Consider the following 114,447-nt stretch of genomic DNA (forward strand, 5'->3'; position numbering starts at 1 on the left):
CCGCCCTCATGGATTGAGCCGGGGGTTTCCGGCGCCACATGACTGGGAATGCCGCCGGGGAATGAAAACTGTTTGAACAGACGTTTCATCCCGATTTCATCCGGGGAAACTTCCGGGTACGTCTCACTGTAAGTGCCCTCCAGCCAGGTATTGGCCACAATGCCCGGTCCGCCGTGGCCGGGGCCTGTGATGTAGAGGATGTTGAGATCCAGCGCTTTGATGACCCGGTTGAGATGCACGTAAATAAAATTCAGTCCGGGCGTGGTGCCCCAGTGGCCGAGTAGCCGGGGCTTGATATGTGCCTGTTTCAGCGGTTCTCTGAGCAACGGATTATCCAGCAGGTAGATCTGTCCCACTGACAGATAATTGGCAGCACGCCAGTAGGCATCGATTTTTTGCAGCTGTTCCGCTGTCAGTGGCTGGTGATTCTGCACCATGCCGCTGTCCGCTGAATGTCGGTGTTGCATAGAATATTCCCTTGCCCGATAACAGAGTGTTCACCAGTGTTCATCATAGTCAAAAAAGCCGGATGTCAGCCACTGTTGACTTTGGGGTATGAACGACTCTGACCGACTTTCACTCGACCGATTGCAATGACGGATTGTCCGGTTGCAAATAGCTTAGCCGTGGATAATCAGGGCGCGAGTTGCAGGAGGCGGTGAACAGATCTGGCGATAATCAGCGCTTCATCGGTGGCAATCACGCGCACAGTGACCGCGCTGGTTTCGGTTGAGATCACTGCAGCATCGTCGGCATTGGCCTGGGGGTCCAGAGTAATGCCGAGATAGCCGAGTCCCTCACAGATGCGTGCGCGGATAGTCGGCGCGTTCTCGCCGATACCACCGCTGAAGACTAGTGTGTCGAGCCCCTCCAGGGCAGCGGTATAGCCGCCGAGCCATTTTTTGGTCTGGTAACAGAACAGAGCCAGCGCCTCCCTGGCTCGATTGTCGGTGTCCTCCATGGCCAACAGTTCCCGCACATCAGCGCTGGTTTCGGAAATTCCCAACAGGCCAGATTCACGACTGGCCAGCTGTTGGAATTCTGTCGCAGTAATATTTTCCCGTTGTTCCAGATAGCTGGCCACGCCGGGTTCCAAGTCTCCTGTACGGTTGCTCATGGGCAACCCGGAGGTCGGCGTGAATCCCATGCTGGTATCAATGCTTTTGCCATTGCGGACAGCGGCGAGGCTGGCGCCATTGCCGAGGTGGGCAAGAATCACAAGGCCTGCTGTTGCCGCTGGGTCGCCGAGGCTGACCAGTTCTTCCATCAGGTAGTTATAGGACAGGCCGTGAAAACCATAGCGTCGCACGCCCAACGCCTCGAAGCGGCGGGGAATGGGCAGCAGTTGTGCCACCCGAGGCATGCTGGTGTGGAACGCTGTATCGAAGCAGGCCACCTGTGGCAGGGAGGGAAAACGTTCCTGCAAAGCCTCGATTAACGCCAGCTCGCGGGGCAGATGCTCTGGTGCGAAGGAACTGATGCCTGCCAGTTCGGCCAGCAGTGCCGGGGTAATTCGCTCCGGCTCGGTATGTGCCAGACCGTGGACCAGTCGATGACCGATCGCCCGAGTCGATGAAACGATTCCCGATGATTCCAGCCAGTCGACAAAAAACGCAGCCATTGCCGCGGGATCAGCCGGCATATCGATGGCGCTGTCGACGGTCTCGCCCGAATTGGTCTCGACGATCAGTCGGGTTCCGGGGATACCGATTCGTTCAACCTGGCCATGCAGTATCTGTTGCAACGGCTCCCCAACCCGGTATTGGGCAAAGCGGATACTGGAAGAGCCCGCATTAATGATCAGCATGGTCGGCTTGCTTGCATCCAAAAAGCTATCTCCCTGTGTTGAGTCTGAGTGTTGTGTCGTCGCCCCGATTAACCGGCCTGGCATATGGATGTGTCAAGCCGAGTCAGTCCGGTTAATGCTTTTACCCAACAACAAAAACCTATCTCTGCTATTTCAGAAAGTCACGAATTTTCCGTTCCAGGACTTTTGTGGCAGGGAGCGGTACGGGTTCTTCGAGCGCCGCTGCCCCTTCTCCTTCTGATTTCTCCTTCCACTTTCGCCTAATTGTTACAGATACACTCTCGGGGCTATCTTTCAAATAGAATAGGGACTTTCAGCTAGAGTAACGGCTTTCGGCTAGAGTAACGGGTAATTGTGTTGAGACAGGTTTTATGACCGTCAGTGTAGAAGTGGCCGCAATCAGAGAATTTCTTGCCGGGTGCCCACCCTTTGATGAGCTTCCCGCGGAGACGCTCGGGCGCGCCGCCAGTAAAGTACAGATTGCCTATTACCGTGCCGGCGATCCCAGCGCGGTCCTCGACTACTCCAGCCCGCGTCTGTATGTGGTTCGCACGGGTGCGTTTGAGGTGCGCGACAGCGAGGGGCAGTTGCTCGATCGGGTGGAGCCCGGTGGTTACTTTGGTTATCCGTCGTTGCTGACCGGCGACGCCATTACCAACCAGTTGACAGTGATTGAGGACGGACTGGTTTACCAACTCGACGGGGACCTGTTCCAGGCGTTGCGCTCTGCCAGTCGACCCTTCGATCGTTTCTTCAATCGCGCGCATGCCAACCGTTTGCGCCATGCCGTGCGGTTTCGCGAACAGAGTTATCAGCTTACCCGTCGGGTTGGCGACATTTTCTCCCGCGAGCCGGTGGTCGCATCTGCCGATCAGACCGTTGCCGAGGTGGCGAAATTGATGACGACTGAACGGGTATCGTCTGTGATGATCGTGGACGACAGGGGTCGGTTGTGTGGTCTGGTCACCGATCGCGATTTGCGTATTCGTGTGGTTGCCGAAGGTCGCAGTGCGGACACCCCCCTGGCCGAAATCATGACCACGAATCTGGTCAGTGTTTCGGCGGAGAGCCTGGTCTTTGAAGCCACACTATTGATGACAGAGCACAACATTCACCACTTGCCAGTACTTCTCGACGGCAGTCCCGCGGGGATGGTGACCACCACCGATTTAATCAAGGCGCAAAAAACGGATCCCGTTCTCTTGATTGGTGAAATCGGCCATCAGGAGACGGTGGCCGGTTTACAGCAGGTGTCGCGGGATATTCCGGAATTGTTGGGCAGTCTGATCCGGGCCGGTGCCAGCGCCGACCAGGTTGGCCGTCTGCTGACCACCGTGACCGATGCCTTGACCCGGCAACTGATCCATCAGGCAATGGGCAAGCTGGGTGCTGCACCGACGGCCTTTACCTGGTTGGCCTTCGGCTCACAGGGCCGGCAGGATCAGGCCGCGATTTCCGATCAGGACAACGGCCTGCTACTCAGTGACGGAGCGACCGGGGAGGACGACAGCTACTTTAAAGCACTGGCGACTTATGTGAACGACGGTCTGGATCTCTGCGGTTACAAATACTGTCCCGGGGAGGTGATGGCCATTACCGATCGCTGGCGGCAACCCCTGGCGGGTTGGAAAAAACAGTTTCTCGGCTGGATTAATCAGCCGTCCACAAAGGCGCTGATGCATGCCAGTATTTTCTTTGACATGCGCTGTGTTTTTGGTGACAAGGCCCTGTTTGCGGACCTCCAACAGACGGTGTGTAACACCGCGAGGGGAAACGAAATTTTTCTGGCCAGCCTCACTGCCAACGCACTGAAACTGACCCCTCCGATGGGTTTTTTCAAACATTTTGTGCTGGAGCACAGCGGTGAGCACAAACACGCGTTTGACATGAAGTTGCGAGGCATCATGCCGATCAATGATATCGCCAGAATTCATGCGCTCGCTGCGGGCTCCACTGAAATACAGACACTGGCCCGTTTGCGTGAAGCGGCCGCCAACCGGCAGATCACCCTGAAAGATGCCCGCAACCTGATCGATGCCCACGAGTTTATTTCCCGATTGCGACTGGAACATCAGGGGGCGATGTTGAAGGCGGGCAGCAAGCCGGACAATTATCTCGATCCGAAAACACTATCGTCCCTGTCCCGTCACCAGTTGCGGGATGCGTTCGCAGTTGTTACCAGTGCCCAGGCCGCGCTGCGAGTCAAGTTTACCCGCGGATTGATGTAATGTTGGCCGGTTTGACTTACCAACTGAAGCAAAAGCGCCATCTGGCCCGGTGTCAGCATGGCCGGATGCGGGAGTACCTGCGAGCTGCTGCCCCGTCCAGAAAAGCGGATTTCAGAAAGGGCTGTTATCTGGCCGTGGATCTTGAAATGACCGGGATGGAGGTCGACTCAGATCATATCCTGAGCATCGGTTTCGTACCCATAGACAATATGAGGGTCATGCTGGCCGGTGCCCGGCACATTCTGGTACGCAGTCCCCTCGGCGTTGGTCAGAGTGCTGTGATCCACGGTATTCACGACAGGGATATGGTCGGTGCCAGCTCCCTGTCCGATGCCATGGATTGTCTGCTGGAAGCTTTGCAGGGCAGGGTACTGTTGCTTCACTACGCGGCACTCGATCTGGCTTTTTTACGGGAGGCCAGCCAGCGCCTTTACGGCGTGCCACTGCTGGCGATGGTGGTGGATACCCTGGTGCTCGAAAATCAGCGACTGCAACGTAACAGTACAGGTCAGCATGGGCAAGGTCTGCGGTTGTCGGATTGTCGCCGCCGCTACAACCTGCCCGATTATCATGCCCATAATGCGCTGGTGGACGCCGTCGCAACAGCGGAGCTGTTTCTTGCGCAAGTCGCCCACCGGTTCGGACCTGAGCATGCACCGCTGGCCCGGATAGTCTCCGGTTAAGATATATCCCGGCTTGTCGGATGGGGCTTTGCCCTGGAAAAATCCCTGTGACCTGTTATGCAAAGGTCGAATAGATGCTAGGCTTCATCTCCTTTAATCTGGGCCCCATAGAACTGATAACGAGAGGGAGGATTTCATGTCCGCAACCAATGTTCGTCCCGTCCCCGACGACTTCGCCACCCAGGCGCATATCGATGCTGAAACCTACGAGCGCATGTATCGCCATTCTATTGAGCATCCGGATGAATTCTGGGCCAGGGAAGCCGAACTGTTTCTCGATTGGGAAACACGCTGGAATGAGGTATGTGATTACGATTTCAATACCGGTGAAGCCAGCTGGTTTTCCGGTGGCAAACTGAATGTGACGGTCAACTGTATCGATCGTCATCTGGCGGAGCGCGGCGATAAGGTTGCACTGATCTGGGAGGGAGATCACCCGCTGGAAAGCACCGATATCACCTATAACGAGCTCAGTGAACAGGTCAATAAGCTGGCCAATGTGCTGAAATCCCGGGGTGTAAAAAAGGGTGATCGAGTCTGTATTTACATGCCGATGATCCCCGAGGCGGCCTATGCGATGCTGGCCTGTGCGCGCATCGGCGCGGTTCACTCCGTGGTGTTCGGTGGATTTTCTCCCGATGCCCTGAAAGACCGGATTCTCGACTCAGATTGTCAGGTGCTGATCACAGCGGATGAAGGTTTGCGCGGCGGCAAGAAAATTCCATTGAAAGCCAATGCCGATCAGGCTTTGCGGGGTTGTCCCAATGTACATACCTGCCTGGTGGTGGAGCGAACCCGCTCTCTGGTGGAGTGGGATGATAATCGCGATATCTGGTACCACGAAGAAATGATGGAGGCGAATGAGTACTGTGCACCAGAACTGATGGATGCAGAGGATCCACTTTTCATCCTCTACACTTCCGGCTCCACCGGGATGCCAAAGGGCGTGATGCACACCACCGCCGGTTATTTATTGCAGTGTGCCATGACCCACAAGTATGTCTTTGATCACAAGGATGATGACATCTACTGGTGTACTGCCGATGTGGGTTGGATCACTGGACACAGTTATATTGTCTACGGTCCACTCTGCAATGGCGGGACTTCGCTGTTATTTGAAGGCGTTCCCACTTACCCCAATGCTTCCCGTTTCTGGCAGGTGGTCGAGAAACATGGGGTCACCATCTTTTACACTGCACCCACGGCCATTCGTGCGCTGATGGGGGCCGGTGATGATTATGTCAAAAAAGCCGACCTCAGTTCCCTGCGATTGCTGGGTACGGTAGGCGAGCCGATCAATCCTGAGGCCTGGGAGTGGTATTACCGGGTTGTTGGTGACGGTCGTTGCCCAATTGTCGATACTTGGTGGCAGACAGAAACCGGTGCCCATATGCTGACCCCTCTGCCGGGTGCCACGCTGATGAAGCCCGGTTGTGCGACCGTACCATTTTTTGGCGTACAGCCCGTACTGCTGGATGCCGAAGGGCATGAAATTGAAGGTCCCGGTGAAGGTGTTCTGGCTATCAAAGCATCCTGGCCTGCCCAGATTCGTGGTGTATACGGAGATATGGAACGTTTCCGGGAAACCTATTTTGCCCCCTACAAAGGTTATTACTTTACCGGTGATGGCGGTCGTCGGGATGCCGATGGCCACTATTGGATTACCGGCCGGGTGGACGATGTGCTGAATGTTTCCGGGCACCGCATGGGGACTGCGGAGGTGGAAAGTGCTCTGGTGTTGCATGCCAATGTGGCCGAGGCTGCGGTGGTCGGTTACCCGCACGATATCAAGGGACAGGGTATTTATGCCTATGTCACGCTGATGAGCGGTGCAGAGCCATCGGATGACTTGCGCAAGGAGCTGGTGGCGCTTTGTGTGAAGGAAATTGGTGCAATCGCCAAGCCGGATGTGATTCATTGGGCTCCGGGGCTGCCGAAGACCCGGTCGGGAAAAATCATGCGCCGTATTTTGCGCAAAATTGCCGCCAATGAACTGGAGAACCTGGGAGATACTTCAACCCTGGCAGATCCCGCTGTGGTGGATCAGTTGATTGAGAATCGGGCTAATACCTGATACCTCGGTAAAACAGCCCGCCCGGCGGGCTGTTTTACCATCCTGTATTTGTATTGATTCTGTCGAATAGGTCCTGCCGATATCAGTCTGAATCAATTGCCACCAGCAGATGGTTGCCGTGATACATTTCCCTTGTCATTATTCCGTTAGCAACAGGGTAGAGAAATGAAAATCCGTCTGGTTGATTATCAGGATGGGCTCGATGCCCGTTATGGCAATTCGCCCTCACCATTTGGCTCGCTTTGGCTGGTCTGGACAGAGTCCGGGATTGAGCAGCTGGTGTTTCAGGACCGCGGTGAAACCGATCCTTTTCGGGTTTTTCCCCGGTTGGATAAATCCCGGTGTTTCAATCGTGATGATGCGGGTGTAGCAGCTTTCGTACAAACGCTGTTTCGTCGGCCTGCCCGGGAGAACCCGCAGGAAGACAGCTTGACACTGAGTGCGAAGGGTACGGTATTTCAGCGACAGGTCTGGCAGGTATTATTGTCGATCCCCTTTGCCAGTGTGATCACCTATCAGCAGGTGGCCAGTGCCATTGACCAGCCCAAAGCGGTGCGCGCCGTGGCCAGCGCGATTGGTGCCAACCCGGTGGCCTGGCTGGTTCCCTGCCATCGGGTGATCCGCAGTAACGGCGAGCTGGGGGGGTATCGCTGGGGGTTGCCCCGGAAACAGCAGATGCTGGATTGGGAGCAGTCTGTATCGGCATGACATAAAAAACCCGGCGTTAAATGCCGGGTTTTTTATTGGTGAGTGCCGGCCCGTGTTTCAGCCTTCCTCTTGCAGATAGCGATCGCGCGAAGCGGTAATTTCCCTGCGGGCGGCTTCGGCATTGTCCCAGCCTTCAACTTTCACCCACTTGCCGGCTTCGAGTGTCTTGTAATTTTCAAAGTAGTGTTTGATCTGTTTGATCAGTAGCTCCGGCAGGTCGGCAATTTCCTGCACGTGGTCATACAGCTTGGTGAGCTTGGTATGGGGTACCGCCAGTAGTTTGGCATCCACACCGGACTCATCGGTCATGTTCAACACGCCGATGACCCGGCTGCGGATCACTGAGCCGGGCATGACAGGGTAGGGTGTTACCACCAGTACATCCAGGGGATCGCCGTCTTCTGACAGAGTCTGTGGGATATAGCCGTAATTGGCGGGATAAAACATGGGTGTGGCGACAAAGCGGTCAACAAAAATTGCATCGCTGTCCTTGTCGATTTCATATTTGATGGGGTCGTGGTTGGCGGGGATTTCAATGACCACGTTGATATCGTGCGGCAGGTCGTTGCCAGCGGGAATCTTGTTGTAGCTCATGTCTCGTCTTCTTCTCTCTTGAGGTTAGGGAAGCGGAAATGCACAGGTCCACCCGGCGGGTTTCCAGAGTGGCGGAATTATACTGGCCAGCATGGGCTATTGCCAGTGACACCTTGGTCTATACGCTCGGTTCGAAGGCCGCGTTTTCAGGTGTTGGCCGAGAATATCCAGTTCAGGTTACGACGACGATTGTCGGGCAACGATGGGCTCTATGATCAGCTCGACACGGCGATTTTCAGCGCGGCCCGAGGGAATACTGTTATCGGCGATTGGACGGTTCTGACCAAAGTACTGAATCACCAATCTAGTGGGCGTGATGCCGCGTTGGGAAAGGTATTCGCCAATGGCTAGGGCACGCTGTTCCGAGAGTTCCTGATTATAGTCAGTCTCTCCCTGGTTGTCGGTGTGACCGGCCACAGTAATCATTGTGTTGTCATACTCTGCCAATACCCCGGTAATGGCTGTCAGGGCCGATTGGGCCCCCTTATTGATGGCTGTGCTGTTGACATCAAAGATGGTTGCCCCGGGGATAATCATGGTGATTTTACTGTTCTGTAGGCTGAGGTCGATACCCTGATTCCTGAGCTTCTGCTGGAGGTTGGCATACTGGACATCCATATAATAACCGACCTGTTCCGGGGGGAGTGGGTTGATTTTGTCACTGTCACTCAGTGTTGCCTTACGTTTTACCAGACTGCTTTTTGTGCTATCCGAAAGGCTGGTGATTCTGGCTGGCTCTGACTGCTCCGTCAGGGGCTCCCAAAGGCTACAGCCACCGCTTGCCAATGTAATTATCGCGACGAACAGGTAATTCAGTGATGTCTTGGGGCAACTTGGCACAGGCATTTTTTTCAAGCAGTCAATTCTCCGGTGGTTGATAGGGAAACGGCCCGGACAGGGTTGAGACGGGTTGGTCATTCCCTCCGGGGCGGAGTAGTTTATCTGTGCTTAGCTGATCGGTCAGCTGTATTTTTGATGGAAGTCAATAAACTGATGAGCCGTTAAAGGACGGCTGAACAGGTAACCCTGCCCCAGCCTGACGCCCTGACTCAAGAGCCAGTCCGCCTGATGATCACACTCGACGCCCTCGGCAATAATATCCAGGTTCAATGATTTTGCCATCTCGATTACATGGACAATCACACTGCTGGTAACAGCCTGGTTTTCAATGGCATCGACAAAAGACTTGTCGATTTTCAGGGCATCCAGCTCAAAACTTTCCAGATAGGAAAGGCTGGAGTAACCGGTGCCGAAATCATCAATAGCCACCAGATGACCCTGTCGGCGCAGGGTGCGGATTCGCTGCCGCGCCGAGTCACTGTCCACCAATGCCCGTTCGGTAATTTCCAGTTTGATGGCCGAAGTAGCCAGCCCGGCGGTTTTCAGCTCGGTTTCAAGGTGGACGAACAACCGGTCTGACTGGAAGTCCTGTGCGGACAGGTTGAGGTTGATACTGAGATCCGGGCATTGTTTTAGAAGATCGCCCAGCTCGCGCAGGATGCCTTGCAGCATGGCCCGAGCCAGGTCGGTGGCCAACCCGGCCTCCTCGGCGATCGGAATGAAAATGTCCGGGCCGACAACTTCACCATTGTCGCGGGTCCAGCGTGCCAGTGATTCAGCGCCGAGGCACCGTCCATTGGACATATCCACGATGGGCTGATAGTTGACTCTCAGTTTATTTCTGGTGATTGCATCACGCAATTCGGCGGCCAGGCTGAGGTGCTGGCGGGAGTAGCGGACCACAGCGAATACCCAGAGGGGGATCAGTAGCAGGGCTGATATCCCGGCGGTGATCAGGGTGGGCAGATAGCGTTTCCAGAACTCGCTCATTGGCTGAATGGCGACAATATCGATGGGAAGCAGGGTGCCCAGGGAAAACCGGGAAATCATCTGTCCCGTCGACTGATTGACAGTCATTCCCTGTTTGAGGCTTTCCAATGGTGGGAAAATGGCATTGGGTGGCGTCGTGATCATGGGTAGTCTTTCTACCCACAGGCCGGCCATCTGGCCCTCCAGAAGGTCCACGTTCAGTAACAACCGTGGGTCGATCACCACATCATGGTGACCAAATCGCATCAGAAACAGCTGTACGCCACCCACTTCTGTGGTCTCGCTGGGCCACCAGGCAATCACCCCCGAGTTGTAAATACGGCTGGCTTTGGGTGGCGTGAAGGATATGCCCTGAATAAACCCGGCGCCACAGAGTCGTTCGGCTGCACGCCAGTAGCCGATTGCCCGGATATAGGGACGCGCTATGGCGACCTCCTGCATCATCGCTAGGTGGGTGGTGTTACAAGGATCAGTGGCCCGCTCATTGAGGGTTTCAAGAAGATTGCGGGCGTCAATAATGGCCTGTTCTGTTTCCTCACCGAGTCGCTGTGACAATTGTTGCAGACGCTGTTCCTCCGTGCCAACGGATTCCCGCCAGATATACCAGCCGAGCAGCAGTGACAGGGCCAATGCCCCAAGCACTGTGATCGCCAGGATACCAAAAAAGATTTTGTCACGACGTGCCAGCATGGAGGAAACAGACTTATGGGGGGCCGTTACTTTAACAGAGAGTCACCCAAAACGGGTATGGGGTGACAGATGCCGGGCGACTTGGCCATCAGGGTGAGCCTCTTGATAGCGGGAACGGTAGCTTGATTGCGTAGGTTGATCGACATCAACAAGCAGTAGGCGAACCGCTGCTAGGATCCGTTTTTTCCTCAACAGGTTTTTTGTCACAGTGATTTCTGAAAATACGGCTATCTGGGATCGTCAGCTGATCGAGCGCTACGACCTGTCTGGCCCCCGTTACACGTCCTACCCTACGGCGCCACAATTCCATGAAGGCTTTGGCGAGGCGGCGCTGTGTCAAGCGATTGAGCGCAGCAATGCGGCGGGTCGTCCTCTGTCTCTGTATTTTCATCTGCCCTTCTGCAGCACGGTCTGTTACTACTGCGCCTGCAACAAAATCATCACGGCCAATCGCAAGCGAGCCATGCCGTATCTGGAAAGACTGATCACCGAGGTGGCTTGTCAGGGGGCACTGTTTGACCGTTCCCGGCCAGTCCATCAGCTGCACTGGGGTGGCGGTACACCCACTTACATCAGTGATGATGAAAAACGCCTGTTGATGGCCGCCACCCGCAAACATTTCAACCTGTTGGATGACGACAGTGGCGAGTATTCGATAGAGATTCACCCCGGGGATATGGATGTCAGCACGATCAGCTGTCTGCGGGATCTGGGATTTAACCGCCTCAGTATGGGGGTTCAGGATTTCGATCCCACCGTGCAGCAGGCGGTCAACCGTTTTAATTCTGTGGAGGAGGTGTGTGCGTTAGTGGAGGCGGGCCGCGCCGAAGGTTTCCATTCCATCAGCATGGACCTGATCTACGGTTTGCCCTATCAGACCTGGGATACTTTCGAGCGCACCCTGGACAGCATCATTGACCTCGGCCCGGACCGCCTATCGGTATTCAATTACGCCCATTTACCCCATCTGTTCAAGGTGCAGAGACAGATAGATGAAAGCGCGCTGCCCAGTGCGAAAGATAAGCTGTTGATGATGGAAAGCATCACCCAGATGCTGTTGAAAGCCGGTTATGTCTATATCGGTATGGATCACTTTGCCCTCCCAGACGATGAGCTGGCGGTGGCACAGCGCAATGGTGTGTTACAGCGAAATTTCCAGGGTTACTCCACTCACGGCGGTTCTGATCTGGTGGCCTTTGGCGTGTCTGCCATCAGCGCCATAGACAATGTATTTGCCCAGAATCACAAGCAGATCGAGGACTACCAGACTGCCATCGACAGCGGCCATCTGCCGGTGGCGCGGGGATTTGAGCTGAGCCGCGATGACCTGTTGCGCCAGATGGTGATCAAGCAGTTGATCTGCCATTTTGAATTGAATTTTGCTGACATCGAACAACAATTTGACGTCGTGTTCACCGACTATTTTGCGGAAGAGTTGCTCCAGCTGCGGTCGATGATGGACGACGGCCTGGTGGTCCTCAGCCCGGAAGGCCTCCGGGTAACCCCGGTGGGGCGACTGTTGATTCGCCGCATCTGCATGACCTTCGACGCCTATATCAAAAAATCCGGGTCGGAAATTCGTTACTCCAAAATTATTTAAGTAAAGCCATTGAGTTGGTAATTGATTCGCGTAAAATCGCAATTTCACCTGCACAGAGCAGATGAATTTTCCTAAGGGGCGGCGCAAGCCTGAGACATCCTCGGATGAACCCTTTGAACCTGATCCGGATAGTACCGGCGTAGGGATAGGACGCAAAAGTTACCGTTCACTCCTCCCATATCCGGGTCTCTTTAACAATGTTAATGAGGCTCATCATGATAGACCTGTTTCGAAAAATGCCATTACTGGCATTTACCTGCCTGCTTTCCGGCGTTGTGCTTGCTACAGAACCCGAGGGTCCTGAGGGCATAGTAGCCGGGACCGAGACCACCATAGAGACGTTATCCGCTGAAACCATTCAGGAAGTGGTGGTGACTGCCCAGTTTCGCGATGTATCCGTGCTGGATACCGGCAACAGTATCAGCATCCTCGACAGTCAGCAGATTGAACGCCGTCAGGCGCGTCACCTGGATCAGCTCCTGAATCTGGTTCCGAATGTGAATTTTTCCAGCGGCGCATCGCGGGGCAAATTTATCCAGATCCGTGGTATCGGCGAGCGCAGTCAGTTTATCGAGCCGCTGAACCCCTCGGTGGGCTTGCTGATTGACGGGATCGATTTCAGTGGTATCGGCGGTGCGGCAACAACCCTCGATTTGCGTCAGGTTGAAGTGTTGCGCGGTCCCCAAGGCACCCTCTACGGTGCCAACGCGCTGGCGGGGTTGATCAACATGAAATCAAATAATCCCTCCGACGTATTTGAAGGCCACATTGAAACCTCTATTGCCGACTATGAAACCCGCACCACCAGCGCAGTATTGAGCGGACCGATTGCCGATAATCTGGGCTACCGTCTGGCCGTGCAGGGTCACCGCAGTGACGGCTATATCGATAATGAGTTTGTCAATCGCAAGGATACCAGCAACATCGACGAGCTCACCGCCCGGGGCAAGCTGCACTGGCGAGTCAGCGACCGGTTACAGCTGAACTTTACCGGTTTCTACGTGGATGCGGACAACGGTTACGATGCCTTTTCGCTGGATAACACCCGCAAGACGCTCTCCGATCAGCCGGGTCACGACCGCCAGGAGTCCACGGCATTTGCGGTAGAAAGTATCTGGCACGCCACTGAGCAGTTTGATGTGGTCGGACTGATCAGTTATGCCGATAGCAATCTTGAGTACAGCTATGACGAGGACTGGAGTTTTGCGGCTATCTGTGAGGGCCTGCCTTGCGAGGGTTGGGAGTATTCCTCTTTTGATCGCTACCAGCGCAGCCGCTATAACGGCAGCATGGACCTCAAGCTGGTTTCCAGCGAAGCCGGGCGTCTTTTCAATGGCGCCAGCGACTGGGTGCTGGGCATTTATTACCGCAGGCAGAATGAGTCGCTGCTGCGCGAATACACCTATGCTGACGGTGACTTCACCAGTGATTTTGACACCCGCAACCGGGCTGTCTACGGCCAGCTGGACACCCGGCTCAGCGACCATTTAAAGCTGGTCAGCGGGGCGCGAATCGAGTTTCGTCGTGCCGATTATCTGGACAGCGAGGGGGTTCGCCACAATACCAGTGAAAGACTCTGGGGTGGCCGTCTGGCCCTGGAATACAGTCTGACGCCGGAAACCCTGCTTTATGGACTGGTTTCCCGGGGTTACAAGGCCGGTGGGGTCAATAGCAACCCTGAACTGGATTCCGGTGTGCGGGATTTTGATACCGAATATATGTGGAATCTCGAAACCGGCATAAAGGGTGACTGGCTGGATCGCACCCTGCAGGTTCAGTTGGCATTGTTTTATCAGATGCGACGGGATATGCAGGTCAAGCAATCGCTGGTCAAGCCGATTACCGGTGATCTGTGCCCCTGCAGTTTTATTGACATGTTTGACAATGCGTCCAAAGGTCGCAATTACGGCCTTGAGCTGATGTTTGACTGGTTGGCGAAGGAGGATGTTCAGGTTTACGGCAGTCTCGGCTTGCTCCGTGCTACTTATCAGGACTTTGAAAGCTTGAGTCATGTGGATGCCGATCCGGAAAACAATGTGGCGGTCGATCTCGATGGTCGGGAGCAGGCACATGCACCTTCCTACCAGTTTTCCCTGGGAGTCGAAGTGGCCTTAACCGGGCAGATGTCGGCAGCACTGGAAATGGAAGGCAAACAGCAGTTCTATTTGTCACCGCGGCACAACGCTAGGTCAAACCGCTACGAGCTGTTTAATGCCCGGCTTGAGTACCGGTTGCAACAGTGGGATTTCATGCTGTGGGGACGCAATCTGACAGATCGGGATGTGATTGTTCGCGGTTTTGGTGGCTTCGGCAATGACCCCCGCAATTTTTATCAGACTGAACCCTATTATCAGTATGGTGAGCCGCGCATTGTTGGCGCCACCGCCAAATACCGCTTTTAAGGGCATTACCCCAGGGAGATTTATCGTATGCAGGTGACCATTGATGTCAGTATGTATCCTAACCGGGAGGACTTCATTCCACCGATCAAGGGGTTTATTGAGAAGATTAACTGCTATCCGGGGCTTGAGGTGCAGACCTTCCCCACCAGTACGGTGGTACAGGGTGAATACCAGGCGGCCATGCAGGCGGTTCAGGACACCATCGCCGCCTGCCGTGAGGAATTCGATATGGCGGTATATGTGCTTAAGGTGATTCCCGGATACGAGGCATTCTGAATGTCGAACTGGTTAGGCCTGGAAGCACTGGCGGTGGTTTTTTCATTGGCCTATCTCGTGCTGGCTATGCGAGAGAACAGCCTGTGCTGGTTCTGTGCCTTTTTTGGCACGGCTATTTATATCTGGGTGTTTGGCGGTGTCAGTCTTTACATGGGCTCGTTGCTGCACGTCTATTATCTGGTGATGGCGGTTTATGGGTGGTATCAGTGGCGTCGCGGTGGTGTCGAGCACCGCGGCGTCAGGATATCCCGCTGGGGGCTAACGCAACACTTGTATGCGTTGTTCGCTGTTGTACTGGCTTCTGCCGTGTCTGGCCACCTGCTGTCCCAACACACCGATGCCCACTTGCCTTATCTGGACTCCTTCACTACCTGGGGCGGGGTGCTGACTACGGTGATGGTGGCCCGCAAAATTCTGGAAAACTGGCTCTACTGGATTGTCGTCGACGGGGCATCAATTTACCTTTATCTGGATCGTGAACTTTACCTCACGGCCGGCCTGTTTGCTGTTTATCTGGTGCTGGTCGTGCTCGGTTTTATCCGCTGGAGAAAACATTACCTTGAACAGCCAATCACTGAGCGACGGCAAGAGTTTGCTGCACCAGACGTTATCTGAATGGCGGCGCTGGGAAATCCGCCTGCCAGGTAAACCGTCTCTGGTTAAACCCATGTCCGGCGGTATGACCAATTTGTCTTATCTGGTGGAAAGTGGCTCCAGGAGAGCCGTAGTGAGAGTCAATACACCACACAGCAAGGCGCTGGGGATTGACCGCCAAAGGGAAGAGGCTCTGCTTCGCCTGTTGCAGCCCACTGGGTGTGTCCCCAAGCTGCTTTATGTGACCGCCGAGGTACTGGTGACGGAGTTTGTCGACGGACGATTATGGGATGCCGGGACGGTTGATAGCCATCATCGGGTAAACCGGCAACTGGTGCCCCTGCTCGAAAAAATCCGGGCTTTTCCCAAGCCGGCTACAGCCAGCCGTTTCAGCTACCTGAATCACTGTCAACACTACCTCGCCCAGCTGGTCGTTCGCCCCGTGGCGGCAGATGCTATCGAAGAGCATGCTGCAGCCATTGATGCCGGCTCCTGGCAACCGGTCATCTGTCACCATGACCTGATACCTGAAAATATCATCGATACGGGTCGTGGCCCGGTGATACTGGATTGGGAATATGCCGCCTGGGGGCACCCTGGCATGGATTTGATACGGCTCGGTGTTGCTGAAAGCCACCACAGCGCCGTGGGTCGTCTCAAACTGCGGGATCTCCAGCGCGGCATGGATGCTCTCTGGTTGGCGCTGACGGATCAGTTGGCGGGTGTCGTTTAAACCCGGCGATTATTGAGCATTCGGCCACCATACCGCCTGATCCGTCCGGGACTCAGGCAGAGGCCTCCTCGTGAGCCGCCGCAATCATGGTAGATGCGAGGATGCCGTAAGCGACTATCCATGCTTCTTTTACCTCATCGGTAAAGCTGTCGCCAAGGCCGGTCTGCAGGGTTTCGATCAGCGCACTGCCGACGGTATCGTAATGGGCATCTTTAACCCCGTAGGCGAGATGACGCTTGCCCATGGCTTCCACTACGGGCACCAGTTCGTCGAGTCGATCCAGCATGCGCACCGCAGCGCCGATCATTTCCATCAGCTTTTTACCCTGCTCCCCCATATTCCCCTTGAACAGGGGTTTCAGGGTCGGATCAGCGGCAAACAGGTTGTTATAAAACAGCGAGGCTGCGGTATCGGCAATCGGTTCCACCTTGGCCCAGGAGGTTTTGCAGGCATGTATTTGCTCGGGTGTCATGGATATATCCTCTATTGTGGTTGGGCGGTCAGCTGCGAAAGCATATAGCTGACCGCCTGTGCCATTTGTTCATCGGTTAATGTTGAACCACCGCGGGCGGGCATCAGCCCGTAACCGTTGGTGGCATGTTGGACAAGGATTTCCTCCCCCTGGCTGATCCTGGGTGCCCACATCCTGTTATTGCCGATGATGGGTGCACCATTGATGCCCGATGCGTGGCAGACGCGACAGTTCGCTTTCACCAGTGGTTCGCCGGGGTGGGCGGAAGAAGGCGTCTGCCCGGCAGGTGTTCCATCGTCGACGGATGAGCCCGGCTTGTCGGAGCAGGCCGACAAGCCGAGACAAATAACAGCGGCGATCACGCATTTTTTGTTCAACATAGGGCCACCAGGGTCAGAAATTCGGATCAGTTAAAGAGGAACACGGATGACCACACCACCCATCACGTCACCGATATCGAAGTCGGTTCTGGGGGAGTCCTTGTGATCGTTATGGCAGGTTGTGCAGGCGGGGGAGACGGCGACATCGGGATATACCGCCGTAAAGTAGGTCACGTCACCCAGCTTTTCCTCGCCGTAGAAGTTTTCACCGGGATTGTCCACAGTGTATTGCAGGCCCTCTTCTTCAAGGGGGGTTTTGGGTGCATTCTGCTTGTTGATAGGCCACAGGGATTGTAGCGAGTAAGTGAATTCATCGGTCACTTCCGCGACGGCCTCCGAGCCTGCCCGGAACATCTGGGCCGGCAGTAAGGCCCCGTTTTCTATTTCCTTCCAGTGTTCATCCGGCTTGATGGCGCCCGCGCCATTGGGTCCCAGGCGCTGAATGATCAATTTGGTGTAGTTGGCCCGGTCGGCATTCATGACCGCAAAGAGTGAGTCAGTATAGAGTTTTGGTGGTATGCCCGCTTTTGCTGGTGGGGCTTCATTGCAGGCAGTAATGACAAGGCTTCCGGTGAGCAGTGTCGTTATCAGGGCTATTTTTTTGATGTGTTTCATGGTGAATTCCTCGTGGTTTCAGAGTAATGACGTGGGGGTAGGTTGTGGTGGTTACAGCGGTGAATTGCATCAGTCAGCCACCCGTTTGAGTGACCAGTCGATGGACGGAATGTGGTTGGCTGGTTTGCCGTTGAAGTTGTTCCTGATCAGTGCCGGGTCAGCCAGGGCGTCAATGGAAAAACCGAGACTGTGGCACTGCATGCAAACCGGCCGGATCATCTTTTCATTGGGACGCAGGTTGTGGTTCTGGTTGTGATTGACCTGTACCACCGTTTCCCGATCGATGATGTTCTCCGCTCTCGGCATATGACAGGTGGCACAGCTGACGGCCTGCTCCACCGGAATGGCACCGGCGATGGCCTGGGTTAACAACTGGCCGTGGGGCGAGCTGTCAAATCCCCTCGAGTGGTCATCGTTGTGGCAGGTCAGGCAGGCTTCGCTGGCGGCAAACAGAGTGTCTGTCCGGTGTGCACTGTGGCAACTGTTGCAACCCTGCTGCAGAGACAATGCCGTCTCCTTGAAGGGCATTTTGGAATCGGCAGGGCGGATAGCGGGCAGGGACTGGGCCAGTCGCATACCGTGTTTGCCCGATTTATAGCTTTCGGCTTCGTGAATATGGCAGGTCTGGCATTGCGCAATGCCGGGGTTTTCGAGCCATTCACCGGAGCTGACATCACTGTGACAGCCACCGCAGTCCACGCCGGCATCGGCATGGCTGCTGCCAGACCATTCCTGGTGGATATCCGGGTGGGCCGCTTTTTGCTCGGGGAATGTCGGCTGTTGTTCGGGTACGCGTTTGCTGGCGAGAATCGCGGCGCCATTGGGGTTGGTGAGGCGAGCTATTTCTTTCAGCCATGGACCCGCGTGGTTGTGAACGAGAAAGTCTTCAAAGAGTGCCCGGTTGTCGTGATAGTTGTGGCAGCCTGCGCTGGCACAACTATCAAAGGCCAGATCCCGATGACTCTCCCGGTCGTCGCCGACGTCGGTGTGACAGTGAAAACAATAATCCTCTGGCAGGGTTACTCCCACCGGGGCTGTAATTTCTTTGCGGTGCTCGGTGTGACAACTGACACAGTAGCGGGCATCCACCACACTGAGCCGGTCTGCATTGCGCGGGTCGGTAAACTTCTTTTTCGGGTGCGTATCGTTGGCCTCTGTCAGTTCCGCACCATGGCAGCCGACACAGGCTTCCTGGATCAGTTCTGGACCACCAAAGGCCTCTGTATGACAACTGCTGCAGGCCAGCTCGATCTGAAAGTGCCCATGGCTGGTCTCGCCGATCAGTAGTGCCTGTTTATTGTCGGCTTTGAACAGGATATAGCCGTAGTAGCCGGCTATCGACAGCGTGACAAGCATCCATGTGGCCCAGATGATTTTTTTCAATGCATCGGCCCCCGCATCAGTAGTAATACACGGTGAGGATATGTAAAGCCAAAAGGACGGGCAGGGGCCACGACACAATGATGTGCACCCATTGCATAGACTTTCTTGCGTCTTGCGCGGCCCCTGTCCGCAGTTTGTGGCCAAGGCCAATGGCACCACTGGTAAAGGCGCCCATCAGGAGTACTGCAAGAAAGTTAACGATCAGCAATTGATTGAGGTTGGATCCCAGGTGAAAACCGCTGTGCAGCACCAGTGTGATACAGCACAAGACCCCCAGCGAGACATGGACCAGCCGCCATCCTGAGAACTTGCCCATCCAGCGCCAGGACAGGCGTTTGCGCAGTGACATCAGCGAACCGATAGCGGTCAGCGCCAACAGCGTAAAGCCCGTGACCTGTTTCCAGAATTTGTCATTCCAGATGCCCTCGAACCAGCCCTGTTGTTGAACGCTGTCGGCTACTTTTGCTTCCGGCCAGAAGGCGAGCAGTACCACCAGTGCGATGGCCAGTAGTGCCCCTGCGGTGAGCGTGGCGGCCCCGGATTCCCTTTCCATGCCGGCAACGCCCAAAAGCTGTTGCAGCAGGGGTTTGCAGGCACCGCAGACGGTGCCGGCCCGGGTGCGGTCCTGGAGTTCCGGCAGTGTGCTGCAATTATTGGCGATGGCACTGGATAGTGCGCCGTAACTGATATTGTTGCACTGGCAAATGATCGTGCCGCTGGGCCAGTTGCCAATATCGTCACCGCCCTTGCCCCATAAGGTGCCGGTCAGATAAAACCGCAGCAGGTGCCAGAACCGGATTTTGCGTGCATTCTGATAGGCCTCCTGGACGCGTCGGGACTCTGGCCAGTTGCCAATAGCCACCGCACCGATGATCTTGCCCCGGAGCAGCACCAGCTTCCGGTAGGCACCGCTCGGCTTGTCAAAATATTGAAGTTCTTTCTGGAAGGGTCTGCTGGGTAACTCACTGATTTCTCCGAGACTGCAGACACTGGTGCCGACCACTTTGAGGTGGCTGATAGCCATGGAGCCCAGATAGCACGGCAGGTTTTCCTGTGGTTCATTGGCAATGATTTCCGCGGTCACCGCCGCCTGTTCGTAACCGGGGTTGACCAGCCCATAGGTGACGCCCAGGTGTTCGCAGCATTCACCGATAGCAAAAATATCGGGATCCGATGTCCTCATCTGGTCATTGACCAGAATGCCAGTGCCCACCGGGATACGGGCTTTTCGAGCCAGTTCCAGGTTCGGCGTGATACCGGTACAGAACAATACGGTATCGCAGTGAATCGTCTCGCCGTCCCGGGTGATGACCCCGGTGACATGCTCAAAACCCTCCACAGAGCGCACACCTGAATGGGTGATGACATCGATACCCAGTGCGCGGACTTCGACTTCGAGAAGCGCTGCTGCCTGCTCATCCAGCTGCCGGTTCATCAGTCGCGAACTCTGCTGAACCACGGTGACGCTGGTATTGAATTTGAGCAACCCCTTGGCGGCCTCCAGTCCCAACAGACCGCCGCCCACCACGACAATATGACGAGAGCGAAGGATTCGCGCATAGAGACTTTCGGTGTCCTTGAGACTGCGAAAACTGAACACGCCCTGGCGCTCGATACCTGGAATGTTCGGAATATGAGCGCGGGCACCGGTGGCCAGCACCAACTTGTGATAGTGGAAGCGGGTGCCGCTGGCATCGGTAACAGTTTTCCGTTCGCGGTCAATTTCCACGATGGCGGCGCTGGTAAACTGAAAGTTGGGGTGATTGCCGAGAGCGGGCAACGGCAGATCGATATCATCCCGGTTAATCTCGCCGGCCAACAGGGCCGAGAGCTGAATGCGGTTGTAGGGCTTACAGGCTTCGTCACCGAACAGGTGAACAGCCAGTTGGGGTTTTCTGGCGAGAAGATCGTGGGTAAAGCGCATGCCGACGGGACCTGCGCCTATGACAATAATGCCGGCGTCATTGCGGGCAACCTGTGCCAGCTCAAGGGTGCTGGTATCAGGGGGTTCACAATAACCAATAGTGCTTGATGTTGTGGCGACCATTCGTTGCCTGTTCAATAAAAAAAGCCTGTCGGACCACTGTTAAAACAAGTGACTCGGCAGGCTTCATTACCTGGAACTTGGTGTGTTGCCACTACCCGGCGAGAAAGAGATTCTGGGGCGGCTATTTATGTCAATGCATAATAGATGCCAATCTGAAAAATACGTTTAATGCATTGAAAAACAGGGTTTTTTATTTTTATTGTCAGAGGCCGAAAGATGGGCCTGGTCAGAAAGCGTGCACTGTTTTTGCCACAGAGGTGCCGTTATTGGTGCATTCGCCATAGATGATAAAGCGGGTCAGGCCTGATTGTCGTCGGCGGTAGTCGTGCGGGGTTTGATACACCGGCCAAACAGGATGCCCACTTCAAACAATAGCCACATGGGTACGGCAAGCAGGGTCTGGGACAGAACATCCGGGGGAGTGAGCAGCATGCCGAACACAAAACAGATAACAAACACATAGGGACGTTTGTTAGCCAGTTGGTCCGGTTCGATAATGCCCATCCAGGTCAGAATTACCACGCCGATCGGGATTTGAAAACTGATGCCAAACGCAAAAAACAATTTCAGGACGAAATCCAGATAGCTGCGAATATCCGTCATGACGGCCACGCCTTCCGGGCCGACACTGGTGAAGAACATGAAAACCAGGGGGAATACCACGTAGTAAGCGAAAGCCATTCCGCCGTAGAACAGCAGAACGCTGGAAAAAAACAGGGGTAGCACAATTTTCTTTTCGCGCTGGTAAAGTCCGGGGGCTACAAAGGCCCATACCTGATAGAGAATAAAAGGCATGGCGGCAAAGAGTGACAACACCAGCGTCAACTTAAAGGGTGTGAGAAACGGTGACGCGACATCGGTGGCAATCATCGATGAGGTGTCGGGCAGGTGCAGCCTGAGGGGTTCCGAAATGTACAGGTAGAGGTCGTTACTGAAGGAAAACAGCCCCAGAAAGATCAGCAGCACCACAATCACAGAACGCAGCAGGCGGTTGCGCAATTCAATGATATGGGCGATGAAGGGTTGGCTCAGCAGTTTTTCTTCACTCATGGTTTGGTTTCGTCGGGCGTGTCAGCTGGCTCAGCTGACCGTTCATCCGTGGCGGGTTTGGTGTCCTGTGGGTCGGGCAGGTCCTCAAACTCCGCTTTGGCGTTTTTCAGATCGCGCATCAGTTTCTCGTTGTGCAACTGTCGGCGAATGTCATCCATGCCGACTTCGTTTTCGAGTTCCTGGCGGACGGAGGAAAAGGTCTGGCGGATCCTGCCAATCCAGAGGCCCATGGTGCGCAGGGTCTGGGGCAGGCGTTCCGGTCCCATGACAACCAGCGCCACAACGGCGATGACTAATAATTCGGCAAAGCCAATATCAAACATACGGCAATATCTGCAAGATCGCTGTCACGCCTACTGCTCTGTGGTTTTCTTTTCGCCGGTCGACGCGGCATTGTCATCGGTATTCATCTGGGTATTGGCCGATTTACTGTCGTCGAGGTGTTCCGGTTCCTTGTCCGAATCGCCGGACATGGATTCCTTGAAGCCTTTGACGGCGCCGCCGATGTCAGTGCCGATACCACGAAGTTTTTTGGTGCCAAAAATCAGCGCCACGATAATCAGAATAATTAACAGTTCCTGCCAGCCAAAGCCCATAAATCTCTCTCTTGTCAATCAGGTTGAATTGCGTTGCGCTTTCTCTTCGAGGCCCGATAGATTGAAGCGTCGTTCCAGTTCCCTGAGAACCGGTTCAGGGCCTTCGCCGAGATGGGACAGCATCACCAGTGAGTGAAACCAGAGATCTGCGGTTTCGTAAATCACTTTGCTGTTGTCATTGGTGGCGGCTGCGTCCTTGGCGGCCAGAATCGTTTCAGTACACTCTTCCCCCACCTTTTCCAGGATTTTGTTCAAACCCCCGTGATGCAGGCTGGCCACATAAGACTCCTGATGCGAGTAGCCTTTGCGATCTTCCAGTACCTGGCTTAATCGGGTCAATATATCATCACGGCAACTGTTCATGAATAAATGTCTCCGGGATCTTTGAGAACAGGGTCCACAGTGTGCCACTGTCCGGCTGTCAGGACACGATAAAAACAGGATTCACGCCCGGTGTGGCAGGCGATGCCGCCTAGTTGTTCGACCTGTAAGACAATAACGTCGCCGTCGCAGTCCAGGCGAATTTCCCGGACTCGCTGAATATGACCGGATTCCTCACCCTTGCGCCACAGTTTGTGGCGGGAGCGTGACCAGTACACGGCGCGACCTTCAGAGGCGGTGAGTTTCAATGCCTCCCGGTTCATCCAGGCCACCATCAGGATGCGCCCCGACTCGGCGTCCTGTGCAACAGCAGGTAGCAGGCCATCTTCATTCCAGGTGATTTGATCGAGAAAGTCAGTCATGGCGGTCATTATGACAGTTGTGGTTGGATCGGCAATACGGATTTTTCAGGACGACCGTCAGCGCACTATCAACAACAGTAGCCCAAGTCCCGCCAGAACCAGACTGCCGACGGGCATTTGCTGGATGGTATCCGTCCATTCGGGAAAGGCACTGCCCAGACCAATACCGATCAGTGCTGCGCCGAGCAGGGTTCGCCGGCGCTGTCCCGGCCTGACCGGGACACTGGCGGGAATTTCTTTCAGGCCGACTTCTTTCGCCTGCAGGCGTTCAAGTGTCTGAAAAACCAGCTGGGGTAACTGGGGAAACTGTTCCAGCCATTCCGGGCCGTGACGTTTGAGCTGTTCCATCAGTGCGTTTGGCTTGAAGCGTTCTTTCAGCCAGCGCTCCAGAAAAGGATGAGCCGTGGCCCACAGATCCAGGTCCGGATACAGCTGACGACCGAGGCCCTCAATATTAAGCAGGGTTTTCTGCAGCAAAACCAGCGATGGCTGTACTTCCATGTCGAAACGCCGGGCAGTGCGAAACAGGTTGACCAATAGCAGTCCAAAGGAGATTTCACGCAGAGGGCGCTCGAAAATGGGCTCGCAGACAGTGCGTATGGCAGCGGCAAATTCACCCACATTGGTGCCCTCCGGAACCCAGCCTGACAGGACATGGAGTTCTGCCACCTGTTGGTAGTCGCGGCGGAAGATAGCCAGTAGATTGCGAGCCAGATAATACTGATCGGCCTCGGTCAGAGTGCCCATAATGGCGCAGTCCACCGCCAGGTATTTTGGTTGCTGTGGGTCCTCCGGATCGACAAATATATTGCCGGGATGCATGTCGGCATGAAAAAAGTTGTGCTCGAACACCTGGCTGAAAAAGATTTCCACTCCACGTTCGGCAAGTACTTTGAAGTTGGTCTCGTGCTGTTGCAGGGTCGTGATATCCGTGACCGGTATCGCGTAGATGCGTTCCATCACCAGGACTTTTTCATTGGTGTGTGACCAGAATACCTCGGGTACGTAGAGCAGTGGAGAGCGATCAAAATTGCGCCGCAACATGGAGGCATTGGCGCCTTCCCGTTGCAGGTTGAGTTCATCGAGAATGGTGTTTTGATAGTCGCTGACTACTTCGGTCAAGCGCATTCTCCGGCCATCGACGGTATTGCTTTCGAGCCAACGGGCCATGGTGAACAGCAGCCTGATATCCTGGCCAATGGTTTTTTCGATGCCGGGCCGAATGGCCTTGACGACCACTTCACGCCCGTTGTGTAGCGTCGCTGCATGGACCTGTGCCACGGAGGCAGAGGCCAGGGGCTCCCGGTCAAAATGCAGAAACAGGTTGTCGACACTGTTCTCCAGCGCTTGCTCGACGATGGCGACGAAATGGGCTTTGTCGAAAGGGGGAACATTGTCCTGCAGTTTGTCCAATTGTTGGCAGATATCCGGCGGGATCAGATCCGGGCGGGTAGACAGCAATTGACCAAACTTGATGAAAATAGGCCCGAGATCTTCCATGGCCTGTCGCAGCCGTTCGCCACGCGGTTGTTTTGGTGCAGGCAACAGCCGGTTGAACCTCAGTAGTAGTCGGACGCCCCAGGGTAGTCTTTCTGCATCGAGAAAGGTGTCCAGTCGGTAACGAGTGGTGGTGCGCAGGATCGTGCTGAGCCGACGGATTCTTGACATGGCTAGTCGCTGTTCCGGGGTTGGGGGTCTAGCTTGAGGCTGATTTTGTGGATGCGGGCAGCCAGTCGGTCCACATCCGTACTCAGTTGCCGAACCTGGGTCCTGAAATGCGTCACTTCGTTGGCACTGGGGGTCAGTCGTATTTCCTCCTGGGCGAACTCAGCGGCGGCGCTGGCGGCGCGTTCGGCTGTCCGTGTCTGCCATGTTGCCGCACTGCGGAGGGACTCTCCCACCAGGTGCGCGGGTACATCACCAATCAGTTTCGCCAGTGCGGCCTCCCAGTCCACATCCAGGTGTTTGAGAATCCTGCGTATCTGCCGCAGCAGATCATGGTCGCCCTCTACTTCGACACCCGTGCCGTAAAAGGAGACTTTGTCCTCACCGTTTGCCGCCAGTGCAGCGAGTGACAGGGCGGTTCCCCGCAGGCTGGTATTTGCCGTTCCCTCATAATGGGAAAGCAGGCTGACACCGTCTGCTCCGAAGATGACGTAGAAATTCAGTGGCGGGAGGGTGCAGTTGATTTCAAGAACTTGACCGTTCATTTCGCCGAGGGCTTTCCGGGTGGCGGAATCGTACTTCAGGCCACTGTTGATAGCCGTTTCCACGGCCATTAGTGCAGAGCTGTGCAGTGCCTGCAGTGGGTTGTGTTTCAGGAAATCAAACATCAGGGTTTGAAACCCCGATGAAGGGCAACGATGCCGCCGGTCATGTTGTGATAGTCGATATTGACGAAGCCTGCATCCGCCATCATCTGTTTCAGGGTTTCCTGGTCCGGGTGCATGCGAATGGACTCTGCCAGATACTGATAGCTATCCGCGTCGTGGGCGACTAACTGACCAATTCTCGGCAACAGGTTGAAAGAGTAAAAGTCGTAGACTTTGCCCAACAGGCCGCTGGTGGGGGTCGAGAACTCCAGCACCAGCAGTCTGCCGCCGGGTTTCAGTACCCGAAGCATGGATTGCAGGGCCAGGTCCTTGTCGGTGACATTGCGCAGGCCGAAGGCAATGGTGATGCAGTCAAAGGTATTGTCGGGGAATGGCAGATACTGTGCATCGGCCTGTGCATAGCGGACGTTGCCCGCTGCACCGCGATCAGTGAGCTTGTCACGGCCCACCTTGAGCATGGAATCGTTGATGTCTGCCAGTACTACTTCACCGGTGGGGCCAACCAGTCGTGAAAATTTAACGGTCAGGTCGCCAGTGCCACCGGCGATATCCAGTACCCGCTGGCCACTACGCACCCCGGACAGCTCAATGGTATAGCGTTTCCAGAGCCGATGGATGCCCCCGGACATCAGGTCGTTCATCAGGTCGTATTTGCCGGCCACGGAGTGAAACACATCCGCCACATGACCAGCTTTTTCCTGCACGGGAACGGTTTTGAAACCGAAATGGGTGGTTTTGTTGTCAGTCATCGCCCAACGCCGGATTGAGAAAGGTCGACATTGTACACTGACACCGCTGGGGTGTCCCTTGGCGAGACGTCAATCAGCAGGTTTTCTGATCACAATCAACTTCTCTGAAGCCATGGCAGTCAGGGGATGTAGCGCTCCCGCCTGGCGGGTTTGAGGCGAGCCAGATCGACGACAATAAGCCCATCTACACAGTTGGCAAAGGCCGGATCGATATTGAAACCGGCAAATTGGACGCCGCCCAGCTCACAGACCTCGGTGTACTGTTTGAACAGGGTGGGAACACTGAGATTCATATGGGCCAGTTCGCTTTTCAGCTGGGTGAATTCTTCCCGCTGATCCAGACCGGGAAATTTCTCGGCCAGTTCGGCCAGGTGATCCTGGTTGATGCGATAGGGCAGTATCGGCTCCGCCAGGTTTTGCAGGCTGGGATAGTGGCGGCTGTAGAAATACACCAACATTTCCATGGCCCATTCTGGATAGCTGTTACTCAGCGTCACCGGTCCAAACAGATAGCGGTAGTGCGGGTTTTTACCCAGAAAAGCACCGATTCCGTACCACAGATAATCCAGGCTGCGACGGCCCCAGTATTTGGGTTGCACAAAGCTGCGCCCCAGTTCCAGCCCCTGCGAGAGGTAGGGTTTCATGGCAGGGGCATAATCAAACAGCTCTGCGGAATAGAGATACCCCCGTCCCATATTGTCCAGGCAAACCGACGCATCACAGAACCGGTAGGCCCCGGCGATTTCCAGTTCTTCCTCATCCCACAGCAGCAGATGAAAATAGTGGTGATCATACCCATCGATGTCGCGGCGGCTGCCGGTACCTTCCCCCACAGCCCGGAACGCAATTTCCCGCAACCGGCCCACTTCCCGCATGATTAATGAATCGGGCTGGTAACGGTACAGGTAGATCTGTTTGCCATCCCCGGTACTGCCCAGCCATTCGCACTGTTTGACCGCCTCCCGCAGCAGTGCCCGGTTTTCCGGATGGGCAATGGCGCTGACTGTATTGAAAATTCCTTTTTTGTCCTGGCCGATGCGGTACAGGTGGCGCTTGAACAGCTTACTTTTTTCCCGCAATGGCACATTGATGCGCTGGTAGCAGTCATAGCTGACCGGTTCGCCGATGCGAACGTCCACGCAATTCCTGGCCTGTTTGAACATCTCTCTCACCAGCAGCAGGGTGGAGAGCGGTTTGGCGACCAGTGACACACTGTAGAACAGTGCCGAATTGCGACCGTCCACGAATACCGGCAGAACCGGCGCCTTGTTGTTGATGGCCATGCGCAGGAAACCGTTGCGCCAGTCGCCATCGCGGATGCCCTGGGGGCCAAAGCGGGATACCTCCCCGGCGGGAAAGATAATGATCGCCCCTTCCTTGTCCAGATGTTCACGGATGGCAGCCAGATTCTGGCGCGTGGTATTGCCACCCATATTGTCCACGGGCAGTAGCAGATTATGCAGCGGCTTGATGGTAAACAGCAGTTCGTTGGCCACAACCTTGACATCCGGGCGGGTTTCTCTCACCAGTTTCAGTAGTGCCAGCCCATCCAGTGAACCAATGGGGTGGTTGGCTATGATGACGACCCGACCGTGGGTGGGAATACGGTGCCGTTCGTGGTCGCGCACGGTGTAGCGGAAATCGAAATAATCCAGCACCTGTTCGACAAAGTCGAAGCCGTGAAGATGGGGATAATCCTGCTCGAACTGCTGGAAACTCTGTTCCCGGAACAGCATCCTCAGTACCCGGATAACGGGGCGCACCAGTTTGGGGTGGCGCTGGTAAAAGCCGGGGTATCGGTCCTGGATGAAAAGTTCGATGTTGAGCATGCGCTGGTTTCTCCTTTTCGAACCAGCTTAGTGCGGCAATATGACAGATTATGGATAGACAGGTGACAGACGTGTGACAGCGCTCGCCGGGGCTCAGGCCGCCGCTTCGGTGACGGCTTCTTCGTGAAATATGGCGCAACCCTTGCCCGCTTTTTTTGCCAGGTACATGGCGCTGTCGGCGTCATTGATGAGATGTTCTGTCTGTGAGGTCGCTGCGGCCGTGTCCAGAAACCGTATCCCGATACTGGTAGAGACCTTGAGTTCCTTGCGGTCAAAGGGTAAGGGCGCACTGATGGTGGTAATCAGCCGCTTTGCAATCAGCTCCACTTTGTTCTGGGCGGCACTGTGCTCCTGGCCCAGGTCGCTGAGAATAACGATGAACTCATCGCCTCCCAGCCGCCCGACAATATCTTCAGTGCGGGTCATCGACTTGAGCCGTTTGGCAATCTCTACCAGGATTGCATCGCCAGCCTCATGGCCGAATCTGTCATTGACCGGTTTGAAGCCGTCCAGATCCAGTACCAGCAGGGCGCCAAAAACGTTATGCCGCAAACAGCCGGCGAGGGTTTTCTCCAGGTGCTGGTAAATAAGTCTACGGTTGGCCAGCTGGGTGAGCGGGTCGAGACAGGCCATATACTCTATCTGGTGCAAGGTGTCGTTATGTGCCTTGACAAAAGGTTTGACCACCCAGAAGTAGATAATGGGGGTGGATAAAACCACCAGCGAAAAGGCATTCAGGGTGGCCTCCTGAAAGGCGGAGATTGCGGGGGGAAAGGTGTGCAGGAAGGCCATTACCAGAAACTCGGCACCTGAGACGATGCCGACAATTCGAACAGTGACCTGTGCGTTACTGGGCAGGTCAATGGTTTTACCCTGTCGGATCATTGGTTTTTTTTCTGGCTCTTGTTCACGTAGACCAACTTATCACACTTGATCCGTCAATTCATGGGTAGTCCTTTTATGGGCAATCCGTGTCGCCTTTTTGTCTAAGTTACCTGGATCCTGTCCTCGACAGCTTTAGCCGAAGTTGTTTTTCAATTTCCAGAATGACAAATACGGCGAGACCGATGGCGACAATCAGCAAGCCGTCCGTAACTGATACTGGCTCGGTATTGAAAATCGCTTGCAGGGCTGAGACATAAGTAATCGAAAACTGAGCCAGCGTAACCAAAAAAACCGCGATCCATATTACCTTTGTGCCGCGCACAGCCCGCCAGGTCAATGATGTGCCGTAGATGTTGCGAACGAAGAAGAGGCTGAATATCTCCATGACAACCAATGTGTTCATTGCCATAGTCTGAGCCATGACGATGTTATAACCACGCTCTATGGCATAAGTGTAAATACCAAATACACCGCATACGAACAGGCTGCAAAGCAGCAGAATCTGCCATACCCAGGTGCCCCCCAGTAGCGGTGCGCCCTGGGGCCGAGGGGGACGACGCATGGTGTTTTGTTCTGTCGGTTCAAAAGCCAGGGCGATACCCAGCGTGACAGCCGTGATCAGATTTACCCAGAGAATCTGAATGGCTGTGATGGGCAACGCCATTCCCAATAACAGTGCTATCACAATAGGCATCGCCTCGCCGACGTTGGTGGGCAGAGTCCAGCTGATGACCTTTTTTATGTTGTCGTAGACGGTCCTGCCTTCCCGGACAGCGGCCACGATGGAAGCGAAATTGTCATCTGCCAGCACCAGCTCGGCAGCCTCTTTTGCAGCTTCACTGCCTTTCTGCCCCATGGCAATGCCGACATTGGCCCGTTTCAGGGCAGGGGCATCATTGACCCCGTCACCGGTCATGGCAACAACCTTGCCCTGTGCCTGCAGTGCCATCACCAGTCGCAATTTGTGCTCCGGGCTGGTGCGGGCAAAAATATCGGTATCGACCACAGCAGACGCCAGATCAGCATCAGTCATTTGGTCCAGGTCCACGCCAGTCAATACTTTGTCCGGATTTTCCAGTCCGATCTGGCGGGCGATGGCGGCGGCTGTGCCCGCGTGATCGCCGGTGATCATCTTCACCTGAATCCCGGCCTGATGACACTCGGCTACTGCAGTGATGGCTCCTGCGCGGGGCGGGTCCATCAGGCCCACCAGACCCAGCAGGGTCAGTCCGTCCGTCACATCCGTCATTTCCAGTGATAGGTGTTGTGGTCGGACTTCCCTGGTGGCAAGGGCCAGCACCCGCAAGCCCCTTGCAGCCAGATCTGTGCTGCTTCGATGCCATCGATCCTGGTCAATTGGCACGGTATCTCCCGACTGGGTGGACTCATGACTGCACATGGCCAGTATTTGCTCGGGAGCACCTTTGACAAAAATAGCCGCCTTTCCTTCATGATTATGGTTGAGGGTCGCCATAAAGCGATGCTTGGCGTCAAACGGAATAGTATCTGTCCTTGCCCAAAGACCCTGCTCAGCATGTCTGTCAATTCCAGTTCTTCCTGAAAAAGCCAGTAATGCTGCCTCCATGGGGTCTCCCTCTATGTCCCAGTTTTTCTCCTTCTCATGCAGGGCGCTGTCATTGCAAAGTGCGGCTGTCCTTCCCATTGCTGTGAGTACCGGATGATCTTCCTGGTTGATGGCGGTCTCATCAATATGCACCGTTCCAGAAGGCGTATAACCTTCACCGTCCACTGTCAGCAATCGGTGCTGGATAACCACGGTGGTAATATTCATCTCGTTGCGAGTCAACGTGCCGGTTTTATCTGTACAGATAACCGATACGGAGCCTATCGTTTCTATTGCTGGCAGACGACGCACAATGGCATTTCTCCTAGCCATGGTTTGAACACCGATAGCCAGGGTGATTGTCAGTACTGCCGGTAGGCCTTCAGGGATGGCGGCTACAGTCAGGCCAACGACTGCCATGAAGAGTGTGTCAAAGGCCTGTTGCTGAATGACGATGCCGAAGGCCAGTATAAGGCTGGCAACGGTAAGTATCATTGCGGTTAGCCACTTTGAGAAAATCGCCATCTGGGCCACGAGTGGAGTCGTCAGTGTTTCCACCGTAGAGAGCAGGCCGCTGATAAGACCTATCTCAGTGGCCCCGGCGATGGCTGTAACTACCCCTGTGCCCTGGCCACTGGTAACCAATGTTCCACCGAATGCCATGCAACTGCGGTCACCCAGAGGTACTTCCTGCTGGATGGCGGCAGTCTGTTTCTCCACAGGTAGTGATTCGCCGGTAAGAATGGCCTCCTGGATTTGCAAACCATGGGCCTTGATAAGTCGTAAGTCCGCTGGCACCTTGTCGCCGGGCTCCAGTAATACGATATCTCCAGGCACCAGCTGCTCGGCAGGAATAGTGTGTCGCCCGCCATCCCGCAATACCGAGGCATTCGGGGACAACATCCGGTTGATGGCATCCATGGCCTTTTCGGCCTTTCCCTCCTGAATAAAACCAATCAGGGCATTGACGATTACGACCGCGAGGATGACAGCTGTGTCGATCAGGTGACCCAGTAATAACGTAATCACTGCTGAGCCGAGCAGCACATAAATCAACACATTGTGAAAATGCACAAGAAATCGCATGATCGGCCCGCGCCGTTCGGCTTTTGGCAGACTGTTGGGGCCAAAGCGGGCTGCCCTGATTTCGGCTTCACTTGTGCTTAAGCCCTGGGGAGCGGAATCGAGTTCAGATAATGTGTTTTCGTAGCTGCGTAAGTACCAGGTTTTGGTTTCCATAACTATCTGGGTTCACTGAGTCTCCCGTTTTGGGGCGTGTTATCGCCCCGATGCTGGGGATTTAATTTGGGTGGTATGGGCAAAGCACAGTTCGGTGTCTCAGAATAAAAAATCGTCAGCCTGTCATTAATAAATCAACTGTCTCCAGTAAGATGGCGATCATGTACTCTGATCAACAGTATACCTTGGAGGAATTATAACAATGGCCGTTATTTGCAAAACAGTTGAAGAGGCATTGGCACCGATAAAATCCGGCGACAGGGTCTGGTGTCACTCCATGGCGGCAACGCCCTACAGGCTACTGGAAGCGCTGGCCGTACATGTTTTGAGCCTTGAAAACGTCACACTGCTCCAGCTTCACCTGGAGCATGCAGAAGCGGTCTGCCAGCCCCAACTTGTAGGGCATTTGCGAAATCGCTGTTATTTCGTCAGTCACGGTACCCGGGAACTGGTGAATACCGGCAAGGCGGATTATGTGCCTATCTTCCTCTCCGAAATCCCCAAATTGTTGCGCAGTGGTCGTCAGCCTATTGATGTCGCCCTGATTCAGGTGTCGCCCCCGGACCGTCACGGCAATTGCTCGCTTGGTGTCTCCGTAGAGGCCACCCTGGCAGCCTGTAACGTGGCAAAAACCGTGATTGCCCAGATTAACCCGCAGATGCCCCGCACTCACGGAGATGCAGCTATTTCACTGAAATCCATTGACTTTGTTGTGGAGATCGACAGCGAGATTCCTGCTTCTTCCCCTGCTGTGCCAAAGGACGAACACCTGCAGATTGGTGGCCATGTGGCAGAGTTGATTCGCGATGGTGACTGCCTGCAAATGGGCATTGGCGCCATACCGGATGCGGTGCTGGCGCATCTCGGTAACCATCGACATCTGGGTATCCATACTGAAATGTTTTCCAGCGGTGTACTGCCGCTGGTGGCATCCGGTGTCATCGACAACAGCAACAAGGTGATTCAGCCGGGTAAAATTGTCACCAGCTTTGTACTGGGTTCCGATGCCCTCTACGATTTTGTCGCTGACAACACCGAGGTGCTTTTTCTCGATGTGGAATATGTCAACAACCCGGCAGTCATTCGAAAAAATGCTCAGGTGGTATCGATCAACAGTGCGATTCAGATCGACCTGTCCGGTCAGGTCTGTGCGGATTCCATTGGCGGAAAGGTTTATTCGGGTTTTGGCGGGCAGGTAGATTTTGTGACCGGCTCCCAACTTTCAGAGGGCGGTCGCTCTATCATTGCGATGCCGTCCACTGCTCTCTCTGGCAGTCAATCGCGCATTGTCAGCCACCTCTCGGGTGGCGCCGGTGTGGTGACGTCGCGGGCCCAGGTGGATTTCATTGTGACCGAGTATGGTGTTGCACACCTGCATGGTCGCAGCCTGCGGGAGCGGGCAGAGCGATTGATTGCCATTGCACATCCGGATTTCCGAGAGGATCTTGCAACCGCTGTCAATTTCTAGTCGTCGGTTTCGGTTACGGCTGAAAACCAGATATCGCCATACCATGCCCGGGCACTGAGACCGGTGTTGTCGGTATCAGTCATCAGGGCGACGGCCGCGATCTCTCCGGGTTCTTCACCGAACAGACGTCGATAATCGGCCAGTACATCCCGTTGTTCCGACACCCACTGGCCCTGCAACCCGCCACTACCCTGGATGGCGATCATCCGGGCATTTGAGGTAAAGGCATTGGGCCACTCACTGCCTGCGGGCTGATTGCTGGACCAGACATAATTGATCGCGCGGGTGCGCCAGAATCTCAGTCCACCGGAAAATACTACATAGAGCCGCGCCGGATAATCATCGCCGGACTTGTGGCGCTCGTTGTTGCCAGTCAGCAGGTTGTTGACTTTCCAGGACCAGTTCAGCAGCGGCGTCTGTTTCAGATCAATGGCTATTTCCCGGTAAAGGCCCGAGGCACTGGCACGACTGTCAGCCATCAGCACCTGTCGACCGTCATCGGGAACCAGCGCATAATCGGTTTTTCCGGCAAATACCTTGGTGTTCCACCGATCGAGCTGGCCTGCGGAAAAGTTGCCGACATCGATTCGGTCAACCTCGGCGAACGCTAACCCCGAACAGGGTATCAGTGCAGTGATGAGGGAGATTTTCAGCCATACCGTCATTGCTCGACAGGTTGTTGATGAAATAGCTGGGAGCATAGGAATATCCGAACAAGGAGGGTAGCCTGGCAGGCTGCCCAATAAGGCAACAGGTTAGTGTGGATTGCGGGGCTGGACAACTCGTCAGGCGCATCGAAATCTGTAGGGCGGGAGCAAAGGGTTTTATGATTGCTTCGTCAAAACAGGTAGTATCGTATTTATGCAGCAATTACCGGGTGAACTCACGACCATGGAGCACCGCAGGCTTAAATACCTGGGGTTGGCATTACTGCTGGCATTGTCACTGGGCATTGCGCTCGCCCTGTACCTTGCTTCTGCAGTAGGTGCCGCGACTGCTCTGGTGGTCGGTTACGTTGTCTGGAGATTATTTATTCTGTTGATTGATCGGCAGCTGGCGTTGACCTGCACTATTTGTCGGCGGCGTGGATTGGCCGAAATACCGGGGTTGCCCTGCCAGCTGCCGGAATACCAATGCAGTGCATGCGGGGCACGTTTCAAGCAGGGCCGTCCCATACCGACGGTGCAACCCGATAAAACCGGCTGAACGGTGGCTTACAATGCCAGTTTACAGCGTGGCGGGGATGAAACACCTAATGCCGGGTAGGGCCGATCAACCTGACGACCTGACGGTCCGGTTCGCGAAACTCTCCGGCTGCCTCCAGCGCTGAGAGATAATCCTGCCAGTAACGTTCGTAGTTGATGGCAAGGTCGCGCAGATAGTCCCAGGTGAAGATGCCACTGTCGTGACCATCACTGAAGGTCACCTGTAGTGCATAGTTTCCCGAAGGGGCCACATGGGTGATACGGACACCATGTTTTCCCGACTGCAGTATTCCCTGTCCCTTGCCGTGTCCGCGAACTTCCGCGCTGGGGGAGTGGACCCGCAAATACTCTCCGGTCAGGGTAAACCGACTGCCATCGGCATATTCCAGCAGCAGACTGCCTTCCTCAAGATTCAGTTTGATTTTTTCTGGTGTCATCGCGGCCACACTGCCGGTTTTATGCGGCGCCTGTTATTTGGCATCTAGAGAATGAATCGGGACAAATCTTCATCCCGGGAAATTTCATTCAGGTATTTATCGACATAGGCACTGTCAATATCGATGGGCTCGCTTTTTTCACCGAGGTCAGAGGCTTCGAACGACATTTCCTCCAGCAGACGTTCCATGATGGTATGCAGGCGTCGGGCACCGATGTTCTCCGTCCGCTCATTGACATCAAAGGCAATTTCCGCAATCCGCTTAACGCCATCGGCGGTAAAGCGGATGCGGAGCTGTTCGGTCGCCAACAGCTCCCGGTACTGCTCGGTGAGAGACGCGCTGGGCTCGGTTAGAATTCGTTCAAAGTCACCACTGGTGAGGGATTCAAGTTCTACTCTGATGGGCAACCTGCCCTGCAGCTCCGGAATCAGATCCGAGGGTTTGGAGAAATGGAAGGCGCCGGATGCGATAAACAGGATGTGGTCGGTTTTGATCATGCCGTATTTCGTAGAGACGGTGCAGCCCTCAATCAATGGCAGTAAATCCCGTTGTACACCTTCCCGTGAAATGTCGGTACCGGAGGTTTCGCCGCGCTTGGCCACTTTGTCAATTTCATCGATGAAAACAATGCCGTTCTGTTCCGCAACAGTTACCGCGCGAACTTTCAGTTCGTCATCATTGACCAGTTTTGCCGCTTCGTCCTCCGTGAGTTTTTTCATGGCCTGTGCCACGGTCATTTTTTGCCGACTGGTTTTGTTTTTCCCCAGGTTGGAAAACATGCTTTGCAGCTGGTTGGTCATTTCTTCCATGCCGGGTGGCGCCATGATTTCAACGCCCACCGGTGACGCATTGACGTCGATTTCGATTTCCCGGTCATCCAGCTCACCCTGGCGGAGCTTTTTGCGGAATACCTGCCGGGTACCTGACTCCGTTTCCGTCTGTTCCTTGTCCCGGGCAGGGGGCAATAGAACATCAAGGATGCGCTCTTCAGCAGCATCCATGGCGCGGTGCTGGACTTTCTGCATTTCCTGTTCACGCAGCTGCTTCACCGACGTCTCCACCAGATCGCGAATAATCGATTCCACATCCTTGCCCACATAGCCCACCTCAGTGAACTTGGTGGCTTCCACCTTGACGAAAGGCGCATCTGCCAGCCGGGCCAGTCGACGGGCAATTTCAGTTTTACCCACCCCGGTGGGGCCGATCATCAGAATGTTCTTCGGCGTTACTTCATTGCGCAACTCCTCTCTGAGTTGCATGCGACGCCAGCGGTTGCGCAGGGCAATGGCTACAGCGCGCTTGGCTGCATCCTGCCCAATGATATGGCTGTCGAGTTCATGGACGATTTCACGGGGGGTCATATTGGACATGTCTTGGTCTCTTGTTTCCGGTTGCCGTCAAACCCTCGGGCTGTAGCGGCAAATAATGGAGCCTAACCGGGCAGTGTGGCAGTGGTAACAGGGCTTCGCTCTGCCAGCACCCGGTTTATCAGTAATCGAGTTGTTCAATCGTGCGGTTGTGATTGGTATAGATACAGATATCGCCTGCGATGGCGAGTCCCTTCTCGACGATATCTCTGGCATCCAGCTCGGTGTTGTCGAGCAGGGCGCGCGCCGCAGACTGGGCGAAAGGGCCACCTGAGCCGATGGCAATCAGGTCTTCTTCGGGCTGTATCACATCGCCGTTGCCGGTAATGATCAGCGAGGCTTCCTTGTCGGCTACCGCCAGCAATGCTTCCAGTTTCCGGAGGATGCGGTCCGAGCGCCAGTCTTTGGCCAATTCGACAGCGGCGCGGGTCAGGTTGCCACTGTGTTGTTCCAATTTGGCCTCGAATCGTTCAAAAAGCGTGAAGGCATCGGCTGTGCCGCCGGCAAACCCGGCAATAATCTGATCTTTGTAAAGGCGGCGCACCTTACGCGCGTTGCCTTTCATAACCGTATTGCCAAGGGTGACCTGGCCGTCTCCGCCGATGACAACGGTGCCATTGCGGCGTACGGAGAGAATGGTGGTACCGCGATATTGTTCCAAAAGATTCTCCTGTGGACTATCCATCCATCTGAAATAATTTTATACAGGGGACTAGGTGGGGCCAAAATGCAGAAATTCAACACTGACTGTTAGCCAGCGTCTCCCGTTGCCTTTTCTTCTTTGAGGTACAGTGCCCCGTTCTCAATCCGGCAGGGCACCATGTCCAGGTATTGCCCGGCACACGGCCCGGCAACGCATCGACCACTGTCCACCTCAAATAAAGCGCCGTGCATACTGCACTGAATGTATTTCCGGTCATAGTCCAGAAAACGATCCGGCATCAGGTTCAAGGGAGCACCTGTATGGGGGCAGTGGTTTTGATAAACAAATACTTCCTGTCCCCGCCTAACCACAAAACAGCTTTTACTGGCGATATTCAGTTCCCTGCTGCCCGGACTCGGTAGCTCTGCCACATGGCAGAGCGGTTTTGCGGACATCAGCCACCCCGGCGCAGTGTTTCAATGCGCTCGCTGAGAGGGGGGTGTGTCATGAACAGGCGCGAAGCGTGTTCTTTCCAGCCACTGGAAATACCGAAAGCTGTAAGGGTATCCGGCATCTGGTTGGGTACATGAGCCTGGGTTTCTTCCTGAAGTCGCTGCAGGGCCGAAATCATTGCACCGCGGCTGGCCAGATGTGCACCGCTGGCGTCGGCGCGGAATTCCCGCCAGCGGGAAAACCACATCACAATCATTGAGGCAAAAATGCCCAGTACCACCTGTAATACCATGACGATCATGAAGTAACCCATGCCGTGACCACTGTTGTTTTTGAATACGGCCCTGTCGATAATCGAGCCGAGAATCCGGGCAAAAAACATCACAAAGGTATTCAGAACCCCTTGCACCAGTGACAGGGTTACCATGTCGCCATTGGCCACATGGCCAATTTCATGGGCCAGCACAGCGCGGACTTCCTCGCGATCAAAACGTTGCATCAGCCCGGCGCTGACCGCGACCAGGGCATCGTTCCTGTTCCAGCCCGTGGCGAAGGCATTTGATTGCTGTGCGGGAAAAATGCCAACTTCCGGCATGCCGATACCCGCTTTTTTTGCCAGGTCGGCAACCGTTTCTTTCAGCCAGCGTTCCTCGGGGGTGCGCGGCTGGTCGATCAGTTGCACGCCGGTTGACCGCTTTGCCATCCACTTTGAGATAAGCAGCGAAATGAATGACCCGGCAAAACCGAATATACCGCACATGATCAGCAGTCCGGTGAGGTTCCCCTGAACCCCCTGGGCGGCAAGGTATTGCTCCAGCCCAAGTACTTTGAAGATGATGCTGAACAGCACCAGAATGGCAATGTTGGTGCCCAGAAAAAGCCCGATTCTTAACACGTGATCTCTCCTAGTGATGAAGTCTGCCAGTATGATGTCCGCAACTGGCACTCCTGTAAGATGCGACTGGTTTCGAAAAATTCAACTGCCTGATTGATGAATACTTCGGGCGGCCTGTTGAAACGCCTGTCATAAACTGTCAATGGTTGCCGCGTTAAAAAAGCAGTGGGTGACTATAGCAAAGATGGCTGGCCTGCTCTCCAGAAGATTGACAACTTTCGGGTCGGGACTGCAGTCACCCGGTAGCAATCCGATGTACTATGTGGGCAGGTTCCACTTCAGGTTCGCCAAAACGAGGTTCTGCCATGGCAGTAATGAAACCGCTGGTAATAATGCTGATGGCACTGAACGTGCTGTCCGGATGCGCTCTATTGTCGTCGGGACAGCCACCACCGGAAGTTCAGCTCAGCAATGTGGAACCTGCCGGACGGGAAGGGCTCGAGCAACGTTTTATGATCAGTTTGCGAATCCTCAACCACAGCGGTACTTCACTGAATATTTCCGGACTATCCTATAGCCTCAATTTGGAGGGACATAAGCTGATCAGCGGGGTGGCAGGGGGGCTTCAGCCGATTCCTCCCCACAGTCAGGTCGCTATCAAAGTCCCAGCCTCCACCAATCTGATCAGTGGTCTGAAAATCATTGGTGCCTTTATGGAAAAGAACAGGCAATCGGTGGATTTTGAACTGGAAACCCGGTTAAGCATGGGTTGGTGGCGCATGCCTGTCACTGTGGTCGAATCGGGTTCGCTCGACTTGAGCCAGTAATTCCGGATTACGTCGGACCAAGCAAACGTGATACTCCAGCGAATAGGTGAATGGTTAGCAAGCAAGCTTGCCGAGCCCAGATACCACAGTACGATGCCAACCCGTACCGACCTGCTGGCGGCGACACTTCGTCCCGGTGATGTATTGCTCGTGGAGGGGCTGAGTCGTTTCAGTATCGCCATCAAGTATCTCACCCAGTCTACCTGGTCCCATTCCGCGCTCTACATCGGTTCCTGGCAGGGACAGACGGGAATGCTGGTGGAGGTGGACGTGCGCGAAGGGGTCAGGCTGGTTCCGTTGAGTCATTTTTTTGGACTTCAGGCGCGTATCTGTCGGCCGGTGAAACTGGACGAAAGCGAGATAACCGAGTTGATCGGCTATGCGACTGACAGGCTTGGCTATCGTTACGACCTGAAAAATATTCTGGACCTGATGAGGTATCTGATTCCGACACCTCCCGTGCCGAATCGATGGCGACGGCGGATGCTGTCGCTGGGCAGTGGTGATCCCACCCGGGCTATCTGCTCGTCTTTGATTGCCCAGGCATTCCAGTCAATACGCTATCCGATTTTACCAACAGTAACGCTGGAAAAGGCCTTCGATCCCGATATGCAGGAAATCTATCAGGAAACTCTACATATCAGGCACCACAGTCTTTTCGTGCCGAGGGATTTTGATCTGTCGCCCTATTTTGAAGTGGTCAAACCGACCCTGACAGCCGGTTTTGACCCTCACCTGGTGACCTGGAGTGAGCCGCCCGTAGAGCAGGAGGTGCAGTTGCAGCAAGCATCCCGGCATATATCGGCGGATTAACAGGTAGCCAATCAACTCGCATTATCTAACAGACGAACCTCTCTCTGTGGGAAAGGTATGCTGATGTTAGCGTCAGTGAGTGCCTGAAAAATCGCCCCGTTCACCCGGAACCGCGTTTCGTGAAAATGTTCTGTAGGCACCCAGAAACGCACCATGAAGTTAATCCCGCTATCACCAAAATTGTCGATGCCGATCAAAGGTTCCCGGGCCTCCGAGGCGCCCTGTTCTGCCAATACTGATTGCAGTACCTTGACCACGGTCTCCGCGTCAGAGCCATAACTGACGCCCACGGTGGTTTCTGCCAGTTTGTTGGCAGCTGAGTTGTGCAGAATCTCGCCGACAATATGCCGGTTGGGAATGGTGATGCGCACATTGTCCTCATCCTTCAGGACGGTATAAGCGAGATGAACCTCGTCCACCAGTCCGGTTTCCCCCTTTACTGTGATGGTGTCGCCCACGACGAAAGGGCGGGTAATGATAATATTCAGTCCCGCGCCATAGTTGGAAAGCAGCCCCTGAACGGCCAGGCCGGCCCCCAGTGAAACGGCACCGATGGCGGCCACGAATGGTGTCACACTGATACCGATTTTGCCGAGGGCAATAATGGCCACACCCACCAGAATGACAATTTTGACAAAGCTGGCGATAAAGCGGCTCAGGGTGATATCGAGGGACTTTTTCTCACACAATCTGAGTGTTGCGGCCGACACTTTGGATGCCACAAACATGCCGATCAGAAAAACGATCAGTGCGCCAACCAACTGGAAGCTGTAGTTGACAAAAAATTGCACAATACTGTTGTAAATTGCCTCGACTTGCTGAATTTCTTCCTGCATGGGTGGTCACTCCGGCTGTGTTTTGGGCGAAGCATAGCAAAATACTATTCGGCATATTAAGGTGTTATTTTTCCGACAGGCTGTATTTCCGGTAAAACCTACATGGCAAGTATTAACAATCGAATGCTAATGGGCTGTGATGAGCAGCTCCTGTGCAAACTGGATGGCAGTGTGTTGTTGCACGGTGACGTCATTAAGCCGTTTCGGGCGATGCGTGATGCGGCTGCGGGTGAGGGCCTACAGATTGCCGTGGTCAGTGGTCATCGCTCTTTCGCGCGGCAACTGGCCATCTGGAACAGCAAGGCACGGGGTTTGCGTCCGGTGCTGGATGATACCGGCTCCCCGGTTGACCTCGAATCGCTCAGTGATCGCGACAAGGTAATGGCGATCTTGCGCTGGTCCGCGCTGCCGGGGTGTTCACGGCATCACTGGGGAACCGATATGGATATCTGGGACGCAGCGGCTGTGCCCGGCGACTACAGATTGCAGCTTGTCCCGGAGGAGTATGCCGGGTCGGGGCCGTTTTGCAGATTGTCCGAATGGTTGCAGGAACATGCCGCCGGTTTTGGTTTTATCAGGCCCTATGCCTTTGATCGTGGTGGCGTGGCCCCCGAGCCTTGGCACTTGAGTTATCTGCCGGTAGCACGGCTGTATGAAGAGAAACTGGATAGAGTATTTCTGCGCGAAATTCTGGATAATGACCAGTTGGAGTTGCGTGAAGCTGTTCTGTCAAATCTCGATACAATCATGGCAAGGTTCATTTTTCCCGCAACGCAATGACTTTAACGCAATTAAAGAGACACTGATGGTCGATCTGTCACAAACAATCCCTGTCGATGATGCGCTCTGGCAATCAATTCGCAACGAAGTTGTTGAACGGGCCAGACTGGAGCCGGTTCTGGCGAGCTTTTTCCATGCCGCCGTCCTGAGCCATAAATCGCTGGAGGATGCGCTCGCCTACAACCTGGCTGAACAACTCGGTAACAGTATTTTATCCCCGCTGGCCATTTATCAGGTGCTGCTGGACGCTATGCAGAGTGACCGTTCAATTTGCGAGCGGATGAGACGCGACCTGACGGCTCATATGGAACGTGATCCGGCCTGCGGCCAGTATTGTTTGCCTCTGCTTTACTTCAAGGGCTTTCATGCTTTGCAGGTGTACCGTGTGGCGAACTGGCTCTGGCGGCATGAGCGGCGCTCCCTGGCCCTGTTTCTGCAAAGCCGGGCTTCGGAAATATTTGCGGTGGATATTCACCCTGCAGCCGATATTGCCGGCGGCATCATGCTTGACCATGCCACGGGTCTGGTGATCGGTGAAACGGCGGTGATTGGTGAAAATGTTTCCCTGTTACATTCGGTGACCCTGGGCGGCACCGGCGCTCGGGCAGGTGATCGCCATCCAAAAATACGTTGCGGGGTGCTGATTGCTGCCGGTGCCAAAGTACTTGGCAATATCGAAGTGGGTGAAGGCGCCAAGATCGGTGCCGGAAGCCTGGTTCTCGATTCAGTATTGCCGCATACCACAGTGGTGGGTGTTCCAGCCAGAGTGGTGGGGGTTCCCGGCGAGGCCGAGCCCTCCCGTACCATGGACCAACGTATCAACCTGGGTTGTGGCTGATGGAACGCATTTATGGCTTGATAAAACGTCGTGCTTTCTACGCCGCCATTAATTCCTGGCGTGGTTTACAGGCCTGTTTTAAATACGAGGAAGCCTTCAGGATTGAAGTGGCGGTTACCTGCCTGCTCTTTCCTCTGGCATTTTTTATGGCTGAAAACCCGGTCGAGCTGGTTCTTCTGCTGGGTTCAGTGTTGTTGTTGCTGATCGTGGAGCTGCTCAATTCCGCTGTGGAGGCTGCCATTGACCGTATCGGCGAAGAGCGCCATGATTTATCTGGCAGGGCCAAGGATCTCGGTTCTGCGGCGGTTCTATTGACTATGTTGCTGGTATTGATTACCTGGGTTGCTATCGCCGTTCAATGAGGCGTTGTTTGACTGAACATCAGGATTGAGTGCTACCTGAAACGGATAAGGGGAACGGGTGATGAGCGATAGGCGTTTCGAAGTGATTTTTCGCGGAGACGTGGTCCCGGGACAATCCCTGATGGACGTGAAGCGACGCCTGGCCGAATTATTCGGCGCACCGGCTGCCAGGGTTGAACAAATGTTTTCCGGCAGACCGGTGGTCATCAAACGTGATCTCGATGAAGAGGCGGCAGCGCGTTACAGGGTTGCCCTGAAAGATGCCGGTGCGCTGGTAGAGCTTCGTCCCGTTGATTCTGACAGCCAGACAGGGAGTGATACCAGCCGCGCAGATCAAACAGTACCACCGGCTGCGAACCCGACTCGGGGTGCTGGCGGCCCATCGGGTCAGAAAACGGTAGCTCCACAATCCGGTCCGGAACATTCAAAGGCAGCAGAGACCATCGATGTAGCCCCGGTGGGAGCGGACGTTCTGCCTCCTGAATATCGCCGTGACTTTACGCCCAGAGAGGTGGATACGTCCTATATAACGGTGGATGAACCCGGTGCCGATGTTCTGAAAGCAGATGAGAAGTCCCCTCCCATCGAACGGGAAGTGGACACTTCCCATCTCTCGGTGAAAGATCCCGAATAGCCAGATCCCGCCGGGACTTTCCCGCCAGTCGGTATTGGAGGCGCTGATCGAAAGAAGTACGGCTGCACATGGCTTGTGCTGCTGAGGTAACCTGGCCCTTACCGGCGCTATAATGCACCCTTGTACGTGGCAGGAAAGGAATGCAGTGTGACTGATGACGATAACGGTATTTTTCGCCAGCAGATGAAGGATGTTGAACCGCTTAAAAAACCGGCGGAGCGCGTTCGTCTGAAGCAACCCGTTGTGATGACCCCCGGCCTGGAATCCCGCCGGCGGGCTGCCGAGGCGATGATCGCCAGTGATGTCGATGGCCTGTCGTCAGAAGCGTATATTCCGCCAGTGAAACCGAGAGATGTGCTGTCGTTCAAGCGCAGTGGCGTTCAGCACGGCGTCTTCAAAAATCTGCGGATGGGCAACTATCTTGTCGATTCGCGGCTCGACCTGCACCGTCTGACGGTTGAACAGGCGCGACAGCAGGTCTACCTCTTTATTCAGGATTGTCTGAAACACGACATACGCTGTGCATTGATCACGCACGGGAGAGGGGAGAACCGGGAAAAACCCGCACTGCTCAAAAGCTGCATCAACCATTGGTTGCAACAGATGGATGAAGTGTTGGCTTTTCACAGTGCCCAGCCACAGCACGGGGGCACGGGTGCCACCTATGTCATGTTGCGCAAAAGTGCCGAGAAACGCGTTGAAAATCTGGAGCGGCACCACAAGGGGATCAAGTCGCGACTGTAGTTTGTCGTTCTCGTTCGGAGCGCCAGGTGCCCGATGGGTCCGGTTAAAGGCTATTGTTTGCGCTTTAACAGCAGTGAATCAATCCCGTTACCCGACAGGCTGTCTCTGGCACTGGCCAATTCCGCACGGTTGGTGAATGGCCCAACCAGAACCCGGTGCCAGGTTTCTCCCGGGCGGGGCGTAACCATCTCGATACTGGCGCTAAGGTTCAGCAGCAACAGTCTGGCTCTCAGACTGTCGGCATCCCGATTGCTCTTGAACGACCCCACCTGAAGCAGAAACACCTCTTTTGCTGTGGGTGTTGCCGGTGTACTGGCGGACTGGTTTGGCGGTGCTTCTTCTGCCTGGGGTACTGAGGAATCCGGGACGATAACTTCGGTTTCCCGCAGCAGGGTGTAGAAATCAAAACGCGGTTTAACGCCTGACTCTTCCTCGACTGTCTTGACAGTGGGCTGAGCGGTAGGTGCCGGGGCCGGAGCCGGCCCCTGAAGAAGGAAGGTTGCCACAATACCCACCAATATGCCGGCCAACAGCCACAGCCATCCCGGAAAGGACTGCCGGGATGGCGTTTTTCTGCGAACATTACTGCTGCGACGGCTTGTTTTTCTCGCGTAATCCCTGGTCATTTGTTTATCTATACTCCGGTGAAGGGCGCCATTGTAGGGGTAACCTGCCGAGCCTTCCAGACTCCAATCCCGTTAGCTCATATCCTGTGGGTCAATGTCCACGGACCAGCGGATTTTTCCCGCCATTGGCGACTGCTCCAGAATCGGGCAGAGGGTTGCCAGCAGGTGTTGGAGTGCGGGTCGCTCTGCAGCACAGATTGTCAATTGATGGCGAAAACGCCCACCTCTCCGCTCCATGGGGGCAGGAAGCGGGCCGAGGTAGCTGATGTTGCCTGCCGGTGGCAGTAGCATTTCTGCCTGGTGGCGGGCGAAACTGAGAAAATTCACCGCCAGCTGGCCATTTTCAGCTTCGGCGCGCAGCAACGCCAGGTAGCTGAACGGTGGCAGGTTGGCCAGTTTCCGTTCGGCCATCAACAGATCAGAAAAAGTGGCGTAGTCCTGTTGGGTCAGGGTGGTAATCAGTGGGTGATCACAATGATGGCTTTGCAAAATGACCGTGCCGGGTTTGTCACCCCTGCCTGCCCGGCCAGCCACCTGGGTAATCAGTTGTCCCATCCTCTCCGGTGCCCGGAAATCAGGGCTGAACAGGCCGGCATCGGCATCCAGAATGGCCACCAGCGTGACGTTGGGAAAATGGTGCCCCTTTGCCAGAAGCTGGGTGCCGAGCAGGATGCAGGGCTCTCCCTGATGCACCCGATCGACCATGTTCTGCATGGCCTGCTTGCGTCGGGTGCTGTCTCTGTCCACCCGAATAACGGGAAAGTCCGGGAACAGTGCTTCGAGGGTTTCTTCGCTGCGCTCGGTGCCCTGACCGAGGCACTGTAAATGAATGCTGTGACAAACCGGGCAGCGGGGTGGTACCGGTTGCCTGAACTCGCAGTGATGACAAACCAGCCGTTGCACCTGACGATGCACCGTCAGGCGCGCTTCACAGTGCAGACAATTCGCTATCCAGCCACATTCATGGCAGGTCAGGGTCGGTGCAAACCCGCGGCGATTCAGGAAAACCAGCACCTGACTGCCATCGTCGAGGTGGGACTGAATGGCATCGATCAGCTCCCTGGAATAGCCCCCGGACAGCTTCGCCTTTCGAATGTCGACCGGCTGCCAGCGGGGTTGCCGGGCGACACCCGGGCGACAGGACAGGACCAACCGGGTGTAGCGTTGCTGTTCGCAGTTATACCGTGTTTCGAGGGACGGGGTGGCCGAGCCCAGAATCAGGGGAATGGACTCCATTCGCGCCCGCACCACGGCGAGGTCCCGCGCCGAGTAGCGAAACCCCTCCTGCTGCTTGAATGAGCCATCGTGTTCCTCATCCACAATCAGAATGCCCGGCGAAGCCAGTGGTGTGAAAATGGCGGAGCGCGTGCCCAGTACAATCGGCGCGGTACCGGTGCGTGCAGCATCCCATGCCAGTACGCGCTCCCGGTCAGTGAGGCCGGAATGAAGCACTGCCACCGGGCAGTTGAAACGGGTTTTAAATCGATCCAACGTCTGCGGCGTCAGGCTGATTTCCGGGATCAGTACCAGCGCCTGTCTTCCGTACCGAATGACTTTTTCGATAGCCTGTAAATAAATTTCGGTTTTGCCACTGCCGGTTTGACCGTCCAGTAAGTAGGCGTGAAAGCCGTGCAGCTCAATGCTATCCATCGCCTGTTGCTGTTCGGGATAAAGGGGCAGGGGGGATTCCGAGAGCAGCCTGTCCGGATCGAACAGCGGGGTGTTCACCCGGAATTCCAGGGATTCGATCAGGCCCTTGCTTTCCAGTTGTCGAAGTGCGGCAATGCTGATGCCCTGTCGCTGAAAATCGTCTTTTGTGGCGGAGGGCTGCTGCTGCAGTAAATTCAGTGCCTGTTGTTGTCGGGGGGCACGCGCCAGGGCCGTATCTGGCAGTCCCTTGCCGGACAGTGTTAATTGCCAGCGGACTTCGCTTTGTCGGGGTACCGTATCACCCTTTCGGAGCGTTGCCGGCAGCGCTGTGCTGAGCGCATCGCCCGTCGGGTGCTGGTAGTAACCCGCTGCCCAGAGGCAGAGCTCCAACAGGGTTTCTGGCAGCAACGGTTCATCATCCAGGAGCTCGGTAAGCGGTTTCAATCGTGTGGCGGGATGTTCGCTGGATGCCGCAATTTCGATCACGACCCCGATGACCTGACGGCGGCCAAAAGGCACTTTGACACGACAACCGGGCCGGGGGGTCCGGGTATTGTTTTCCGATGGCAGGTAGTCGAACAGCCGTCGCAGGGGAGAGGGGACAGCAACACGGATAATGATGGATTCTGTCATTGATGTGTTTTTTTGTTAAAACCTTGAATGGGCATCGTTTTCTGGTAGTATTCGCGCTCCGTTTAAAGGCGGCATATGGTGCCCGACAATTGAAAGGCATCCCGAGGGATTGAACGCGACCTGTTATCAGCAAACTGAGGCGAGGCACCCAGTGTACCAGAAGTACATCGGGGTTCGGGCGATCGGTTTGGCAGGCAGGGGCGAATCAATATTCGGGTTGCACAGGGATCGGGTTGGCGATATGCAAGAGACTGAGGCAATGAAACATGAGATCTGAAATCCATCCAAATTACGGCACACTGTCAGCAACCTGCAGTTGTGGTAATGCATTTGAAGTAGGCTCCACCATGAACGGCAGCATCCACGTGGATGTCTGTTCAGCCTGCCACCCGTTTTACACCGGCAAGCAGAAAGTTGCTGATACCGGTGGTCGTATCGACCGTTTCAACAAACGTTTCGCCGGTCGTTCCGCCAAAAAATAATCTGAATATGTCTGCCTTTCGAGGCAAACGATGCGCGCTCTGGATAATATGCCAGAGCGCGTTTTTCGTTGTCTGGCTGTTTATCGCCGGTGGGCCCGCCAGGGCTGATCTACGCTGCCAGCCTTTTGCCCCGCTGGAGAAGGTTGCCGTCACTCATGTCTATGACGGCGATACCGTCAAACTGGACGACGGCCGCAAAGTCCGATTGATCGGTATCAATGCCACAGAACCGGGCCGCGATGGGGAACCGGATCAGCCGTTCGCCGCCGAGGCCGGTGACAGATTGCGCAACCTGATCAAGGCTGCCTCGCAACTACATTTGTTAACGGACCGGCAAACCCATGATCGATTTGGCCGAATACTCGCCCATCTGTTCAATGAGCGGGGAGAGAGTCTCGAACAAATTCTGCTGGAACAGGGACTGGCCTACCATGTTGCAGTGCCACCCAATCTGACTCTGGCCGACTGTTTTGCCAGCGCTGAGTAATTGGCTGTCGAACAACAGCGGGGATTATGGGGCAAGGCCGGTATTCCTCCCGTCGTTGCCCGGGATGTGCAGGACGGGGGGTTCAAACGGTTGCAGGGTACCGTAACTGCCGTCCAAACCGGCAGGCACTGGCGGCTCGTCCTGGATGATGTGATCAAGGTAATGATTTATCCAGAACACCGCCATCGCTTTGAGGCAGAACAACTGAACAGCCTGCAGGGCCAGCGAGTGGAAATACAGGGGTGGGTCTACCGCAGTCGCGGGGAATGGCGGGTCAAACTGGAAACTGGCCACGGGCTAGTGGTGCTGTAGGCCATATAGCATTACAGACCGTTTTCCGGGGCAATTACTCTTAAATCTGTCTGCGCCCCCTATGGTTAGGCCCTGGGGGTGACATAAAATTCGGTAACACCCGATTCGACATGCTAGTCTGGTGTCCTCTGGTAGCTTTTTTTGAGGATGTGTCGTGAACAGAAATATCGTTTTGTTGAGTGCTGTGCTGGTGATTACACCGTTGTCTGTCAGTGCCGCCAGCTGGTGGGATACCGGCAAGGAGTTACTTGGTGGCAACACGGGAAACACGACAGAATCCGCTGCGCCGGTCAGTGGGCTGGCCGCGCTTTCCAGCGATGAAATTGCCGCAGGGTTGAAAGAGGCGTTGCGGGTGGGTGCCGGTAATGTGGTTTCACAGCTTGGGACTCAGGACGGATTTTACCTCGACGACGCGATCCATATTCCATTGCCCCCTCAACTTCAGCAGGCCAAAGGTGTTCTTGAGCAGGTGGGGATGGGCGCCAGTTTGCAGGAGCTTGAAATGAAGCTGAACCGGGCTGCCGAGGCGGCGACTCCGCGGGCCAAAGCGATGTTTCTTGATGCCATCAGTGCCATGACGATTGACGATGCGAAGAAAATTTACAGTGGCTCGGAAGATGCCGCCACCCGCTATTTCAGTGACAAAATGCGCGGCCCCCTCGCGGAGGAAATGCGCCCGGTGATTGAAGCCAGCCTCGCAGAGGTGGGCGCACTACAGACCTACGATGCGATTGTCAGCAAATACAAGACCCTGCCTTTTGTCCCCGATCTCAAAGCCGACTTGACGGACTACACGATAAACGGGGGGATGGACGGTATTTTCTATTATCTGGCGCGGGAAGAAGCGGCGATCCGTGAGAACCCGGTCAAGCAAACCACCTCGCTATTGAAAAAACTGTTTGGTCAGCCCTGAACCCAGCCCGGCACTATGGCCGATAAAAATATACGTCTGATTTCGTGGCCATACACCCTTTTCATGTATCCAGATGGCCGTTCCCCAATGGGGGTAGCGGAGCGGTATCAATCAAAATTCCCTATCGGTTTCTTTGCAGAATACTATCTGCTAATGGTTTATCCTGATGCCACGAAAAGAGGCATGGAAGTTAAAATTCGCGTAGGATCGTAACCCTGCCCGGTCCTGTGGGGCGAGTCGTTAAATCATTAAACTCGGCATCACAGTCAGGTTTGCTGTGCAACTGACATGATCCGCTGAAATGAGAATGAGCCCGAAGCCAGGGTTTCCATGTTTCGATCAGTGCACCAGACAATGGTGTTCAGACCTGGAGAGAAAGCGAATGACAACAATAGGTATCCCCAAAGAAATTTATCCCGACGAAAGGCGTGTTGCCGCCACTCCCGCCTCCGTTCAAAAGCTGATCAAGCTCGGCTATGAGGTATTGGTCCAGTCGGGAGCTGGCGAACCAGCGCACTATGATGATGAAGCCTATACCAATGCCGGCGCGGCAATTGCCGTTGACGCGCCTGCGCTCTGGAGTCAGGCAGATTTTATTCTGAAAGTGCGTGCCCCTATGGAAAACGCCATGCTCAACAGGCATGAAGTTGACATGATGAAGCAGGGCGCTGGTCTGGCCAGCTACATCTGGCCGGCACAAACCCCTGAACTGCTGGAGAAGTTTGCGGCAAAAGGGGCCACGGTATTCGCCATCGACAGCCTGCCCCGGATCAGTCGGGCGCAGAAAATGGATGCGTTGAGCGCCATGGCCAATGTCGCCGGTTATCGCGCCGTCATTGAGGCAGCCAACCACTTCGGCCGCTTTTTTACCGGCCAGGTGACGGCGGCCGGGAAGGTCCCCCCGGCCAAGGTTATGGTGATTGGTGCCGGCGTGGCAGGCCTTGCTGCGGTTGGTACCGCTAACAGCATGGGTGCCATCGTGCGTGCTTTCGATACCCGTCTCGAAGTGAAGGAACAGGTGGAGAGCATGGGCGCCGAATTCCTCGAACTGGATTTTGGCGATGAAGATGGCAGCGGTGGTGGCGGTTATGCCAAACAGATGAGCGACGAGTTCATCAAGGCCGAGATGGCGCTGTTTGCCGAGCAGGCAGAAGAGGTGGATATCATTATCACCACTGCGCTGATTCCCGGTCGTCCGGCACCGAAACTGATTACCGCCGAGATGGTGGCTGCAATGAAGCCCGGCAGTGTGATTGTCGATCTGGCCTCGGAGCGGGGCGGCAACTGTGAACTCACCGAACCGGGCAGGGTTGCTGTGCATCACGACGTGTCCATTATCGGTTATACCGATCTGCCCAGCCGCATGGCAAAGGTGTCCAGTGATCTCTATGCCAGCAACCTGACACACTTGATGAGCGATCTGACGCCCGAGAAGGATGGCCAGCCCAGCGTTGACATGGAAGACACCGTCATTCGCGGACTCACGGTTGTTCACGATGGTGAAGTTACCTGGCCACCACCGAAAGTGGAGGTGGCGGTGAATACCGCGCCACCACCGAGTACCGAAGAGCCATCGCCGAAGGGTAAAAAGGCCAAAGGAGAGCCCTCCGTGATTGGCCGGTGGCTGGGCAAGGGGTTGCTGCTGCTGGTGACGGTACTGGCGTTGCTGGGTATTGGTACCTACGCACCTCCCAGTTTCCTTACCCATTTTACGGTGTTTGTCCTGGCCTGCTTTATCGGCTGGCAGGTGATATGGAATGTGACGGCGTCCCTCCACACCCCTCTGATGAGTGTGACCAATGCGATCAGTGGCATTATCGTGATCGGGGCGTTGCTGCATCTGGCGCAGTCTGAAAGCGGTGCAGTGGGCATCATGGCTTTTATAGCCGTGCTGATTGCAACCATCAATGTGGCTGGGGGCTTTCGGGTTACCCACCGCATGCTGAAAATGTTTCGCCGATAAGGAGGGCACACCATGAGTCCAGGAATCGTCAGTGTGGCCTACGTAGTGGCCAGTATATTATTCATTCTCAGCCTCGGTGGTTTGAGTCATCAGGAGTCTGCTCGCCGTGGTAACTACTATGGTGTCGCCGGGATTCTGATTGCCGTTGGCGTTACCATAGCCAATGTCGGCACGGGCGATATGGTCGCAATTCTGGTTGCGATCGTGCTCGGCAGCATTATTGGTATTTTTCTCGCCAACCGGGTCGAAATGACCCAGATGCCGCAATTGGTAGCCCTGCTGCACAGCTTTGTCGGTCTGGCTGCCGTGCTGGTGGGCTTCTCCGGTTACATCGAACCATTGATCGTGACCCACGGTGCGGAGCACACCATCAAGCTGGTCGAGATATTCCTCGGTATTTTCATCGGTGCGGTAACCTTTACCGGATCGCTGATCGCCTGCGGCAAGCTGGATGGCCGTGTATCCAGCAAAGCATTGACCCTGCCGGGTCGTCACCTGATGAATCTGGTGGCACTGGCCATTACCGTGGCACTGGGGATCATGTTTGTCGGTGCCGACAGTCACTGGGCCGGATTGCTGGCACTGATCATCATGACCATCATCGCCAGTGTGCTGGGTGTCCACCTGATTATGGCTATCGGCGGTGCCGACATGCCGGTGGTAGTTTCCATGCTCAATAGCTACTCGGGTTGGGCTGCCGCCTCAATCGGTTTCATGCTGGGCAACGACCTGTTGATTGTAACCGGCGCACTCGTGGGTAGCAGTGGTGCCATCCTCAGTTACATTATGTGTCGCGCCATGAATCGCTCCTTTATCAGTGTGATTCTCGGTGGCTTTGGCCAAACGACCAGTAGCAGCAGTGCGTTGACGGGTGATGAAAGTGTTCAGGAAACCTCCGTCGATGAGCTCGCAGAGGAATTGTTGTCTTCGGATTCGGTAATTATCGTGCCCGGCTACGGCATGGCAGTGGCCCAGGCGCAGAATGCGGTGGGCGAGATTACGAGGCTGTTGCGTGAGAAGGGCACTACTGTGCGGTTTGGTATTCATCCGGTGGCGGGTCGATTGCCGGGACACATGAATGTGTTGCTGGCAGAGGCCCACGTTCCCTATGACATCGTGCTGGAAATGGATGAAATCAATGAGGACTTCCCTTCAACAGATGTGGTGCTGGTGATCGGTGCCAATGACACCGTCAACCCGGCCGCAGCCGAAGACCCGGGCAGCCCCATTGCGGGTATGCCTGTTCTCGAAGTCTGGAAATCCCGTCAGGTAGTGATACTGAAACGGGGTATGGCAACCGGCTATTCCGGTGTGGAAAATCCTCTGTTCTATAAGGACAACACTCGGATGTTATTTGGCGATGCCAAGGAAACCGTGGATAAGTTGCTGAGCGCACTGCGTTCATGATCCGGTGGATTTGACAGCAAGCGGTCTGCGTCGCAGACCGCTTCAATCAGCGCAAATCGCTGCCGCTTATTACCGCGCTCAGGCACGCCCTATTTGCCGGGTGTCGCTCATCGTATAACAAGCTGATCAAAAACCGGGACAAACATCCCTGCCATTTTTTGACTCTATAATTTGATGAATTTATGAAGCAGCATATCGGCGTGGTACAAACGATCCCCGATTTCCAGTCTGAGCTGGAGGTGCTGGCTGGTGAGCTCCAGGAAGACCGGGCCGAAATGCCTTCAGCCATTCTGGTGCAGCTATTCTTTTCTTCCGATAATCTCGAGTGGATCAATCAGGTAACTGAGGCTGTGCTGACCGTCATGCCCGAGGCGATTGTCGTCGGTGCTACCACAGATGGCGAGATTGCCAACGGCAAGACACTGACCAATAGCACCGTCTTCTCTATTTCCGTTTTTGCAAAAACCACCCTGCAGGTGCTTGCCGATACCTGCCTTCCTGGCGAGGAGTTGGCGCTCGGGGAAGGTCTGCGAGACCAGCTGCTCAGGGAGAAGCGGCAGATAGCCGGTGTGCTTTTCCTGGCGACGCCCCTGTCAATCAATGTCAGCAGCTTGCTGGATGGACTGGCCTCCGGGGGTATCAATTTCCCCCTGTTCGGAGGCGGTGCAGGTGATTATGCTGTCATGGAACACAGCCTTGTTATTGCCAACCGTCAGACCATTGACTGTGGGGCGGTGGTGGTTGCGCTGATCAGCGACGATCTGGTTATCAAGGAATATACCTATTCGGGCTGGATGCCGCTGACCAGGGAAATGACCATTACTGCCACAAAGAATGACAGGATTGCCACCGAGATTGATGGCCGGCCTGCCTATGACGTGTACAGCGGTTATCTGGGTATCGAGAACGACCAGCAGTTTTTCCTTAACTCCCTGGAATTCCCGTTTCTCGTGAAGCGCGATAATGAACTGCTTGGCCGCACGCCCATGAAGGCAACCGAGGACGGCGGGATACATTTCATTGCTGATGTTAAACCCGGTGATAAATTTCGTATCGGTTATGGTGACCCCAAAGAAATTATTGCCCACGCCAAACATGCTCGTGATGAGCTGGGCAAATTTTGTCCCGAGGCTATTTTTCTCTATACCTGCTGCTGCAGGCGCTTTCTGATGCAAAATGACGTTGAAATGGAAACGCTGCCATTTGAAGAAGTCGCACCAACCGCCGGTTTCTATACTTATGGTGAATTCCTGGGTAAGGGCAGTCACATCAGCCATTACAACTCCACCATGTTGGTGGTGGGTATGCGGGAAGGCGAGCCGAAACAACCGATGGACTGTGATGTCGTCAGTTGGGCACCTGAAGCCGACCTGGCAGACAAGCCCGACTTGTACAAAAATCAGCACATCCGTGTGGTAACCCAGCTCATTCACTTCATCGAAACCATCACGGCCGAACTTGAAGATCGAAACAGGGAACTCATGCAACTGGCGGTTACCGACAAGCTGACCGGGTTGTTCAATCGGGCCAAGCTCGATCAGGTGCTGGATGAGGAGATTGTCCGCCACAACCGTTATGGCACGGAATTCTGCGTCATCATGGCGGACATCGATGACTTCAAGATGATCAACGACACCTTCGGTCATCACAAGGGCGATGCTGCACTGATGGCATTTTCGGACATTCTTCGACAGAGCATTCGTGCCAATGACACGGCCGGTCGCTGGGGTGGAGAAGAGTTCCTGATTGTTCTGCCGCACACCTCGGTCGATGCGGCTGCACAGACCGCCGAAAAGATCCGCGCACTTGTGGCGAGCGGCGATTATGGTGAGGTTAAAACCGTCACAGCCAGTTTTGGTGTGCTGGCGCACAAGTCCGGTGAAACTGTGGATGACCTGTTGTTGCGGGCCGATATGGCACTGTACGCAGCGAAGCGTAAAGGCCGTAATGCGGTGGTTTGCCAATAGAAATCGCCGGTCATCCTGTCGATCTATTTCTATTGCCCGGATTTTTCGTCAAATAGCCAGATAGCCCATTATCACTACTGCATATCGCAGGCCTTTTCCCGTGGCCACCAGAATAAAAAAAGTGCTGGCGGGGACTTTCATCAGACCGCCGACCACCGTCAGGGCATCGCCACCTATCGGCAGCCAGGTCATCAGCAGACTCCATTTGCCGTAGCGGTTGAACCAGTTTTGCGCCCGCTCTATGTCCGCCTTGCGGGAGGTAAACCAGCGGCGTTCTGAGTAGTCCCCCAGACGCAGCCCGATCCACCAGTTAACTCCTGCACCCAGGGTATTGCCGGTGGTTGCGAACAGCCACAGCAGCAGTGGGTCGAGTCCATCCCGTAGCTGGGCGACCAACAGAATCTCGGAATAAAAAGGCAGTAGGGTGGCTGCACCAAAAGCGACGGCGCAAAGCAATAAATAATCTGTCATGGGGTTAACGGAGACCGATCAGTCATGGGAGAGGGACCTGTTTGACCATGGGCAAAAGGGGTGCCGGTGAGCATAAAGACTATCGGGGTGCGCTTCAAACTGGTTCTGCAACCAGTGACAAGTTAAACGCCTGTATGAAGTATTCTGGCCGGCGGCCAACTGCCGTCTGGCTGACATAGCACCGGGGCGGATACACGCCAAAATGGGCCGTTTGACCACCGGTTAGGGTCTACAGGTCAGTAAAACCGCAGGCCCGACAGCGCCAGATCCGCTTCGAAGGCGCGCCCGATAGCCACAAGGCCTATCCGTTTCAGTTTGCCGAGATTGAGCGGCGTCTCGGTGCGATGGGCAACGAAGTCATTGAACGGCAGCCTGATCGTTTGCCATTCGGGTTTGACCCTGAAGTGTTGTCGGTAGGACTGCCAGGGTCTGCTCAGTTCGGTGGTTCTCAGGTGAACGGAATATTCCTCCGCCGGACCCCAGACATCCAGCTCTATGCCCTGCCACGCGCTACCGTCCACGGCTGTTTGGTCGGTGGATAAATCCAGTGCCATCTGCAGAAACCCGCCGTTATTCTCGAGGCTAACCCGGCCGCGCATGCGCAGTGCCAAACGGTTGGAGATGGTTTCACGAGTCAGGGAGCCTTCCGACAGCCCACCCATCACACCGTCGGTTACCAACCGCCACCGGCATGCATTGCTGTCGGCGGGGAGGTCTGATTCAAGGCTGTCAAAAATAACGGAGGAGGCCATGACTATTATCGATCCTTTTTACTCGTTTGAGGTGCCGGTTTGGGAACAGCCATGAAGACCAGATAAACCAATGCCAGAACGACTGTTGCGGCAGAAAAAATTGCTAGGCGGCGATAGGTTGGGCGATCCGGAAAACGGTGGCAGGTCACTGTGTAGCGCCCAGCGATTGTCTCTTTAAGCCATTTGGCCGAGAGTGGTCTGGCGTTGGAAAATCTCGGAATCGGGTCTTGAGGAGAGCTGTTTGCGGCGGCTGTGATAATGGTTTGCGGTAAATCGATGCCGTAATTGACGGCAATGTTGATGCCGGCCAAAAAAAGCGTTTCCTTCTTGTCGGCAATTGCAAGTGCGTGTGCTTCCTGCCAATCCTGTGCCGTGAGGTTATTTGACATCTGTGCCAGGTCGACAAGCCAGTTCAGGTTGTCCTCGAAGTCGCCCATGACCGCATGCAGGACCACCATGAATAGCTCAATGGGTCTGGCAGGTTTTAACAACCCGGTTGCCGTTGATTGCACTGGTTGGGCCCAGGCCAGTTGCGTAAGCCGGTTGGATGTATAGCTACCCAGGCGACGGTGCAGATCGAGCTTCACGTCACTCTGGGGGTGAATAAGTTGAGTGCCGTGGTTCGGGTCCAGGCCAAAAAAGCGATGAACGGCGCCCTTCCTTTCCAAATCGGCATACTCATGCGCCCAACCATTCTTCAGTAGCAACTTCAGCGCGCGGGCATGGTGTTTGGGTGCCACCAAAAGATCCATATCGGCCATCGACCGCAGGGTCCGCTGGGGGTAGTAGTCAGCCAGGCCGACCCCTTTCAAAGCCATGACAGGTATATCCTGCTGGGCAAACAGGCTGACTACTTTTCTTAACTGATGGGTGCGATGTTGATAGGCTATCCACCAGTATTGATAAAGTATTTTGAGACGAGCCTGATGGATTGACGACAAACCAAAGCGCTGTGTCTGATGATGGATCAGCGGCGACAGGCGCATAATACCGAAACTCATGGTATCGATGACGATCATCCGATCCCAGGCATCCAGTAGCTCGCCTGCAGTGGTGGCATCCTCGGCCAGACAGAGCTTTAGTGAAAGCTCTTCAATAGATAGCGTTGTCAGCATGGTGTGAACTTTATGGTCTGATCGGCAATGTCATCGAATTCGTCAAGGTGACTGATGATAATGATGATTTTGTCATCTTTTAACTGCGCGATAGTACGCTTTAGTAAATTGATGGATGTGCGATCGAGGTGATTGGTGGGCTCATCGAGAACCAGCAGCGTATGGTTCGTGTAGAGCTCACGAAGTAGTGCAATTCGCCGGGCTTCTCCCCCCGATAACGCACCGCCACATTCGCCAACCTGATAGTTTTCCGGGTCCTTCTGCACCGGTAACAACTGCCGTTTCAGTTCGGGGTCGCCGTCACTCCATTGCTGTTCTGCTGCAGGGTGGCCGAATAGTACATTGTCTTTGATCGTGCCGCCAAACAGGGTCACATGTTGATCAATCAAGGCTGTTTGATGTCGCCACAGGGATAGTTCCGGCCAGGGTGTTGGCGTACCGTTAATACACAGCTCACCGGCACTGGGCGTTAAATGGCCCAGCAGAATACGGGCCATGGTGGATTTCCCCGCGCCATTTTCACCTTTCCACAGATAAATATTGCCCTGCTCGAGGCTGAGCGATTTGTTTTCGATGACTGGCTTATCGGGATAGCTGAAGCAAACGTTGCTCAGGACAATCGACTTTAGCGATTCTGTGCCACAAGAATGGGCGTTTTCACTCTCGCGGCCTGACTTGGTGGGTTTTAGTTCGGAGGGCAACCTGAAAAACCTGTCGAGGGTTATAGCTGCCTCTTGCGCATCCATAAAGCTGAAAAGTGCGGTGCTGAGCGGTTGTATATGGCTTTGGATAATACTCAGCAGGAACAGTACAAGCACAAACTCCTGAGCGCTGAGCTCACCACTTTGTATGAGATAAACGCCAAGAAAAAGGGTGGCTACGCGGAGTACGTTGCCGGACCAGTTAAGCCATGACTTCCAGAATAACTGCTCTCGCAGCATACGAGTGTTATCGGAGAGAAACTCGCGGGTATGATCGTGGTGCTGTGCGGCAGTATCGGCTACCCCGCGACCCATTTTGAATAATTCAAACTTGTCCAGCAGGGCGACTGCCCAACCATGTTGCCGGCGCCAGGCCGCCTGAAAGGCGACCAGTAGCGGCCGTGTTTTCTGTTTGGTGGTAATGCCCAGCAGCGCAATCAGGCCCATGCCGACCAGACAAAATATCACCATGGTTGTACTGAGCCACGCGATAAAGCCCAGCATCGCAAGCACAATAATTGTACTGATCAGCACCGAGTCCAGCAGTTTGCTGATTCCCTGGCGAATACGCCAAAAGTCGGACATCAACAGATCGTACAAATACGCGCGTTTGGATTGTTTAAAGGCCAGCCACTGCAAACCGGCCAGTTGACGATAGAGTTTGTCGCTCAGCCTGAGGCAGGCGGCATCAATGATCGCGAAGTTATAAAACGCCTGGCGCCACGCCAGCCACTGCGCGAGCGAAAACACAACGACAATGCCGACAATTTCAATAAAAAATGGGCCATCGAAGGCTGTTGGCAGCGGCTGGATGGCACGATAGATCAACAGGGGCCAGCCAATGGACAAGCCCGTCTGGAGCAGGCCCAACAACAGGCTGCGGTAGAGTTGCCCGTTGGGAATGGCGCGCAACACAGACAACGGTGTAAAGCGAAATGAGTCAGTCATTACCGGAAATTTGTCTCTTGCTGTTCAGGTGTAGCCTGATCACCTTCAGGTAGTCAACGGCAGAGACACCATTGGTCATGTTGTTGTCGTGGATACGTCGAAAAGCCAGCACATCGGGAAGGACGACATGTTTAACGTTGTGAGTTTTACAGCGGTTAAACCATTCGATGAAATCACCCATTTCTAAAGCGTCATTAAACCCCCCGACACGATCAAAAAGGCTGCGCCGGCACAGCATCGAGGTTTTGTTGAAGCCATCCAGTGGCTCAGGACGTGCACGGTACTTTGTATTAACCGCCGATTCGTCATCAAACTCTTTTAATTTTGTGAAGCAGATGTCGAGCGACTGGTCGGCAGTCAGGGCAGAGAGCTGAGCTTGTAGCTTGTTGGTCGCCCACAGGTCGTCACAATCGAGAAAGGCGATCCAGTCGGCGCTGGTGTGCTCCAGGGCTGTATTGAGTGTGGCGCTCACGCCGGAATGTGGACGATCGACAAAAACAAGGTTGGGCAACTGCCCGGCGAGCGCCAGAATTTTCTCCCGGCTGCCGTCGGTTGAACCATCGTTGACAACGATAATGTGAACATTCTGGTGAGTCTGTTTGCGGGCACTGTCGATGGCTTCGCATACAAACCGCTCGCCATTGTAAACCGGAATAATAATATCGATTAATGGGGCGTTAGCGTTGTTGTCGCCTGTATCAGTCATCGCACCAGTGCCCCTTTCTTGCGCTGCGATTGGCGACGAAGAATCTCGAACAGGCCCGCACGCATTTTGTCGCTGGCGTAGGTGCCGTTATTCTGGTGCCACCATTTTCTCAATAGGGGACGTTCAATATTGGCCTCCTCAAATCCGGCATTGCGTAAATTGACGATCAGCTCGGTATCATCGCCAGCCACCAGACTGGAATCGAACCCGCCGAGGCTGGCAAGAACATGGCTGCGGAGCATCAGTGCACTGGGTACAAATGACCGGTGCTCATCGGTGGGGAGGCGTAACAGGTGTCGGGGCAATACAAGTTCTTCCTGGGCATGTAAAGTCTGATTACAGGTAACCCAGCCGACATAGGGGTGGGCATTTAAATACGCCACCTGTGCGCTGGTTTTGTCTGCTTCCCATTCATCATCCTGATCAAGGAAGGCGAGGTATTTACCCGACGCCAGTCCTGTACCTGTGTTGCGGGCCGCTGCCACGCCCCGGTTGGGCGTTGTTACCAGGGTGGCAGTTGGATAGTGCTCAGAAACCAACTGGCGGCCGGCGCCATCATCACTGGAACCATCGTCCACGACGATGAGTTCAATCGATTCATAGGTTTGCTGTTTTACGGTGTCGAGTGTGCGAACAATCGTTTCGGCACCGTTATACAGCGGGATAATGACGCTGACCAGCGGGCGATAAAACCGCCTGAAGTCGTTTATTTGGGGTAGGGGTCTACTCTGTTTCGTCTCTCGTCTTCTGCGCAGCGAATGGCGTAACACGTTCAGGAGATCGAGCTCCTGTGGTGTTTTCTCCACCGACATGTTGTTGCCATGAACATGGTAAATCAGTGTCGCCTCCTCCAGTAACACGATTCCCTGTCGCTGTTCTCTCAGTAGCAGCCACCAATTTACATCTTCGCTATAGCGCAGATTCTCATCAAACGTCATACCGCTATCAAATACCTGTCGCTTGACGAGAATGCCACCCAGATGCACATGGGTAATCTCCTGTGTCTCCGGGTCAAAGAGCATGTTTGGCATGGGGGTGCCGTTGGCGGCGACATAGCGGACTTTGCCGCCAGCGACGCTGGTGTCAGGGTCATCCAGGTGTGGTAGCAGCAACGTCAGTTTGTTCTCGGGCCATTCATCGTCGCCGTCGATAAAACTGATCAGCTCACCACTGGCGTGTTTGAGGCCCGTATTGCGGGCAGCCGCCGGGCCACGGTTTTCCTCATGATTGAGCAAAATCACCTGTGGATACTGACCTTTTATCTGTGCCAGTAGCTCACAGCACCGGGTATTCGAACCATCGTTGATGAGTATTATTTCAACAGGGAGTTGCCCATTGCTGATTTCAGCCTGTTGCAGCACCGAGTTGATCGCCCGGTGTAACTCTTCGCCATTATTGTAAACAGGGGTGATGACGCTAAGCATTTTTTCTTCCTTCATCGCTCGTCACACGTCCAAAAGACTCGGTTAGCAGGTGTTTATCCGATCCTAAAAGCCATTGATAGCAGGGGGCCGCATTAACGACCGTGGAGATTTTGCTGAAGGCTTCGGCACGGTGGTGTGGCAAATGGTGCAAAGTGGTGGGTGCGATGCTCATCAGTGCTTGGGCTGCCGAGACGGCTGATACGGTCGATTGAGCGACACTGGGCGAGGCAATACGCGGCACCAGTATGCCGACCAGATCTGCACTTTTTAACAGCCTGTCAGGGTAGTGTTCGCCAATATGCAGGATCGCTTTCTGGTCCCGATAACTCCGGGGGTTTCGCAGCTGACTGTGCAAAGCAGTGAATCGCTCATCAAAATTATCATGATTGATTTTCGCGGATTGATACAGGCTGTGTACCTTAAAGGGCGGTTTTGTGCGCAGGATGACATAGTCATCACCCAGGTAATAGCGGCCACTGAGCAGGAGTTGCAGACAGCTGGTGGATTTTCCCGAGCCACTCGGGCCGGGAATAAGCCAGCCATGCTTTCCATCTTCAGAGATGGCACCGGCGTGCATCAGCTGCAGGTCCTGATCGCGACTCCACCAGTGAAAAATAATACGGAATGAGAATGTCATCTCCCACCAGGGCACCTCCTCCGGATTGATGACCCAGTACAGGCCAATGCGTCTGAGCCGCGAGTACAGAAAAACCTGTCTTAGCCAGGGTTGGTAAAAAATCTGCACATCATGCTGGTCAATGGTGGCGGCGTAGCCCTGACCGTTAAATAAATCCATTGGCGGGGCTTTCAGCGGGGAGGTTGTGCCGCTGCTGTCGGCATAGAGAATGGTGAGATCGGCATCCGACTCGGACTCGCTGGCGAGGTGCGCGAGCGCGGGGAGAAACTGAGCCCGCAGTATCGGGGAGTGAGTTGCCAGATCAACAATGTGGCCACCCAGGTCAATCCTGTCCCGATAGCACAGGGACTCCCTGTCCAGAAGTGCCAGCGCTTCCTCAAAATAATCACCGAGCTTGAACATCGTCGCGGGTAGGGGCTCAGTTACGTGGCTTATTCTCTGAGCTCCCAGCCGTCTTCATCCACATCGTGTATCGGGTCAAGTAGCAGCAGGTCCTGCATATCAGCGTAGCGGTTGAGCTCTGAGCGTTTGTACTCTTTCGCCGCCGTTGCGGTGCCCAGCGCTGCATTACTGGATACTCTGTCAACCACCAGCTGTTCATTGATCAACTCTTGCCAAATACTCGAGAGTTCAGCAATAGCCGTTGCGCGCTGCTCGCCCAACGACGCGCAAATCGTTGCGATGGCGGCGTCAGGGTCAGCACACGGCAAAGCCTGGATCAGGCCAGCAGCAATGCCCTGAACACTGTAATAAAGCCCACTATCCAGATTTGCGATGATACATTCGTCTTCAAAAACTTCTGCTGCAACTTGTTGATTCAAAGTGAAATGGTGCATGGTTTATGAGTATTCCGTTATAGATATCCGCTATTGGCCCGAGTTTACACGCAAAGCCCGAAGTTGACGACCTGGGTAACTGGACAAGCGGAGCAGAAAAAGGGGCAGTAAAGGAGCAGTAAAGGGGGGCAGTAAAGGAGGTCAGTCAAGGCGTTAGCAAAAGAGTAAGAGTGCAGTGAAAACTGAGAGTCATACCCTTTTACACTGATACTGTCGGTCGACTGCCAGGTGGGTCAAAAACTACTCAACATGGTCTGCCGACAGCATCTCCGGATGTGTCTTGCCATGAAAAAACATATAACATTCAATCCAGTGAAGGTACGATTGAACAGCGCGGCGACTGTAGCGCCCGACCAGCATCTACTCGTTAATCGACTCAGGGAACGGTGACACAGCCATGATCGAACGCCCTTTCAAACAGATTCTTGATATAAACAGTCTTTCGCTTTTTCAGAAAAATCAGTGGTCATCCGTACACTACAGGCCAGCATATTTGAACGCCTGTCCGGACAATAAAATAAACAGAAAAAATAACAATTGGTTAGAGATGGCATGATTGCCACTCTAATATATTACAGTGGCCGCCTTTTGATAATTATTATGAGGCCGAAGGCCTCATTAACAGACTGTTAAATGTCTATGATCGATCACGATAAATGCCGGGCCTTGGTCAAGCAGTTCTACGCCACGGTCAACGAATTGGAGGCCATGTTCCCAGGTAGGCACTTCACCCCGGATGGCCATATGGTTGGCAGTTTAGGTGAATGCCTTGTGGCTGATGCATACAATCTCGATCTCAAGACAGCGTCCAACAAAGGCTATGACGCTATCACCCAATGCGGCTTGGAAGTTGAGATCAAGGCTACGCAATCTAACTCTGTTGCATTCCGGAGTCAGCCGCAGCATACGATTATCATCAAGCTCATGCCTGACGGTACATTCGAGGAAATTTACAACGGGCCAGGAGTCCTTGTTTGGGAACAGTTCAAAGGGAAGCGGCTACCGAGTAATGGCCAGTTTCAAATTTCTCTCAACAAACTCCGGCAATTAAACCAAAGTGTGGCTCAGGCAGACCGTGTACCTAGAGCCATTTAACAAGGCGCATCAGTACGTGGCCTCCGGCCACCGGACGGCTTCAGCCGCCGCTGTACTTGGCGTTAGGAATCAAAGGAGTCTGATATGGCATCATTTTTTGCATGGGCTGTACTTGCTGGTATTTGTTCTTTTATACACCTTTTGATCAAATTAAATGATGAGAAATACAAATACTATCCCACCCCTAAGACAAGTGTGTCTGATTTCTTTTCTACTTGGTTAATTCTGTTTATTGGCTGGGTTGTTTTTTTGTTATTTCTTTCATTATTTGGTGGGGGAAGTGGTGGTGATTGGGACTCACGCGGTTTCCATCCAGGTTAATTGGAAAATATTTTATAAAAATGAGCCTAAAGATGCATGAAGATCACCCAAAAATCAGGAGACACATAGTTATAGTTTCTGCGGTGGTTCTACTGTTATTTGCGACAGGTGATGTGTCCTACACATTGCCTCAAATTAACATTACGCTACAAGGTGAAATCTTGTGGCCTATTCTTGCCTTGGCCCAGTTTTACACTGTAGTAAAAGGTTACTTAACTGCTGCAATAAACGGCGTTGTGATGCCTTGGAATATTCCGCGTAAAGGACCTTGGGGCGATAAATCTGTATGGAATTTACCCGAATATTGGTATGTATTTTTCAACCAAGCGATTCCAATTGCTGCTTATATATTAAGCTTTGTTATCATTTTTATTCAGTTATTTAGGGCCTATGCATAATTTCACTGATAAAGGGGTCGGTGACAACTAAGAACCATTCCCATTTAATTTTCACCGGTCTTCTGTGCTTTACATGACCCGGTCTCCTTCCCAAGGCATTGGCACAGTCCAAAAATGAAAAAGGCCTGCGATTGGCTGCAGGCCTTTAAAATCGTGGTGCCCAGAGGCGGAATCGAACCACCGACACGAGGATTTTCAATTTGATTGATAGTTTAAATTAACCATTAAAAATCAGTTATTTACGGCGTATTGTCTTTTATTGGATGTTTCTCTTTGTGCTTCGTTATGCTTTGACATGCGCTCAGTTTAGGAGCTGACATTTTTATAATATAGCCAAAGTGATGTGTTAATCTTTAATCTGTAGTTATGGGTTAGTTAACATTCATTGATTAATAGAACTAAGGAACAGTGTCATGGCTAAAGGTAAATTTGAGATTTATAAGGATAAAGCTGGTGAGTTTCGTTTTCGTCTTAAAGCCTCTAATGGTGAAAATATTGGTGCTTCAGAAGGTTATAAGGCCAAGTCTGGGGCTGAAAATGGAATTGAGTCAGTCAGGAAGAACTCGAGTACTAAAGAAAGTTATGATGTCTTTGAAGGTAATAACGGAAAATGGTATTTCAATCTAAAGGCTGCTAATCACCAGGTCATCCTTAGTAGTCAAGGTTACTCTTCGAAACAGGGGGCTGAAGGCGGCTGTGATTCTGTTGCTAGGAACGCTCCGGATGCTACTGTTGACGACCAAACATAACTTTAGTTGGATACCTACGCTCAAGACCCTGTATTGCAGGGTCTTTTTATTTAAGGCTTTTAAAAAGTAGTGCCTAGAGGCAGTTAGCTTAGGTTGAGGTCTAGAATGGCTGGGTCTAAAAAGGAAATCTCAAGAATGCTGCGGATAGCCCGGATTAGTTGGGTCACCATTACTATGTCGCTATTGGCGGGAAATGCTATGGCCGTTGAGGAAGCGAAATACAACGTACTTCGTGAAGAAGAGGAGTTCGAACTTCGGGAGTACGAGTCCCATATTCGCGCTGAGACCACGGTAGATGGAAAGTTTGAAGATGCTGGTAACGAAGCATTCGGCCGCCTGTTTAAGTACATTTCCGGCAACAACAAACAGCAAAATGAAGTGGCGATGACATCGCCTGTTGGACAAGAGCCATTGAATCAGAAGATTGAGATGACTTCGCCTGTAGGCCAGCAGAAACAGGATGGAAAATGGGTTGTCAGCTTCATGATGCCAGCGTCATTTACGCTAGAAACAACTCCTGAGCCAAAGGATCCAAACGTGTCTATTCGCGAGGTTCAGGTACGTCTCATTGCTGCGGTACGTTATTCGGGCTTTTGGAGCGAAAAAAATTACCGTCGCAACTTGATAAAATTACAGGATTGGATAGCGAGCAATCGCTTGACTCCGGTAGGCGAACCCATTTGGGCACGGTACAACCCACCGTTCACTCCTTGGTTTCTTCGTCGCAATGAAATTCTAGTCCCGGTTGCTTCTCCATAATCTGGCTAATGAGCATGGTGCAGTTAACGCCCAACAAGTCGTTGCAGGGCACAATTTTGGCACAGTCCGAAAATGAAAAAGGCCTGCGATTGGCTGCAGGCCTTTAAATTCGTGGTGCCCAGAGGCGGAATCGAACAGCCGACCGAGGATTTTCAATTTGATTGGAAGTTTAAATTAACCATTATTAATCAGTCGGTTACGGCGCATTGCCTTTTTTTGAATGTTTGTGGTTGTACTTCATTATGCTTTGACATGCTCTCAGTTTAGGCATGGTCATCTCTTTTTCAGGAGCCACAGGCTTTATAACATCGTTTGCATCATGCTAACCCATTGATTTATATACCTGATAGATTATATTCAATGGGCCAAAGGATTTGTCTTTCAACACGGGAGGTGGCTTGTTTTATCCTCAACGGAAACCCCATAAAAACACACCAAACCCTTGTGGCTAAAAGCTTACAGCCAAGTCGCGGTATTCAATGTTTCTGTGTTATAAGGCCAAAGTGTTATAAAGCCATGGGCTTTTGAGTTTACTGTTAAGCGCAATCAGTACCCGCAAACAACTAAAGTAGGTTTACACTTAAAAGAAAGAGATATATGGACAATTTTGAAGTTGAATTGAATGAAGATGGTAAAATTATCGATTTTTTGGATGGGGCTCCTTTAATTCCTGGACCCGAAGAATTCGTAAGGCAAAAGTATCTCAGAATTTTACATTTTGAATATCAATACCCAAAAAATGTCTTGGCTAAAGAAATTCCAATCTACTACGGCCACTCCGAGTTAAAAGACAAAAATGGTAATCCTGTTAGAGCGGATATAGTTGTTTATCGCTCAGCAAAAGCTAAAAAGGAAAAAAATCAAGGTGCCATTTCAATGCTTGTGGAATGCAAGGCTCCTACTCTTGAAACAGGATATAACCAACTTGTCTCCTACATCTACAATACAAGTGCGGAAGGTGGAGTTTGGTATAACGGTGATGCGCCCCTGTATTTTAGACGACTCACGGCACCTAACAATGACCTAATAGATTGGACGGGCATTCCACGGCCAGATGAGGCTTGGGACGCGCTAGGCCAACGAAGAAAAGAAGACCTGAAACGACCCAAAGATATAAAGGGATTGTTAAGGCAGTGCCATAATAAGCTTCATGGTCGGGGCGTTGATGGCGACGAAGACGATTTAACCATGGACATGGTTAGAATCATATTGGCAAAAGCCATGGATGAAGAAAAATCGGGTGAGTTGTGTGAGTTTTATTGTACTCCTGAAGAGTATAGCTCAACAGTAGGGCAATCAACTGTAGCTACCCGTATACATTCTCTCTTTGGAGACGTAGTGGCGGAGAACAGGGATGTTTTTTCAGAGCATGAAAAAATATCCGTTGGGCCAAGGGCAATATGTGATGTGGTAGTTGAACTGCAGAGATATAGATTGCTCAGTGACCTTCATGAGTCTGATGACTGGGATATTATGGGTCATGCGTATGAACAATATACTTCAACATACTTAAAAAGGAAGCGTGGTCAATTTTTTACCAATCGGTTAGTAGTGGATTTTCTCTCTGAAGTTCTAGACCCAGACTACCAAGATATTATTCTTGACCCTGCAGGCGGGTCTGGTGGATTTCTTACGGGTGCAATGAGGCATGTAAGGAAAAAGATCTTATCTTCTAAAGGGACCAATATTTCTAAACAAAGACAGCTCGACAAGCACCGAACAAACTTGTTTATGGTTGAAATAAGCAAACGCTTAGTAAAAATTGCAAAAACGGCGATGATTCTCAATGGGGATGGTCACACCGGCATGACCCAAGGTGATTCATTAGGTCCCATAGATTCACTCAATGAGAGAGTTGCAGCGCGTTGCGGAATTGGCGCGCCAAAGATTATTTTAACTAATCCGCCCTTCGCTGGTGTTGGAGAGGGCCGAATTACCGACCCGGACGTCCTGGATAATTTTTCTAGCGGTATTAGGTGGTCAACTAGAAGCGGTGAATATATACCCACAGGTGAGCGAAATACTGAGGGCGTCCCGCCCGAAATGTTGTTCTTTGAGCGTTGTTTGCGCTGGGTGGCTCCGGGCGGAAGAATCGGCATCGTAATGCCTAAAAGCTTTCTGGATACTAGGACTTATTATCCAGTTAGACGCCTTCTGCTGGATGAGTACCGGCTGGTTGGCGTTGTAAATTGTCACAAGGATACCTTTCAACCACATACCGGTGTTAGAACTTGCCTTGTGATTGTAGAGAGGCCACTTAAAGTTGAAGACTTGCCTCAGGATTATCCTGTGTTCATGGCAATCTCCAAGAAGGTTGGGCAGGACAGTGAAGGGTTCCCAATTTTCAGAAGAGATAAAAATAACAATCTCACCGATGAAATTGACCACGATCTGAATGAAATTTTACGCGACTATCATGAATTCAAAATAGGTAAATTGAGAGAGTCCGAATATAGATTCTCAATTAGAAAGTTAGAAATAGATGAGCTTTTAAGGGTAAATCCACAAGTTTATTTGCCAAACCTGAATGAAACTATCCGTCAGATTGAATCAATAGATGGTTTAGAAGGCTGGTCAGTGACAACCATTGGTCAACTACATGCTGACATTAGAATATTTAAAGGACCAAGATTAAAAAGTGAGAATCTGATTGTAGAAGAGGCCGCTGATGGTGTTGAGCCTTACTATACGCCATCCGCTGTCCTTCAAGAAAAATCGGATAGCGCGAAGCTTCTTAATATAAATTATGCGTCTGAAAAACAACTAGCAACAATCAATGCCGTAAGAGTATTTCGCGGTGATATTGTAGTTACCCGATCAGGAACGATCGGTAGAGTTGCGTTTATCACAAAGAGATTAAATGGCGCGATTGTTTCGGATGATCTGATAAGGATTAGGATTAAGGACGAAAGCCTTAAATATTATGTTTATCAATTCTTGCAAACTGATAAGGCTCTGAATCAAATGCTTAGAAATGAGTACGGAGCCGTACAGCAGCATCTAGAGCCAAATCATGTTGCTGATATACTAATACCAGTACCCGACGATATGAAAGTTCTTGATAAGGTTGTCGATCTTACGAAAGAACAAATAAGACTAAAAGAAGAGTTGGAAGCTGGAAATAAAAACCTTGATGCTGAAAGTGCCGATCTTTTATCCAGTCTAATAGAGCTTGGCGCTGAGAAAAACGCTTAACAAATGGCTGTTGCCGGACGTGCCTACGCTGCGCTCCGGCACGCCGCAAAGCCAGGCGTTATGTTGAAAGGCAATTATGGCACTTGACCTCGACAAACTAATAAAGGCGCACCAATTTAGGCTTGAGACAAAAAGCTTAGGGGAGTTGCTATGCCACAACTTCTCTCTTTCAGCAATGAGTGAAGCCGGAAAGTGGCTAGTCGACAATGAAAACAAAGACTCTGTTGAATTTGCCAGATATCTTACAACCCTTCTATGCCAGCCAGTTGAAAAGGAGGAAGAGAAGGGCTATCGGATTAACAAAGATCAAGCCGAGTTGCTTACTCAGAGCGAACTCGAAGATTTTTCTAGGCTATTCATTGATAAAAACAAATATCTTTTAGAAGACCAGGATAAGCAGGAAACAATACGGGAAAAAGACGATGACGGTAAAGTTGTCGTCTTTTTCAAGAATCACATCGCGGATGAACTTCTCAAAAATAATGATGAGTCGGAAACAGATTACCTTCTTCGGGTGGTTGATATATATATCAAGCAATCTAATAAAAGAACAAAGAAACTATTTGAAAGTGCCACTAAAGGTCTTTTTTCAAGCACCACTCTAGGCCTTTTAGAGGAAAACCAACGAATATCAAATAGCTTGGGAAGTTCTCTTATTCACCACGAACCTTTCAAGCTTCCTGAAATACCCGAAAATCCGGTTTTTGAAACCAACCGTCAATTAGCTTCTTTTGGCAAAGAGCTGAATGAAGTTGCTGCGCTTATTAAGAATATGAACGATCTAGGTGTTCGAATGGCTATGGATTCGGCAGCAGCAACTGCCCGAACAAAATTTTGGAATAATGTCATGCTTGTCCTAGGCTTGATCACACTAGGCGTGACCGCGATATTTTCATACCTTAGCTATGCCTCATCAAATGATGCATCGAGCCAAGTAGAAGATTTACTTGTTGAGCAGAATACGCTGCTAAAAACTCAAGAAGAAAATCAAAAAGAATTGATCAAAGCAATATCTTCAATCTCTCCTGTCTTGGAGAGATCGGTTATACAAAGACAGGATCAAGAGAAAATGCTACACGGTATGTCTGCGCAGCTAAAAAACATAACAAGGCAATCAAGTTCGCAGCCTTCGGCTGCTAGGACGCCGCAAAGCGGCGCCTCTGATTGAAGCTTTAGCCCCTTAATAGAAGATTTTTTGTGAAAGATAAGGAGTTCGAAAATCTTAACTTAGCTCAACTTAAGAAGATGGTTGAGATTTTATTGGCCATTCCAGCAAAAAGAAATGAAATGCTTTTGGCTGCAAGGGATGATTCAAAAGGAAAACTTGCTAATTCCCCATCCAATTTCTCATGGGCTAGTTTTTATAGTATATCCATCATCGAATTGACAGTGATCTTTTTTAAACTCGCTGGCCTTCAAGACGTGTTGAATAAAGCGCTAGCCACCTCTGACCCTCAGCAATATATTTTGGATAAGCTGCCTTGTGCCGATGAGCAGATAGCAGTTGATGAAAGCGATCTGCATTCTGAGTATGCGTTGGTTGCTTGTATCGTTGCTCTTGGGAACTCACTAAGGTCTCTGGAGATTTATGGGCGTTCGCTTAACTATCTTCATGCACAATTCGTGGCTGGCTCTGATGAGGCTCTATTTAAGATCATAAGAATTGATCATTCTGCCATTAGTAATCCGGAGATTGCTCGTCGGATTGCCATAGCTGAGATGAAGAGCGATGAGGATTTCTTCAAACAGCTCTCTAACGCGCTGCTTAACCGCCCCAAGAAGCCTATGAAACGCTATGGCCCGCTCCGCTACATTCTCGCGACGCTTGACGAGATGGGCTATCTCGATTCTCTTGGGGAGAGAGACCTGTATAACCTGCTTTCTTTGGAGCTAGACCTTTACCCTAGAACAGGTGATCCAAGAAGCCTTAAGAGATTTGTTGACCGTTGGAAGTCTGATGATGCGACACGAAATCGTGATTTCATGTCGTCGCCTTCTTAAGAAATATTCTAATAATGCCATAGCCATGTTCAACAGCTCAAAGGAGCTACCGATATGGCTAAAAAAACCTCCCACGATCCTGCAGCCGCTGAGCAGCGTGTTCAGTCGGAGCCAGGCAATGCCGGCCCGACTAACGCGCGCGCAAGTGGCAGTAAAGCCGAAAAAGGTGCGCTACCCAGTAACACAGCACCTGCTAATTACACCAATTCTGATAATGGCACTCGTATACTTCGCTACGGAGTGGATAGTCTCTATTTAACCTGCCGAGGGTTGTTAGATAAAAAAGTCGACGCTCGCCTTGATCAACTAAAACAATTTGCTCAGAGCGACGCCCCTGAAGACATGGTGCAGGCCGTCTACGAAGCAGGGAACCATTCTTTCGAGGTTTTGGGCAGGGGGATGGGTCGTTTCCCCTTTGTGTTGGTGGATAACTGGTTTCATCTTCAGGTGTCCAGAGTGACCACTCAGTCTTTACCGATGTGCTTGGTTCAAGTGTCGAGCGAACTGCTCACTCGATCTGGGCTAAAAAGCTCTGTTTCTGCTTTACAAGGTGTGGTGGCGAGTCTGGGTCAGATTAAGTCGCCGGTAACAGTGAGCCGGGTTGACCTGTGTATGGATTTTGAGACAGATATTGATCTTGAGTCTATTCCTCGTTCCGCCTGGGTGACTCGTTCGCATAGCTTCCAAAGTTACTGGGAGCAGTCTCATTATTCTGGCTGTTCCTTTGGCTTGGGTGGTGATATTTCATGCCGCCTGTACAACAAAACTCTGGAGATTAAGAAATCCAAAAAAACGTATATGCATGAGCCTTGGACAGAGGCAGGTTGGTTGGGTGAAAAAACAGTCTGGCGATTAGAGTTTCAGCTCCGTCGTTCTGTTCTAAAAGAACTTCGTATTGAGACGCCTGTCGATTTAGAACATAACCTGGAAGGTATCTGGAAATACGCCATGACCTCATGGCTTCGGTTGACGATCCCGGACAGTGACAGTAACCAGACTCGTCGGGAAGATCACCCCTTGTGGATCAAGCTCCGTGATGAGCGGTGGCACCAATATCCCCAGGAGCCCCTTTACCGTGTCTCCAAGTCTCGTGTTCCCACAGATGAACGCTTATTCCTTCACGGTATTGGTTCTATCACTTCGTTTATGGCCCGCGAAAATATTGAGGATATTGATGAAGGATTTCGTGCTTTTCAGAAAGAGGCTCAGTTATACCATTTAACCCAAAGTCAGAGAACGGATAGGGGCCTGATCAGTTATGTGCGTGAGAAGGTGAAGGTTAAATCACGCAAGTACAATCAGTTGCGCGACCCTAATTATGCCGAAACTAGGGCAAAAGCCTACCGCAAGGGGAAGGAGGGTGAGTAAGTCATGCGAACCTTCACTCTTGAAGAGGCTGCTGCCTTGCTTCATATGTCTTCCGCGGTTCTGTGCCGCAAAGCTCGCGAGGGTTCAGTTCGTGCTGCCAAGCCAGGCAAGCGATGGGTGTTTCTGGAAGAAGATCTTGTCTCCTATCTGCACTCGCTTTATTCTGGCCCTGGGCAAGCGCCGCTAAGTGACTGTAAGGAGGATACCTTATGGCACTCTTCAAACGCGGTGATGTCTGGTGGGTCAGATTCATCGCACCCAATGGACGGCGAATACGCCGCTCGACTGGGACTAGCGACGAGGAACAGGCCAGGGAATACCATGACAGGCTCAAAGTTGAACAGTGGCGAGTTCACTGGCTCGGCGAAAAGCCAAGGCGGACGTGGCAGGAAGCGGTCGTCCGCTGGTTGAACGAAAGAGATGACAAGGCTGACCATCAAAAGGATGTGGGAAAGCTGCGCTGGCTAGATCAGTATCTGGGCCGGTTGTACTTGGATCAGGTGTCTCGTGATGTGATTGACGAGATCGCCGGTGTCAAGAAGGCAACCGCCAGTGCGTCTACAGCCAATCGTTATCTGGCCTTGATCCGTGCGATTCTGCGGGCGGCTAGGGACGAGTGGGAGTGGATCGAGCGTGCGCCCCGTGTGCGTCTCTTTCGGGAACCGAAAAAACGAGTGCGTTGGCTCACAGAACAGGAAGCGGCGATTTTGCTGCGTGAGTTGCCGGAGCATTTGGCGGATATGGCTGCCTTTACCTTGGCAACCGGATTGCGGCAGCGCAACGTCAGCTACCTGCGCTGGGATCAATTGAGTCTGGAGCGCCGCATAGCGTGGATTTATGCGGATCAATCCAAGTCTCGCAAGGCCTTTGCCGTACCCTTAAATGGGGATGCGGTGACGATACTGCGCCGCCGACTGGGACAACACGATACCTTCGTGTTTACCTACAAGGATGCGCCAGTGGATCGTACGTCAACCAAGGCCTGGCAGAATGCACTCAGACGTGCAGGTATCCAGGATTTCCGCTGGCATGATTTGCGGCATACCTGGGCATCTTGGCACGTACAGAAGGGAACCTCGCTTCAGGAATTGCTGGAGCTGGGTGGATGGTCGAGCTATGACATGGTGCTTCGTTACGCGCATTTGGCGGGCGAACATCTGCACAGCGCGGCGGGTAACGTCCAGGGCACAATTTTGGCACAGTCAAAAAATGAAAAAGGCCTGCGATTGGCTGCAGGCCTTTAAATACGTGGTGCCCAGAGGCGGAATCGAACCACCGACACGAGGATTTTCAATCCTCTGCTCTACCAACTGAGCTATCTGGGCATTTCTACCAGTGGTAACTGGCGAAGGCGCGTATTAAACCTTCTCATATTTCCAGCGTCAAGGGTGGGCGCGGAAATTATTCCGCAGGCGGTACATAGCCCTCCGCCTGGTCGATGTCCTGACCGGAGAGAAACCTGTCCCGCTGTTCGTTCAGGTAGGTGCGGGCGGTCATGTCCATCATGTTGAGGTGTTTCTCGTTGATCAGACGGGTCTGGTGTTCGAGCCATTCCAGCCAGGCCTGTTTGGAGACGTGTTCGTAGATATCCTGTCCTTTGGGGCCGGGGAAGGGCGGTGCATCGAGTCCTTCCAGTTCCCGGTTGAGCTTTTTGCAGTGAACCATACGTGCCATTGGATTACCTTGTTGATTGGTTGGGTTGTTGCCGTTCTTGCAATTCCTGTAAAAGTTGCCTGACGGGCTGGGCGGTGCCCACCGCCAGTGTTGACTGGGGGTTATACCAGACCAGCGCGCTGGTATCCATGACCCGCTGCTGTGGCTGAACGGTGATCAGCGCCGGTTGGTAGTCCAGATGGTAATGGCTGAAGCTGTGGCGTCGGCCGGGCAGTAACTCCCAGTCTGTTGCGCGGTAACCGAGGCTGTTACAGGTCTGTTCTATCTCGCCTTTATGGTCGCATTGGGGAAACACCCAGAGTCCGCCCCACAGGCCACTGGCGGGGCGCTGTTGCAATAGCACTTCCCCTGCCGGGTTTTGAATGACCAGAAACAGGCATTGGCGAACCGGCTGCTGCCGATGGGGTTTTTTGCCTGGGTAGCGGGTGGGTGTGCCCTCTGCCAGTGCTTTGCATTCCTCTGAGAGCGGACATTGGCCGCAGGCCGGTTTGCTGCGGGTGCAGAGGGTGGCGCCGAGATCCATGATTGCCTGGGTGTAATCGCCAAAACGCTGCGCCGGGGTATGTTGCTCGGCCAATTCCCAGAGTTGTCTGGCGACTGATGTCTGACCGGGCCAGCCGTCGATGCCATGATAGCGGGCGAGCACCCGTTTGACGTTGCCGTCGAGAATGGCGGCCCGCTTGTCGAGGGCAATGGCACAGATGGCGCCAGCGGTGGAGCGGCCGATGCCAGGCAGTGCCATTAATTGTTCCTGGGTATCCGGAAAAACACCGCCATGTTCTGTGCAAACAAGCTGTGCCGAGCGATGCAGATTGCGGGCCCGGGCGTAGTAACCGAGACCGGTCCACTGTTGCAACACGTCATCGAGCGGGGCTTTTGCCAGTGATGAAATGTCGGGGAAACGCGCCATGAACCGCTGAAAGTAGGGGATAACGGTGCTGACCTGGGTTTGCTGCAACATGATTTCCGACACCCATACCCGATAGGGGTCTTTGTGCTGCTGCCAGGGCAAGTCCTTGCGGCCGTGCTGGTCAAACCAGCACAGCAGTTGGTCGGAAAAGGTTGCAGACACTATCGGAAGATACCCTTGAGCACCTCGTCGATGAGTTGTTTTTTGGGGTCTTGTTCTTTTTCTGCTGAAGGCTCTTGTTTGGTTGAGGACTCTTTATTGGTTGAGGACTCCTCCGTGGCCGAAGGCTCTTTATCAGCTGATGGCTCTTCAACCGCTGTCGGCCCTTCAGTAGACGAGGTCGGAGTGTCCGATTTCGGTTGTGACAGGTATTTGTCAAACAACTTTTCCTTGAGAAGGTCCTGCACTTTGCCCTGAATCAGCTGGTTGATGAATTGCTTGTCCGGCAGGCAGCTGCCCCCACCGTTTTCGGCAAAAGAGCCGGTGCAGCGGAATGGGATGTCCCGGTTCTGGATCGATTTGCTTTTGATCGTACAGCCGGTCTCCGAGGTGGTATCGCCGCGCAGATTGGCCTTGATCAGTATGTCGTAGGTTTCCCTGCCGAGATGGGCGGAGCCGTTGCCGGAAACCAGCATATTGCCGATGCCGGTGGTAAAACCGGGCAGGGTAATCTGCTGGTCCTGCCATTTGATGGTGCCCTGCATGTCCTGCAGGGTGGTGTGGTTTGGCCAGGTTTTGCCGGTCAAAGTTCTGCCCTCTACCAGCGAGGCCATTTCACAATAGCTTTTTTCCACGTTGATGTTGTCGACCTGCAGCTCCGAGAAGCTGAAGTCGCCGTTGCCGTTCATGTTGTCCAGCAGGGCTTCGCTGCTGTCGCCGGCGCTATTGCCGGTGAAGTTCATGGTCAGCTTGCCGTGGATGTCGCCCTGTTCGGCCAGTGTCACCAGCGCTTTGTGCAGGTCTATTGCAGCGACGTTCTGGGTAAAGCTGACGGTTGGGGTGGCTCTGCCAAGGTCTGCCCTGGCGGTGGTTTTGAAGGTGCCGCCAAATATGCCGCCGGAGAGTTCGCTGACTTGCACCACTTTGCCATTGGCCAGCAGTTTGAGGCGGAGATTGTCCACGCGGATGTTATCCGCCGTCAGGCTTGCCAGGCTCAGTTCCACTTCGCCCTTGCCGCCTTCGAGCAGCGCCAGCGGTGCCAGTAATGGGGTGAAGAGGGCAGCTTGCTGCTCGGTGGATTCCGTTTCGCTGGTGGCGGGCAGGGCAAGGTGATCGCCCTCTATTTTCATGGATAGCTGTCGAGTTCCCTGAAGTTGCAGGTTCATATTGCCGGTGGCATTAAATTCGTCCAGCGCCAGTTTCAGGTTGCTCAGGGCAACGGCTTTTTCCGATACGGCAAACGTGGTGGCGATGCCCACTTTTTTGAAACCTTCGGGAGGCTCTTCTATCGGCAGCTCTGCGAGGACGAGGTTCTGTAGCGACAGTTCGCCCTGCAGCGCAGGAGCGGTTTGCAATCCTGCGCCATTGACCGCGCCACTGATGCTCGCCGATCCCAGCTTGCCGGTGATGTCTGTGACGGAGAGGCTGTCTGTGTCTCCCTCATAACCGGCATTGAACTTCAACGTCAGCGGCAGTTTATCCAGCCCTTTAACCGATAGTCTGGCATCGGAAAGGGTGAGTTTTTGTGGGCTGGCCTCAACGGCGACAAAGGATTGCAGTGCGACCTGCAGGGTTGGCTGATCGGGGAGTGTGGTTATGAAGTTGAGGTTTATGGCAAAGGGTTTGCCATCGAGATTGAGTTTTGTGCTGGTAAAGTTGAGTTGTTCGAATATCCGGTCAGGTGCGTCCGGTGATGTCACGGTGATCCGGCTATCGGTCAGGGAGATTTCATCGATGGCCAGCTCAAAAGGCAGGTCACCGGTTTTTGTGTCACTGGTAGCTGCAGCGGCGCCGGGCAGTGCCGCCACATTGGCGGCTTCGGCGGCTGTTTTCGTGCGGATATCGGCACCGTCAATGGTGATCGCTTGCAGGCGAACAGTGCGTGTCAGCAGTGCTCGCCAGTCGAGAATCAGGCTGGCTTCCCGAAATTTTATATCGGGTATTCCGGTATCTTCTTTGGTGGCGGTGAGTGATGAGCTGCCCGCCTGAACGGCCAGATTGGGAAAGAACGACCAGCTCAGGTCGCCGTCTATTTTCAGCTCGAGGTCATTCTGTCGGGCAAGTTTTTCCAGTTCAGGTTTGTAGGTGTTCGGGTCGACGCCAAATAGCAGAAAAGTTACGCCCCCGGCCACAACCAACATCAACACCAGTAACATTACCAATATAATTCTTAGCAGTTTCATGGGTATTTCTCTCTGTCCGGAAAAGCAAAACGGCCATTGCAGGCAACTATGTTACTCGCAATGGCCGTGATTGTTTACCTGTACGCGATGTGTTGGTGCCGCTGCCGGATCAGAAGCTGTAGCGTACCCCCAGCTCAAGACTCAGGCGTCCCTCGGGAGCGAACTCCCGCAGAAAGGACGTGGAGTTACGGATTTCTTCATCCAGCAGGTTGTTGGCCTTGGCAAAAAACAGCCAGTCCCCGGCGGCAGTATCCACATGGTAGTTGAAGTGGGCATCCAGGCGGGTGTAGCTGTCGGTATCCTCTTCAAATTCACCGGCGTGGTTCTGTTTCTTGACGTCGGTGAGCCGGAAGCCGGTGTGCCAGTTGTAGGCCTGATAATCCAGTGCTATGCCATAACGCAGTGGCGGGATTCTTGGCACATCACCGCCTTTATCGAGCTTGGCACGCACGTAATCACCGAATATTTCCACCTGCCAGTTATCCTTGAATGGAACGACCAGTGAGGCTTCGGCACCCCTGAAGGTGGCATCCTGTTGCTGGAACTGATAGATATCCAGCTCCTCTTCCTCGTTTTCTTCGCCGGTATTTTTCTTGAAGATAAAATCATCAATTTTGTTGTAGAAAATACTCAGTTTCAGATCAACTGGCCCCTGGTAACGATAGCCCAGCTCAATATTGTGGCTGGTTTCCTCATCGAGATCCCTATCGCCGACATCAAAGCTCTGGCTGGCGAAGTGGGGACCATTGGACAACAGTTCCTCAACGACGGGAGCACGATCTGCGCGGCTCAGTGAGAGACTCAACGACTGCTCGTCGGTCACCTGCCAGAGGCTGCCCGCGGACAGGCTGTAAATGTTATGGCTGATTTTGGAACCGTTGTCCGGGTCTACGGTTTGCCGGTCAAAGCGGGCCCCGAGCTCATGGGTGAACTGGTTGTGAGTGGTCTCTCCAACCCAGAACAACCCACCCTGACGGATATCGGACTTGGGCACGAAGGCTTCATCGCCGATGGCTCCGAAGCGGCGATCTTCCAGTTGTGTACCGAAAGCGCCTTTCCAGCCGGCAATTTCCCGGTGTACCAGTTCCCCCCTGAATTCAAACGCTTCATTGAAGAATTTGGTGCCTTTTTCACCGCTTTCCAGTTCTATGTGCTCATAGTCGTTATAGCCGAGACGGAAGCGGCCCAGTTCGATACCGGGCAGGATGTTTGCCCATTCGCCCTTCAGGTCGATCCGGGTCTGTTCCATATCGATGCGAATCAATTCAACTTCTTCATCGTCATCGTGGTCATCTTCTTCGTGATGCCCGTGGGATCCCGGCGGTATGCCGTATTCATTGTTGATCTGGCTGAACGACATACCGATAAAACCTTCATCGCCTATCCAGGATAATCCTGCACTGAATGCGTCGGCCCGGGTGTCGGTATTTTCGATATAGCCACGGGTGCTTTCAGGCTCTTCACCGGGTTCCGGTTCCTGGGCATAACCCTGAACCTTGAGGTCATTGCTTTCCCGGTAAATACCATCCAGGTGCCACGCCCAGCTGCCGGCGCCACCATCCAGTTTGAACACGGTGCTGTCCTGGTCGCTGCCGGTGTTATGGCGATATTCCACGGCACCTTCAAGCTTCTCGGGCACCTTGTCGGGAATGCGGTTGTCGATGACATTGACCACGCCGCCGACCGCACCGCTGCCATAGCGCAGTGTGGCTGGTCCCCGCAGGATTTCGATACGTTCCGCCAGCAATGCTTCCGTGGTGATGGCGTGATCGCCACTCACGGTAGAGGCATCCATGGTGCCGAGACCATCCTGCAGGACGCGAACACGGTTATCGCTCTGACCGCGAATCACGGGTTTGCCAACCCCGGGGCCAAACCCCTGGTTGGTGACGCCGAGTTCATCCTTGAGGGATTCACCGATGGTTGCGGCGGCCTTGTTGCGCAGGTTTTCACCCGACAGAACACTGACGGACTGTTTTATTCCGGCAGAGTCCTCCTGTAGTGGTGAGGCAGAGATGATCACTTCATTGATTTCGTTGTGGTGCTGGCTTTGCGCCAGTGCAACACAGGGCAGACTGGACACGGCCAGTGCTACCATAAAAGGCGTTTTCATGGGTGTAATTCCTATAACTTAAACAGGTAAATTCAGAGCTTGAATTGTGTGTTCAGTGATAGGCGGGTGGGGCGCGACTGTTGCGCGGTGCACTGGGCTGGAGAAGGTGGGTCGAAGCCGGCGCTGCGACGATGCCGGCATTGACAAGCTGTAACAGAAAATCCGGTGACTGACTTTGCAGGGTGGCCAGTCCACCGCTGGCACTGTGGAGAATCTCACAGCTGACGGTGTGATTGTCCAGATGCACATGGGCGGCCGCCGTCTCGCTCAGCCACAGGGTAGTGACAGCCAACAGGCAGACGAGAAGAATGTTGGGGCTTCGCAAGCGCATAAAGGTCAGGCAGATAAGTGTAATAAACAGCCGGTGAGTGTAATGACTTCCTCCTGCTTATGGAAGGGTGGCGATGAGGGCCCTATAATGGGACGGCCCGATAACGGGACACAGGTTGGAGACGCAGATGGCGGAACGGAAAGCAATAGTCAAACGCGATACGCTGGAGACCCAGATTAGCGTTGAGGTAAATATCGACGGAACCGGGCAGGTCAATTTTGCCACCGGCATCCCGTTTCTCGAGCATATGCTGGACCAGATTGCCCGTCACGGTTTGATTGATATAACGGTAACAGCCGAAGGGGATACCCACATCGATGACCACCATACGGTGGAGGACATCGGCATCACCCTGGGGCAGGCATTCCAGCAGGCGCTGGGTGACAAGAAAGGCATTCGTCGCTATGGCCACGCCTATGTGCCACTGGACGAGGCGCTATCCAGAGTCGTGGTGGACTTCTCGGGTCGTCCGGGCCTGGAGATGTTTGTCGATTTTGCTCGCGCCCGAGTGGGTGATTTCGATGTGGACCTCAGTTACGAATTTTTCCAGGGCTTCGTTAACCACGCGGGCGTGACCCTGCATATCGACAACCTTCGCGGTCACAACGCCCACCATCAGATTGAAACCATCTTCAAGGCCTTTGGCCGCGCCGTGCGTATGGCAGTTGAGATGGATCCCAGAATGGCCGGAGTGATGCCTTCGACCAAGGGCACACTGTAAATAAAGAGCCGTCTATGACAGATTTTCGTACCCGTATCGCCGTGCTGGATTATGGCATGGGCAACCTTCATTCCGTTGCCAAGGCCCTTGAGTTGGTGGCTCCGCGGGCCGAGGTGATTATCACCTCTGATACTGAAGAGGCCGAGGACGCCGACCGGATTGTCTTTCCCGGTGTCGGTGCCATTCGCGACTGCATGGCTGAAATTCGGCGACTGGGTTTTGACCGGTTTGTGGCAAAAGCCGTGCAGGAAAAGCCCGTGCTCGGGATCTGTGTCGGTATGCAGGCGCTGCTGGAGCACAGCGAAGAGAATAATGGTGTTGATTGCCTGAACATTCTGCCGGGGGAAGTGCGCTTTTTTGGTCGCCATCTGCGGGATGAGAATGGTGAAAAACTGAAGGTTCCTCACATGGGTTGGGACCGGGTTCACCAGACCATCGACCATCCCATGTGGCACGGCATTGAACAGGATTGTCGGTTCTATTTCGTGCACAGCTATTACGTGGACGAAAGTCGCCCAGAGTTTGTGGCCGCGACCTGTGATTACTCGGTCAAGTTCGCCGCCGCGCTGGTTCACGACAACCTGTTTGCCGTGCAGTTTCACCCGGAAAAAAGTCACACGGCCGGGCTGCAACTGCTGAGCAACTTTGTCTCATGGCGGGGCGAATAATCGGGTCGGCATTCTTCCGGCCCGCAATGCCAGACAATCCTTAGTCAGAAAATCATTTATAAAAAAACAGGAATACATTGTGCTGATAATCCCCGCGATTGATTTAAAAGACGGTGAATGTGTGCGATTGCGCCAGGGTCGTATGGAGGACTCCACGGTATTTTCCGGCAGCCCGCTGGAAACCGCAGCCAGATGGGTGGATGCCGGTGCCCGGCGTTTGCATCTGGTGGATCTGAATGGCGCATTTGCCGGCGAACCGGTCAACGGCGAAGTCGTCACCGCCATTGCCAAAGCCTACCCGAACCTGCCGATCCAGATCGGTGGCGGTATTCGCAATGCTGAGACGATTGAGGCATATCTAAAGGCCGGTGTTCAGTACGTGATTATCGGCACCAAGGCCGTGAAAGAGCCGGAATTCGTGACCGACATGTGTAAACAGTTCCCCGGCCATATTATTGTCGGCCTCGATGCCAAAAATGGCCGTGTGGCTACCGACGGCTGGGCGGAAGTCACCGAAGTCCTGGCCGCCGATCTGGCCAAACGGTTCGAAGCGGACGGCGTCAGCGCCATTGTCTACACCGACATCGACCGCGACGGCATGATGCAGGGCGTTAACGTGGATGCCACCGTAGCGATGGCCCGAGCCTCATCCATTCCGGTAATTGCCTCCGGTGGCATTACCAATATGGACGATATCGTGGCACTCAATAAAGTGGCCGATCAGGGCATCCTCGGTGCCATCACCGGCCGTGCCATCTACGAAGGCACCCTGGACGTGGCCGAAGCTCAGCGGCTCTGCGACGGCTGATTGATCAAAAAATAATCGTTACGACCCCTTTAATTACATGCGCGATATACAAATGTTATATTTTAAAGTGCAAATTTTAAGAAATAGAATGGTGGGGAATAATGAAAATCGAATCCAAAGATACAGATATCGAGAGTTTGCTAGTAGGATCATATTTTCATATTCCTCGATTTCAGCGCCCATACTCTTGGGATGATGAGAATTTAAATGATTTTTGGGATGACGTCGTAGTTAATCAGTCCGATGATTACTTTATTGGATCAATGGTCGTTTATAAAAAAGATAAGCAGCAATTTGGTGTTGTCGATGGGCAGCAACGCTTAACAACCATAACTATATTGCTGTGCGTTATTAGAGATTATTTTCTGAAAGTTGGCTCTCAAGATCTTGCCGAGGGGGTACACCAGTTAATTGAAAGAAAGGATAGAAGCAATAAAAACGAATATGTCCTTAAAACAGAAACATCATTTCCGTACTTCCAAGAACATATCCAGAAATTCAATGACGAACTAGAATTGATCATAGATATCCAGCTAGAGGAACAGAATCTGAAAAATGCACATACCAGGTTCAATAAACTTGTTGGATCAGTTGTGAGTGCGATCGATCAGGATGCATCTATCAAGCCAGAGAATAAAAACGACCTTAAGGTCGAAAGGCTTGTGAGTTTGAGGGATGCAATCCTTAACTTAAATTTAATTTTTATAACGCTTGATAATGAAGATGATGCTTACCTGATATTTGAAACTCTCAATACGAGAGGAAAGGATTTGGCATTGACCGACTTAGTAAAAAACCATTTTTCTAAACACCTTAAGTCCAAGGGTGATGTGGACCACACGAAGCTAAAGTGGTCATCAATGCTAGAAACGATACATAACTCCTCGTCGGATATATCATCAGATAATTTCATATACCACTTCTGGGCATCTCGATACGAAGCGGTACCGTTAAAGAAATTATTTCCAAAAATTAAGAAAGATATCACCAAGTCGAAAGCGAGGGAGTATTTGGACGCGTTGGTGGCAGACTCAAAGATCTATCGATCTATTCATGAGGATAATTTTGAATGGACAAAGAATGAATATGAAGTCTCTAGCTCACTTTACGCTCTACAGTTGTTTAAGTTGTCTCAACCAACCCCTGCTACAATGTCTTTAGTGAGATCGTACAAAAACAACATAATTAAATATAAAAAACTCCGTGATGCGCTAAGTGTCATAGAGAAGTTTCATTTTGTATTTACGGCCATTACTTCATCACGGTCATCTGGCGGGATTTCAGCCATGTACTCGTCGTTTGCAATAAAATTGTTTAATTGCACTGATCCTCAAGCTGCATCAGACCTGATATCAGAGTTTGTTGTGAAGCTAAGGGATAAGCGCCCTTCTATTGACGAGTTCAAGGTTGCGTTTAAGGAAGTTATTTATACCAATACGAACTCGAAGCAGAAAAATCTTGTCAGGTATATATTAAAGAAGTTCTCTTTGTATTATTCGTATAAATATCCTGTCGATTTCGATGAGTTGACCATTGAGCACCTCTGTCCACAGGATAAAATCGGTCAAGATGATTGGCTGGAGTCATCAGTTGGGTGCTTGGGTAATTTAATATTTTTGGATCAGAAGATGAATGGCGAGTTAGATACCAAGAGCTTTTCTGGCAAAAAAAGGATTCTAAAAGAGAAAGGTTATTCTTTCAGCGAGTTTATCGCTAATTCGACCGATTGGACGACAGAACATGTTTTCGAGCATGCGGACAAAATGGCTGAAGTTGCGTACAACGAGATATGGAAAATATAACAAGGCTAGGCAAGCCGACCCGTTTTCACTGCATTTCGTTCCGTTCCAAACGGTCGGTTGCTGGCTGCGTTAGCTGTCCGAGATACCCCTGACTTGTAGACACTGAAAAGGGGTCTGAAAAAAAGGTCGGTGTAGATCTACTCCAGGTTTTAAAACCAGAAACTCTAAAGTAATTCAATCTTGGAAAGTTGTAGTGCTGCCCCAGTTTCTTTAACGTTCAGCTTTCAGTGTCGGTATTTAACGAGATGACCAATTCCAGCGCTATAGGCCTCTTTGATTCAGGCATTGGCGGGCTGTCAATTGCCCGAAAAGTCAGAGATTTGTTGCCGAGCGAAAACATCCTGTATGTTGCGGATTCACTTCATGCGCCCTACGGGGATAAAGCGGACAGCTTTCTGTTGGAACGAATGAGCGCTGTCACAGAGTTCCTGCTTTCCCGTGGTGCCAAGGCCGTTGTCGTGGCGTGCAATACGGCTACCACGTCGGCGATTGCCAAACTCAGGTGCCAATACCCGGTTCCGATTATCGGTGTTGAGCCGGGAATCAAACCCGCCGCACTCTGTTCCCGCACCGGTGTGATTGGTGTGTTGGCGACGCCGGGAACGCTGAAAACACATTCTTTTGTTAATTTGGCGGAGCGCTACGCAAGCGGAGTGAAAATTGAGCTCCAACCCTGCCCTGATCTGGCTGCTCAAATAGAATCATTGAGCTTTGACAGTGACAGGACGATTGCTCTGCTGAAACGTTACATTTCCCCACTTATTGAAAAAAAGGTCGATACTATTATTCTCGGCTGCACACACTACAACCATGTTTCCCATCTGATCGCCGAGTTAGCGGGGCCCGATGTCACCATCGTCAATACGGAAACAGCGGTGGCAAATCAGGTTGTTCGCAGGCTCACGGCCGAGGGATTACTTGCTGCGGGCAACCATGTGGGACGTGATGAGTTCTGGACAAGTGGCGTCCTTGATAGTTACCGCAACCAGATTGAAAAATTGTGGGGACCGGGTGAAAACGTCTTTCAGCTTTAGCCAGTTTGTCGCTGTTCCTTTGCCGGTTAGCACTTTTGCTGTTTGATGCGGGGAGCTGGCGATCTATCCGTTTATTCCCGTCGGCCATGAACGTCACGAACGTAATATCACGAACAGTAGCTGTGTCCTGTTAAGCTGCTATTATTTGGCAGTCTGTTATACGGGATTTTCTGAAGGGAAGCTGGACTTGGCCTATGGCACGCGGTGATCACATTTACGCTCTTCGCTTTGGTGGAATTTATGCCCACCACGGTATTGATGCGGGCGATGGTACGGTGATCCATTACACCAGTGATCACTGGGTGACGCCTCGTCAGGTGCGGCGTACCAGTATGGACAAGTTTGCCCGGGGTGACGAGATTCATGTACGAGATTACGAACAGTTTTTCGAGACGCTAAAAAGTGGCGATATTCTGGATCGCACGACCCGGGGCCTGAACCGTCTGATGGACAACTTTCGGGGGCTGAAAGCGGGCGAGCTGGATTTTTCAGAGGATGCGGTAATGCGGCGTGCCGAAAGCCGGTTGGGTGAGTTTGCCTTTGATCTGGTATTCAATAACTGTGAGCATTTCGCCACCTGGTGCAAAACTGGTATCAGCAACAGCGATCAGATTATTGATTTATGGCGTCAGGCGCTCACCGGCAGTGGCTTCATGAAGTACCGTGTTGGCGAAACCCTGACCAACCTTGTTGAGCTGCCTTGGAAGCTGTTTCGCTAGGGCCTCTACTTCGATTTGTTGGTCCTTTCATTGAGCAGGAATTCAATCAGCGCTTTCTGTGCATGCAGGCGATTTTCTGCTTCATCCCATACCACGGACCATTTTGATTCCAGCATGGTTTCGCTGATTTCCAGACCGCGATAGGCGGGCAGGCAGTGCATAAACAGGGCATCCGGCGCAGCTTTCTGCATGATGTCTTCATTGACCTGAAAGCCCTGGAAGGCACGTTCCCGGGATTTCTTTTCCTCTTCCTGGCCCATGGACGCCCAGGTATCGGTGACCACAAGATCCGCCCCGGTAATAGCCAACAGGGGATTGCGAACAATGGATACCCGGTCGCTGAATTTCTCCAGCAGTGCCGCATCGGGTTCGTACCCTTCGGGGCAGGCGATGACCAGTTCAAAATCCAGTCTGTCCGCAGCATTGATATAGGACTGACACATATTGTTGCCGTCGCCGACCCAGGCCACTCGCTTGCCGGCAATGCTGCCCCGGTGTTCCAGGTAGGTCTGCATATCCGCCAGTAACTGGCAGGGATGAAAATCATCGGTCAGGGCGTTGATGACAGGTACCGAGGAGTTTTCAGCAAAGGTGATAATGCGGTCGTGGCCAAAGGTGCGAATCATAATGATATCCACCATTCTTGAGATCACCTTGGCGGAATCTTCAACCGGTTCACCGCGTCCCAGTTGTGTATCGTTGGGCGACAGGAACAGTGCGCTGCCCCCCAACTGGGCCATACCGGCTTCAAAGGAAACCCGGGTACGAGTGGAGGACTTCTCAAAAATCATGGCCATGACTTTGCCGGAGAACGGATGGTCATCCGTGCCTTTTTGGCGTTGAACCTTTAGCTCTGTCGCCCTTTGCAGGATTGCTTTCAACTCGTCTCTGGAAAGATCCTGCAAAGTGAGGAAGTGTCTTATGGCCATAATTGGTTACCCCCGGGTGATCAGTTCACCCAGTATTTGTACGAGTTGATCTGCTTCGTCCTCGCTGATAATCAGCGTTGGCAGCAATCTGATGACGGACTGGGCGGTGACATTGATCAGCAGGGCTTTCGCGGCGGCTTCTGCGACCATTTCAGGGCAGGGTTCGCTCATCTCAATGGCCAGCATGAGTCCCTGGCCTCGTACCTCCACGACCCTGGGGTGGTCGGCAAGGCGCTCGACGAGACGCTGCTTTATATAATTGCCCATGGTGGCGGCCCGCTGGCAGAGGTTTTCGTCGAGGATTGTACTGACGGTGGCCAATGCCGCTGCGCATGCCAGGGGATTACCCCCGAAGGTGGTGCCGTGACTACCGGGTTGCATCAGGTCAGCTGCTTTGTTGCCGGCCAGACAGGCACCGATGGGTACCCCGTTGCCCAGCCCTTTGGCCGTTGTCACCACATCGGGCAGCAGGTTGGCGTGCTGGTAATTAAAGTATTGCCCGGTTCGCCCATTGCCGGTCTGGATTTCGTCCAGCATCAGCAGCCAGTCATATTGGTCACAGATGTCCCGCAACCCGGGTAAATAATTGTCTGCAGGAACCCGTATGCCGCCTTCCCCCTGGATGGGTTCGACCAGAATGGCCACCACATTGCGATTATTTTTGGCAATGGTATGCAGCGAATCCAGGTCGTTGTGAGGTGCCCGTACAAACCCGCCCACCAGTGGTTCAAAACCTGCCTGTACCTTGCGGTTGCCGGTGGCGGAGAGTGTTGCCATGGTGCGTCCGTGAAAAGCGTTTTCCATGACAATAATAGTGGGCTGATCCACCCCTTTGCTGTGGCCAAACAGGCGTGCCAGTTTGATGGCGGCTTCATTGGCCTCGGCCCCGGAATTACAAAAAAACAGTTTGCTCAGACCGGATATGCTGCGCAACTGTTCGGCCAGTGCTTCCTGCACGGGGATGTTGTAGAGATTTGAACAATGAACCAGCGTGGCTGCCTGTTCCGCTATGGCCCTGGTTACTACCGGATGTGCGTGACCCAGTCCACAGACGGCAATACCGGAAATGGCATCCAGATAACGGCGGTCCTGGTCATCCCAGACCCAGGACCCTTGACCCCGGGTAAGGGTAATTTTTCTGGTACCATAATTGTTCATTAATGCGTCACTGGTCATGATCTCTTCCAAAACAAAAAAAGGCAGACGCGAGTTGCGCTGCCCTGGAGCAGGGATATTATAGTGGTTTTGCCCTGTTCGCAACGATCTGCATTGTTGCTATCTCTAAGCTACGAGACCATTTGTAGATTGCTTGGGGTAAAATGTTTTTTCGGGCAGGTGGTTTTAGATTGATGGACAGTGGAGTAAAATAGTTGACTGTAATAGTCGGCTATTTTTTATTGCCCCCAATTTCAGTCAGAGGTTTATATCAATGGATATTATGGAAACCATTCGTGAGCAGGTGGAAGGGAACCCCGTCATTTTATACATGAAAGGCTCCCCCAATCAGCCACAATGCGGCTTTTCTGCCCGCACGGTTGAGGCATTGATGGCTTGCGGTGAGCGCTTTGCCTATGTCGATATTCTGGAAAACCCGGACATCCGTGCTAATCTGCCAAAATACGCCAACTGGCCTACCTTTCCCCAGCTCTGGGTTAATGGTGAGCTGATTGGTGGTTGCGACATCATTGCTGACATGCACCAGAAAGGTGAATTGGCTCCGCTGGTACAGGATGCCGCCCAGAGTGGACAGAAAGCTGCAGAGTAGGCAAAGGCCCGATCATTAAACAGGGCTTATGGCGCTTATAGCTAATTACAATGTGACACAAAAAACTGATTGTGTAAGATTGAGATAAGAGTTTCGAGCACGGGCTGCGACAGGTAGCCCCTACATTCCTTCAGAAAAACAGACCATTTAAGGAGTTAGATCATGGGTGTATTAGTAGGTAAAGCAGCACCGGATTTTACGGCTGGTGCAGTACTGGGTAACGGTGAAATCGTTGATGCGTTTACGCTGTCAGACAACATCAAGGGCAAGAAAGCCGTCGTGTTTTTCTATCCGCTCGATTTTACCTTTGTTTGCCCATCAGAGCTGATTGCATTTGACCACCGCCTGAATGAGTTCAAAAAACGCGGTGTGGAAGTTATCGGTGTCTCCATTGATTCGGTATTTACCCACAATGCCTGGAGAAATACACCCGTAGATGCAGGCGGTATCGGCCAGGTTAAATATCCGCTGGTAGCCGACGTCAAGCACGAAATCTGCCGGGCCTACGATGTTGAATTTGATGAAGCTGGCGTTGCTTTCCGTGGCTCTTTCCTGATCGATGAGGACGGCGTTGTGCGCCATCAGATCGTCAATGACCTCCCGCTGGGTCGCGATATCGATGAAATGCTGCGTATTGTCGACGCGCTGTCTTTCCACCAGAAACACGGTGAAGTTTGCCCCGCCGGCTGGAAAGAAGGTGACAAGGGTATGGATGCTTCACCCACTGGTGTGGCTTCCTATCTTGCCGAAAATTCAGACAAGCTCTGATACGCAAGTCGTCTCTGGAAAAACCGCAGAAGGTGACTTCTGCGGTTTTTTTTGGCTCATTAGATAATAGAGGGCTTGGGTGATGGATGAAGATCGTCTGGTGGAGATCGAAACCAGGTTGGCCTTTCAGGAGGACACCCTGCAGCAGTTAAACGATGTGATTTGCCGACAACAGGATCAGATCGACCGGTTGGCTGCCAGCGCTGAAGCATTGCGCGGGCAACTAGGCGAGATCGCTGCCAAGTTGCCAGATGAAGAGGGCGAAGACGAGAAGCCACCACACTACTAGTTGGTGTGGATCAGTGCTGTTTGCAGTCATTAAAAAACGCGGCTTCTGCCGCGTTTTTTAGGGTGTGGAGTTTATCACTCGGGTTTGGAAGTGATGTCCGCCCCGATTAATGCTGTCATGTTCAGAATGCCTCGTCCAGAGACAGACGGAATCAGGATATGGGCCGGTTTGTCGAAGCCGAACAGGAAGGGTCCAACCAATCGGGCATTGGTCAGTGAGCGCAACAGGCCAAGGGTGATACTGGCCGCATCCATATTGGGCATGATGAGTACATTGGCCTGACCCTGCAGGTTGGCATTCTGGTAAGTTTTGCCGCGCAGGGTTTCGTTCATGGCGGACATGGCGTGCATTTCGCCCTCGATCTGGACATCGGGCAATTGCTCGCGCAATTGCTCGGCTGCCCGTTTCATCTTGTGGGCAGAGTGGTCATCGTAAGTGCCGAAGTTGGAGTGCGAGAGCAGGGCCACTTTTGGCGCTATACCAAAACCTTTGACGAAGTTGATGGTGTTCAGTGCGGTGGCGACGATCTGTTCTTCGGTGGGGTCCACATTGACGAATGGATCGGCAAGGAACAGAGGCCCATCCTCCATCAATAGCACACAGACCGATGACATTTCAGTGGTGCTGCTCTGGGGCAGGATGCTGCTGATGTCTTTCAGGTGCTTGTCGAAACGACCGACTTTGCCGCATATCAACCCATCGGCATCACCGAGAGCGACCATAATTGCCGCCAGCGCTGTGTTGTTGGTGTGCACTGTGTTTTGGGCGGCTTCCACGGAAACGCCGGATCGTCCCACGCGCTGGTGGTAGAACTGCCAGTAGTTCTGGTGGTGATCCCCTTCTTCCGGATTGAAAATCTCGATGTCGGTGCCGATCTTGATACGCAACCCCATGTCCTGGATTTTGCGCTCGATCACGCTGGGGCGACCGATCAGGATTGGCTTGGCAACTTTCTCATCCACAATACCCTGCATTGCGCGCAACACGTCGTCGTTCTCTCCCTCGGCATAGGCAATGCGCGATGGTTGGCGGCGGGCCAGTTCTATCATTGGTTGCATGAACAGGCGGCTGCGACTCACATAAGAGTGGAGTTTGTTGCGGTAGGCCTCCATATCCTCGATAGGACGGGTGGCGACGCCGCTTTCCATGGCAGCTTTGACAACCGCCAAAGGGACTTCCTCGATCAGGCGCGGGTCGAAGGGTTTTGGAATCAGGTATTCCGGGCCGAATTTCAATACTTCATCGGCGTAGGCTTCTGCTACGGCTTCCGAGGGTTCGCGGTGAACCAGATCGGCGATGGCTTTTACACAGGCCTGTTTCATAGCGTCATTGATGACGGTGGCGCCGCAGTCGAGCGCGCCGCGGAAAATGAACGGAAAGCAGAGTACGTTATTGACCTGATTGGGGTAGTCGGAGCGGCCGGTGGCCAGGATGGCATCCGGGCGGGCGGCCTTGGCGATTTCCGGCATGATCTCGGGGGTGGGGTTGGACATGGCGAGAATCAACGGGTTGGGTGCCATTTTCTTTACCATGTCGACCTTGAGAATACCGGGGCCGGACAGGCCCAAAAACAGGTCTGCACCGTCGATGGCATCGTCCAGGGTGCGGTCTTCGGTCTCCACCGCATAGCTTTCTTTCCAGGGGTTCATCCCTTCTGCACGGCCTTTGTAGATGACCCCGTTGCGGTCGATCATTCGAATATTGGCTTTTTGCAATCCCATGCTGACCAGCAAATCCACGCAGGCGATGCTGGCTGCTCCGGCACCGGTCACCACCAGTTTGATGTCTTCAATCTTCTTGTTGACGATCCTGAGTCCGTTGTAGACCGCTGCGGCTGAAACAATGGCCGTGCCGTGTTGATCGTCGTGAAAAACCGGGATATTCATGCGTTCCCTGAGTTTTCGCTCCACCAGAAAGCACTCGGGAGCCTTGATATCCTCAAGATTGATGCCGCCGAAGGTGGGTTCCAGCGAGGCAATGGTATCCACCAGTTTGTCCACATCGGTTTCATCAATTTCAATATCAAACACGTCGATATTGGCAAATTTCTTGAACAGAACCGCCTTGCCTTCCATCACGGGTTTGGCGGCCAGTGGACCAATATCGCCCAATCCCAGCACAGCGGTGCCATTCGTAATGACAGCCACCAGGTTGCCCCGAGCTGTGACATTCGCCACTTCCGTGGGGTTTTTTACAATGGCCCCACAGGCATAGGCAACACCCGGAGAATAGGCCTGAGAAAGGTCGCGCTTGTTGGCGAGTGGTTTGGTTGGGCGAATTTCTATTTTTCCCGGAACGGGGTGGGTGTGGTAACGCAGGGCACTTTCTTTGAATGAGTCAGCCATTTTTCTCTCGGTTTAAATCGTTATAAGGGGCCGGGCAGGGCAGCTATTCTAACGCCAATGGTAATGAAATTACCATGCGTTCTGCCGTCGTCGCAGGCGTCCAAATTTTGTGTAGTCTAGATACATGATTTTGGTGTTTCAAGCGAAACATGTCTCGTCTTTGGTAAAAGTTTTTATGAGGATTTGGCCTTAAATGTTAATTATGGATGGGATAACAAGGCGTAATATCTTTCTCTGTAAGTTGCTCAGTTTGTAGTTTTTCTACATTATGGCAGTTTTTTTTCTGGCTAATCTCCCTGGGCGGCCCCCGGTGGCTTTATTGGCGTTGTTTGCAGGGAGGCTCTTGCCAATGCTTCCGTCGACTAAGGATAATGTGTTCCTTTGGTCGGAGCGATGAGCAGCATGCAGAGACGGGTGGTTATTGTCGGAACAGGTCATGCTGCGGCTCAACTTGCGTCGAGCCTTCGTCAGCAGAACTGGCAGGGGGAGATTCTGCTGGTGGGAGAGGAGTCTCAGGCTCCCTACCAACGCCCGCCGCTTTCGAAAGACTATCTTGCGGGCGAGCGAGCGGCCGATAATATCCTGATTCGTCCTGCTGCCGCCTATGCCAGCCATGGTGTCGATCTGTTGACCGGGCGTCGTGTGCTGAGTATTGACCGGACAGCAAAAATGGTCGCTCTGGAAGATGGGCAACAATTGAGCTATCAAAAGCTGGCCCTTTGTACCGGCGCGCGTGCCAGGCCAGCCAGCATCAGGGGTGTTGGCAGCCCGGGTGTGTTTTACCTGCGGACCCTTGCTGATGTGGACGGCATTCGTGCCAATATCTCACCGGGTAAAAGCGCGGTCATAATCGGTGGGGGTTATATTGGTCTGGAAGCCGCTGCGGTATTGCGCGGCCTGGGGATGGCCGTGACGCTGCTTGAACTAGAGGCGCGTGTTCTTTCCAGAGTTTGTGCGTCAGAGGTATCCACTTTTTATGCCGAGGTACATCGTGAGGAGGGTGTGGATATCCACACGGGTGTCGAGGTGCTGTCCATAGAAAATGGAGATGGAATCAGAGTGGTGGTCTGTGCCGATGGCAGTCGTTTTCCTGCGGACCTGATCATTATCGGTGTAGGTGTTACACCCAATGTGGAGTTGGCTGAAGCCTGCGGGCTGGCGATAGATAATGGTATTCTGGTCGACGAGTTCGCTCGGACATCCGATCCGGACATTGTTGCCGCTGGCGATTGCACCAATCACCCGAACGAGCTGCTGGGACGCCGTGTACGCCTTGAGTCCGTTCCCAATGCGGTCGAACAGGCAAAAACAGCGGCGGGGACACTCTGTGATCGACCTGTTCCGTACCAAAGTTATCCCTGGTTCTGGTCCGATCAATACGATTTGAAGTTGCAGATTGCCGGTCTGAGTGAAGGTTACGATCAGGTGGTCCTGCGGGGCGGCAAAGATCGGCAGAGAGGCTTTGTTGCCTGGTATCTCCGTGGTGGCCGGCTGTTGGCGGCAGATTGTATCAACCGGCCAAAAGAGTTTATGGTTGCCAGGCAACTGTTGGTCAGAGGACTTGCTGTGGACCCTGTCGCGCTGGCTGATGAAACCATTGATCCTAAAAACTGGCTGAGCTGATTGGCCGCAATAGATAAATAGAGGTTGTTATATGCCGTTGATTCATTACGTTGAGGCGAATGGTGCAGAGTACGAGGCTGAGGTGCCGGTGGGGCAATCTGTTATGCAGGGTGCCGTCGATAATATGATTGATGGCATTCTTGGAGAGTGTGGCGGTGTGTGCAGTTGTGCGACCTGTCATTGTTATGTCGACGAGGACTGGTTTGATAAAGTAGGCCCGCCCGAAGGCAGTGAGCAGTTGATGCTTGAGATGGTACCGGCCCCAGAGCCAACCAGCCGTCTGAGCTGTCAGATCAAGGTTACGGCTGAGTTGGATGGCCTGGTAGTAAGATTGCCGGTTTCCCAGTATTAGGTGTGGACCGGGCAGTTGTAATCAATGCCCCTTCAACCCCGTGGCGACCTGTGCCCGGGGTTCTATCTCTCCTAAAGCCTAAAGCCCCTTGAACCAGTCCTGAAAGTAGCTGCCTACATAGGGTATCTCGGTTTCCTTGTCGGTGATGGCACCCACAAGACTGATTATCCAGGCCACCAGCACCAGTATTGCCCAGATCATCACCAGTGAGTTGTGAATCATACTGAACACTATGTTGCCGACAAACCCGCAAATCATGATGCCGAGATACTGGCGAATATAGAAGGATGCATAACTGTCGCGTTTTTGCATGTTGAGAACCAATGCAACAATCCAGCCGATCAGGGTAATGTGCGCGATAATTGCCTTGGCCTTGCCGCTTATCTTGTCGCTCATAATGTCTGTCCCTTAGTGATGTTTGTGATGGTTTTCGACTGGCGACATTCTATGTATACCATTTACCTAGGCTACTTATGCCAACCGCCGAGATCTTTCCAGCGGTTGACGATACCACAGAACAATTCTGCCGTCTTTTCAGCGTCATAGGCTGCAGAGTGTGCCTTGTCATTGCTGAATTCTATTTCTGCTGCTTCACAGGCTCTGGCCAGCACGGTCTGTCCATAGGCAAGCCCAGCCAGTGTGGCTGTGTCAAAGCAGGAAAATGGGTGGAAGGGGTTGCGCTTAATGCCATTTCTTTCAACAGCTGCGTTGACAAATCCAAGGTCAAAATGCGCGTTGTGTGCCACCATCACAGCGCGGCTGCAGTGTGCGTCCTTTACTGCATTGCGAATAGGCTGAAACAGGGCTCTCAAGGCCTCATTTTCTTCCAGCGCCATCCGGTAGGGGTCATTGATGTCGATGCCGGTGAAGTTCAGGGCGGCCTGCTCGACGTTGGCCCCTTCAAACGGGATCACCGCATGATAGATAATCTCGCTGGGCATGAGGATGCCATCTTCATCCATGGCCAGTGTCACAGCGGCCATTTCCAGCAACGCGTCGGTAGCGGCGTTAAACCCGCCGGTCTCTACATCGATGACCACGGGGAGAAAGCCTCTGAAACGATCCGAGATGGGCGGGTGCATACTTAGCTGACGCTCCATTGCCTGGTTTCTCCAGCACCTAACGGTGTGAGGGTGTCGCTGCCAAAGGGCAGGCTGGTCGGACTTTGCCACGGTGAAAACTGCAGCGTGATCGTGTCAGTATTGCGGGGCATGCCATAGAAGTCTGCGCCAAAAAAACTGGCAAACCCTTCGAGCTTGTCCAGTGCATCGGCTTGGTTAAAAGCTTCGGCATAGAGTTCGAGAGCGGCATGATTGGAATAACAACCGGCACAGCCGCAGGCAGTTTCCTTGCGATGAGTGCTGTGGGGCGCCGAATCAGTGCCCAGAAAAAAACTGGGGTCGCCACTGGTGGCGGCTGCAATCAATGCCTGTTGATGATGTTGCCGCTTGAGGATTGGCAGGCAGTAGTAGTGTGGTCTGACTCCACCCGCGAGCAACTGATTTCGATTGAACAGCAGGTGTTGTGGCGTGATGGTGGCGGCTACTCTGGCCGATGCTTCTGCCACGAACTGGGCACCGTCCCGGGTGGTGATATGTTCTAGCACAATTTTCAGTGCGGGAAAGTTGTTGGTGAGCTTGCCGAGATGCCGATCGATAAACACCGCTTCCCGATCAAAAATATCGACTTCAGTATCCGTGACCTCACCGTGCAGTAGCAGTGGCATGCCGATTTTTTCCATACGTGCCAGGACGGGATAGATATTGTCCAGTTGGGTAACGCCGGAGTCCGAATTGGTGGTCGCGCCGGCCGGGTAATACTTGCAGGCGACCACATGCCCCGATGCCTTGGCGCGTTCTATTTCCGCCGGGTCAGTGTTGTCGGTCAAATACAGCACCATTAAAGGTTTCCACTGACTGTCGGTTGGGCGATGGGCCATAATCCGCTCCCGGTAAGCAAGGGCTTGAGCGGTATTGAGTACCGGTGGAAGCAGATTGGGCATGACGATCGCGCGTCCAAAATATCGCGCGGCGTCTGGCACCGTATAGGCGAGCAATTGGCCGTCGCGCAAGTGCAGGTGCCAATCATCGGGGCGGGTGATGGTTAATTGAGTCATATTCAAGTTGGCTGCTACAGGTGGTCATTCAATCAATCAATGCTACCGGAATCGTTGCTGGCTTAACAGAAGAAACGAGGGGATCCTGTGCCTGTCAGTGGATTAAGTATTTCGACTCAGGATCAGGGTAATTCGGCAGAGCCTGCCCTGTTCACTGTGAAACTACCTGCTTAAGGATTAGAATAGTGCCCACTTTTATCCCACAAAATACCAATCAGGAGTCATGTCGTGTCCGACATTAAAAAAGTTGTTTTAGCCTATTCGGGGGGGCTGGATACCTCGGTTATTGTCAAATGGTTACAGGAAACCTATTGCTGTGAAGTCGTCACATTTACTGCGGATATCGGTCAGGGAGAAGAGGTGGAACCGGCCCGCGCCAAAGCGGCGGCGCTGGGTGTGAAAGAAATCTATGTGGACGATCTTCGCGAGGAGTATGTTCGTGACTATGTGTTCCCGATGTTTCGTGCCAACACCATCTACGAAGGGGAATACCTGCTGGGGACATCAATTGCCCGGCCTCTGATTGCCAAGCGGTTGATTGAGATTGCCAACGAAACCGGTGCGGATGCGATTTCTCACGGTGCGACCGGTAAGGGAAATGATCAGGTGCGTTTTGAGCTCGGTGCTTATGCTCTAAAACCCGGCATCAAGGTGATTGCCCCCTGGCGGGAGTGGGATCTGACATCCCGTGAAAAACTGATGGGCTACTGTGAACAGCACAATATTCCGGTAGATTTTTCTACCAAGAAGAAAAAATCCCCTTATTCAATGGATGCCAATTTGCTGCATATTTCCTATGAGGGGGGTAATCTTGAAGATCCCTGGTGGGAGCCTGAAGAGGATATGTGGCGCTGGAGTGTCTCTCCCGAAAAGGCACCTGACCAGCCTACCTATGTCGAACTCACCTATGAAAAGGGCGATATTGTTGCAATTGATGATCAACCCATGACACCGGCTACAGTACTTGCTCACCTCAATAAATTGGGCGGCGACAATGGGATTGGTCGACTAGACTTGGTTGAGAACCGCTACGTGGGTATGAAATCACGCGGCTGCTATGAAACACCGGGCGGGACTATTATGTTGCGGGCGCATCGGGCCATTGAATCACTCACCCTGGATCGTGAAGTGGCGCATTTGAAAGATGCATTAATGCCCAAATATGCCGAGACGATTTACAACGGCTACTGGTGGTCCCCGGAACGCAAGATGTTGCAGGTGATGATTGATGAAACGCAACACGTGGTAAACGGCAAGGTGCGTGTGAAGCTTTATAAAGGTAATGTCACTGTGGTGGGTCGTCAGTCTGATGACAGCCTTTTTGATGAGAAAATTGCCACCTTCGAAGATGATGCCGGGGCCTATGATCAGAAGGATGCAGAGGGTTTTATCAAGCTGAATGCATTGCGTTTGCGGATTGCCGCCAACAAAAATCGCAAGATGGATTCCTGACTGCCACCTGTTCGAGTTGATGCAAATCAATATCAGTGTGGGTGGGTTTAGGGAATAATACGCAGGGAGTAGTTTAGGGAGTTGAAGGCTACTCTCATGGGTTCCAAAGAATGGATTAATGACGAGAAAATGCAATGAGTAGCAATGTCGCAAGCACCGGTGGCCAGCCGGAATACAATATCAGGGTGGTCAAACAGTTTGCCATCATGACTGTGGTCTGGGGGATCGTCGGGATGCTGGTGGGGGTATTTATCGCCGCTGAGCTGATCTGGCCAGGTCTGAATTTTAATCAGTCATGGCTTCACTTTGGGCGACTTCGTCCGCTCCATACCAATGCGGTTATTTTTGCCTTCGGTGGTAGTGCGCTGTTTGCCTCCGCCTACCATGTGGTGCAGCGAACCTGTCAGGCAAGACTGTTTGGCGGTTGGCTGATAGGGTTTACCTTCTGGGGCTGGCAGGCGGTAATTGTCGCCGCCGCGATTACACTGCCTCTGGGGCTGACCACCTCGAAAGAGTACGCGGAGCTGGAGTGGCCGATCGATATCCTGATCACGTTGGTCTGGGTGGCGTTTGCGGTGGTTTTTTTCGGCACCATCATGAAACGCCGCACCAAACACATCTACGTGGCCAACTGGTTTTTTGGGGCCTTTATCATCACGATTGCCGTGTTACACCTCGGCAACAGTGCCGCCATCCCGGTTACAGCGTTCAAATCCTATTCGGCTTACGCCGGTACAATCGATGCGATGGTTCAATGGTGGTACGGCCATAACGCAGTAGGATTTTTCCTGACGGCGGGCTTCCTGGGCATGATGTACTACTTTGTCCCGAAACAGGCGGGTCGGCCAATATATTCCTATCGTCTCTCGATCGTGCATTTCTGGGCGTTGATTGCCGTCTACATTTGGGCTGGTCCTCACCACCTCCATTACTCGGCTTTGCCCGACTGGGTTCAGAGCCTGGGAATGGTGATGTCTCTGATTCTGCTCGCTCCCTCCTGGGGTGGCATGATCAACGGCATGATGACCCTGTCCGGTGCCTGGCATAAACTCCGTTACGACCCGACCCTGCGCTTTCTGGTGGTATCACTGTCTTTTTACGGCATGTCGACCTTTGAAGGTCCAATGATGTCGATCAAGACAGTAAATGCACTCTCTCACAATACTGACTGGACGATTGGTCATGTTCACTCCGGTGCCCTTGGTTGGGTGGCCATGATTTCGATTGGCATGCTCTATCACCTGATTCCAGTGCTGTATCAGCGCGCCCAGATGTACAGTGTAAAACTGATCAACCTGCACTTCTGGATGTCAACCATTGGCACTGTGCTTTACATCGCCTCCATGTGGGTTAACGGGATCGCTCAGGGCCTGATGTGGCGGGCCTTCAACACCGATGGGACCCTGACATACAGCTTTGTTGAATCAATTGAGGCGAGCTACCCGGGTTATTACGTGCGCTTGTTGGGTGGTGTGATTTTCTTTGCCGGTATGCTGGTGATGGCCTACAACGTCTGGCGAACCATTCGTGGGGATGTTCAGCAGCGGGAAGTGACTGCTGCCGAACCCCGTACAGTCTGATAGGAGAACAACAGTGAAACATGAGATTGTTGAAAAAAATATCGGGCTGATGATTGTGCTGATCGTGGTTGCCATCAGCTTTGGTGGTCTAACCCAGATTATTCCGCTGTTCTGGCAGAATCAAACGACGCAGCCTGTCGAAGGCCTTGAGCCGCTGGGACCATTGGCATTGGAAGGTCGTGATATTTACATCCGTGAAGGCTGCCATGTGTGCCACACGCAGATGGTCAGGCCGTTGCGTGCTGAAACCGAGCGTTATGGCCACTATTCTGTCGCGGGTGAGCATGTTTACGAGCATCCTTTCCTCTGGGGCTCCAAACGCACTGGCCCCGATTTGGCGCGGGTTGGTGGCCGCTATAGTGATGACTGGCAGCGGGCCCACCTCTATAACCCGAGGGATGTGGTACCTGAGTCAAACATGCCGGCATTCCCCTGGCTGTTTGAAAATACGCTAACTGGTAAAGATACTGCGGCCAAAATGAAGGCATTGAAAACAGTTGGCGTACCCTATTCAGATGAGGATATCGCCAATGCCGCAGCACCTTTTGCCAGCGGTGAGGTGAAGGAAATTGATGCGCTGGTGGTGTACCTCCAGCAACTAGGCACACTTTTGACGCAGAAACGCTAATGGATCAGGGCACATTACAAGGTATCGGCACCATACTCACCATGATCGCTTTTCTCGGGGTCTGTTGGTGGGCTTACAGTGGCCGCAAGAAAAAAGATTTTGATGAGGCGGCACAACTACCCTTTGTTGATGACACCAAATCTTCTCAGGATGAAGATAAGTAGAGGCACGAGCTGACATGAGTACCTTCTGGAGTATCTGGATTATCGTATTTACCGCAATCACCATTGTCGGTTGTACATGGTTGTTGTTCGCCAATCGCAAGGTTGAAGTTTCCGATGACACCAAAGAGGGCGAGTCCCCAAAAACAGGCCATGTTTACGACGGTATCGAGGAGTATGACAATCCTCTGCCAGGCTGGTGGTTCAAGATGTTCGTGGGCACCGTCGTATTCGGGGTCATCTATCTGGTGCTGTATCCAGGGCTGGGAAACTTTGGTGGTGTACTCGGCTGGACACAGGTGGGCCAGTGGGAAGAAGAGGTGGCCGAGGCAGAGGCGAAGTATGCGCCACTCTATGAGCAGTACAGTGAAACGCCGGTTGAGGAGCTGATTGCCAACCCCGAGGCCATGAAAATGAGCCGTCGTCTGTTCAATAATAACTGTGCGGTTTGCCATGGTTCCGATGGCAGGGGCAGCTATGGTTTTCCCAACCTGGCTGACAGTGACTGGCTCTATGGCGGCAGCGCGGAAGATATCAAGACTACGCTAGTCAATGGGCGGCAGGGCGCCATGCCGGCTCTGGGAGGTGCGCTGGGAGAGGAAGGCGTGGATAAAGTCGCCGAATATGTGTTCAAAATCAGTGGCCGCGAGCATGATACAGAGAAAGCCGAGGCCGGTGGCCAATTATTCGCCACCTATTGTGTAGCCTGCCATGGTACGGATGGTACTGGTAACAAGATGTTGGGAGCACCCAATCTGACGGATGGTATCTGGTTGTACGGTGGCTCCCCCACACTTGTTCGTCATACTATTCGCAATGGTCGAAACGGTAACATGCCTGCACAGGCCGACAAGCTAAAGGCAGAAAAAATACATCTGTTGACGGCGTATGTGTACAGCTTATCCAAAAACCAATAACGTTTGAGGATTTGCCTAACGGGAGTGTCAAAATTAAATGACGGGTGAACAAGAGCCGGAAAAAAAAACCGGCAACCGGTCCTCAGAGGAAGTTATCCGGGTTCTTGATCTCTATGAAACGAGAGAAAAAATTCAGACCCGTCAGCTTCCTGGATTCTATCGAAATCTGCAGCGCTGGACATGGCTGCCGATGCTCAGTGGCTATTTCCTGCTTCCCTGGATAAATCTGGATGGCCGTCAGGCCATCTGGTTTGACTTGCCGGCCCGCCAGTTTCATATTTTCTGGATCACTTTCTGGCCCCAGGACTTCATGTTGTTGGCCTGGGCGCTGATTATCTCGGCGTTTGCCCTGTTTACCGTGACGGTTCTGGTAGGTCGGGTGTGGTGTGGGTTTTCCTGCCCCCAAACCGTCTGGACCATGATCTTCATGTACATTGAGGATTGGTGTGAGGGTGACCGCAACCAGCGCATCAAACTGGACAGAGCGCCCTGGCATAGCCAGAAAATCCTGCGCCGGGGCAGTAAGCTCTTGCTGTGGGGGTTGGTGGCATTTGTTACCGGTTTGACGTTTGTGGGTTATTTTAATCCGATCCGACAGCTGGTTCCTGAACTCTTTACCTTCTCGGCACATCCGGCGGCTGTCTTCTGGACGTTTTTTTTCTCGGTGATGACCTACATGAATGCGGGTTTTCTCCGGGAGCAGGTCTGCAAATACATGTGCCCCTACGCCCGCTTTCAGTCGGTCATGTTCGATCAGGATACCCTGGTGGTCTCCTATGATGAGAAGCGGGGCGAGCCCCGTGGTGCCCGACGGAAAGACGAAGACTACCGGGCAGCAGGCAAGGGTGACTGTGTTGATTGTTCCTTATGCGTACAGGTCTGCCCCACGGGAATTGATATTCGCGATGGGCTTCAGTACGAGTGCATAGACTGCGGTCTTTGTATTGATGCCTGCAACACAGTCATGGATAAAATGGGTTACGAACCGGGTTTGATTCGCTTTACCACGGAACATGCCATGGAATACGGCAAGACCAGTATTCTGCGGCCCCGTTTTATCGGCTATGCCGTCGCGCTGGCTCTAATGGTGTCAGCCTTCAGCTACACTATTATGACGCGTGTTCCATTGGGTGTAGATGTCATTCGCGATAGGAATGTTCTCTATCGTGAAACCACTCAAGGGTTGGTCGAAAATATCTATACACTGAAGATCAACAATATGGATACGCGTGATCACAGCTATAGCATCGAGGTGACTGGCGACTACCCGTTTAACTACCTCGGCAAGGATGTGGTCAATGTCAGGGAAGGAGAGGTGTTGAGTATGCCTGTCAGAATCGAGCTTGATCCAGGTTTGATGGATGTTCCCAACACGGATGTTATCTTCGTTGTTGAGGCGATTGATAGTGAAGTTATTCACGCACGTCAGGAAAGCCGCTTTATTGGCCCGCGTTTGCAGCGCTAGTTGTTTCTGAAACATTTTCCGACAGAGTATTTCCGCCCATAGTCAGCGTCTGAGGACATAGCCTTGCCACTTTCAACCGACAGCAACATTCCCCCCTGGTATCGTCAATTCTGGCCATGGTTTCTAATAGCGCTACCAGGTAGCGTGGTGATCGCCAGTCTGGTGACTGTCTATATTGCATTTTCCGGGGCCGATAGTCTGGTGGTGGATAATTACTATCGCGACGGTCTTGCCATCAATCAGGTACTGGAGCAGGACCGGCGTGCCGAAGCGTTGGGGCTCTCTGCCGAGTTGCGTCTGGATGCCACCAGTGGTGAGTTGTTTATTACTATTGATACGGTCCATCCACTACCAGAGGAGCTTGTACTGTTGTTGTTTCATCCAACAGACTCAAAACGTGATCGCGAGATGTTGCTGACCGAGATCACTGGCGGCCACTACCGCACGGACCTCAACCAACCATTGCTATCCCGTTATTATCTGCGGGTACTACCTGAACCCGACAGGGATTGGCGGTTAGTCGGCGAGCTGGATTTTGCAACTGCAGATCAGATTATCCTGAGGGCGGAATGACGCCACAATCCTGTTATCACTGTGGATTGCCAGTCCCGGCCGGTACTGACTGGACCCTGGAGATACAGGGGGAGCCAAGGGCTATGTGTTGTCCAGGCTGCCTGGCCGTTGCCACAGCTATCTGTGATGGTGGGTTGGCCCGCTTTTACCAGTATCGTACGAAGAGCGCTAATCGTCCGGAAGCTCCGGGCCAGGCATCGCTGGCAGTTTATGATTTGCCTGAGGTGCAAGCTGATTACGTGGAGACTGTCGATGACAACCGACAGATTCGCCTATTGATAGGGGGTATTACCTGTACTGCCTGTGCCTGGCTGATCGAGAATCATCTGAGTAAATTGCCGGGGGTGGTTGATGTGCGGGTTAATGTCACCAGTCATCGAGCACTCATCACCTGGAATCCCGAATCACTGAAACTCAGTGAATTGCTGGAAGAACTACAGCAAATTGGTTATGACCCTCGCCCAGTCAGTGACGAGGCTATACGCCAGTTACGAAATCATGAAAATCGCCGCTTTCTGCAACGCTTGGGTATTGCCGGACTGGGGATGATGCAGGCGGGAATGGTCGCCATTGGTCTTTACGCGGGCACTTTTCAGGGGATGGAGCCCGAGTGGCAAAATTTTCTGCGATGGGTCAGCTTTATTATTGCCCTGCCGGTGGTTTTGTTCTCGGCATATCCTTTCTTTAGAGCTGCATGGTACAGCTTGCGTCAAGGCCATCTGATCATGGATGTCCCTGTCTCGCTGGCGATACTCCTCGGTTTTTCAGCCAGCTGCTGGGCTACTGTGACCCGAACGGGCGAAGTTTATTTTGACTCTATTGCCATGTTTACATTTTTTTTACTGTTGGGGCGATATTTCGAAATGCGGGTTCGCCATCGCAATGATATGCGAGCTGAATCACTCGGCCAATTGCTGCCGGTGACAGCCCGGCGATTGAACGGCAATAAAGAGGAGACGATTCCGGTCAAGTTGTTGTCCCCTGGGAACCTGATTCGCGTTGCCGCCGGTGAAACCATTCCCTGCGATGGCGAAATTACTGAGGGTGTCAGCAGCGTGGTCGAAGCTGTTCTCACTGGCGAACAGATGCCGGTCGCTAAATCCCCCGGTGATATGGTGTCTGCCGGAACCGTCAACAGCGAGAATCCCTTGCTGATCAGCGTGTCTGCCGTTGGTCATAAGACCCGCTTGTCGGCAATTTTGCAGTTGGTTGAAAAGGCGCTCAGTGATAAACCAGCGGCGGTTGCAATGGCTGATCGGGTGGCGGGTTATTTTGTCGCTGCCGTGTTGGTTGTATCCGTCCTGGTGGCTTTTTGGTGGTGGCAGCATCAACCGGAGGAAGCTATTTGGGTTGTGCTCTCTGTGCTGGTTGTTACCTGCCCATGCGCGTTATCTTTGGCAACGCCAGCCGCTATCGCGGTGGCAACTGGCGAGTTGCGTCAGCGCGGTTTTCTGATCAGTCGAAGTCGGATGCTGGAGGTTTTGTCGCAAGTCGATCGAATTGTTTTTGACAAAACGGGCACGTTGACACTGGGTGATCTGAGTATCGTTGAGGTGATTGAGCTGGCTGACCAAAAAGAATCTGATGTGCTGGCTATCGCTGCGACCCTGGAACAGGATTCCAGGCATCCCATTGCCAGGGCTTTTGCCGGCATAGCGGTGACGGATAGGGGAACTGACGTTGTTCAGGAAGTCGGATCAGGCATTTCCGCTACGATTGATGGAAGTCGCTTTGCTATCGGTCAGCCGGACTATATCAGCAGGTTGTTTGATCTTCCCATGCCAGCTATGGCACCAGTTGATGCAGGCCAGTTACCACTTCTTTTGGCGGAACAATCCCGGCCACTGGCCTGGATTATTTTACAGGATCAGTTGCGCTCCGGTGCGGCGTCTGCCATTCAGCAGCTGACAGCGCAGGGTCTGGAGACAGTTTTACTGAGTGGTGATCGTGTTGCAGCGGTTGAAAATATGGCGACCAAGCTGGGTATTCAGCAGTGGTTCGGGCAGCAGAGTCCAGCGGCAAAACTCGATTGGGTCAACCGCTGTCAGCAGGCCGGGCACCGGGTGCTGATGGTTGGTGATGGTATCAATGATGTGCCTGTACTGAGCGGTGCCGATGCCTCAGTGGCACTGGGTGATGCCAGTGATTTCGCCAGAATCCATGCTGACAGTATATTGCTATCGGGCAACCTCAATACATTGCCGGAAGTGATCGGTCTTGCCAGACGGACACGCCAGATCATTCGTCAGAATCTCACGTGGGCATTACTCTACAATCTCCTGGCATTGCCGCTGGCCGTGGCGGGAATGATTCCTCCCTGGGCGGCCGCGATTGGTATGTCTGCCAGTTCGCTATTGGTTGTGGGTAATGCCCTGCGGCTGAGTCGGCGTGGCGACGCACCCATGATGTGCTCACAACAGCCTTGTTTTGCCACGTGACGATGGCTGATACTTTTCATCTTTGGCAGGTTATAACCCAATGACCAGTTTGTATTTGCTGATCCCTGTGTCCCTGATTTTTTGTGCATTGGCGATATGGTTTTTTTTCTGGGCGGTAAACAGTGGCCAGTATGATGATCTCGACGGGGAAGGCGAGAGAATACTATTTGACGATGGGGCTGATGACCCTGTTGAGGTTGATGTCGAGGCTCGCCCCCGTCAACCTGCAGACTCTCCACCTTCAAAGAGCCCGGAATAATGTTTGAATTTGACAGTATGTCCATACTGGCAATGCTGGTTATTGGTTTGATGGGTGCCGGGCATTGCGTTGGTATGTGTGGCGGGATTGTCGCCGCACTGGGTTTTGCCGCCGATGATCAACGCAGGCGTTGGCCAATCCTCCTAAGCTACAACCTGGGGCGAATTACATCTTATGGGCTTATCGGTGCATTGGTCGGTCTGCTGGGATTGTTTGGGCATGAATACCTGTCTCTGGGGCCTTCTCTGCGTATTTTTGCGGGGGTGCTGCTTATTCTGATGGGGTTGTATCTGGCGGGTTGGTGGCACTTTCTGTCCTGGCTTGAGCGTGGGGGGCAATATGCCTGGCGCCATATTCAGCCTTTCGCTACCAGGTTGTTCCGTGTTCGTACGGTTGGCAGGGCCTTTCTGTTTGGTATGTTATGGGGTTGGTTACCCTGTGGTTTGGTGTACTCGGCGCTGGTTTACGCCGCTGCCACTGCTCATCCCGTGTCGAGTGCACTAGCCATGATGGCGTTCGGCCTGGGCACGTTGCCGGTCATGCTGGCCGGAGGTGTTTTCTCCAGTCAACTTAAGCGGTGGTTGCAGGTTCGTGCTTTGAGAACAGCCATGGGGATGATAGTCATCGTATTTGGTGCGTGGACCCTCTGGAATGCGATGGCCCATAATCATCAACGGGAAGTGACTTCTGAACAAAGTGATGGGATTAGTGCTCATCAGCACATGCACCATTGACTGTGGTAGGTGTTATAAGGGTTATTGATTTCGATCAATGCCAACGGTTTGATTTAAGAGGTATAAAAACAGGTGTTTTATAATAAACTATATATCTGTTGGCCGATTATTAGATTTAAATAAGAAAAACGGGGATTTTATGCTAGGTCACATTGCCGGGTTACTCTACGATCCACAGTCCGAGTGGAAGAAAATTGCTGCGCTGTCAGATGAGACAATCAAGCGCATGGCTATCTATTTTATATTCCTGGGTATGATTCCTGCGATCGGGTTTTATATCGGAACAACGCAGTTTGGCTGGACGATTCTCAATGATCAGCCCACAAGGATCACCGAGGGTAGTGCGATACCCTTGATAGTACTATTTTACTTTGCCCTCATGGGTGCGCTGGTATTTATCGGCTGGATGATTGCCTGGATGTCGAAAACCTACAATAGCGAATCCAGCCCGTTGAAAGGGTTTGTGTTTATGGGGCTCTGTTGCAGCCCGGTTTTTCTGGCAGGTATTTTCGCGGTTTATCCCATCTGGTGGTTGGACCTCCTGCTCGCTATTGCTGCCTGCAGTTATGCAATTCGGTTGATGTACCTCGGGATTCCCGATGTGATGAATGTGCCGGAGGACCAGGGTTTTCTCTATGCCAGTGCGATTTTTGCTGTTTCCCTTGTGTATGTGGTGGTTGTTCTGGTAGCTACCGTCTTGCTCTGGGAATATGTCGCGGCACCGGTTTTTACCGATTGAGAACAATGCTTTATAGAAACCGGGCGTAAGCCCGGTTTTTTTTTGCCTGGGATTTTTTTTCAGCCAGTCGTCGATAACCGGGGTTGCGGGGTTAGTTGCAATCGGTTGTCGAAAGCCAGGGCACACCTTTGTTTGGACTGAGGTAGGAAAATTGTCGATAGGTGGAATTGAAAATGCCCCAGTGGCGTTCAGTCATCGCGGGCATATGTCGGCGCATCTGGCGTATGTCGTGCCGGGAGGCCTGGCTAATGGATAACCGTCGACGGCATTTTTCGAGATCAATCAGTGCGACTTCAATCTCGTTGCTGCCCTTCCTTTCATGACGAAAAAAAATGTGTTTGTCATACAGACAGCCATGCTGCCAGCGACTATTGTGAAGTCTTGACAGAATCTCGCCAAGTTTTCGGGAGAGAGCATCGAGTGTCTCTTTTTTCACGAAATCGTCAGTTACGCTCTCCTGCCATGCCTCAACACTGGAAAACCCAGCCAATTCCCGAGTCGCCAGAATTGCCTGAATTGCCCCCTGGTGGAGGCGTGTTTGCGAAAAGACGACTTCCGGCGTTGATATTCCCAGTTTGTGGCACACATCCAGCCGGTGGGTTTCACGGGCTATGGTGGCATAGCCCAGTGGATGTCTGAGACTGCGACAAGTATGGTCAGTCTGTTTTTTGATGTAGTAGGTGGCGCCATTGATTCGGCATCGCTGGACACCACTTATTCCGCCCCGTCGATGGTTTGGTTCTTCAACCCAGGGGCCTTCCATTTCCCACCAGTAGTCAAAATCACTATCCGTTTGAGCGTCTCTTGATAACGTATTGATCATTATTATTATTCTTTTCTGGATAACGGTGAATGTCACGGTTGTTACATAAAAAGTACACAAAAATAGCTGAAAAAGCAAAACAGGGGGCTGTGGAAAAAAACTCTTGCTAATGGGCTTGGGTTACTAAAAAAGCCGATGGCCAAATCGATGTCTTTGTTAAAGGTTTTATTTGATTCAATTTGGATTTACTTTGTAGCATGGCTTTTTAGCCGAGACTGGCTGGAACTCAATACCCTTGCAAGTTGTTGCGGGTAAGTACGGACAGGTTCCGGAAATAATTAGAGAGGTAAGTTTATGCGTTTATTACATACCATGTTGCGGGTGAGGGATCTCGATACGTCCGTTCGCTTTTATACCGATGTGCTGGGGATGCAACTTTTGCGTCGCAAGGATTTCCCCGATGGCCGTTTTACTCTCGCATTTCTGGGTTATGGTGATGAGTCGGCAAACACTGTACTTGAGCTTACTCATAACTGGGATACGTCCACTTACAATCTCGGTGATGCCTATGGGCATATCGCCATTGGTGTGGAGGATGTCTATGCTGCCTGCGAGCGAATTCGTAGATCGGGGGGAAAGGTTGTCAGGGAACCCGGCCCAATGAAGCATGGCTCGACAGTGCTGGCTTTTGTGGAAGACCCGGATGGTTACAAAATTGAACTGCTGTCAGATAGTTGAGGTTGTAGAAGGTTGACTTGCCTCCCTAAAATTCATACTCAATCAGAACCCGCAGCGTATTGTTGGCACTTTTATCATTCATGCCAAACAGGAGGCCTGCCTCCCAGTGCAGACTGCGCCTGACACCGGTTTGAATGTTTCCCATTAATGCGGGTCCCAACGCAACGGTCTGCTCATTAACATAGAGTTCCAGTGCCGGTTCAATCCAGCGTGACAGACGATAACGTGTCTGTAGGCCCGCTGAAGATTCAATCTCATCCTCAATGTCTGAGCCCCATTCCTGGCTGATAATGATATTGGCTGTGCCGCTCCAGCGACCCCATTCCTTTTCGGCCAGGATCCCGGTTGAGAACTCCCAGATATTTTCCTTGGCCTGTTTTTCCAGCTCAAACAGGATGCCCCAGTCAGCCCAGTATTCCCCCTGTTCAGTGAGTTGCCATTTGGCTTCCACTTCATAAGCCGCCAGCGAAAAACTATCATTGTCGGCTTTGTCACCTGTCAGATACAGCTCACCAAACCAGCGGTCACCAAAAGCTCGACCATAAGAAAAACGATACAGCTGGCGATGGTCCGGTTGGTCCGGCTGATCGTCCTGATAGATTGCACGCCATTCCAGTTCCTGCTCCAGGGCGTCCACATAGGGATGGTAGATTTTATCCACGGCATTGCCATCGGCAAGGGCCATCATCGGGTTGGTGAGACAGAACAAAATGCCTACTCCTCGAGTTGCATAGCCGAGAAGAGTCTGGTGGGTAGTGTGCATACTATTTGTCACCCGTATTTGTACGACGGCTGAGGAAGTGGTTTAGATGACCTAGTGTGGCGGAGATGCTGACCAGTAGGAAACCAAGGCCATAGGCGATTGCCTGAAAAAGTGATGGAGTGGCTTCATAGCCGATCAGGGCATAGAGCAGGTGGCCGGGGATGGAATCCTCCGGTAGCCAAATTGAGCTGTCCCAGAGAACCGGGGAATAGGTTATCCAGTCAACCTGGGTCAACAGGAGGGTTGCCTGAGAGGCCATGGTGCCGCCGATCAAGGCCAGCAATACAATACAGGTGCAGAAAATCCAGCCCACAGGTAGGCTGAGCAAACCGAAGTACAGTAATACCCCTGCGCTCAGACCAATCCCGGCCCCAATTCCTGCTCCGGTAAATGTTGGCTGAATGCTCGCCTGATGGTTGAGTATGCCGCCTAGATAAATCACGATTTCGGCCCCTTCCCGGCTGAGTGCAAGGGCGACACAAATGGACATCAGGTAGGGTAATGCATGCCTTGAGGATGAAGGGGGTAAGGTTGAATACAGTCCTATCAATGTTAGCAGTCCGAGAACAGCAAGCATGATTGTGGCGATAAGGATTTCCTGCCCGGCATAGTCCAACCATTCAGAAATCGTGGCCAGGTTGAACGATAGAATGAATGCGCCAATGCCGCCCAATATCATTCCGGTGGCAAACCACCGGGCACTCAGTTGAAGCTGTCTGGACAGCACCAACAAGATGCTTATCAATAGTGCGGCCTCCAGTATCTCCTGAAGTATCAGTACGACTGAATTCAGAAACATAAGCGTCTCATTCTGATGGTTGCTGTGCGGTAACCACTATTTTTCCCTGAGCTGTTTTTGGGTAAAACTCACCGAAAAAGGGGTACTCTCCGGGTGGCAGCGGACCAATGAAAATCACCGTTTTACGATGGCCGAGAATCACTTTTTCACGGTTGAGCTCATAACTTTCAAACTCTTCCGGTGTTGGATCCTCGTTGATTACCAACAGCTTGATTTTTGTATGGGCGGGAACTTCCAGTGTATCCGGAAAAAACAGGTGGTTGCGGATTCTGAGCTCGACTATCGGTGTGTCCGCGAAACTGGTATTACTGCCCATGCCAAGCGTGAAGGCGAGGAGTATGACAAAACGGCCAACGCTTCTGCTCATTATTTAGTCTTCCGTTCGTGTGAAGATGATAATAAAGGCTGTGCCGCTCTCAAAACGGGAATGTTCTATCTCAATACGAGCGCGGTGAAGATCCGCAATATTGCGGACGATGGTCAAGCCGAGGCCGCAGCCGGGGGTTGTCGATCCATCTGGTTTATTGTTCAGACGCTGGAAACGTTTGAATATTTTATCGTAATCCTCAGGAGCGATACCTGGCCCGGAGTCTTCCACTTTGAGATAGGCCAGATGCCCCTCGGTGCTGACCGTCACAAGAATATGACCCCCTGGAGGCGTGTATTTACTGGCATTGTTGAGCAGGTTCTGAAGCAGAGTGGTTAACGCAAAGGGGTCACCCTCTATCATGCAGGCCTGCCCGGCAAGTTCTGCTATCTGTTGTTTGGTTTCAAATTTTGTATGTAATTCTGCAATAACATCCTGCGCCAATTGGTGAAGATCAATGCGACAGAAGTTGTGGGCCAGCTGCTCGGGTGTGGAACGGTACAGGGACAACAGTTGCTCGACCAGATGCTGGATACGGTCTACCCCCGCGCGCAATTGTTGGAACGCCTCATTATCAGGAGAGATATCTTCCTCCAGATTGTGCAGCTGAATTTTGAGGGCGCTGATAGGTGTGCGCAACTCATGTGCGGCATCGGCTGTAAAGTGTTTTTCCCTGTTCAGTGCAACTTCGAGACGGCTCATTAATGCATTGATTGATTGGTTGACCTGCTGTAATTCGCTTTTGAGCTCCGGTAATACCACTGGAGAGAGGTCATCGGCTTGCTTGTTCTTGAGCTGTTGGGAGAGCATTCGAAGTGGCTTCAGGCCATGACTGATAATCAGCCAGATCAGCAAGCCGGCCAGGGGAATACTCAGCAATATCGGTAAAATGGCGTGACTGATCACACTTTCTGCCAGTCGATAACGCAAGTCTGTCCGTTCAGCGGTGATGATCCAGTTTCGGTGATTCTGATCATAGTAAACGAGGGTTCGCCAGCGATAACCGTCGAAATTGGCGTGGCCAAAACCGGGATAAAAATCTGTTATGGGTCGTGTTTGCTCGATGCCAAAGGAGGCGAGGAGCTTCTGTCCCTGCCATACCTGGTAGGCCAGCGTGCTTTCGTCATCAAGAGGCTTTATCGGGTGGCCGGCATAGAGTCGTGCAATCAGTTCTGCTGTTTGTCGTAAATGCTGGTCAAACAGCTTGTTGGCTTCCTTCAGGCTGGAACTGTAACCCTGCAACGCGGCAACAAAATTGAACAGGGTGAGTACCGCCAGGATGGCGGCAATCAGGAATATCCGGATTGATCTCACGGAGCCGTGACCTTGTAACCAACGCCGCGCACGGTTTTAATGAAGTCGACACCGAGTTTTTTCCTGAGATGGTGTATGTGTACTTCAAGCGCGTTGCTACAGATTTCTTCCCCCCAGCTGTAAAGCCGCGCTTCCAGGGTATTTCGGGTCATTATCCGGCCCGCATTTTCCATCAATGCTTTCAGTAACATATATTCCCGGCGTGACAGTTCTTTGGGTTCACCCTGACAGCTCACAGACTGATCGCTGGTATCCAGGGTAATCGGGCCAATCGTAATTTTTGTCGATTTGACTGAGCTGAGGCGGCGTTCGAGAACCCTCAGGCGGGCCAGAAGCTCACTCATCTCAAAGGGTTTCGCCAGATAGTCGTCGGCTCCGGAGTCCAGCCCGGTCACTTTATCGTGCAGGGTATCTCTGGCCGTCAATAGCAATACCGGCAACGCAGCCGATCGGCTGCGAATTGATTCGAGGACTTTCAGACCATTGATATCCGGTAAACCGATATCCAGAATAATGATATCCGGGGGTTCCGTCTCCACTACATGGATACAGGCTCTTCCCGTATCCACATGATTTACAGAGTAATGCTGCCTGCTCAGGGCTGCTTTAAGCCCCTGGGCCAGAGGTTGATCATCTTCTACCAACAGAATTTGCATTTGCGCTAATCAGCTTCCCAGTTTCTGTTCAATAACGGCCAGCGCCTGGCTGATTTCCTTTTGCCGCCCGGCATCGGCCAGTGGTCGGTTAATGCGCGGCGCTGCCGTTTTTGCCTTAAGTAAATAAGTCCGGGCATCCTGGTAACGTTTTTTCCCGATCAGATAGTCGGCATAAAAGTAATTGCTGTCTATTCCGTCGGGGTTGATGGCCAGCGCTTTAAGCAGCAATTTCTCCGCTTTTTTGTCATCGCCAAAACCAATTGGCCAGCCCGGGACATGGCAGTAGAGCGTACCCAGGCTGGTATAGGCCGATCCGTCCAATGCCTGAGGGTCTATTGCCAATGCCGCTTCCAGGTCGGCTTTCGACGACTTGGCCAGCGATAATGCACCGAGACCGCCTTTGGCTCCTGCATAAGTGGACTTGATAATACCACGCCAGATTAGTGGGGCTGCATTATCGGGGTGTCTTGAGACGACGGCGTCGGCCTCCGTCGCAAGAGAGGCGAAGGCCTCACTCTGTGCCTCCCCCTCCATCTGATAGTTGACCTCAGCCCAGCGTTTTTGCAGGGTACTGATTTCTTCTGTGACACCGGCCCAGCCAGAACTGGCGGTTAGCGCAAGCAGTGCCACAGAACTTGCCATGATGTTTTTAATGGTGTGTTTCATAATGTGAGTCTCTAGGTGTTGATTTTAGTCGTTTCGTGGTTGTTGAGAATTTTTTTAATGAGCGGCATTTTTTTAACCAGTGCGCGGTCAACCAGTCTCGGAAACAGAGCATTAATTTTCACAAACAGTTTTTCCGGCCATCCCATGAACTGACATTGCCGGTTGGTCATGACCAGCTTTATCAGCGTATCAGCGACCTGTTCCGGTGAATCTACCCTGTTGCCGAGGGCGCGATTCAGGGTGTTGGCAGCGGGTGAATTCAAGCTGGTTTCCGTCGCTCTGGGGGCAAGATAAAAGACCTGAATGGCGGTATCGCTGAGTTCCCTGCGTAGCGCCTCGGTAAAGCCTTTCAGGCCCGATTTGCTGGCACAATAGGCGACGTAGCCGGGGTGACCGATGCTGCCATAGGTCGAGCCAATGTTAACCACGGCTGACTCCGGTCTATTGTTCAGGAGGGGGATCAGCTGTTTTGTCAATAACATGGGGGCAATCAGGTTTGTACTGAGTATCTGCTCAATACTCTCTTCAGACTGGTGCTCGAAGCATTGAAATGTTGTTGTGCCTGCCAGATTGATCAGCAGGTCAATGCCCCCGCCATCGACACACCGTGACAGGATGTCATGTCGACCTTCAGAGGTGCCGATATCCGCCACGATTATTTGATGATTTCCCGTCAATTGTCCGGCAAGCTGGTTCAGTGCCGCTGTGTTTCGCCCAACCAGCCTGAGGTAGGCACCTTTCTTGACCAATGCCCGGGCTACCGCGCAACCAATGCCCCCAGTGGCACCCGTCAGTAAAATCACTTTGTTGTTCAGTTCCATATTGCGTTTCTTTCAGGCTGTGCGTGGAATGTTGTGCGAAACATCGTCGAGTGAACGGAAGAGGTCACCATAAAGTCGATAAAACATCCTGGCTGAATGAATGACTTGTGCTTGGTCCTGCGGTGAGTCTATGCGGTTCATAAGACCTTCAAAAAAAGTGACATGTTCCTTGTCCAGTGACCCGTGGGAATACAGGTAGGAAAAGGCATTTTGAGGAAGACCTAATGTTCCGCGAACATTGTCTGCAACGGTTTCGGCGATACTGACGCTGGTGCCTTCAAGTACGTGAACCATGCCAAAGAATCCAACCGGGTTGACGCGCATGACGGTATCGTAGGCGTAGGCGATCATCAGTTCCGTTGCGGGATTGGGTCGACCGTGTCTGACCACGTCACTGTCATAACCACAGGTGGCAATATCGTTGAGAATCCACTCCTGATGACCGATTTCTTCTTCAATGTATTCCGCTACTGCCTGGCGCAACCACTCCTGCTCCTCCGGTAACCGGGAGCCCACTGCCATCAGTAGTGGCACGGTGTGTTTGACATGATGGTAGGCCTGTTGCAGAAACCCCAGGTAGTCATCGATATTGATGCGACCTTCAAGGCCCCGCTGGATAATGGGTGCAGAGAGCAGGTGATTTTTGTCTACGTCTGTTGCTGTCGTCAGCGTATCGAAAAAGGGAAGGGGTGTTAGTGCGTTCATACGTGTGACTCCTCAACGGGCATGTTGTAAAGCTGGTCAATTTGGCCGGCATAATGTTGAGCAATGGCTGCCCGTTTTGGTCGACCATTGTCCGTTATCAGTGCAGGGGTTTTTGTCAAGACTGTGGGCAATCTCTGCCAGTTCCGAATGCGTGCGTAATCAGGCAGTTGTTGGTTGATTTGTTGAATGATGTCATTTACCTGTTGATCAGTGGTGCGGCTATCCCGCGTCGACAGTAATGCTACACAATGTGATCTGGCATCACCGAAGACGATAAAGTCCGCAAAGATTGGTGATGCGAGAAATTCGGATTCCACCCATTCCGGGCTGATATTGCG

At 52.9% G+C, this 114,447-nt stretch carries 118 protein-coding genes, 1 tRNA gene, 1 pseudogene and 1 riboswitch (2 of these 121 cut by a window edge); of the genes and pseudogenes, 59 read left to right on the top strand and 61 right to left on the bottom strand.

The features are described 5' to 3' along the window. Window positions 1-467, bottom strand: the start of a protein-coding gene (locus U740_RS07145) for a phosphoketolase family protein (RefSeq protein ID WP_235189834.1). Its footprint begins 1,939 nt before the window's first position; only the first 467 of its 2,406 coding nucleotides appear in the window; its start codon is at window positions 465-467; its stop codon lies beyond the left edge, outside the window. Window positions 468-634: 167 nt separating this feature from the next. Then, complete coding sequence (locus tag U740_RS07150; RefSeq protein ID WP_200877062.1) at window positions 635-1,828, bottom strand: acetate/propionate family kinase; 1,194 nt, start codon at window positions 1,826-1,828, stop codon at window positions 635-637. A 350-nt stretch (window positions 1,829-2,178) separates the two neighbouring features. Here U740_RS07150 and U740_RS07155 point away from each other — a divergent pair, with 350 nt between their 5' ends. The 4 genes from U740_RS07155 to U740_RS11845 all read left to right on the top strand — a co-directional run bounded on the left by U740_RS07155 (window position 2,179) and on the right by U740_RS11845 (window position 7,500). Continuing rightward, entirely contained in the window at window positions 2,179-4,035 is a 1,857-nt protein-coding gene (locus U740_RS07155; protein ID WP_036859963.1) for a putative nucleotidyltransferase substrate binding domain-containing protein, read from the top strand. Continuing rightward, window positions 4,035-4,718 (top strand): exonuclease domain-containing protein, encoded by a 684-nt coding sequence (locus U740_RS07160; protein WP_152556804.1) that lies wholly within the window; start codon window positions 4,035-4,037, stop codon window positions 4,716-4,718. Before U740_RS07155 ends, U740_RS07160 begins: the two co-directional genes overlap by 1 nt. A gap of 136 nt (window positions 4,719-4,854) precedes the next feature. Beyond that, window positions 4,855-6,792, top strand: coding sequence for an acetate--CoA ligase (acs, locus tag U740_RS07165; protein ID WP_036859965.1), 1,938 nt, complete (start codon window positions 4,855-4,857; stop codon window positions 6,790-6,792). Window positions 6,793-6,957: 165 nt separating this feature from the next. Continuing rightward, on the top strand, window positions 6,958-7,500 hold the full coding sequence (locus tag U740_RS11845) for a methylated-DNA--[protein]-cysteine S-methyltransferase (RefSeq protein ID WP_051921281.1): 543 nt from the start codon (window positions 6,958-6,960) through the stop codon (window positions 7,498-7,500). A gap of 57 nt (window positions 7,501-7,557) precedes the next feature. On the opposite strand, the gene ppa is transcribed toward U740_RS11845, so the two are convergent. From ppa to U740_RS07185, 3 genes are all read right to left on the bottom strand, one after another. Beyond that, a complete protein-coding gene (ppa, locus tag U740_RS07175; RefSeq protein ID WP_036859967.1) occupies window positions 7,558-8,094 on the bottom strand; it encodes an inorganic diphosphatase in 537 nt (178 codons plus the stop codon). 177 nt (window positions 8,095-8,271) lie between these two features. Then, complete coding sequence (locus U740_RS07180) at window positions 8,272-8,940, bottom strand: OmpA family protein (RefSeq protein ID WP_235189948.1); 669 nt, start codon at window positions 8,938-8,940, stop codon at window positions 8,272-8,274. A gap of 114 nt (window positions 8,941-9,054) precedes the next feature. After that, window positions 9,055-10,614, bottom strand: coding sequence for an EAL domain-containing protein (locus U740_RS07185; RefSeq protein WP_036859969.1), 1,560 nt, complete (start codon window positions 10,612-10,614; stop codon window positions 9,055-9,057). Between the two features lie 208 nt (window positions 10,615-10,822). Here U740_RS07185 and hemN point away from each other — a divergent pair, with 208 nt between their 5' ends. From hemN to U740_RS07210, 5 genes are all read left to right on the top strand, one after another. Then, window positions 10,823-12,214, top strand: a complete 1,392-nt coding sequence (gene hemN / locus U740_RS07190) for an oxygen-independent coproporphyrinogen III oxidase (protein WP_235189835.1) — start codon at window positions 10,823-10,825, stop codon at window positions 12,212-12,214. A gap of 64 nt (window positions 12,215-12,278) precedes the next feature. Further along, window positions 12,279-12,377: riboswitch (TPP riboswitch) on the top strand. A 52-nt stretch (window positions 12,378-12,429) separates the two neighbouring features. Then, window positions 12,430-14,616 (top strand): TonB-dependent receptor, encoded by a 2,187-nt coding sequence (locus tag U740_RS07195; protein ID WP_235189836.1) that lies wholly within the window; start codon window positions 12,430-12,432, stop codon window positions 14,614-14,616. Window positions 14,617-14,643: 27 nt separating this feature from the next. Continuing rightward, entirely contained in the window at window positions 14,644-14,892 is a 249-nt protein-coding gene (locus tag U740_RS12120) for a hypothetical protein (RefSeq protein WP_036859971.1), read from the top strand. Then, window positions 14,893-15,507, top strand: a complete 615-nt coding sequence (gene pnuC / locus U740_RS07205; protein ID WP_051921283.1) for a nicotinamide riboside transporter PnuC — start codon at window positions 14,893-14,895, stop codon at window positions 15,505-15,507. Then, the gene (locus tag U740_RS07210) at window positions 15,452-16,219 is read left to right on the top strand and encodes a choline/ethanolamine kinase family protein (RefSeq protein ID WP_152556805.1); all 768 of its coding nucleotides are present in this window, start codon (window positions 15,452-15,454) and stop codon (window positions 16,217-16,219) included. The genes pnuC and U740_RS07210 overlap by 56 nt, the downstream gene beginning before the upstream one ends. Before the next feature lie 52 nt (window positions 16,220-16,271). Here the strand turns inward: U740_RS07210 and U740_RS07215 are convergent, their stop codons facing one another. From U740_RS07215 to U740_RS07290, 16 genes are all read right to left on the bottom strand, one after another. Then, entirely contained in the window at window positions 16,272-16,691 is a 420-nt protein-coding gene (locus U740_RS07215) for a globin family protein (protein WP_036859975.1), read from the bottom strand. Between the two features lie 11 nt (window positions 16,692-16,702). Beyond that, window positions 16,703-17,071, bottom strand: coding sequence for a c-type cytochrome (locus U740_RS07220; RefSeq protein ID WP_036859977.1), 369 nt, complete (start codon window positions 17,069-17,071; stop codon window positions 16,703-16,705). A gap of 30 nt (window positions 17,072-17,101) precedes the next feature. Then, window positions 17,102-17,686: a Tll0287-like domain-containing protein gene (locus tag U740_RS07225; protein WP_036859978.1), complete on the bottom strand. Its 585-nt coding sequence runs from the start codon at window positions 17,684-17,686 to the stop codon at window positions 17,102-17,104. Window positions 17,687-17,755: 69 nt separating this feature from the next. Further along, complete coding sequence (locus U740_RS07230) at window positions 17,756-19,069, bottom strand: cytochrome c3 family protein (RefSeq protein WP_051921284.1); 1,314 nt, start codon at window positions 19,067-19,069, stop codon at window positions 17,756-17,758. Window positions 19,070-19,085: 16 nt separating this feature from the next. After that, window positions 19,086-21,131, bottom strand: a complete 2,046-nt coding sequence (locus U740_RS07235; RefSeq protein WP_152556806.1) for an FAD-dependent oxidoreductase — start codon at window positions 21,129-21,131, stop codon at window positions 19,086-19,088. Between the two features lie 282 nt (window positions 21,132-21,413). Beyond that, a complete protein-coding gene (gene tatC / locus U740_RS07240) occupies window positions 21,414-22,166 on the bottom strand; it encodes a twin-arginine translocase subunit TatC (RefSeq protein WP_036859980.1) in 753 nt (250 codons plus the stop codon). Beyond that, on the bottom strand, window positions 22,163-22,489 hold the full coding sequence (gene tatB, locus U740_RS07245; RefSeq protein WP_036859981.1) for a Sec-independent protein translocase protein TatB: 327 nt from the start codon (window positions 22,487-22,489) through the stop codon (window positions 22,163-22,165). The genes tatC and tatB overlap by 4 nt, the downstream gene beginning before the upstream one ends. 30 nt (window positions 22,490-22,519) lie before the next feature. Then, window positions 22,520-22,762, bottom strand: a complete 243-nt coding sequence (gene tatA, locus U740_RS07250) for a twin-arginine translocase TatA/TatE family subunit (protein ID WP_036859982.1) — start codon at window positions 22,760-22,762, stop codon at window positions 22,520-22,522. 18 nt (window positions 22,763-22,780) lie between these two features. Beyond that, a complete protein-coding gene (locus U740_RS07255) occupies window positions 22,781-23,125 on the bottom strand; it encodes a phosphoribosyl-ATP diphosphatase (protein WP_036859983.1) in 345 nt (114 codons plus the stop codon). Further along, entirely contained in the window at window positions 23,122-23,505 is a 384-nt protein-coding gene (gene hisI, locus U740_RS07260) for a phosphoribosyl-AMP cyclohydrolase (RefSeq protein WP_036861609.1), read from the bottom strand. Before hisI ends, U740_RS07255 begins: the two co-directional genes overlap by 4 nt. Before the next feature lie 57 nt (window positions 23,506-23,562). Then, on the bottom strand, window positions 23,563-25,173 hold the full coding sequence (gene ubiB / locus U740_RS07265) for a ubiquinone biosynthesis regulatory protein kinase UbiB (RefSeq protein WP_036859984.1): 1,611 nt from the start codon (window positions 25,171-25,173) through the stop codon (window positions 23,563-23,565). Between the two features lie 2 nt (window positions 25,174-25,175). Then, on the bottom strand, window positions 25,176-25,838 hold the full coding sequence (locus U740_RS07270) for a ubiquinone biosynthesis accessory factor UbiJ (RefSeq protein ID WP_051921285.1): 663 nt from the start codon (window positions 25,836-25,838) through the stop codon (window positions 25,176-25,178). Beyond that, window positions 25,838-26,587 carry a bifunctional demethylmenaquinone methyltransferase/2-methoxy-6-polyprenyl-1,4-benzoquinol methylase UbiE gene (gene ubiE / locus U740_RS07275; RefSeq protein ID WP_036859985.1) on the bottom strand — a complete coding sequence of 250 codons (750 nt, stop codon included), beginning with the start codon at window positions 26,585-26,587 and terminating at the stop codon, window positions 25,838-25,840. The genes U740_RS07270 and ubiE overlap by 1 nt, the downstream gene beginning before the upstream one ends. A gap of 119 nt (window positions 26,588-26,706) precedes the next feature. Then, window positions 26,707-28,416 (bottom strand): bifunctional ornithine lipid synthase OlsF, encoded by a 1,710-nt coding sequence (locus U740_RS07280; RefSeq protein ID WP_036859986.1) that lies wholly within the window; start codon window positions 28,414-28,416, stop codon window positions 26,707-26,709. A gap of 93 nt (window positions 28,417-28,509) precedes the next feature. Then, entirely contained in the window at window positions 28,510-29,301 is a 792-nt protein-coding gene (locus U740_RS07285) for a GGDEF domain-containing protein (protein WP_051921286.1), read from the bottom strand. Between the two features lie 106 nt (window positions 29,302-29,407). Beyond that, window positions 29,408-32,104, bottom strand: a complete 2,697-nt coding sequence (locus U740_RS07290; protein WP_036859987.1) for a cation-transporting P-type ATPase — start codon at window positions 32,102-32,104, stop codon at window positions 29,408-29,410. Between the two features lie 202 nt (window positions 32,105-32,306). Here U740_RS07290 and U740_RS07295 point away from each other — a divergent pair, with 202 nt between their 5' ends. Continuing rightward, window positions 32,307-33,572: an acetyl-CoA hydrolase/transferase family protein gene (locus U740_RS07295; RefSeq protein WP_036859988.1), complete on the top strand. Its 1,266-nt coding sequence runs from the start codon at window positions 32,307-32,309 to the stop codon at window positions 33,570-33,572. Here the strand turns inward: U740_RS07295 and U740_RS07300 are convergent. Then, entirely contained in the window at window positions 33,569-34,273 is a 705-nt protein-coding gene (locus U740_RS07300) for a DUF3047 domain-containing protein (protein WP_200877063.1), read from the bottom strand. The genes U740_RS07295 and U740_RS07300 overlap by 4 nt on opposite strands. Before the next feature lie 160 nt (window positions 34,274-34,433). Here U740_RS07300 and U740_RS07305 point away from each other — a divergent pair, with 160 nt between their 5' ends. Continuing rightward, window positions 34,434-34,778 carry a hypothetical protein gene (locus U740_RS07305; protein ID WP_036859990.1) on the top strand — a complete coding sequence of 115 codons (345 nt, stop codon included), beginning with the start codon at window positions 34,434-34,436 and terminating at the stop codon, window positions 34,776-34,778. Between the two features lie 46 nt (window positions 34,779-34,824). Here the strand turns inward: U740_RS07305 and U740_RS07310 are convergent, their stop codons facing one another. The 5 genes from U740_RS07310 to htpX form a co-directional block, all read right to left on the bottom strand. Further along, window positions 34,825-35,214, bottom strand: a complete 390-nt coding sequence (locus U740_RS07310) for a gamma-butyrobetaine hydroxylase family protein (protein WP_036859991.1) — start codon at window positions 35,212-35,214, stop codon at window positions 34,825-34,827. A 44-nt stretch (window positions 35,215-35,258) separates the two neighbouring features. Next, complete coding sequence (gene hslU, locus U740_RS07315) at window positions 35,259-36,584, bottom strand: ATP-dependent protease ATPase subunit HslU (protein ID WP_036859992.1); 1,326 nt, start codon at window positions 36,582-36,584, stop codon at window positions 35,259-35,261. 118 nt (window positions 36,585-36,702) lie between these two features. Beyond that, the gene (hslV, locus tag U740_RS07320; RefSeq protein ID WP_036859993.1) at window positions 36,703-37,242 is read right to left on the bottom strand and encodes an ATP-dependent protease subunit HslV; all 540 of its coding nucleotides are present in this window, start codon (window positions 37,240-37,242) and stop codon (window positions 36,703-36,705) included. A gap of 89 nt (window positions 37,243-37,331) precedes the next feature. Next, window positions 37,332-37,679 (bottom strand): Rieske (2Fe-2S) protein, encoded by a 348-nt coding sequence (locus U740_RS07325; RefSeq protein WP_036859994.1) that lies wholly within the window; start codon window positions 37,677-37,679, stop codon window positions 37,332-37,334. Beyond that, entirely contained in the window at window positions 37,679-38,572 is an 894-nt protein-coding gene (gene htpX / locus U740_RS07330) for a protease HtpX (protein ID WP_051921287.1), read from the bottom strand. Before htpX ends, U740_RS07325 begins: the two co-directional genes overlap by 1 nt. Before the next feature lie 305 nt (window positions 38,573-38,877). Between htpX and U740_RS07335 the strand changes: the two genes are divergently transcribed. Both U740_RS07335 and U740_RS07340 read left to right on the top strand, forming a co-directional pair. Continuing rightward, complete coding sequence (locus U740_RS07335) at window positions 38,878-39,339, top strand: LEA/WHy family protein (protein WP_160172058.1); 462 nt, start codon at window positions 38,878-38,880, stop codon at window positions 39,337-39,339. 93 nt (window positions 39,340-39,432) lie between these two features. Further along, on the top strand, window positions 39,433-40,152 hold the full coding sequence (locus U740_RS07340; protein WP_081890880.1) for a YiiX/YebB-like N1pC/P60 family cysteine hydrolase: 720 nt from the start codon (window positions 39,433-39,435) through the stop codon (window positions 40,150-40,152). A gap of 11 nt (window positions 40,153-40,163) precedes the next feature. Here the strand turns inward: U740_RS07340 and U740_RS07345 are convergent, their stop codons facing one another. Continuing rightward, the gene (locus U740_RS07345) at window positions 40,164-40,988 is read right to left on the bottom strand and encodes a mechanosensitive ion channel family protein (protein ID WP_036859997.1); all 825 of its coding nucleotides are present in this window, start codon (window positions 40,986-40,988) and stop codon (window positions 40,164-40,166) included. Between the two features lie 102 nt (window positions 40,989-41,090). Here U740_RS07345 and U740_RS07350 point away from each other — a divergent pair, with 102 nt between their 5' ends. The 5 genes from U740_RS07350 (at window position 41,091) to smrA (ending at window position 44,346) form a co-directional block, all read left to right on the top strand. Continuing rightward, window positions 41,091-41,768, top strand: a complete 678-nt coding sequence (locus U740_RS07350; protein ID WP_036859998.1) for a M15 family metallopeptidase — start codon at window positions 41,091-41,093, stop codon at window positions 41,766-41,768. A gap of 25 nt (window positions 41,769-41,793) precedes the next feature. Then, entirely contained in the window at window positions 41,794-42,606 is an 813-nt protein-coding gene (cysE, locus tag U740_RS07355; protein ID WP_036859999.1) for a serine O-acetyltransferase, read from the top strand. Further along, the gene (locus U740_RS07360; RefSeq protein WP_036860000.1) at window positions 42,606-42,968 is read left to right on the top strand and encodes a diacylglycerol kinase; all 363 of its coding nucleotides are present in this window, start codon (window positions 42,606-42,608) and stop codon (window positions 42,966-42,968) included. Before cysE ends, U740_RS07360 begins: the two co-directional genes overlap by 1 nt. Before the next feature lie 61 nt (window positions 42,969-43,029). After that, entirely contained in the window at window positions 43,030-43,602 is a 573-nt protein-coding gene (locus U740_RS07365; RefSeq protein ID WP_036860001.1) for a hypothetical protein, read from the top strand. A 147-nt stretch (window positions 43,603-43,749) separates the two neighbouring features. Continuing rightward, a complete protein-coding gene (gene smrA / locus U740_RS07370) occupies window positions 43,750-44,346 on the top strand; it encodes a DNA endonuclease SmrA (protein WP_036860002.1) in 597 nt (198 codons plus the stop codon). A gap of 50 nt (window positions 44,347-44,396) precedes the next feature. Here smrA and U740_RS07375 read toward each other — a convergent pair whose 3' ends face one another. Both U740_RS07375 and U740_RS07380 read right to left on the bottom strand, forming a co-directional pair. Next, window positions 44,397-44,972: an SPOR domain-containing protein gene (locus tag U740_RS07375; RefSeq protein ID WP_036860003.1), complete on the bottom strand. Its 576-nt coding sequence runs from the start codon at window positions 44,970-44,972 to the stop codon at window positions 44,397-44,399. A 72-nt stretch (window positions 44,973-45,044) separates the two neighbouring features. Continuing rightward, window positions 45,045-47,255 carry a primosomal protein N' gene (locus tag U740_RS07380; protein WP_036860004.1) on the bottom strand — a complete coding sequence of 737 codons (2,211 nt, stop codon included), beginning with the start codon at window positions 47,253-47,255 and terminating at the stop codon, window positions 45,045-45,047. A 266-nt stretch (window positions 47,256-47,521) separates the two neighbouring features. Between U740_RS07380 and rpmE the strand changes: the two genes are divergently transcribed. The 7 genes from rpmE (at window position 47,522) to U740_RS07410 (ending at window position 54,786) form a co-directional block, all read left to right on the top strand. Continuing rightward, complete coding sequence (rpmE, locus tag U740_RS07385) at window positions 47,522-47,737, top strand: 50S ribosomal protein L31 (protein WP_036860005.1); 216 nt, start codon at window positions 47,522-47,524, stop codon at window positions 47,735-47,737. A 7-nt stretch (window positions 47,738-47,744) separates the two neighbouring features. Continuing rightward, window positions 47,745-48,224: a thermonuclease family protein gene (locus U740_RS11850; RefSeq protein WP_051921288.1), complete on the top strand. Its 480-nt coding sequence runs from the start codon at window positions 47,745-47,747 to the stop codon at window positions 48,222-48,224. Beyond that, on the top strand, window positions 48,225-48,536 hold the full coding sequence (locus U740_RS11855) for a hypothetical protein (RefSeq protein ID WP_051921289.1): 312 nt from the start codon (window positions 48,225-48,227) through the stop codon (window positions 48,534-48,536). 154 nt (window positions 48,537-48,690) lie between these two features. Then, entirely contained in the window at window positions 48,691-49,449 is a 759-nt protein-coding gene (locus tag U740_RS07395; protein ID WP_036860006.1) for a DUF4197 domain-containing protein, read from the top strand. A 382-nt stretch (window positions 49,450-49,831) separates the two neighbouring features. Then, a complete protein-coding gene (locus tag U740_RS07400) occupies window positions 49,832-51,412 on the top strand; it encodes a Re/Si-specific NAD(P)(+) transhydrogenase subunit alpha (protein WP_036860007.1) in 1,581 nt (526 codons plus the stop codon). A 12-nt stretch (window positions 51,413-51,424) separates the two neighbouring features. Further along, window positions 51,425-52,819, top strand: a complete 1,395-nt coding sequence (pntB, locus tag U740_RS07405) for a Re/Si-specific NAD(P)(+) transhydrogenase subunit beta (protein ID WP_036860008.1) — start codon at window positions 51,425-51,427, stop codon at window positions 52,817-52,819. A gap of 182 nt (window positions 52,820-53,001) precedes the next feature. Continuing rightward, the gene (locus tag U740_RS07410; protein WP_036860009.1) at window positions 53,002-54,786 is read left to right on the top strand and encodes a sensor domain-containing diguanylate cyclase; all 1,785 of its coding nucleotides are present in this window, start codon (window positions 53,002-53,004) and stop codon (window positions 54,784-54,786) included. 48 nt (window positions 54,787-54,834) lie between these two features. Here U740_RS07410 and U740_RS07415 read toward each other — a convergent pair whose 3' ends face one another. The 9 genes from U740_RS07415 to U740_RS12300 all read right to left on the bottom strand — a co-directional run bounded on the left by U740_RS07415 (window position 54,835) and on the right by U740_RS12300 (window position 62,736). Further along, window positions 54,835-55,257 (bottom strand): YqaA family protein, encoded by a 423-nt coding sequence (locus tag U740_RS07415; protein ID WP_036860010.1) that lies wholly within the window; start codon window positions 55,255-55,257, stop codon window positions 54,835-54,837. Window positions 55,258-55,493: 236 nt separating this feature from the next. Then, on the bottom strand, window positions 55,494-56,009 hold the full coding sequence (locus U740_RS07420; RefSeq protein WP_036860011.1) for a CIA30 family protein: 516 nt from the start codon (window positions 56,007-56,009) through the stop codon (window positions 55,494-55,496). Window positions 56,010-56,014: 5 nt separating this feature from the next. Next, window positions 56,015-57,124, bottom strand: coding sequence for a nucleotidyltransferase family protein (locus U740_RS07425; protein WP_036860012.1), 1,110 nt, complete (start codon window positions 57,122-57,124; stop codon window positions 56,015-56,017). After that, entirely contained in the window at window positions 57,118-58,773 is a 1,656-nt protein-coding gene (locus U740_RS07430; protein ID WP_036860013.1) for an ATP-binding cassette domain-containing protein, read from the bottom strand. The genes U740_RS07425 and U740_RS07430 overlap by 7 nt, the downstream gene beginning before the upstream one ends. Beyond that, on the bottom strand, window positions 58,766-59,479 hold the full coding sequence (locus U740_RS07435; RefSeq protein WP_036860014.1) for a glycosyltransferase family 2 protein: 714 nt from the start codon (window positions 59,477-59,479) through the stop codon (window positions 58,766-58,768). Before U740_RS07435 ends, U740_RS07430 begins: the two co-directional genes overlap by 8 nt. Next, entirely contained in the window at window positions 59,476-60,903 is a 1,428-nt protein-coding gene (locus tag U740_RS11860) for a glycosyltransferase family 2 protein (RefSeq protein ID WP_051921290.1), read from the bottom strand. Before U740_RS11860 ends, U740_RS07435 begins: the two co-directional genes overlap by 4 nt. After that, complete coding sequence (locus U740_RS07445) at window positions 60,896-61,942, bottom strand: hypothetical protein (protein ID WP_036860015.1); 1,047 nt, start codon at window positions 61,940-61,942, stop codon at window positions 60,896-60,898. Before U740_RS07445 ends, U740_RS11860 begins: the two co-directional genes overlap by 8 nt. 29 nt (window positions 61,943-61,971) lie before the next feature. Further along, window positions 61,972-62,361 carry a hypothetical protein gene (locus tag U740_RS07450; RefSeq protein WP_152556807.1) on the bottom strand — a complete coding sequence of 130 codons (390 nt, stop codon included), beginning with the start codon at window positions 62,359-62,361 and terminating at the stop codon, window positions 61,972-61,974. A gap of 255 nt (window positions 62,362-62,616) precedes the next feature. Beyond that, complete coding sequence (locus U740_RS12300; RefSeq protein ID WP_407674714.1) at window positions 62,617-62,736, bottom strand: phage integrase N-terminal SAM-like domain-containing protein; 120 nt, start codon at window positions 62,734-62,736, stop codon at window positions 62,617-62,619. Between the two features lie 273 nt (window positions 62,737-63,009). On the opposite strand from U740_RS12300, the gene U740_RS07455 reads away from it, so the two are divergent. The 11 genes and pseudogenes from U740_RS07455 (at window position 63,010) to U740_RS07500 (ending at window position 73,506) form a co-directional block, all read left to right on the top strand. Beyond that, entirely contained in the window at window positions 63,010-63,471 is a 462-nt protein-coding gene (locus U740_RS07455) for a DUF6998 domain-containing protein (protein ID WP_200877065.1), read from the top strand. 84 nt (window positions 63,472-63,555) lie between these two features. Beyond that, complete coding sequence (locus U740_RS07460) at window positions 63,556-63,792, top strand: hypothetical protein (protein ID WP_036860017.1); 237 nt, start codon at window positions 63,556-63,558, stop codon at window positions 63,790-63,792. A gap of 32 nt (window positions 63,793-63,824) precedes the next feature. Further along, entirely contained in the window at window positions 63,825-64,190 is a 366-nt protein-coding gene (locus U740_RS07465; RefSeq protein WP_152556808.1) for a hypothetical protein, read from the top strand. Window positions 64,191-64,603: 413 nt separating this feature from the next. After that, the gene (locus tag U740_RS07470) at window positions 64,604-64,939 is read left to right on the top strand and encodes a YegP family protein (protein WP_036860019.1); all 336 of its coding nucleotides are present in this window, start codon (window positions 64,604-64,606) and stop codon (window positions 64,937-64,939) included. Window positions 64,940-65,137: 198 nt separating this feature from the next. Further along, entirely contained in the window at window positions 65,138-65,698 is a 561-nt protein-coding gene (locus U740_RS07475) for an SOUL family heme-binding protein (RefSeq protein ID WP_200877066.1), read from the top strand. 597 nt (window positions 65,699-66,295) lie between these two features. Then, window positions 66,296-68,893 (top strand): N-6 DNA methylase, encoded by a 2,598-nt coding sequence (locus U740_RS07480; RefSeq protein ID WP_036860021.1) that lies wholly within the window; start codon window positions 66,296-66,298, stop codon window positions 68,891-68,893. Window positions 68,894-68,969: 76 nt separating this feature from the next. After that, window positions 68,970-70,061, top strand: coding sequence for a hypothetical protein (locus tag U740_RS07485; protein WP_036860022.1), 1,092 nt, complete (start codon window positions 68,970-68,972; stop codon window positions 70,059-70,061). Between the two features lie 29 nt (window positions 70,062-70,090). Then, window positions 70,091-70,894 carry a hypothetical protein gene (locus U740_RS07490; protein WP_036860023.1) on the top strand — a complete coding sequence of 268 codons (804 nt, stop codon included), beginning with the start codon at window positions 70,091-70,093 and terminating at the stop codon, window positions 70,892-70,894. A gap of 54 nt (window positions 70,895-70,948) precedes the next feature. Further along, on the top strand, window positions 70,949-72,262 hold the full coding sequence (locus tag U740_RS11865) for a hypothetical protein (RefSeq protein WP_051921291.1): 1,314 nt from the start codon (window positions 70,949-70,951) through the stop codon (window positions 72,260-72,262). Window positions 72,263-72,265: 3 nt separating this feature from the next. Continuing rightward, window positions 72,266-72,403 (top strand): annotated as a pseudogene (locus U740_RS12305) (helix-turn-helix domain-containing protein); the annotation flags it as partial. 68 nt (window positions 72,404-72,471) lie between these two features. Continuing rightward, on the top strand, window positions 72,472-73,506 hold the full coding sequence (locus U740_RS07500) for a tyrosine-type recombinase/integrase (protein ID WP_036860024.1): 1,035 nt from the start codon (window positions 72,472-72,474) through the stop codon (window positions 73,504-73,506). A gap of 5 nt (window positions 73,507-73,511) precedes the next feature. On the opposite strand, the gene U740_RS07505 is transcribed toward U740_RS07500, so the two are convergent. The 6 genes from U740_RS07505 to U740_RS07530 form a co-directional block, all read right to left on the bottom strand. Next, a tRNA-Phe gene (locus tag U740_RS07505) sits at window positions 73,512-73,587 on the bottom strand. Window positions 73,588-73,663: 76 nt separating this feature from the next. Then, complete coding sequence (locus U740_RS07510; protein ID WP_036860025.1) at window positions 73,664-73,936, bottom strand: oxidative damage protection protein; 273 nt, start codon at window positions 73,934-73,936, stop codon at window positions 73,664-73,666. A 4-nt stretch (window positions 73,937-73,940) separates the two neighbouring features. Beyond that, window positions 73,941-75,011 carry an A/G-specific adenine glycosylase gene (gene mutY / locus U740_RS07515; RefSeq protein ID WP_036860026.1) on the bottom strand — a complete coding sequence of 357 codons (1,071 nt, stop codon included), beginning with the start codon at window positions 75,009-75,011 and terminating at the stop codon, window positions 73,941-73,943. Beyond that, window positions 75,008-77,188, bottom strand: a complete 2,181-nt coding sequence (locus U740_RS07520) for an AsmA family protein (protein WP_036860027.1) — start codon at window positions 77,186-77,188, stop codon at window positions 75,008-75,010. The genes mutY and U740_RS07520 overlap by 4 nt, the downstream gene beginning before the upstream one ends. Before the next feature lie 109 nt (window positions 77,189-77,297). Then, the gene (locus U740_RS07525; RefSeq protein WP_036860028.1) at window positions 77,298-79,301 is read right to left on the bottom strand and encodes a TonB-dependent receptor; all 2,004 of its coding nucleotides are present in this window, start codon (window positions 79,299-79,301) and stop codon (window positions 77,298-77,300) included. 52 nt (window positions 79,302-79,353) lie between these two features. Further along, window positions 79,354-79,632: a hypothetical protein gene (locus tag U740_RS07530; protein WP_036860029.1), complete on the bottom strand. Its 279-nt coding sequence runs from the start codon at window positions 79,630-79,632 to the stop codon at window positions 79,354-79,356. A 127-nt stretch (window positions 79,633-79,759) separates the two neighbouring features. Here U740_RS07530 and hisB point away from each other — a divergent pair, with 127 nt between their 5' ends. From hisB to U740_RS07560, 6 genes are all read left to right on the top strand, one after another. Further along, window positions 79,760-80,353, top strand: coding sequence for an imidazoleglycerol-phosphate dehydratase HisB (hisB, locus tag U740_RS07535; protein WP_036860030.1), 594 nt, complete (start codon window positions 79,760-79,762; stop codon window positions 80,351-80,353). Between the two features lie 14 nt (window positions 80,354-80,367). Further along, entirely contained in the window at window positions 80,368-81,021 is a 654-nt protein-coding gene (gene hisH / locus U740_RS07540; RefSeq protein WP_036860031.1) for an imidazole glycerol phosphate synthase subunit HisH, read from the top strand. Between the two features lie 79 nt (window positions 81,022-81,100). After that, window positions 81,101-81,829, top strand: a complete 729-nt coding sequence (gene hisA / locus U740_RS07545; RefSeq protein WP_036860032.1) for a 1-(5-phosphoribosyl)-5-[(5-phosphoribosylamino)methylideneamino]imidazole-4-carboxamide isomerase — start codon at window positions 81,101-81,103, stop codon at window positions 81,827-81,829. A 101-nt stretch (window positions 81,830-81,930) separates the two neighbouring features. Further along, a complete protein-coding gene (locus tag U740_RS07550) occupies window positions 81,931-83,631 on the top strand; it encodes a DUF262 domain-containing protein (protein WP_036860033.1) in 1,701 nt (566 codons plus the stop codon). A gap of 245 nt (window positions 83,632-83,876) precedes the next feature. Beyond that, window positions 83,877-84,665, top strand: a complete 789-nt coding sequence (gene murI / locus U740_RS07555; RefSeq protein WP_036860034.1) for a glutamate racemase — start codon at window positions 83,877-83,879, stop codon at window positions 84,663-84,665. A gap of 194 nt (window positions 84,666-84,859) precedes the next feature. After that, on the top strand, window positions 84,860-85,384 hold the full coding sequence (locus U740_RS07560) for a lecithin retinol acyltransferase family protein (RefSeq protein WP_051921292.1): 525 nt from the start codon (window positions 84,860-84,862) through the stop codon (window positions 85,382-85,384). A gap of 5 nt (window positions 85,385-85,389) precedes the next feature. Here the strand turns inward: U740_RS07560 and argF are convergent, their stop codons facing one another. Both argF and U740_RS07570 read right to left on the bottom strand, forming a co-directional pair. Next, on the bottom strand, window positions 85,390-86,313 hold the full coding sequence (argF, locus tag U740_RS07565) for an ornithine carbamoyltransferase (RefSeq protein WP_036860035.1): 924 nt from the start codon (window positions 86,311-86,313) through the stop codon (window positions 85,390-85,392). Between the two features lie 6 nt (window positions 86,314-86,319). After that, complete coding sequence (locus U740_RS07570; protein ID WP_036860036.1) at window positions 86,320-87,489, bottom strand: acetylornithine transaminase; 1,170 nt, start codon at window positions 87,487-87,489, stop codon at window positions 86,320-86,322. A gap of 253 nt (window positions 87,490-87,742) precedes the next feature. Here U740_RS07570 and grxD point away from each other — a divergent pair, with 253 nt between their 5' ends. From grxD to U740_RS07585, 3 genes are all read left to right on the top strand, one after another. Continuing rightward, window positions 87,743-88,078, top strand: a complete 336-nt coding sequence (gene grxD / locus U740_RS07575) for a Grx4 family monothiol glutaredoxin (RefSeq protein ID WP_036860037.1) — start codon at window positions 87,743-87,745, stop codon at window positions 88,076-88,078. A 162-nt stretch (window positions 88,079-88,240) separates the two neighbouring features. Beyond that, complete coding sequence (locus U740_RS07580) at window positions 88,241-88,846, top strand: peroxiredoxin (RefSeq protein WP_036860038.1); 606 nt, start codon at window positions 88,241-88,243, stop codon at window positions 88,844-88,846. Between the two features lie 82 nt (window positions 88,847-88,928). Further along, window positions 88,929-89,135 (top strand): SlyX family protein, encoded by a 207-nt coding sequence (locus tag U740_RS07585; protein ID WP_036860039.1) that lies wholly within the window; start codon window positions 88,929-88,931, stop codon window positions 89,133-89,135. A 74-nt stretch (window positions 89,136-89,209) separates the two neighbouring features. Here U740_RS07585 and U740_RS07590 read toward each other — a convergent pair whose 3' ends face one another. Next, window positions 89,210-91,480, bottom strand: a complete 2,271-nt coding sequence (locus U740_RS07590) for an NADP-dependent malic enzyme (protein WP_036860040.1) — start codon at window positions 91,478-91,480, stop codon at window positions 89,210-89,212. Between the two features lie 393 nt (window positions 91,481-91,873). Between U740_RS07590 and U740_RS07595 the strand changes: the two genes are divergently transcribed. After that, a complete protein-coding gene (locus U740_RS07595) occupies window positions 91,874-93,103 on the top strand; it encodes an NAD(P)/FAD-dependent oxidoreductase (protein ID WP_036860041.1) in 1,230 nt (409 codons plus the stop codon). A 31-nt stretch (window positions 93,104-93,134) separates the two neighbouring features. Further along, entirely contained in the window at window positions 93,135-93,455 is a 321-nt protein-coding gene (locus tag U740_RS07600) for a 2Fe-2S iron-sulfur cluster-binding protein (protein WP_036860042.1), read from the top strand. Between the two features lie 78 nt (window positions 93,456-93,533). Here the strand turns inward: U740_RS07600 and U740_RS07605 are convergent, their stop codons facing one another. From U740_RS07605 to pyrC, 3 genes are all read right to left on the bottom strand, one after another. Next, window positions 93,534-93,851, bottom strand: a complete 318-nt coding sequence (locus U740_RS07605) for a hypothetical protein (RefSeq protein WP_036860043.1) — start codon at window positions 93,849-93,851, stop codon at window positions 93,534-93,536. Window positions 93,852-93,922: 71 nt separating this feature from the next. Further along, complete coding sequence (gene rnt / locus U740_RS07610) at window positions 93,923-94,537, bottom strand: ribonuclease T (protein WP_200877068.1); 615 nt, start codon at window positions 94,535-94,537, stop codon at window positions 93,923-93,925. 2 nt (window positions 94,538-94,539) lie between these two features. Further along, on the bottom strand, window positions 94,540-95,571 hold the full coding sequence (pyrC, locus tag U740_RS07615; RefSeq protein WP_036860045.1) for a dihydroorotase: 1,032 nt from the start codon (window positions 95,569-95,571) through the stop codon (window positions 94,540-94,542). Window positions 95,572-95,799: 228 nt separating this feature from the next. On the opposite strand from pyrC, the gene U740_RS07620 reads away from it, so the two are divergent. The 11 genes from U740_RS07620 (at window position 95,800) to U740_RS07665 (ending at window position 106,517) form a co-directional block, all read left to right on the top strand. Beyond that, on the top strand, window positions 95,800-97,023 hold the full coding sequence (locus tag U740_RS07620) for an argininosuccinate synthase (RefSeq protein ID WP_036860046.1): 1,224 nt from the start codon (window positions 95,800-95,802) through the stop codon (window positions 97,021-97,023). A 134-nt stretch (window positions 97,024-97,157) separates the two neighbouring features. Beyond that, on the top strand, window positions 97,158-98,603 hold the full coding sequence (ccoN, locus tag U740_RS07625) for a cytochrome-c oxidase, cbb3-type subunit I (RefSeq protein ID WP_036860047.1): 1,446 nt from the start codon (window positions 97,158-97,160) through the stop codon (window positions 98,601-98,603). A 13-nt stretch (window positions 98,604-98,616) separates the two neighbouring features. Next, entirely contained in the window at window positions 98,617-99,231 is a 615-nt protein-coding gene (ccoO, locus tag U740_RS07630) for a cytochrome-c oxidase, cbb3-type subunit II (protein ID WP_036860048.1), read from the top strand. Beyond that, the gene (locus U740_RS12030; protein WP_081890884.1) at window positions 99,231-99,395 is read left to right on the top strand and encodes a cbb3-type cytochrome oxidase subunit 3; all 165 of its coding nucleotides are present in this window, start codon (window positions 99,231-99,233) and stop codon (window positions 99,393-99,395) included. Before ccoO ends, U740_RS12030 begins: the two co-directional genes overlap by 1 nt. A 14-nt stretch (window positions 99,396-99,409) precedes the next feature. Then, window positions 99,410-100,309, top strand: a complete 900-nt coding sequence (ccoP, locus tag U740_RS07635; RefSeq protein WP_036860049.1) for a cytochrome-c oxidase, cbb3-type subunit III — start codon at window positions 99,410-99,412, stop codon at window positions 100,307-100,309. 37 nt (window positions 100,310-100,346) lie between these two features. Continuing rightward, on the top strand, window positions 100,347-101,774 hold the full coding sequence (gene ccoG, locus U740_RS07640) for a cytochrome c oxidase accessory protein CcoG (RefSeq protein WP_036860050.1): 1,428 nt from the start codon (window positions 100,347-100,349) through the stop codon (window positions 101,772-101,774). 63 nt (window positions 101,775-101,837) lie between these two features. Next, complete coding sequence (locus tag U740_RS07645; RefSeq protein WP_160172059.1) at window positions 101,838-102,347, top strand: FixH family protein; 510 nt, start codon at window positions 101,838-101,840, stop codon at window positions 102,345-102,347. Beyond that, window positions 102,344-104,785, top strand: a complete 2,442-nt coding sequence (locus tag U740_RS07650) for a heavy metal translocating P-type ATPase (protein WP_051921293.1) — start codon at window positions 102,344-102,346, stop codon at window positions 104,783-104,785. The genes U740_RS07645 and U740_RS07650 overlap by 4 nt, the downstream gene beginning before the upstream one ends. A 40-nt stretch (window positions 104,786-104,825) precedes the next feature. Next, window positions 104,826-105,044, top strand: coding sequence for a cbb3-type cytochrome oxidase assembly protein CcoS (ccoS, locus tag U740_RS07655; protein WP_036860051.1), 219 nt, complete (start codon window positions 104,826-104,828; stop codon window positions 105,042-105,044). Beyond that, the gene (locus U740_RS07660) at window positions 105,044-105,778 is read left to right on the top strand and encodes a sulfite exporter TauE/SafE family protein (protein WP_036860052.1); all 735 of its coding nucleotides are present in this window, start codon (window positions 105,044-105,046) and stop codon (window positions 105,776-105,778) included. Before ccoS ends, U740_RS07660 begins: the two co-directional genes overlap by 1 nt. Before the next feature lie 139 nt (window positions 105,779-105,917). Continuing rightward, window positions 105,918-106,517, top strand: a complete 600-nt coding sequence (locus U740_RS07665; protein WP_036860053.1) for a Yip1 family protein — start codon at window positions 105,918-105,920, stop codon at window positions 106,515-106,517. A 91-nt stretch (window positions 106,518-106,608) separates the two neighbouring features. Here U740_RS07665 and U740_RS07670 read toward each other — a convergent pair whose 3' ends face one another. Further along, complete coding sequence (locus U740_RS07670) at window positions 106,609-107,340, bottom strand: lipopolysaccharide kinase InaA family protein (RefSeq protein ID WP_036860054.1); 732 nt, start codon at window positions 107,338-107,340, stop codon at window positions 106,609-106,611. Window positions 107,341-107,634: 294 nt separating this feature from the next. Between U740_RS07670 and gloA the strand changes: the two genes are divergently transcribed. Continuing rightward, complete coding sequence (gene gloA, locus U740_RS07675; RefSeq protein ID WP_036860055.1) at window positions 107,635-108,018, top strand: lactoylglutathione lyase; 384 nt, start codon at window positions 107,635-107,637, stop codon at window positions 108,016-108,018. Between the two features lie 25 nt (window positions 108,019-108,043). Here the strand turns inward: gloA and U740_RS07680 are convergent, their stop codons facing one another. The 9 genes in view from U740_RS07680 to U740_RS07720 are tightly spaced (at most 12 nt apart) and all read right to left on the bottom strand, a layout consistent with a single transcriptional unit that may run on beyond the window. Continuing rightward, entirely contained in the window at window positions 108,044-108,781 is a 738-nt protein-coding gene (locus tag U740_RS07680; RefSeq protein ID WP_235189837.1) for a hypothetical protein, read from the bottom strand. Between the two features lies 1 nt (window position 108,782). Further along, a complete protein-coding gene (locus U740_RS07685) occupies window positions 108,783-109,580 on the bottom strand; it encodes an FTR1 family protein (RefSeq protein WP_036860056.1) in 798 nt (265 codons plus the stop codon). 7 nt (window positions 109,581-109,587) lie between these two features. After that, window positions 109,588-109,947, bottom strand: a complete 360-nt coding sequence (locus U740_RS07690) for a cupredoxin domain-containing protein (protein ID WP_036860057.1) — start codon at window positions 109,945-109,947, stop codon at window positions 109,588-109,590. Window positions 109,948-109,950: 3 nt separating this feature from the next. Next, window positions 109,951-111,261, bottom strand: coding sequence for an ATP-binding protein (locus U740_RS07695; RefSeq protein ID WP_036860058.1), 1,311 nt, complete (start codon window positions 111,259-111,261; stop codon window positions 109,951-109,953). Further along, window positions 111,258-111,917 carry a response regulator gene (locus U740_RS07700; RefSeq protein WP_036860059.1) on the bottom strand — a complete coding sequence of 220 codons (660 nt, stop codon included), beginning with the start codon at window positions 111,915-111,917 and terminating at the stop codon, window positions 111,258-111,260. Before U740_RS07700 ends, U740_RS07695 begins: the two co-directional genes overlap by 4 nt. Before the next feature lie 9 nt (window positions 111,918-111,926). After that, entirely contained in the window at window positions 111,927-112,583 is a 657-nt protein-coding gene (locus U740_RS07705) for a tetratricopeptide repeat protein (RefSeq protein WP_036860060.1), read from the bottom strand. 11 nt (window positions 112,584-112,594) lie between these two features. Further along, window positions 112,595-113,404: an SDR family oxidoreductase gene (locus tag U740_RS07710; RefSeq protein ID WP_036860061.1), complete on the bottom strand. Its 810-nt coding sequence runs from the start codon at window positions 113,402-113,404 to the stop codon at window positions 112,595-112,597. 12 nt (window positions 113,405-113,416) lie between these two features. Continuing rightward, window positions 113,417-114,109 carry an iron-containing redox enzyme family protein gene (locus U740_RS07715; protein WP_036860062.1) on the bottom strand — a complete coding sequence of 231 codons (693 nt, stop codon included), beginning with the start codon at window positions 114,107-114,109 and terminating at the stop codon, window positions 113,417-113,419. Next, window positions 114,106-114,447, bottom strand: the final stretch of a protein-coding gene (locus U740_RS07720; RefSeq protein WP_160172060.1) for an AMP-binding protein. 1,152 nt of this gene lie beyond the right edge of the window; only the last 342 of its 1,494 coding nucleotides appear in the window; its start codon lies beyond the right edge, outside the window — the gene reads right to left on this strand; its stop codon occupies window positions 114,106-114,108. Before U740_RS07720 ends, U740_RS07715 begins: the two co-directional genes overlap by 4 nt.

The organism is Porticoccus hydrocarbonoclasticus MCTG13d, from assembly GCF_000744735.1.
Classification (GTDB): domain Bacteria; phylum Pseudomonadota; class Gammaproteobacteria; order Pseudomonadales; family Porticoccaceae; genus Porticoccus; species Porticoccus hydrocarbonoclasticus.

Excerpts from the sequence above, each read along its gene's own strand:
- U740_RS11865 (WP_051921291.1), top strand. The coding sequence starts at position 70,949 with ATGGCTAAAAAAACCTCCCACGATCCTGCAGCCGCTGAGCAGCGTGTT.
- ccoS (WP_036860051.1), top strand. The coding sequence starts at position 104,826 with ATGACCAGTTTGTATTTGCTGATCCCTGTGTCCCTGATTTTTTGTGCA.
- argF (WP_036860035.1), bottom strand. The coding sequence starts at position 86,313 with ATGGCCATAAGACACTTCCTCACTTTGCAGGATCTTTCCAGAGACGAG.
- U740_RS07155 (WP_036859963.1), top strand. The coding sequence starts at position 2,179 with ATGACCGTCAGTGTAGAAGTGGCCGCAATCAGAGAATTTCTTGCCGGG.
- U740_RS07290 (WP_036859987.1), bottom strand. The coding sequence starts at position 32,104 with ATGGAAACCAAAACCTGGTACTTACGCAGCTACGAAAACACATTATCT.
- U740_RS07270 (WP_051921285.1), bottom strand. The coding sequence starts at position 25,838 with ATGTTTGATTTCCTGAAACACAACCCACTGCAGGCACTGCACAGCTCT.
- U740_RS07700 (WP_036860059.1), bottom strand. The coding sequence starts at position 111,917 with ATGCAAATTCTGTTGGTAGAAGATGATCAACCTCTGGCCCAGGGGCTT.
- U740_RS07425 (WP_036860012.1), bottom strand. The coding sequence starts at position 57,124 with ATGCTGACAACGCTATCTATTGAAGAGCTTTCACTAAAGCTCTGTCTG.
- U740_RS07365 (WP_036860001.1), top strand. The coding sequence starts at position 43,030 with ATGAGCGATAGGCGTTTCGAAGTGATTTTTCGCGGAGACGTGGTCCCG.
- U740_RS07350 (WP_036859998.1), top strand. The coding sequence starts at position 41,091 with ATGGCAAGTATTAACAATCGAATGCTAATGGGCTGTGATGAGCAGCTC.
- U740_RS07460 (WP_036860017.1), top strand. The coding sequence starts at position 63,556 with ATGGCATCATTTTTTGCATGGGCTGTACTTGCTGGTATTTGTTCTTTT.
- U740_RS07530 (WP_036860029.1), bottom strand. The coding sequence starts at position 79,632 with ATGCGCTTGCGAAGCCCCAACATTCTTCTCGTCTGCCTGTTGGCTGTC.
- tatC (WP_036859980.1), bottom strand. The coding sequence starts at position 22,166 with ATGAGTGAAGAAAAACTGCTGAGCCAACCCTTCATCGCCCATATCATT.
- U740_RS07520 (WP_036860027.1), bottom strand. The coding sequence starts at position 77,188 with ATGAAACTGCTAAGAATTATATTGGTAATGTTACTGGTGTTGATGTTG.
- U740_RS07295 (WP_036859988.1), top strand. The coding sequence starts at position 32,307 with ATGGCCGTTATTTGCAAAACAGTTGAAGAGGCATTGGCACCGATAAAA.
- U740_RS07570 (WP_036860036.1), bottom strand. The coding sequence starts at position 87,489 with ATGACCAGTGACGCATTAATGAACAATTATGGTACCAGAAAAATTACC.
- U740_RS07525 (WP_036860028.1), bottom strand. The coding sequence starts at position 79,301 with ATGAAAACGCCTTTTATGGTAGCACTGGCCGTGTCCAGTCTGCCCTGT.
- U740_RS07325 (WP_036859994.1), bottom strand. The coding sequence starts at position 37,679 with ATGTCCGCAAAACCGCTCTGCCATGTGGCAGAGCTACCGAGTCCGGGC.
- U740_RS07660 (WP_036860052.1), top strand. The coding sequence starts at position 105,044 with ATGTTTGAATTTGACAGTATGTCCATACTGGCAATGCTGGTTATTGGT.
- tatB (WP_036859981.1), bottom strand. The coding sequence starts at position 22,489 with ATGTTTGATATTGGCTTTGCCGAATTATTAGTCATCGCCGTTGTGGCG.
- U740_RS07605 (WP_036860043.1), bottom strand. The coding sequence starts at position 93,851 with ATGAGCGACAAGATAAGCGGCAAGGCCAAGGCAATTATCGCGCACATT.
- U740_RS07215 (WP_036859975.1), bottom strand. The coding sequence starts at position 16,691 with ATGACACCCGAGCAAATACATGCCTGCAAAACCTCCTGGGCCAAGGTG.
- U740_RS07300 (WP_200877063.1), bottom strand. The coding sequence starts at position 34,273 with ATGCTCCCAGCTATTTCATCAACAACCTGTCGAGCAATGACGGTATGG.
- ubiB (WP_036859984.1), bottom strand. The coding sequence starts at position 25,173 with ATGTCAAGAATCCGTCGGCTCAGCACGATCCTGCGCACCACCACTCGT.
- hisB (WP_036860030.1), top strand. The coding sequence starts at position 79,760 with ATGGCGGAACGGAAAGCAATAGTCAAACGCGATACGCTGGAGACCCAG.
- U740_RS07375 (WP_036860003.1), bottom strand. The coding sequence starts at position 44,972 with ATGACCAGGGATTACGCGAGAAAAACAAGCCGTCGCAGCAGTAATGTT.
- acs (WP_036859965.1), top strand. The coding sequence starts at position 4,855 with ATGTCCGCAACCAATGTTCGTCCCGTCCCCGACGACTTCGCCACCCAG.
- U740_RS07510 (WP_036860025.1), bottom strand. The coding sequence starts at position 73,936 with ATGGCACGTATGGTTCACTGCAAAAAGCTCAACCGGGAACTGGAAGGA.
- pnuC (WP_051921283.1), top strand. The coding sequence starts at position 14,893 with ATGTCGAACTGGTTAGGCCTGGAAGCACTGGCGGTGGTTTTTTCATTG.
- U740_RS07455 (WP_200877065.1), top strand. The coding sequence starts at position 63,010 with ATGTCTATGATCGATCACGATAAATGCCGGGCCTTGGTCAAGCAGTTC.
- U740_RS11845 (WP_051921281.1), top strand. The coding sequence starts at position 6,958 with ATGAAAATCCGTCTGGTTGATTATCAGGATGGGCTCGATGCCCGTTAT.
- U740_RS07650 (WP_051921293.1), top strand. The coding sequence starts at position 102,344 with ATGACGCCACAATCCTGTTATCACTGTGGATTGCCAGTCCCGGCCGGT.
- U740_RS07380 (WP_036860004.1), bottom strand. The coding sequence starts at position 47,255 with ATGACAGAATCCATCATTATCCGTGTTGCTGTCCCCTCTCCCCTGCGA.
- U740_RS07225 (WP_036859978.1), bottom strand. The coding sequence starts at position 17,686 with ATGAAACACATCAAAAAAATAGCCCTGATAACGACACTGCTCACCGGA.
- U740_RS07560 (WP_051921292.1), top strand. The coding sequence starts at position 84,860 with ATGGCACGCGGTGATCACATTTACGCTCTTCGCTTTGGTGGAATTTAT.
- U740_RS12120 (WP_036859971.1), top strand. The coding sequence starts at position 14,644 with ATGCAGGTGACCATTGATGTCAGTATGTATCCTAACCGGGAGGACTTC.
- U740_RS07415 (WP_036860010.1), bottom strand. The coding sequence starts at position 55,257 with ATGACAGATTATTTATTGCTTTGCGCCGTCGCTTTTGGTGCAGCCACC.
- U740_RS07285 (WP_051921286.1), bottom strand. The coding sequence starts at position 29,301 with ATGATCCGACAGGGTAAAACCATTGACCTGCCCAGTAACGCACAGGTC.
- murI (WP_036860034.1), top strand. The coding sequence starts at position 83,877 with ATGACCAATTCCAGCGCTATAGGCCTCTTTGATTCAGGCATTGGCGGG.
- U740_RS11850 (WP_051921288.1), top strand. The coding sequence starts at position 47,745 with ATGTCTGCCTTTCGAGGCAAACGATGCGCGCTCTGGATAATATGCCAG.
- U740_RS12030 (WP_081890884.1), top strand. The coding sequence starts at position 99,231 with ATGGATCAGGGCACATTACAAGGTATCGGCACCATACTCACCATGATC.
- U740_RS07705 (WP_036860060.1), bottom strand. The coding sequence starts at position 112,583 with ATGAAACACACCATTAAAAACATCATGGCAAGTTCTGTGGCACTGCTT.
- U740_RS07195 (WP_235189836.1), top strand. The coding sequence starts at position 12,430 with ATGATAGACCTGTTTCGAAAAATGCCATTACTGGCATTTACCTGCCTG.
- ppa (WP_036859967.1), bottom strand. The coding sequence starts at position 8,094 with ATGAGCTACAACAAGATTCCCGCTGGCAACGACCTGCCGCACGATATC.
- U740_RS07180 (WP_235189948.1), bottom strand. The coding sequence starts at position 8,940 with ATGCCTGTGCCAAGTTGCCCCAAGACATCACTGAATTACCTGTTCGTC.
- grxD (WP_036860037.1), top strand. The coding sequence starts at position 87,743 with ATGGATATTATGGAAACCATTCGTGAGCAGGTGGAAGGGAACCCCGTC.
- U740_RS07360 (WP_036860000.1), top strand. The coding sequence starts at position 42,606 with ATGGAACGCATTTATGGCTTGATAAAACGTCGTGCTTTCTACGCCGCC.
- U740_RS07690 (WP_036860057.1), bottom strand. The coding sequence starts at position 109,947 with ATGAGCAGAAGCGTTGGCCGTTTTGTCATACTCCTCGCCTTCACGCTT.
- U740_RS07445 (WP_036860015.1), bottom strand. The coding sequence starts at position 61,942 with ATGTTCAAGCTCGGTGATTATTTTGAGGAAGCGCTGGCACTTCTGGAC.
- U740_RS07485 (WP_036860022.1), top strand. The coding sequence starts at position 68,970 with ATGGCACTTGACCTCGACAAACTAATAAAGGCGCACCAATTTAGGCTT.
- U740_RS07600 (WP_036860042.1), top strand. The coding sequence starts at position 93,135 with ATGCCGTTGATTCATTACGTTGAGGCGAATGGTGCAGAGTACGAGGCT.
- U740_RS07550 (WP_036860033.1), top strand. The coding sequence starts at position 81,931 with ATGAAAATCGAATCCAAAGATACAGATATCGAGAGTTTGCTAGTAGGA.
- U740_RS07500 (WP_036860024.1), top strand. The coding sequence starts at position 72,472 with ATGGCACTCTTCAAACGCGGTGATGTCTGGTGGGTCAGATTCATCGCA.
- hisI (WP_036861609.1), bottom strand. The coding sequence starts at position 23,505 with ATGACTGACTTTCTCGATCAAATCACCTGGAATGAAGATGGCCTGCTA.
- U740_RS07400 (WP_036860007.1), top strand. The coding sequence starts at position 49,832 with ATGACAACAATAGGTATCCCCAAAGAAATTTATCCCGACGAAAGGCGT.
- ccoP (WP_036860049.1), top strand. The coding sequence starts at position 99,410 with ATGAGTACCTTCTGGAGTATCTGGATTATCGTATTTACCGCAATCACC.
- U740_RS07595 (WP_036860041.1), top strand. The coding sequence starts at position 91,874 with ATGAGCAGCATGCAGAGACGGGTGGTTATTGTCGGAACAGGTCATGCT.
- ubiE (WP_036859985.1), bottom strand. The coding sequence starts at position 26,587 with ATGACTGACAACAAAACCACCCATTTCGGTTTCAAAACCGTTCCCGTG.
- ccoG (WP_036860050.1), top strand. The coding sequence starts at position 100,347 with ATGACGGGTGAACAAGAGCCGGAAAAAAAAACCGGCAACCGGTCCTCA.
- U740_RS07305 (WP_036859990.1), top strand. The coding sequence starts at position 34,434 with ATGCAGCAATTACCGGGTGAACTCACGACCATGGAGCACCGCAGGCTT.
- pntB (WP_036860008.1), top strand. The coding sequence starts at position 51,425 with ATGAGTCCAGGAATCGTCAGTGTGGCCTACGTAGTGGCCAGTATATTA.
- U740_RS07670 (WP_036860054.1), bottom strand. The coding sequence starts at position 107,340 with ATGATCAATACGTTATCAAGAGACGCTCAAACGGATAGTGATTTTGAC.
- U740_RS07220 (WP_036859977.1), bottom strand. The coding sequence starts at position 17,071 with ATGTTGAACAAAAAATGCGTGATCGCCGCTGTTATTTGTCTCGGCTTG.
- hslU (WP_036859992.1), bottom strand. The coding sequence starts at position 36,584 with ATGTCCAATATGACCCCCCGTGAAATCGTCCATGAACTCGACAGCCAT.
- U740_RS07340 (WP_081890880.1), top strand. The coding sequence starts at position 39,433 with ATGCCAACCCGTACCGACCTGCTGGCGGCGACACTTCGTCCCGGTGAT.
- U740_RS07715 (WP_036860062.1), bottom strand. The coding sequence starts at position 114,109 with ATGAACGCACTAACACCCCTTCCCTTTTTCGATACGCTGACGACAGCA.
- gloA (WP_036860055.1), top strand. The coding sequence starts at position 107,635 with ATGCGTTTATTACATACCATGTTGCGGGTGAGGGATCTCGATACGTCC.
- U740_RS07345 (WP_036859997.1), bottom strand. The coding sequence starts at position 40,988 with ATGCAGGAAGAAATTCAGCAAGTCGAGGCAATTTACAACAGTATTGTG.
- U740_RS07255 (WP_036859983.1), bottom strand. The coding sequence starts at position 23,125 with ATGAACAGTTGCCGTGATGATATATTGACCCGATTAAGCCAGGTACTG.
- U740_RS07590 (WP_036860040.1), bottom strand. The coding sequence starts at position 91,480 with ATGGCTGACTCATTCAAAGAAAGTGCCCTGCGTTACCACACCCACCCC.
- cysE (WP_036859999.1), top strand. The coding sequence starts at position 41,794 with ATGGTCGATCTGTCACAAACAATCCCTGTCGATGATGCGCTCTGGCAA.
- U740_RS07685 (WP_036860056.1), bottom strand. The coding sequence starts at position 109,580 with ATGTTTCTGAATTCAGTCGTACTGATACTTCAGGAGATACTGGAGGCC.
- U740_RS07585 (WP_036860039.1), top strand. The coding sequence starts at position 88,929 with ATGGATGAAGATCGTCTGGTGGAGATCGAAACCAGGTTGGCCTTTCAG.
- U740_RS07410 (WP_036860009.1), top strand. The coding sequence starts at position 53,002 with ATGAAGCAGCATATCGGCGTGGTACAAACGATCCCCGATTTCCAGTCT.
- ccoN (WP_036860047.1), top strand. The coding sequence starts at position 97,158 with ATGAGTAGCAATGTCGCAAGCACCGGTGGCCAGCCGGAATACAATATC.
- U740_RS07430 (WP_036860013.1), bottom strand. The coding sequence starts at position 58,773 with ATGACTGACTCATTTCGCTTTACACCGTTGTCTGTGTTGCGCGCCATT.
- rnt (WP_200877068.1), bottom strand. The coding sequence starts at position 94,537 with ATGCACCCGCCCATCTCGGATCGTTTCAGAGGCTTTCTCCCCGTGGTC.
- U740_RS07160 (WP_152556804.1), top strand. The coding sequence starts at position 4,035 with ATGTTGGCCGGTTTGACTTACCAACTGAAGCAAAAGCGCCATCTGGCC.
- U740_RS07335 (WP_160172058.1), top strand. The coding sequence starts at position 38,878 with ATGGCAGTAATGAAACCGCTGGTAATAATGCTGATGGCACTGAACGTG.
- U740_RS07470 (WP_036860019.1), top strand. The coding sequence starts at position 64,604 with ATGGCTAAAGGTAAATTTGAGATTTATAAGGATAAAGCTGGTGAGTTT.
- U740_RS07480 (WP_036860021.1), top strand. The coding sequence starts at position 66,296 with ATGGACAATTTTGAAGTTGAATTGAATGAAGATGGTAAAATTATCGAT.
- U740_RS07475 (WP_200877066.1), top strand. The coding sequence starts at position 65,138 with ATGGCCGTTGAGGAAGCGAAATACAACGTACTTCGTGAAGAAGAGGAG.
- U740_RS11860 (WP_051921290.1), bottom strand. The coding sequence starts at position 60,903 with ATGCTTAGCGTCATCACCCCTGTTTACAATAATGGCGAAGAGTTACAC.
- U740_RS07420 (WP_036860011.1), bottom strand. The coding sequence starts at position 56,009 with ATGGCCTCCTCCGTTATTTTTGACAGCCTTGAATCAGACCTCCCCGCC.
- U740_RS07310 (WP_036859991.1), bottom strand. The coding sequence starts at position 35,214 with ATGACACCAGAAAAAATCAAACTGAATCTTGAGGAAGGCAGTCTGCTG.
- hisH (WP_036860031.1), top strand. The coding sequence starts at position 80,368 with ATGACAGATTTTCGTACCCGTATCGCCGTGCTGGATTATGGCATGGGC.
- U740_RS07680 (WP_235189837.1), bottom strand. The coding sequence starts at position 108,781 with ATGCACACTACCCACCAGACTCTTCTCGGCTATGCAACTCGAGGAGTA.
- U740_RS07435 (WP_036860014.1), bottom strand. The coding sequence starts at position 59,479 with ATGACTGATACAGGCGACAACAACGCTAACGCCCCATTAATCGATATT.
- U740_RS07465 (WP_152556808.1), top strand. The coding sequence starts at position 63,825 with ATGCATGAAGATCACCCAAAAATCAGGAGACACATAGTTATAGTTTCT.
- U740_RS07185 (WP_036859969.1), bottom strand. The coding sequence starts at position 10,614 with ATGCTGGCACGTCGTGACAAAATCTTTTTTGGTATCCTGGCGATCACA.
- tatA (WP_036859982.1), bottom strand. The coding sequence starts at position 22,762 with ATGGGCTTTGGCTGGCAGGAACTGTTAATTATTCTGATTATCGTGGCG.
- pyrC (WP_036860045.1), bottom strand. The coding sequence starts at position 95,571 with ATGACTCAATTAACCATCACCCGCCCCGATGATTGGCACCTGCACTTG.
- rpmE (WP_036860005.1), top strand. The coding sequence starts at position 47,522 with ATGAGATCTGAAATCCATCCAAATTACGGCACACTGTCAGCAACCTGC.
- U740_RS07665 (WP_036860053.1), top strand. The coding sequence starts at position 105,918 with ATGCTAGGTCACATTGCCGGGTTACTCTACGATCCACAGTCCGAGTGG.
- U740_RS07710 (WP_036860061.1), bottom strand. The coding sequence starts at position 113,404 with ATGGAACTGAACAACAAAGTGATTTTACTGACGGGTGCCACTGGGGGC.
- U740_RS12300 (WP_407674714.1), bottom strand. The coding sequence starts at position 62,736 with ATGCTGGTCGGGCGCTACAGTCGCCGCGCTGTTCAATCGTACCTTCAC.
- U740_RS07280 (WP_036859986.1), bottom strand. The coding sequence starts at position 28,416 with ATGCTCAACATCGAACTTTTCATCCAGGACCGATACCCCGGCTTTTAC.
- U740_RS07580 (WP_036860038.1), top strand. The coding sequence starts at position 88,241 with ATGGGTGTATTAGTAGGTAAAGCAGCACCGGATTTTACGGCTGGTGCA.